The sequence below is a fragment of the Micromonospora sp. BQ32 genome, from assembly GCF_059358895.1.
Window position 1 is genome coordinate 1 of the sequence record NZ_JCADBI010000008.1, and the last position, 113929, is coordinate 113929.

The 113929-nt window shown below is 71.6% G+C and carries 107 protein-coding genes, 1 tRNA gene, 1 other RNA gene and 1 pseudogene (1 of these 110 cut by a window edge); 80 read left to right on the forward strand and 30 right to left on the reverse strand.

Annotated elements, in window-relative coordinates; all coding sequences use genetic code 11:
• Window positions 1-234, forward strand: a 234-nt coding sequence (locus tag AC5L30_RS16800; protein ID WP_494868295.1) for a DUF418 domain-containing protein, incomplete at its 5' end; no start/stop codon positions are given.
• Between the two features lie 18 nt (window positions 235-252).
• Here the strand turns inward: AC5L30_RS16800 and AC5L30_RS16805 are convergent.
• Genes AC5L30_RS16805 through AC5L30_RS16825 form a run of 5 tightly spaced genes read right to left on the reverse strand, consistent with a single transcriptional unit; the run spans window position 253 to window position 4435 of the window.
• Window positions 253-867, reverse strand: a complete 615-nt coding sequence (locus AC5L30_RS16805) for a hypothetical protein (protein ID WP_494868296.1) — start codon at window positions 865-867, stop codon at window positions 253-255.
• Window positions 864-2252 carry a hypothetical protein gene (locus tag AC5L30_RS16810; protein WP_494868297.1) on the reverse strand — a complete coding sequence of 463 codons (1389 nt, stop codon included), beginning with the start codon at window positions 2250-2252 and terminating at the stop codon, window positions 864-866. Before AC5L30_RS16810 ends, AC5L30_RS16805 begins: the two co-directional genes overlap by 4 nt.
• Complete coding sequence (locus AC5L30_RS16815; protein ID WP_355419149.1) at window positions 2249-3049, reverse strand: ABC transporter ATP-binding protein; 801 nt, start codon at window positions 3047-3049, stop codon at window positions 2249-2251. Before AC5L30_RS16815 ends, AC5L30_RS16810 begins: the two co-directional genes overlap by 4 nt.
• Window positions 3050-3083: 34 nt before the next feature.
• A complete protein-coding gene (locus AC5L30_RS16820; RefSeq protein ID WP_494868298.1) occupies window positions 3084-3887 on the reverse strand; it encodes a hypothetical protein in 804 nt (267 codons plus the stop codon).
• Window positions 3884-4435: an RNA polymerase sigma factor gene (locus AC5L30_RS16825; RefSeq protein WP_494868300.1), complete on the reverse strand. Its 552-nt coding sequence runs from the start codon at window positions 4433-4435 to the stop codon at window positions 3884-3886. Before AC5L30_RS16825 ends, AC5L30_RS16820 begins: the two co-directional genes overlap by 4 nt.
• Window positions 4436-4748: 313 nt before the next feature.
• Here AC5L30_RS16825 and AC5L30_RS16830 point away from each other — a divergent pair, with 313 nt between their 5' ends.
• Window positions 4749-6041, forward strand: coding sequence for a multidrug effflux MFS transporter (locus AC5L30_RS16830; RefSeq protein WP_494868301.1), 1293 nt, complete (start codon window positions 4749-4751; stop codon window positions 6039-6041).
• A 48-nt stretch (window positions 6042-6089) separates the two neighbouring features.
• Here the strand turns inward: AC5L30_RS16830 and AC5L30_RS16835 are convergent, their stop codons facing one another.
• Complete coding sequence (locus AC5L30_RS16835; RefSeq protein ID WP_494868302.1) at window positions 6090-6761, reverse strand: hypothetical protein; 672 nt, start codon at window positions 6759-6761, stop codon at window positions 6090-6092.
• A 23-nt stretch (window positions 6762-6784) separates the two neighbouring features.
• On the opposite strand from AC5L30_RS16835, the gene AC5L30_RS16840 reads away from it, so the two are divergent.
• Entirely contained in the window at window positions 6785-7303 is a 519-nt protein-coding gene (locus AC5L30_RS16840; protein WP_238657289.1) for an acyl-CoA thioesterase, read from the forward strand.
• Between the two features lie 143 nt (window positions 7304-7446).
• Entirely contained in the window at window positions 7447-9456 is a 2010-nt protein-coding gene (locus AC5L30_RS16845; RefSeq protein WP_494868303.1) for an acetoacetate--CoA ligase, read from the forward strand.
• A gap of 327 nt (window positions 9457-9783) precedes the next feature.
• Here AC5L30_RS16845 and AC5L30_RS16850 read toward each other — a convergent pair whose 3' ends face one another.
• Window positions 9784-10473 carry a TIGR03089 family protein gene (locus AC5L30_RS16850; RefSeq protein WP_494868305.1) on the reverse strand — a complete coding sequence of 230 codons (690 nt, stop codon included), beginning with the start codon at window positions 10471-10473 and terminating at the stop codon, window positions 9784-9786.
• A 153-nt stretch (window positions 10474-10626) separates the two neighbouring features.
• Here AC5L30_RS16850 and AC5L30_RS16855 point away from each other — a divergent pair, with 153 nt between their 5' ends.
• On the forward strand, window positions 10627-11772 hold the full coding sequence (locus AC5L30_RS16855; RefSeq protein WP_494868307.1) for a glycosyltransferase family 4 protein: 1146 nt from the start codon (window positions 10627-10629) through the stop codon (window positions 11770-11772).
• 63 nt (window positions 11773-11835) lie between these two features.
• Window positions 11836-12927 carry a mannose-1-phosphate guanylyltransferase gene (locus AC5L30_RS16860; RefSeq protein ID WP_494868308.1) on the forward strand — a complete coding sequence of 364 codons (1092 nt, stop codon included), beginning with the start codon at window positions 11836-11838 and terminating at the stop codon, window positions 12925-12927.
• On the opposite strand, the gene AC5L30_RS16865 is transcribed toward AC5L30_RS16860, so the two are convergent.
• The gene (locus AC5L30_RS16865; RefSeq protein WP_494868309.1) at window positions 12896-13513 is read right to left on the reverse strand and encodes an NUDIX hydrolase; all 618 of its coding nucleotides are present in this window, start codon (window positions 13511-13513) and stop codon (window positions 12896-12898) included. The two genes, AC5L30_RS16860 and AC5L30_RS16865, sit on opposite strands and share 32 nt — an antisense overlap.
• Window positions 13514-13552: 39 nt before the next feature.
• On the opposite strand from AC5L30_RS16865, the gene AC5L30_RS16870 reads away from it, so the two are divergent.
• Together AC5L30_RS16870 and AC5L30_RS16875 are read left to right on the forward strand one after the other, a co-directional pair.
• A complete protein-coding gene (locus tag AC5L30_RS16870; protein ID WP_494868311.1) occupies window positions 13553-14599 on the forward strand; it encodes a hypothetical protein in 1047 nt (348 codons plus the stop codon).
• Between the two features lie 279 nt (window positions 14600-14878).
• Window positions 14879-15877 carry an ArsR/SmtB family transcription factor gene (locus tag AC5L30_RS16875; RefSeq protein ID WP_494868313.1) on the forward strand — a complete coding sequence of 333 codons (999 nt, stop codon included), beginning with the start codon at window positions 14879-14881 and terminating at the stop codon, window positions 15875-15877.
• Window positions 15878-15935: 58 nt separating this feature from the next.
• Here the strand turns inward: AC5L30_RS16875 and AC5L30_RS16880 are convergent, their stop codons facing one another.
• The gene (locus tag AC5L30_RS16880) at window positions 15936-17021 is read right to left on the reverse strand and encodes a coenzyme F420-0:L-glutamate ligase (protein WP_494868314.1); all 1086 of its coding nucleotides are present in this window, start codon (window positions 17019-17021) and stop codon (window positions 15936-15938) included.
• A complete protein-coding gene (gene cofD, locus AC5L30_RS16885; protein WP_494868315.1) occupies window positions 17018-17965 on the reverse strand; it encodes a 2-phospho-L-lactate transferase in 948 nt (315 codons plus the stop codon). The genes AC5L30_RS16880 and cofD overlap by 4 nt, the downstream gene beginning before the upstream one ends.
• A gap of 98 nt (window positions 17966-18063) precedes the next feature.
• On the opposite strand from cofD, the gene AC5L30_RS16890 reads away from it, so the two are divergent.
• The 6 genes from AC5L30_RS16890 (at window position 18064) to AC5L30_RS16915 (ending at window position 24793) form a co-directional block, all read left to right on the forward strand.
• The gene (locus tag AC5L30_RS16890; protein WP_494868316.1) at window positions 18064-19056 is read left to right on the forward strand and encodes a hypothetical protein; all 993 of its coding nucleotides are present in this window, start codon (window positions 18064-18066) and stop codon (window positions 19054-19056) included.
• A gap of 241 nt (window positions 19057-19297) precedes the next feature.
• The gene (locus tag AC5L30_RS16895) at window positions 19298-21841 is read left to right on the forward strand and encodes a bifunctional FO biosynthesis protein CofGH (RefSeq protein ID WP_494868317.1); all 2544 of its coding nucleotides are present in this window, start codon (window positions 19298-19300) and stop codon (window positions 21839-21841) included.
• 162 nt (window positions 21842-22003) lie between these two features.
• Window positions 22004-22279 carry a hypothetical protein gene (locus AC5L30_RS16900; RefSeq protein WP_494868318.1) on the forward strand — a complete coding sequence of 92 codons (276 nt, stop codon included), beginning with the start codon at window positions 22004-22006 and terminating at the stop codon, window positions 22277-22279.
• Window positions 22280-22331: 52 nt separating this feature from the next.
• Window positions 22332-23726, forward strand: a complete 1395-nt coding sequence (locus tag AC5L30_RS16905; protein WP_494868319.1) for a DUF4331 domain-containing protein — start codon at window positions 22332-22334, stop codon at window positions 23724-23726.
• 20 nt (window positions 23727-23746) lie between these two features.
• Window positions 23747-24076, forward strand: a complete 330-nt coding sequence (locus AC5L30_RS16910) for a phospholipase (protein WP_334506954.1) — start codon at window positions 23747-23749, stop codon at window positions 24074-24076.
• 459 nt (window positions 24077-24535) lie between these two features.
• Entirely contained in the window at window positions 24536-24793 is a 258-nt protein-coding gene (locus tag AC5L30_RS16915) for a WhiB family transcriptional regulator (RefSeq protein WP_007455784.1), read from the forward strand.
• Between the two features lie 113 nt (window positions 24794-24906).
• Here the strand turns inward: AC5L30_RS16915 and AC5L30_RS16920 are convergent, their stop codons facing one another.
• On the reverse strand, window positions 24907-25356 hold the full coding sequence (locus tag AC5L30_RS16920) for a metallopeptidase family protein (protein ID WP_074316962.1): 450 nt from the start codon (window positions 25354-25356) through the stop codon (window positions 24907-24909).
• A gap of 153 nt (window positions 25357-25509) precedes the next feature.
• Between AC5L30_RS16920 and AC5L30_RS16925 the strand changes: the two genes are divergently transcribed.
• The gene (locus AC5L30_RS16925; RefSeq protein ID WP_091394110.1) at window positions 25510-25878 is read left to right on the forward strand and encodes a DUF3499 domain-containing protein; all 369 of its coding nucleotides are present in this window, start codon (window positions 25510-25512) and stop codon (window positions 25876-25878) included.
• Between the two features lie 135 nt (window positions 25879-26013).
• Here AC5L30_RS16925 and AC5L30_RS16930 read toward each other — a convergent pair whose 3' ends face one another.
• Entirely contained in the window at window positions 26014-27360 is a 1347-nt protein-coding gene (locus tag AC5L30_RS16930) for an aspartate aminotransferase family protein (protein ID WP_494868320.1), read from the reverse strand.
• An 837-nt stretch (window positions 27361-28197) separates the two neighbouring features.
• Here AC5L30_RS16930 and AC5L30_RS16935 point away from each other — a divergent pair.
• On the forward strand, window positions 28198-28941 hold the full coding sequence (locus tag AC5L30_RS16935; protein ID WP_494868596.1) for a DUF5753 domain-containing protein: 744 nt from the start codon (window positions 28198-28200) through the stop codon (window positions 28939-28941).
• Window positions 28932-29144 (forward strand): DUF397 domain-containing protein, encoded by a 213-nt coding sequence (locus AC5L30_RS16940; RefSeq protein ID WP_494868321.1) that lies wholly within the window; start codon window positions 28932-28934, stop codon window positions 29142-29144. Before AC5L30_RS16935 ends, AC5L30_RS16940 begins: the two co-directional genes overlap by 10 nt.
• A gap of 89 nt (window positions 29145-29233) precedes the next feature.
• Here AC5L30_RS16940 and AC5L30_RS16945 read toward each other — a convergent pair whose 3' ends face one another.
• A complete protein-coding gene (locus tag AC5L30_RS16945; protein ID WP_494868322.1) occupies window positions 29234-29746 on the reverse strand; it encodes an Lrp/AsnC family transcriptional regulator in 513 nt (170 codons plus the stop codon).
• Between the two features lie 214 nt (window positions 29747-29960).
• Here AC5L30_RS16945 and AC5L30_RS16950 point away from each other — a divergent pair, with 214 nt between their 5' ends.
• The 14 genes and pseudogenes from AC5L30_RS16950 (at window position 29961) to AC5L30_RS17015 (ending at window position 44676) form a co-directional block, all read left to right on the forward strand.
• On the forward strand, window positions 29961-31145 hold the full coding sequence (locus AC5L30_RS16950; protein WP_494868323.1) for a polyamine ABC transporter substrate-binding protein: 1185 nt from the start codon (window positions 29961-29963) through the stop codon (window positions 31143-31145).
• A 5-nt stretch (window positions 31146-31150) separates the two neighbouring features.
• Window positions 31151-32302, forward strand: coding sequence for an ABC transporter ATP-binding protein (locus AC5L30_RS16955; RefSeq protein ID WP_494868324.1), 1152 nt, complete (start codon window positions 31151-31153; stop codon window positions 32300-32302).
• Window positions 32299-33207: an ABC transporter permease gene (locus AC5L30_RS16960; protein ID WP_494868326.1), complete on the forward strand. Its 909-nt coding sequence runs from the start codon at window positions 32299-32301 to the stop codon at window positions 33205-33207. The genes AC5L30_RS16955 and AC5L30_RS16960 overlap by 4 nt, the downstream gene beginning before the upstream one ends.
• Window positions 33208-34044, forward strand: coding sequence for an ABC transporter permease (locus AC5L30_RS16965; protein ID WP_494868327.1), 837 nt, complete (start codon window positions 33208-33210; stop codon window positions 34042-34044). It begins immediately after the preceding gene.
• Window positions 34045-34081: 37 nt separating this feature from the next.
• Window positions 34082-35548: an NAD(P)/FAD-dependent oxidoreductase gene (locus AC5L30_RS16970; RefSeq protein ID WP_494868329.1), complete on the forward strand. Its 1467-nt coding sequence runs from the start codon at window positions 34082-34084 to the stop codon at window positions 35546-35548.
• Window positions 35548-36729 (forward strand): saccharopine dehydrogenase family protein, encoded by a 1182-nt coding sequence (locus AC5L30_RS16975; RefSeq protein WP_494868330.1) that lies wholly within the window; start codon window positions 35548-35550, stop codon window positions 36727-36729. Before AC5L30_RS16970 ends, AC5L30_RS16975 begins: the two co-directional genes overlap by 1 nt.
• A gap of 270 nt (window positions 36730-36999) precedes the next feature.
• Window positions 37000-37740 (forward strand): annotated as a pseudogene (locus AC5L30_RS16980) (G5 domain-containing protein).
• Window positions 37741-38046: 306 nt separating this feature from the next.
• Window positions 38047-38838 carry a type IV toxin-antitoxin system AbiEi family antitoxin gene (locus AC5L30_RS16985; RefSeq protein WP_494868332.1) on the forward strand — a complete coding sequence of 264 codons (792 nt, stop codon included), beginning with the start codon at window positions 38047-38049 and terminating at the stop codon, window positions 38836-38838.
• A 494-nt stretch (window positions 38839-39332) separates the two neighbouring features.
• Window positions 39333-39998 carry a response regulator transcription factor gene (locus AC5L30_RS16990; RefSeq protein ID WP_357710359.1) on the forward strand — a complete coding sequence of 222 codons (666 nt, stop codon included), beginning with the start codon at window positions 39333-39335 and terminating at the stop codon, window positions 39996-39998.
• Window positions 39995-41059 carry a sensor histidine kinase gene (locus AC5L30_RS16995; RefSeq protein ID WP_494868334.1) on the forward strand — a complete coding sequence of 355 codons (1065 nt, stop codon included), beginning with the start codon at window positions 39995-39997 and terminating at the stop codon, window positions 41057-41059. The genes AC5L30_RS16990 and AC5L30_RS16995 overlap by 4 nt, the downstream gene beginning before the upstream one ends.
• A 72-nt stretch (window positions 41060-41131) precedes the next feature.
• Window positions 41132-42142 carry a threonine ammonia-lyase gene (locus AC5L30_RS17000; RefSeq protein WP_494868335.1) on the forward strand — a complete coding sequence of 337 codons (1011 nt, stop codon included), beginning with the start codon at window positions 41132-41134 and terminating at the stop codon, window positions 42140-42142.
• Window positions 42139-43269: a D-alanine--D-alanine ligase family protein gene (locus tag AC5L30_RS17005; protein ID WP_494868336.1), complete on the forward strand. Its 1131-nt coding sequence runs from the start codon at window positions 42139-42141 to the stop codon at window positions 43267-43269. Before AC5L30_RS17000 ends, AC5L30_RS17005 begins: the two co-directional genes overlap by 4 nt.
• A complete protein-coding gene (locus AC5L30_RS17010) occupies window positions 43266-43943 on the forward strand; it encodes a M15 family metallopeptidase (RefSeq protein WP_494868337.1) in 678 nt (225 codons plus the stop codon). The genes AC5L30_RS17005 and AC5L30_RS17010 overlap by 4 nt, the downstream gene beginning before the upstream one ends.
• Before the next feature lie 58 nt (window positions 43944-44001).
• The gene (locus AC5L30_RS17015; RefSeq protein ID WP_494868338.1) at window positions 44002-44676 is read left to right on the forward strand and encodes an RlpA-like double-psi beta-barrel domain-containing protein; all 675 of its coding nucleotides are present in this window, start codon (window positions 44002-44004) and stop codon (window positions 44674-44676) included.
• A 39-nt stretch (window positions 44677-44715) separates the two neighbouring features.
• On the opposite strand, the gene gabT is transcribed toward AC5L30_RS17015, so the two are convergent.
• Both gabT and AC5L30_RS17025 read right to left on the reverse strand, forming a co-directional pair.
• Window positions 44716-45987: a 4-aminobutyrate--2-oxoglutarate transaminase gene (gene gabT / locus AC5L30_RS17020; RefSeq protein ID WP_494868339.1), complete on the reverse strand. Its 1272-nt coding sequence runs from the start codon at window positions 45985-45987 to the stop codon at window positions 44716-44718.
• A gap of 3 nt (window positions 45988-45990) precedes the next feature.
• A complete protein-coding gene (locus AC5L30_RS17025; RefSeq protein ID WP_494868340.1) occupies window positions 45991-47427 on the reverse strand; it encodes a gamma-aminobutyraldehyde dehydrogenase in 1437 nt (478 codons plus the stop codon).
• A gap of 149 nt (window positions 47428-47576) precedes the next feature.
• Between AC5L30_RS17025 and AC5L30_RS17030 the strand changes: the two genes are divergently transcribed.
• Window positions 47577-49016, forward strand: coding sequence for an aldehyde dehydrogenase family protein (locus tag AC5L30_RS17030; RefSeq protein WP_494868341.1), 1440 nt, complete (start codon window positions 47577-47579; stop codon window positions 49014-49016).
• Window positions 49017-49034: 18 nt separating this feature from the next.
• Here the strand turns inward: AC5L30_RS17030 and AC5L30_RS17035 are convergent, their stop codons facing one another.
• Window positions 49035-50276 (reverse strand): SUKH-3 domain-containing protein, encoded by a 1242-nt coding sequence (locus AC5L30_RS17035; protein ID WP_494868342.1) that lies wholly within the window; start codon window positions 50274-50276, stop codon window positions 49035-49037.
• Window positions 50277-50354: 78 nt separating this feature from the next.
• Here AC5L30_RS17035 and AC5L30_RS17040 point away from each other — a divergent pair, with 78 nt between their 5' ends.
• From AC5L30_RS17040 to ahcY, 13 genes are all read left to right on the forward strand, one after another.
• Complete coding sequence (locus tag AC5L30_RS17040) at window positions 50355-50777, forward strand: YbaB/EbfC family nucleoid-associated protein (protein ID WP_494868343.1); 423 nt, start codon at window positions 50355-50357, stop codon at window positions 50775-50777.
• Window positions 50774-51106, forward strand: a complete 333-nt coding sequence (locus AC5L30_RS17045; RefSeq protein ID WP_112582405.1) for a hypothetical protein — start codon at window positions 50774-50776, stop codon at window positions 51104-51106. The genes AC5L30_RS17040 and AC5L30_RS17045 overlap by 4 nt, the downstream gene beginning before the upstream one ends.
• Window positions 51107-51121: 15 nt before the next feature.
• Window positions 51122-55516 carry a toxin glutamine deamidase domain-containing protein gene (locus tag AC5L30_RS17050; RefSeq protein WP_494868344.1) on the forward strand — a complete coding sequence of 1465 codons (4395 nt, stop codon included), beginning with the start codon at window positions 51122-51124 and terminating at the stop codon, window positions 55514-55516.
• A gap of 56 nt (window positions 55517-55572) precedes the next feature.
• Window positions 55573-55956 carry a hypothetical protein gene (locus AC5L30_RS17055; RefSeq protein ID WP_494868346.1) on the forward strand — a complete coding sequence of 128 codons (384 nt, stop codon included), beginning with the start codon at window positions 55573-55575 and terminating at the stop codon, window positions 55954-55956.
• A 13-nt stretch (window positions 55957-55969) separates the two neighbouring features.
• Window positions 55970-56272, forward strand: a complete 303-nt coding sequence (locus tag AC5L30_RS17060) for a hypothetical protein (RefSeq protein WP_494868348.1) — start codon at window positions 55970-55972, stop codon at window positions 56270-56272.
• A gap of 352 nt (window positions 56273-56624) precedes the next feature.
• Window positions 56625-57278, forward strand: coding sequence for a deoxyribonuclease V (gene nfi / locus AC5L30_RS17065; RefSeq protein WP_494868350.1), 654 nt, complete (start codon window positions 56625-56627; stop codon window positions 57276-57278).
• Window positions 57279-57429: 151 nt separating this feature from the next.
• Window positions 57430-58494, forward strand: coding sequence for a hypothetical protein (locus AC5L30_RS17070; RefSeq protein ID WP_494868351.1), 1065 nt, complete (start codon window positions 57430-57432; stop codon window positions 58492-58494).
• Between the two features lie 69 nt (window positions 58495-58563).
• Window positions 58564-59949 (forward strand): phosphomannomutase/phosphoglucomutase, encoded by a 1386-nt coding sequence (locus AC5L30_RS17075; protein WP_494868353.1) that lies wholly within the window; start codon window positions 58564-58566, stop codon window positions 59947-59949.
• A gap of 61 nt (window positions 59950-60010) precedes the next feature.
• Complete coding sequence (locus AC5L30_RS17080) at window positions 60011-60196, forward strand: Trm112 family protein (RefSeq protein WP_091394023.1); 186 nt, start codon at window positions 60011-60013, stop codon at window positions 60194-60196.
• Window positions 60193-61389: an SIS domain-containing protein gene (locus tag AC5L30_RS17085; protein ID WP_091394020.1), complete on the forward strand. Its 1197-nt coding sequence runs from the start codon at window positions 60193-60195 to the stop codon at window positions 61387-61389. Before AC5L30_RS17080 ends, AC5L30_RS17085 begins: the two co-directional genes overlap by 4 nt.
• 67 nt (window positions 61390-61456) lie before the next feature.
• Window positions 61457-62464, forward strand: coding sequence for a cation diffusion facilitator family transporter (locus tag AC5L30_RS17090; protein ID WP_494868355.1), 1008 nt, complete (start codon window positions 61457-61459; stop codon window positions 62462-62464).
• A gap of 3 nt (window positions 62465-62467) precedes the next feature.
• Window positions 62468-63631 carry a mannose-6-phosphate isomerase, class I gene (manA, locus tag AC5L30_RS17095; RefSeq protein WP_494868357.1) on the forward strand — a complete coding sequence of 388 codons (1164 nt, stop codon included), beginning with the start codon at window positions 62468-62470 and terminating at the stop codon, window positions 63629-63631.
• 278 nt (window positions 63632-63909) lie between these two features.
• The gene (ahcY, locus tag AC5L30_RS17100; RefSeq protein ID WP_494868359.1) at window positions 63910-65409 is read left to right on the forward strand and encodes an adenosylhomocysteinase; all 1500 of its coding nucleotides are present in this window, start codon (window positions 63910-63912) and stop codon (window positions 65407-65409) included.
• A gap of 101 nt (window positions 65410-65510) precedes the next feature.
• Here ahcY and AC5L30_RS17105 read toward each other — a convergent pair whose 3' ends face one another.
• Complete coding sequence (locus AC5L30_RS17105; protein ID WP_494868360.1) at window positions 65511-65669, reverse strand: hypothetical protein; 159 nt, start codon at window positions 65667-65669, stop codon at window positions 65511-65513.
• Between the two features lie 383 nt (window positions 65670-66052).
• On the opposite strand from AC5L30_RS17105, the gene mtrA reads away from it, so the two are divergent.
• The 5 genes from mtrA to hpf all read left to right on the forward strand — a co-directional run bounded on the left by mtrA (window position 66053) and on the right by hpf (window position 71916).
• The gene (gene mtrA, locus AC5L30_RS17110) at window positions 66053-66742 is read left to right on the forward strand and encodes an MtrAB system response regulator MtrA (protein ID WP_030331519.1); all 690 of its coding nucleotides are present in this window, start codon (window positions 66053-66055) and stop codon (window positions 66740-66742) included.
• A gap of 12 nt (window positions 66743-66754) precedes the next feature.
• Window positions 66755-68512: an MtrAB system histidine kinase MtrB gene (mtrB, locus tag AC5L30_RS17115; RefSeq protein ID WP_494868362.1), complete on the forward strand. Its 1758-nt coding sequence runs from the start codon at window positions 66755-66757 to the stop codon at window positions 68510-68512.
• 32 nt (window positions 68513-68544) lie between these two features.
• Window positions 68545-70323: an LpqB family beta-propeller domain-containing protein gene (locus AC5L30_RS17120; RefSeq protein WP_494868597.1), complete on the forward strand. Its 1779-nt coding sequence runs from the start codon at window positions 68545-68547 to the stop codon at window positions 70321-70323.
• Window positions 70324-70327: 4 nt separating this feature from the next.
• The gene (locus AC5L30_RS17125) at window positions 70328-71035 is read left to right on the forward strand and encodes a ComF family protein (RefSeq protein ID WP_494868363.1); all 708 of its coding nucleotides are present in this window, start codon (window positions 70328-70330) and stop codon (window positions 71033-71035) included.
• 245 nt (window positions 71036-71280) lie between these two features.
• The gene (hpf, locus tag AC5L30_RS17130) at window positions 71281-71916 is read left to right on the forward strand and encodes a ribosome hibernation-promoting factor, HPF/YfiA family (RefSeq protein ID WP_494868364.1); all 636 of its coding nucleotides are present in this window, start codon (window positions 71281-71283) and stop codon (window positions 71914-71916) included.
• 66 nt (window positions 71917-71982) lie between these two features.
• Here the strand turns inward: hpf and AC5L30_RS17135 are convergent, their stop codons facing one another.
• Both AC5L30_RS17135 and AC5L30_RS17140 read right to left on the reverse strand, forming a co-directional pair.
• Complete coding sequence (locus AC5L30_RS17135) at window positions 71983-73092, reverse strand: GNAT family N-acetyltransferase (protein WP_494868366.1); 1110 nt, start codon at window positions 73090-73092, stop codon at window positions 71983-71985.
• Window positions 73089-74240 (reverse strand): GNAT family N-acetyltransferase, encoded by a 1152-nt coding sequence (locus tag AC5L30_RS17140; RefSeq protein WP_494868368.1) that lies wholly within the window; start codon window positions 74238-74240, stop codon window positions 73089-73091. Before AC5L30_RS17140 ends, AC5L30_RS17135 begins: the two co-directional genes overlap by 4 nt.
• Window positions 74241-74408: 168 nt before the next feature.
• Here AC5L30_RS17140 and secA point away from each other — a divergent pair, with 168 nt between their 5' ends.
• Window positions 74409-77336 carry a preprotein translocase subunit SecA gene (gene secA, locus AC5L30_RS17145; protein ID WP_494868370.1) on the forward strand — a complete coding sequence of 976 codons (2928 nt, stop codon included), beginning with the start codon at window positions 74409-74411 and terminating at the stop codon, window positions 77334-77336.
• A 509-nt stretch (window positions 77337-77845) separates the two neighbouring features.
• Here secA and AC5L30_RS17150 read toward each other — a convergent pair.
• Complete coding sequence (locus AC5L30_RS17150; RefSeq protein ID WP_494868372.1) at window positions 77846-78439, reverse strand: Rv3235 family protein; 594 nt, start codon at window positions 78437-78439, stop codon at window positions 77846-77848.
• Between the two features lie 460 nt (window positions 78440-78899).
• On the reverse strand, window positions 78900-79127 hold the full coding sequence (locus AC5L30_RS17155) for a helix-turn-helix domain-containing protein (RefSeq protein WP_130407536.1): 228 nt from the start codon (window positions 79125-79127) through the stop codon (window positions 78900-78902).
• A gap of 216 nt (window positions 79128-79343) precedes the next feature.
• Between AC5L30_RS17155 and AC5L30_RS17160 the strand changes: the two genes are divergently transcribed.
• Window positions 79344-79853: a DUF6912 family protein gene (locus tag AC5L30_RS17160; RefSeq protein WP_494868374.1), complete on the forward strand. Its 510-nt coding sequence runs from the start codon at window positions 79344-79346 to the stop codon at window positions 79851-79853.
• 25 nt (window positions 79854-79878) lie between these two features.
• Here the strand turns inward: AC5L30_RS17160 and AC5L30_RS17165 are convergent, their stop codons facing one another.
• A complete protein-coding gene (locus AC5L30_RS17165) occupies window positions 79879-81027 on the reverse strand; it encodes a hypothetical protein (protein ID WP_494868376.1) in 1149 nt (382 codons plus the stop codon).
• Window positions 81028-81318: 291 nt separating this feature from the next.
• Between AC5L30_RS17165 and pruA the strand changes: the two genes are divergently transcribed.
• The 10 genes from pruA to AC5L30_RS17215 all read left to right on the forward strand — a co-directional run bounded on the left by pruA (window position 81319) and on the right by AC5L30_RS17215 (window position 90216).
• A complete protein-coding gene (pruA, locus tag AC5L30_RS17170; RefSeq protein ID WP_494868377.1) occupies window positions 81319-82947 on the forward strand; it encodes an L-glutamate gamma-semialdehyde dehydrogenase in 1629 nt (542 codons plus the stop codon).
• 176 nt (window positions 82948-83123) lie between these two features.
• A complete protein-coding gene (locus AC5L30_RS17175; protein WP_030331495.1) occupies window positions 83124-83639 on the forward strand; it encodes a PadR family transcriptional regulator in 516 nt (171 codons plus the stop codon).
• Between the two features lie 121 nt (window positions 83640-83760).
• Entirely contained in the window at window positions 83761-84882 is a 1122-nt protein-coding gene (gene prfB / locus AC5L30_RS17180; protein ID WP_363614597.1) for a peptide chain release factor 2, read from the forward strand.
• A 118-nt stretch (window positions 84883-85000) separates the two neighbouring features.
• A complete protein-coding gene (gene ftsE / locus AC5L30_RS17185) occupies window positions 85001-85681 on the forward strand; it encodes a cell division ATP-binding protein FtsE (RefSeq protein ID WP_030331491.1) in 681 nt (226 codons plus the stop codon).
• Window positions 85682-85748: 67 nt separating this feature from the next.
• Window positions 85749-86624 (forward strand): permease-like cell division protein FtsX, encoded by an 876-nt coding sequence (gene ftsX / locus AC5L30_RS17190; protein ID WP_238662823.1) that lies wholly within the window; start codon window positions 85749-85751, stop codon window positions 86622-86624.
• 217 nt (window positions 86625-86841) lie between these two features.
• Window positions 86842-87321 (forward strand): SsrA-binding protein SmpB, encoded by a 480-nt coding sequence (gene smpB / locus AC5L30_RS17195; RefSeq protein ID WP_494868379.1) that lies wholly within the window; start codon window positions 86842-86844, stop codon window positions 87319-87321.
• Between the two features lie 104 nt (window positions 87322-87425).
• Window positions 87426-87801, forward strand: a transfer-messenger RNA (tmRNA) gene (gene ssrA, locus AC5L30_RS17200).
• A 71-nt stretch (window positions 87802-87872) separates the two neighbouring features.
• Window positions 87873-88550 carry a hypothetical protein gene (locus tag AC5L30_RS17205; protein WP_494868380.1) on the forward strand — a complete coding sequence of 226 codons (678 nt, stop codon included), beginning with the start codon at window positions 87873-87875 and terminating at the stop codon, window positions 88548-88550.
• A 157-nt stretch (window positions 88551-88707) separates the two neighbouring features.
• The gene (locus tag AC5L30_RS17210; RefSeq protein ID WP_494868381.1) at window positions 88708-89217 is read left to right on the forward strand and encodes a hypothetical protein; all 510 of its coding nucleotides are present in this window, start codon (window positions 88708-88710) and stop codon (window positions 89215-89217) included.
• A 45-nt stretch (window positions 89218-89262) separates the two neighbouring features.
• Entirely contained in the window at window positions 89263-90216 is a 954-nt protein-coding gene (locus AC5L30_RS17215) for a hypothetical protein (RefSeq protein ID WP_494868382.1), read from the forward strand.
• A gap of 14 nt (window positions 90217-90230) precedes the next feature.
• On the opposite strand, the gene mdlC is transcribed toward AC5L30_RS17215, so the two are convergent.
• Window positions 90231-91826, reverse strand: a complete 1596-nt coding sequence (mdlC, locus tag AC5L30_RS17220) for a benzoylformate decarboxylase (protein WP_494868383.1) — start codon at window positions 91824-91826, stop codon at window positions 90231-90233.
• A gap of 322 nt (window positions 91827-92148) precedes the next feature.
• On the opposite strand from mdlC, the gene AC5L30_RS17225 reads away from it, so the two are divergent.
• Both AC5L30_RS17225 and AC5L30_RS17230 read left to right on the forward strand, forming a co-directional pair.
• A complete protein-coding gene (locus AC5L30_RS17225; protein WP_112582369.1) occupies window positions 92149-92739 on the forward strand; it encodes a YqgE/AlgH family protein in 591 nt (196 codons plus the stop codon).
• Between the two features lie 88 nt (window positions 92740-92827).
• Window positions 92828-92900, forward strand: a tRNA-Ala gene (locus AC5L30_RS17230).
• 72 nt (window positions 92901-92972) lie between these two features.
• Here AC5L30_RS17230 and AC5L30_RS17235 read toward each other — a convergent pair.
• Window positions 92973-93233, reverse strand: a complete 261-nt coding sequence (locus AC5L30_RS17235) for a YciI family protein (protein ID WP_494868384.1) — start codon at window positions 93231-93233, stop codon at window positions 92973-92975.
• Between the two features lie 116 nt (window positions 93234-93349).
• The gene (locus AC5L30_RS17240; RefSeq protein WP_030490864.1) at window positions 93350-93472 is read right to left on the reverse strand and encodes a 50S ribosomal protein L36; all 123 of its coding nucleotides are present in this window, start codon (window positions 93470-93472) and stop codon (window positions 93350-93352) included.
• Window positions 93473-93596: 124 nt separating this feature from the next.
• Between AC5L30_RS17240 and AC5L30_RS17245 the strand changes: the two genes are divergently transcribed.
• Window positions 93597-94517, forward strand: coding sequence for a lytic polysaccharide monooxygenase auxiliary activity family 9 protein (locus AC5L30_RS17245; RefSeq protein WP_494868387.1), 921 nt, complete (start codon window positions 93597-93599; stop codon window positions 94515-94517).
• Window positions 94518-94545: 28 nt separating this feature from the next.
• Here AC5L30_RS17245 and mgrA read toward each other — a convergent pair whose 3' ends face one another.
• Entirely contained in the window at window positions 94546-95541 is a 996-nt protein-coding gene (gene mgrA, locus AC5L30_RS17250; protein WP_494868389.1) for an L-glyceraldehyde 3-phosphate reductase, read from the reverse strand.
• 70 nt (window positions 95542-95611) lie between these two features.
• Between mgrA and AC5L30_RS17255 the strand changes: the two genes are divergently transcribed.
• The 8 genes from AC5L30_RS17255 to AC5L30_RS17290 all read left to right on the forward strand — a co-directional run bounded on the left by AC5L30_RS17255 (window position 95612) and on the right by AC5L30_RS17290 (window position 104157).
• Window positions 95612-96592 (forward strand): aldo/keto reductase, encoded by a 981-nt coding sequence (locus AC5L30_RS17255; protein WP_494868390.1) that lies wholly within the window; start codon window positions 95612-95614, stop codon window positions 96590-96592.
• Window positions 96589-97095: a hemerythrin domain-containing protein gene (locus tag AC5L30_RS17260; protein WP_112582361.1), complete on the forward strand. Its 507-nt coding sequence runs from the start codon at window positions 96589-96591 to the stop codon at window positions 97093-97095. Before AC5L30_RS17255 ends, AC5L30_RS17260 begins: the two co-directional genes overlap by 4 nt.
• Before the next feature lie 55 nt (window positions 97096-97150).
• Window positions 97151-98395, forward strand: a complete 1245-nt coding sequence (locus AC5L30_RS17265) for a sensor histidine kinase (RefSeq protein WP_494868392.1) — start codon at window positions 97151-97153, stop codon at window positions 98393-98395.
• Entirely contained in the window at window positions 98392-99042 is a 651-nt protein-coding gene (locus AC5L30_RS17270) for a response regulator transcription factor (protein ID WP_238666568.1), read from the forward strand. The genes AC5L30_RS17265 and AC5L30_RS17270 overlap by 4 nt, the downstream gene beginning before the upstream one ends.
• 76 nt (window positions 99043-99118) lie before the next feature.
• Entirely contained in the window at window positions 99119-100195 is a 1077-nt protein-coding gene (locus tag AC5L30_RS17275; protein ID WP_494868394.1) for a hypothetical protein, read from the forward strand.
• Between the two features lie 53 nt (window positions 100196-100248).
• Window positions 100249-101709 carry a magnesium chelatase ATPase subunit I gene (locus AC5L30_RS17280; protein ID WP_494868396.1) on the forward strand — a complete coding sequence of 487 codons (1461 nt, stop codon included), beginning with the start codon at window positions 100249-100251 and terminating at the stop codon, window positions 101707-101709.
• A 2-nt stretch (window positions 101710-101711) separates the two neighbouring features.
• Window positions 101712-103664, forward strand: coding sequence for a VWA domain-containing protein (locus AC5L30_RS17285; protein ID WP_494868398.1), 1953 nt, complete (start codon window positions 101712-101714; stop codon window positions 103662-103664).
• A 28-nt stretch (window positions 103665-103692) separates the two neighbouring features.
• Window positions 103693-104157, forward strand: coding sequence for a hypothetical protein (locus AC5L30_RS17290; protein WP_494868400.1), 465 nt, complete (start codon window positions 103693-103695; stop codon window positions 104155-104157).
• 28 nt (window positions 104158-104185) lie between these two features.
• Here AC5L30_RS17290 and AC5L30_RS17295 read toward each other — a convergent pair whose 3' ends face one another.
• Window positions 104186-105193, reverse strand: coding sequence for a GlxA family transcriptional regulator (locus AC5L30_RS17295; RefSeq protein WP_494868402.1), 1008 nt, complete (start codon window positions 105191-105193; stop codon window positions 104186-104188).
• 53 nt (window positions 105194-105246) lie between these two features.
• On the opposite strand from AC5L30_RS17295, the gene AC5L30_RS17300 reads away from it, so the two are divergent.
• Entirely contained in the window at window positions 105247-106551 is a 1305-nt protein-coding gene (locus AC5L30_RS17300; protein WP_494868404.1) for an MFS transporter, read from the forward strand.
• Window positions 106552-106564: 13 nt separating this feature from the next.
• Here AC5L30_RS17300 and AC5L30_RS17305 read toward each other — a convergent pair whose 3' ends face one another.
• The 3 genes from AC5L30_RS17305 to AC5L30_RS17315 are packed head-to-tail and all read right to left on the reverse strand — an operon-like array spanning window position 106565 to window position 108109.
• Window positions 106565-107269, reverse strand: a complete 705-nt coding sequence (locus tag AC5L30_RS17305) for an RICIN domain-containing protein (protein ID WP_494868405.1) — start codon at window positions 107267-107269, stop codon at window positions 106565-106567.
• Window positions 107270-107316: 47 nt separating this feature from the next.
• Entirely contained in the window at window positions 107317-107601 is a 285-nt protein-coding gene (locus tag AC5L30_RS17310) for a DUF427 domain-containing protein (RefSeq protein WP_494868407.1), read from the reverse strand.
• Window positions 107602-107638: 37 nt separating this feature from the next.
• Entirely contained in the window at window positions 107639-108109 is a 471-nt protein-coding gene (locus AC5L30_RS17315) for an aminoacyl-tRNA deacylase (RefSeq protein WP_494868409.1), read from the reverse strand.
• Window positions 108110-108202: 93 nt separating this feature from the next.
• Here AC5L30_RS17315 and AC5L30_RS17320 point away from each other — a divergent pair, with 93 nt between their 5' ends.
• The 6 genes from AC5L30_RS17320 to AC5L30_RS17345 form a co-directional block, all read left to right on the forward strand.
• Entirely contained in the window at window positions 108203-109600 is a 1398-nt protein-coding gene (locus AC5L30_RS17320) for an FAD-binding oxidoreductase (RefSeq protein ID WP_494868411.1), read from the forward strand.
• Entirely contained in the window at window positions 109597-110940 is a 1344-nt protein-coding gene (locus AC5L30_RS17325) for a class I SAM-dependent methyltransferase (RefSeq protein ID WP_494868412.1), read from the forward strand. The genes AC5L30_RS17320 and AC5L30_RS17325 overlap by 4 nt, the downstream gene beginning before the upstream one ends.
• 101 nt (window positions 110941-111041) lie before the next feature.
• Window positions 111042-111599: an ArsR/SmtB family transcription factor gene (locus tag AC5L30_RS17330; RefSeq protein ID WP_494868413.1), complete on the forward strand. Its 558-nt coding sequence runs from the start codon at window positions 111042-111044 to the stop codon at window positions 111597-111599.
• Window positions 111592-112461 (forward strand): SRPBCC family protein, encoded by an 870-nt coding sequence (locus AC5L30_RS17335; RefSeq protein WP_494868414.1) that lies wholly within the window; start codon window positions 111592-111594, stop codon window positions 112459-112461. The genes AC5L30_RS17330 and AC5L30_RS17335 overlap by 8 nt, the downstream gene beginning before the upstream one ends.
• Before the next feature lie 141 nt (window positions 112462-112602).
• Window positions 112603-112857, forward strand: coding sequence for a zinc-ribbon domain-containing protein (locus AC5L30_RS17340; RefSeq protein WP_494868415.1), 255 nt, complete (start codon window positions 112603-112605; stop codon window positions 112855-112857).
• Window positions 112858-113176: 319 nt separating this feature from the next.
• Window positions 113177-113929, forward strand: the start of a protein-coding gene (locus AC5L30_RS17345; protein ID WP_494868416.1) for a putative bifunctional diguanylate cyclase/phosphodiesterase. 1503 nt of this gene lie beyond the right edge of the window; only the first 753 of its 2256 coding nucleotides appear in the window; it begins with the start codon at window positions 113177-113179; its stop codon lies beyond the right edge, outside the window.

Genomic DNA, 113929 nt, shown 5'->3' on the forward strand with positions numbered 1-113929 from the left:
AACTACCTGGGCCAGTCGCTGCTCTGCGTGCTGGTCTTCACCGGCGTCGGGTTGGGCCTCGCCGGTGCCGTCGCACCTCCGGTCGTCGTCCTCATCGCGGTCGCGATCTACTGTGTGCAGCTCGCCGTGAGCGCGGCGTGGATGGCCCGCTTCCGGTACGGGCCGTTGGAGTGGCTGTTGCGGGCCTGGACCGAGCAGCGGTGGCCACCGCTGCGGGCCGCGGACCCGGCATAGCTCGGTAGTGAACGTCCGTCACCGGTCGGGGGCCGTCTCGCTCACCGGCCGCACCGGGCAACCCCGCAGGGCGTACGCCAGCAGACCGGTCACCGCCAGGATGACGGCGCAGGCGGTGGCGGCGGTGGTCCCGGCGGGTTGGATCAGCCAGCCGGCGACCTGCACCTTCAGGTCCCGGCTGGGTCCCATCATCGGCAGCACGGCGATGAGGGTCCAGGTCAGCGGGGCGACCCAGGCCAGGGCGGCGCCCAGCAGGGTGGCGCCGAGCGCGGTGAGCCCGAGCAGCCCCGCGGTGTTGCGCAGCATGAGGGCGGACGGCTCGTAGCGCGTGTCGGTGATCATGCTGAGGGACAGCAGCGCGGTGATCGCGGCGGCGGCGAGCAGCAGGTGCCCGGCGCGGCGTACCGGCCAGTTGACCGCCATGGTGTGGTCGAGGGCGCCGTCGGCGCCGCTGAGGGTGGTGCCGACCGCGACCACCGCCAGCATGATGGCGAGGCTGGCCGTGCGGGCGTTGATGGTCGCCGAGTCGGTGTAGGCCAGCGACAGCGCCCACGCCAGCGCGATCGAGGCGGTCACGGTGGCCAGGGCGAGCGGAACCCGACGGGAGCGCAGGTGGAGCTGAAACCACCTCACGGCTGACCCTTCGGCAGGATCGCCACCAACTCGTCGTCCCGGCAGGCCAGTACGCCCTCGCGTGCCGCTGCCATCCGACGTCGTTGCTCGGCCTCCGGCAGGCTCACCAGCGCCTGGTACGCGCTCTTCAGCAGCGCCGTCTCCTCGGGTGCCCATCCGTGCTGCGGGGCCGGTGGTCGACCGGTCAGCCAGGCGGCGGCGACCGTCCGGGCCCGGTACACGTCGCCCTGCACCGACTGCTCGCCGCACTCCTGCTGCCAGACGGCCTCCAGCAGGGTCGGCAGGAAGTAGTCGCCGGACAGGTCGGCGCGGCCGAGGCGGTCGATCGTGGGGGTGTCGAAGACGACCGTGTCGGCGGCGTGCCGGGCCGGTGCCGTGTTCCGGTCCAGCCGCGCCCAGTAGGTGACCTGTTGGGTCTGCACCGCCCGGACGGGCGCGTTGGGCAGCTTCGCCGCCATCATGCCGAGCGCCTGGCGGGCGGGGCCGACGACGTCGGGCAGCAGCGCGGCGTGCGCCCGCGTCACGCAGACCTGCGGGCCGTCGTTGTCGCAGACCAGCTCGATGGCGACCGGGTCGACGACCGCCGCCCCGCGGGCTCCGCCGACGGGCAGGAGCGGTAGGGCGACCGCGACGCCGAGCAGCGCCGGGAGCACGGCGAACGCGATGGCGCGGCGACGGACCGCGCCGAGCAGCAGCAGGCCGGTCACGGCGAGGGACACCAGCCACAGCGCCTGGAGCAGGCTGACCCGGGTCGCGATCGTCTGGAAGTCGTCCAGGCCGGTGATCGTCGGTAGCAGCAGTACCGCCGCCGGTTCCGGCCGGAATTGTGCGATCTCCGAGCCCGTGTCGGGTGCCACGGCCAACTCCGGAGCCAACCCCACCAGGACGAACCCGACCACGGCGAGGACCGGCGCGGTGATCACGCGGGGTACGGCCCGGCCGGCGGCCATGCCCAGCCATCCCGCGGCGATCAGCGCCGGAACGCCGACCGCGAAGACGAGGACCGTCGCGCTCGGGAAGTAGTTCGACGTCGGCACCACCCATCCGGCCGCGATGAGGAAGACCAGGAGGTACGCGGTCACCACCGAGACCGCGAGAGCGCCGGCGGTCGGGACGACGCGCTGCCATCGCGGCCGGACGGTGCTGGCGAACAACTCGTTGACCCGGTGGCGCGCGTCGCGCCGGCCCATCCACGCCCCACCGGCCAGCGCGAGCGGCAGCAGCACCATCAACAGCGATCGGGCCATCACCGCCAGTTGCATCCACCGCCCCGCGAAGAACTGGGTGGACGACAGCAGCAGCGCCGCGCCGGTCACCAGCAACAACAGGGCGGTGCCCAGCGCCGCCGAGCGGCGCAGCTCGATGCGGAGGATGCGTCCCGTCATGCCGACACCCGCCCACGGTAGGCGCGCAGCACCGACGAGTAGCCACGTTCGGCGGCGCTGTCACCGGCGTCGCCGGCCCCACCCTGCTCGGTGAGCTGCCCGGTGGTGCCCTGCCACACCAGCCGGCCCTCACTGACCAGCACCACGTCGGAGCAGGCCACCGCGACGTCCTCGACCAGGTGGGTGGAGACGAGTACGCAGCTGTCCAGGCCGATCTCCCGCAGCAGCTCGCGGAAGTCGAGGCGCTGCTCCGGGTCCAGGCCGACCGTCGGCTCGTCGAGCAGCAGCACCGCCGGATCGTTGACGATCGCCTGGGCGATGCCGGCGCGGCGCAGCATCCCGCCGGACAGCGTCTTCATCCGGGAGTCGGCGCGGTCCGCCAGCCCCACCCGTTCGACGGCCCGTTGCACCGCGCCGGGGATGACCGCCTTGGGCATCTCCTTGAGCCAGGCGATGTACTCGACGAACTCCCGGACCGTGAAGCGCGGGTAGAAGCCGAAGTGCTGCGGCAGGTAGCCCAGGCCGCGGCGTACCTGGCGGAGGTCGGCGTTGCCGGTGACCTCGCCGCCGAGCAGGGTCAGCCGTCCACCGGCCGGCTTCACCACCGTGGCCAGGGCTCGCATCAACGTCGTCTTTCCGGCGCCGTTGGGGCCGAGCAGCCCGTGCACACCCGTGCCCAGCCTCAGGTCGAGCTCGTTGACCGCGAGGTGTCGGCCGGCCCGGACCTGCAACTTCTCGGCGTGCACCGCCCACGGATAGGTGGACGGAGCGGTCTCCGCCACGCTGACCGTACGCATCATGATCTCTCCATTCGGCCCTGGCTCGACATCGTCATCGGTGCAGAAGGTTCTGGTGCGGTTCGGACGGCCGTCGCCGGCCTTGAACCAGCGCGACGGCCGTCAACGCCACGGTGGCCAGCGCCCACCACGGCCGGCTGCCGCCGGTGAGGATCGCCGGCAGTTGCCCGTCGGCGAGGCTCGGTACGACCACACCGGCGGACCAGGCGACGGTCAGCGCGAGTGCGGCCCGGTCGACCCCCAGCACCGTGCCCAGCGCCAACGCGCCGGCGGTGAACCCCAGGACGGGCAGCAACCAGAGACCGGGGGAGTGCCCGGTGACCCAGCCCGCCACCGCCAGCACCGGTATGACCGCCGCCAGCACCCCCAACGTGCGGCGCATCAGCAGCGCCAAGCCGGTGCGGGGCATGGTGGTCGTCAGTTCCCAGGCCGGGTCGAGGCGCCGGCTCCAGACCGCGGCCACCGGCAGCAGTGGCGCCACCGGCGCGATCAGCAGCACCAGCGACGGCAGGCTGTCGAACGTCCACTCGAACAGGGCCGCGGCCAGCATCAGCCCGGCGGCGGTGACCAGCCAGGGCAGAAGCCGGGCGGCGACCCCGGTGCGCAGCAACCGGTGACGGCGTACCGGGCTCGGGCCGGTGGCGATTCCGCCGGCGATCTCGTCCGCCACCCGGTCCAGCAGATCCTGCGTACCCGGATCGACGGCGTCTGCCAGCACCGCTCGGCAGGCGGCACAGGTTTCCAGGTGCGCCTCGACCGCCCAGATGGTCGTGTCGTCGACGTCGGTGCCACCGGAGGCGTAGTGGGAGATGAGGATGGGCGTCGGGTGACTGGTCATGACAGCGCCTCCCGGAGGGCGATTCGGGCCCGTCGGGCCCGGGTCTTCACGGTCCCCTCCGGCATGCCGAGCAGCAGTGCGGTCTCCCGCGCGGTCAACCCGTCCAGGACCATCGAGCGCAACACCTGACGGAGTTCCGCCGGCAGTTCGTGCAGGGCCCGCTCCAGGTTGGCGTCCATCCCGCCGGCCAGCGCCTCGTCCTCGGCCGCCGGGGCCACGGTCTCGAAGGTCTGCACCGACGGGAGCCGCTCCCGTCGGGCCCGGTGGCGGAACGCGTCGATCAGCCGGTGCGCGGCGATCGTCCACAACCAGCCCACCGCGCTGCCGGAGGCGGAGGACTGTGCCTGGCTGCCGGCCGACCGCCAGACCGCCAGGTACGTCTCCTGCAACACCTCGGCCACCACGTCCTCGTCGGCGCAGCGTCGACGCAGTCGGGCGGTCAACCACGGGGCGGTACGCCGGTACAGCGCGTCGAACGCGCGCCGGTCGCCCCGAGCGACGCGGCGAAGGAGTTCACCCTCGTCGAGCCCGTCCAGACTTCGTTTCACATCAGGCAAGACGACGCGTACCCCTGCCCCGGTTCTGATTCTGTGGTGACCTCAGTCACATGCGACGCGACCGGGCGGGGTGGGGTGACTCCCCACACACCGGGAACGTCACGCGCTGTCGAGGTGTTGCCGCCCGAGAGGATCACCCTCGGATGATCGCCCCACCCGGCCACCCCCGCCACGACCCCTGCCTCGCCACGTCCACGCTGCCCAACGCCGGGCACCCCACGCCGTGCCGCCGCGTCCCCGCGGTCTCGGTGACGCCCCGCGCCGCCGCTCGTGACGACGCACCAGCTTCCGCAGAGAGATCGAGATGATGAAGCAGTTGGTGGAGAAGACCGGACCCGATCCCGCCGTCGCGCAAGAGGTGCTGCCCGGCGACCTGATGACCAACCGTCAGCGGGCTCAGCTCGTCCTCGTGCTGGGCGCGTTGATCGCGATCGGGCCGTTGACCATCGACATGTACCTGCCCGCGCTGCCCGCCATCACGGCGGGCCTGGAGACCACCGAGACCGCGGTGCAGTTGACGCTGACCGGCACGCTGGTCGGCCTCGCGCTGGGCCAGTTGCTGATCGGTCCGCTCTCCGACGTGGTCGGGCGGCGGGTGCCGCTGCTGGCCGGGCTGGCCGCGCACATCCTGGCCTCCGTGCTGTGCGTCTTCGCGCCCAACATCGCGGTGCTCGGCGGGCTGCGCGTACTCCAGGGGCTCGGCGTCGCGGCCGCCACCGTGGTCGCGACGGCGGTGGTCCGCGACCTGTTCAGCGGAGCCTCCTTCGCCCGGATCTTCTCCCGGCTGATGCTCGTCATGGGCCTGGCGCCCATCCTCGCGCCGACGCTGGGCAGTGGCCTGCTGAGCTGGACCGACTGGCGGGGTGTCTTCGCGGCGTTGGCGGTGCTGGGTGCGCTGCTGATCGTCGTGGCCGCGGTCCGGCTCCCGGAGACCCTTCCGCTGGCGCGTCGGCGGCACGGCGGGGTGCGCGCCACCCTGCGCGACTACCGGGGGCTGGTGAACGACCGGGCGTTCGTCGGTCTGGTGCTGGTCGCCGGGCTGGCGATGGCGGCCCTGTTCGCGTACGTCTCGGGTTCGTCGTTCGTGCTCCAGCAGGAGTACGGCCTCGACGAGCAGCAGTTCGGCATCGCCTTCGGGGCCGGCGCGGTGGGCCTGATCGGGGCCACCCAGTTCAACGTGCGGCTGCTGCGCCGCTACACCCCGCAGCAGATCCTGGTCAGCGCCCTGATCGCCGGCACGGCGGCCGGCCTGTTGCTGGTCATGTTCGCGGCGACCGGCATCGGTGGTCTGGGCACCCTGCTCGCGTCACTGTGGCTGGTCCTGGCCGCCGCCGGCCTGGCCCTGCCGAACGCGCCGGCGCTGGCCATGAGCCGGCACAGCGAGGCCGCTGGCACCGCCGCGGCGCTGCTCGGCGCCGTGCAGTTCGGTATCGGTGCGGTGTCGGCGCCACTGGCCGGGCTGTTCGGCACCGGGAGCGTACCGATGGCGATCGTCATCGCGGGCGGCATGGCCGCCGCGCTGATCGTCATGCTCCTGGTGGTTCCCCGCGCCAGCCTCGGCACGGTCGACCCGGATCTGGCGGTCGCCCTGCACTAGCGGGAAGAGACGAAAGGGGCGGGCCGGTCGACCGGCCCGCCCCGACGATCAGCGGATCTCGGTGGTGTCCTCGGGGCGCGGCTGACCGCGCGGTGGGGCGGACCAGGGTGATTCGCCACCCACCCGGCGGGGCAGCGGTTCGGTCGGTGTCGAGTCGTCCGGGTAACCCAGAGTGAGGGGCGCGGTGTCGCGCTCGGTGGGCGCGGGGGCCGGCCAGTCGGTCGACGTGAAGTCGTCGTCGCGGGGGCCTCCGTCCGACGCGGGGGTGGGTGCCGTGGCCGGATCGGTCGCCGGGCTCGGCCACTGCCGCCAACGCTGTTGGCTGAAGGTCGCCATCAGCAGCAGCAGGCCGATCAGGAAGATCGTGCCGTTCTCCACGGGCAGCCGCAGCGGCAACGGATCGCCGAACAGCTTCCACTCGTGCGGGATCGCGTCCCGCACCGAGAAGGGCGCCACGAACATCCCGATGTACGGGGTGACCAGCAGCGCTCCGGCCACCAGCGGGCCCAGTGGCGAGACGCGCAGCGTGCCGAGCAGGCCCAGCAGGACACCGCCGACACCGAGGTACACGGCCGGCTCGATCAGGTTGGCGGTGTTGAACGTGCCGATCTCCACCCAGCGGTCGACCGTCCGGCTCGACCCGTCCTGCCCCAGTGTGACCAGCACCCAGGTGATGGGCGCCACCACCAGCCCGGCGAGGAAGCTCCAGAGATGTCGCATCCGCGCACCGTACCGTTTTCGACATGACTGAGCACCTCTCCGCCGCTCCGATCGGCAAGCCGACGTCGTACTCACGCGTCACTCTCAGCAAGATCATGACCGCGGTGGACGTCAACCTCTACGGCACCGTGCACGGCGGGGTCCTGATGAAGTTCGTCGACGACGTGGCCGGGGCCGCTGCCGCCCGGCACAGCGGCGGAACCGCGGTGACCGCGGCGATCGACGAGATCGTCTTCTCCGAGGCGGTCCGGGTCGGCGACCTGGTGCACGCGCACGCCCAGGTGAACTGGACCGGCCAGACCTCGATGGAGGTGGGCGTGCGGGTGGTGGCCGAGCGATGGGACTCGGCCGAGGACGCGCCGGTCCGGGTGGCCACCGCGTACCTGGTGTTCGTCGGCGTGGACGTGGGTGGGGCGCCGCGGGCGGTCCGCCCGGTGCTGCCGGAGACGGCGGAGGACGAGCGTCGGTACAAGGAGGCGGAGATCCGCCGGGCGCACCGCCTGGCCCGCCGCCGCGCCATCCAGGCCCACCGCGCTGGCTGACCCACATGGAATAGCGGGGTGGAGTGTGGGGCGGGCACGCGTCGGTTGGCCTACCCGGTGCGCAGAATGGCGCTTCGAGGTAGGGCAAAATGGCGCCACGGCCCAGTCACAGTGTCGTGTCGGGCCAGGGGGAGGGTGGAGCAGTGGGTGACATGCTGTGGGCGCCGTCGGCGGACGTACGTGAACGGTCCCGGATCGGCGCCTACCTGCGCTGGCTGCGGGAGCACCGCGGGTTGGACTTCGCCGACTACGACGCGCTGTGGCGCTGGTCCACCACCGACCTGGACGGGTTCTGGCGCTCGATCTGGGACCACTTCGAGGTGATCGCGCACACCCCGCCGACCGCCACCCTGGCCGAGCGAAGGATGCCCGGCGCCCGCTGGTTCCCCGGCGCCACGCTCAACTACGCCGAGAACGTGCTGCGGATGCCGGGGCGGGCCGACGACGACCCGGTGGTGATCTCCCACGGGCAGACCCGAGCGCCGGTCACGCTGACCGCGGGGGAGCTGCGCGAGCAGGTCCGCCGGGTGTCGGCCGGGCTGCGCCGGCTCGGCGTCACCGCCGGTGACCGGGTGGCGGCGTACGCCCCGAACATCGCCGAGACGTACGTCCTGCTGCTGGCCACCGCCAGCCTGGGCGCGATCTTCTCGTCCTGCGCGCCCGAGTTCGGCACCCGCAGTGTCACCGACCGCTGGCAGCAGATCGAACCGACGGTGCTGGTCGCCGTGGACGGCTACCGGTACGGCGACAAGCCGGTGGACCGGCGCGCCGAGGTCGCCGCGATCCGGGCCGCCCTGCCGTCGCTGCGCCACACCGTCAGCATCGGCTACCTCGACCCGACCGGCGTCGCGCCCGAGGGCGCGTTGAGCTGGGCCGAGCTGGCGGCGCCCACCGACGAGCCGTTGACGTTCACGCCGGTGCCGTTCGACCACCCGCTCTACGTGCTCTACTCCTCGGGCACCACCGGGCTGCCGAAGCCGATCGTGCACGGCCACGGCGGGATCCTGCTGGAGCACCTGAAGATGCTCGCCCTGCACCATGATCTGGGCCCGGCCGACCGGTTCTTCTGGTTCACCACCACCGGTTGGATGATGTGGAACTTCCTGGTCTCCGGCCCGGCGGTGGGGGCGGCCATCGTGCTCTTCGACGGCAACCCAGGGGTCCGGGCGGAGCCCGGCCGGCCCGCCGAGCCCGACCTCGGCGGGCTGTGGCGGTTGGCGGCGGAGACCGGCACCACGTACTTCGGCACCTCCGCGCCGTACCTGCTGGCCTGCCGCAAGGCGGGGTTGGTCCCCCGGGACGTCGCCGACCTGTCGGCGCTGCGCGGCGTGGGGTCCACCGGTGCGCCGCTGCCCGCCGAGGGTTTCCGCTGGGTGTACGAGACCGTCGGCGACCATCTCCAGCTCCAGTCGCTCTCCGGCGGCACCGACGTGTGCACCGGTTTCGTCGGCGGGGTGCCGCTGCTGCCGGTGTACGCCGGTGAGATCGCCTGCCGGGCGTTGGGCGCCAAGGTGGAGGCCCGTTCCGCCGACGGCACCCCGGTCATCGGCGAGCTGGGCGAGCTGGTGATCACCGAACCGATGCCGAGCATGCCGGTGGGTTTCTGGAACGACCCGGACGGCACCCGCTACTCCGAGGCGTACTTCGACGTCTACCCGGGCGTCTGGCGGCACGGTGACTGGATCACCATCAACGAGCGCGGTGGCTGCGTGATCACCGGACGCTCCGACGCCACCCTCAACCGGGGCGGGGTCCGGCTCGGCACCGCCGAGTTCTACTCGGTGGTCGAAGGGCTGGAGGAGGTGCTCGACTCGGTCGTCGTCCACCTGGAGGACGATGAGGGCGGCGCCGGTGAGCTGCTGCTCTTCGTGGTGCTGGCGGAGGGTCTGGAGTTGGACGACCCGATGCGCGCGAAGATTTGCCGCGAACTGCGGACGGCGCTCTCACCCCGGCACGTGCCCGACGAGATCCACCAGGTGCGCTCGGTGCCCCGCACCCTCTCGGCGAAGAAGCTGGAGGTGCCGGTCAAGAAGATCCTCACCGGCACCCCGGTCGACCAGGCCGCGGCGAAGGGCGCTCTGGTCAACCCCGAGTCCCTGACCGCCTTCGCCGCCCTGGCCCAACGCCGAGCCACCGACAGCACCCCAGCCTGAGACCTCCGCGCTGGGCTTGGTCGGTCCCGTCCCCGCCCTGGTCGGCGTCCGCGTCCGTCGCCGCGACGGACGCGGACCTGGCCCTGGGATGGATTCCCCCTTTGCTCTGCTGCCGCCGATGCGCCAGTCGGAGTCCCGCACTGGCCCGCTGCCGTCGGTGCGTCGGTGCGTCGGTGCGGCCGGTGCATGGAGGGCAGCAGAGCAAAGGGAAGGTCGGTGCCTGGTGGCCGGCGCATCGGCGGCAGCAGAGCAAAGGGAGCACGAGCGCCTACTCGGCCCACTCGCGGGCCTCACACGTCGGACGTCCCGCAGGGATCGGCGACCGGACTACCGGAGGGAGTGCGTGACTCTCTCGGTGGTCAGCCTGTCGGCCAGCCGGGCGGGGTCCTGGTTGGCGCAGAGGACCACGGTGGCGGCCCGGGTCAGCGGGGCCAGCAGCCAGTCGACCGGGTCGGGGTGCCGGGTGGCGTCGATGAGGACCCGGGCGCCGGGAAGAATGCCCAACTCGGTGGCGCGGGCCTCGGCGCGGTCCAGCAGGTGCGCGTCCGTGGGGCCCGGGCCGGATTGTGGCGTGAAGTGGTCACCGTGCGCGCGTACCTCGACGACGTAGTCCGCGAAACCGGGCGGCACCTGCCGTAGCGGAGCGGCGAGCGGGGCCAGCCCGAGGGCGTACCGCTCGTCGGCGGACCAGGACTGCGCCTCGTCGAACTGGTCGACGGCGGCGAAGAGCACTCCCACGTCGCCCGGCGTGTCGACGACGCTCAGCTTGGCCGACCAGCAGCCCAGCAGCACCGCCGCGGTCTGCCAGTGTGGCGGCAGCAGCACACCGGCCGGGGTGCCCGGCGCGAGGCCGACCTCGTCGACGAGAAGGTTGGCGGTCTTCGCCACCCAGTTCGACAAGGTGGCGCCGGAGAGTTCGGTGCGATCGCCGGTGGCGTCGTCGTACCAGGTGAGCAGCGGTCGGGTCGGGTCGGTCGCGATCGCGTCGGCGAACACCCGGGCAATGTTGTCGGCCATCGGCGCGAACGATACGCCCCTGCGGGCCGTACTCGATGACGATGACAAGTCGGCGTACCGTCGGGTCGCAGTCAGCGTCGGCCCCACGCCCCGGCGTAGGCTTGACCCAGGAGTGTTGTTCCCCACATACCCGCCAGTACAAGGAGTCGCCCCGTGACCGCCGGTCGCCCGCCCCGCGTGCTCATCGACGCCACGAGTGTCCCCGCCGACCGTGGTGGTGTCGGTCGATACGTCGACGGTCTGCTCGGTGCCCTCGGCAAGGTGTGCGGGTCGGGGGTGGAGTTGGCGGTGGTCAGTCTCCGCACCGATCTGGAGCGTTACACCCGCATGCTGCCCGGCGCGGAGATCATCCCCGCCCCGGCCGCCGTGGCGCACCGCCCGGCCCGGCTCGCCTGGGAGCAGACCGGCCTGCCGCTGCTCGCCCAGCAGACGGGCGCCGAGGTGCTGCACTCGCCCTTCTACACCTGCCCGCTGCGGGCCGGGTGTCCGGTCACGGTCACCGTGCACGACGCGACGTTCTTCACCGAGCCGGAGCATTACGACAAGTCACGCCGCACGTTCTTCCGCAGCGCCATCAAGACCTCGCTGCGCCGCGCCGACCGGGTGATCGTGCCCAGCAAGGCCACCCGCGACGAGCTGATCCGGCTGCTCGACGCCGACCCGACGCGGATCGACGTGGCCTACCACGGTGTCGACCAGGCCGCCTTCCACGCTCCCACCGAGGAGGAGAAGGCCCGGGTTCGCGCGCGTCTGGGGCTGGGCAACAGCAGCTACGTCGCCTTCCTCGGTGCCAAGGAGCCCCGGAAGAACGTGCCCAACCTGATCCGTGGTTGGGCGCGGGCGGTGGCTGACCGGGTCGACCCGCCGGCCCTGGTGATCGCCGGTGGGCAGGGGCACGACGAAGACATCGACCGGGCGGTGGCCGAGGTGCCGTCGCACCTGCGTCTGCTGCGCCCCGGCTACCTGCGCTACGCCGACCTGCCGGGTTTCCTCGGTGGCGCCCTGGTCGCCGCGTACCCGTCCTACGGCGAGGGGTTCGGGCTGCCGATCCTGGAGGCGATGGCGTGCGCCGCCCCGGTGCTGACCACGCCCCGGCTCTCGCTGCCCGAGGTGGGCGGCGACGCCGTCGCGTACACCTCGGAGGACCCGGAGCAGATCGGCACCGACCTGGCCGCCCTGCTCGACGACGAGCAGCGGCGGTTGTCGCTGGCGAAGGCGGGGTTCGACCGGGCCAAGGAGTTCACCTGGGAGTCCAGCGCCGAGGTGCACATCGCCGCGTGGAGCCGGGCCCGCTCCTGATCCTCCGCGCCGCTGCTGGTGACCCGTGCCACTTTGGGCAGGTACGTCGGGCATGATGTGCGGATGCTCTATGCGGTCATTCCGGCAGGTGGCAGTGGCACGAGGTTGTGGCCGTTGTCCCGCGCTGGCCATCCCAAATTCCTCCACCCGCTGACCGGCACCAGCGCCTCGCTGCTCCAGGCGACCGTGGAACGGCTCGCGCCGCTGACCACACCGGATCGGACCCTTGTGGTCACCGGTGCCGCGCACGTCACGGCGGTGGCACGACAGCTGACCGTGCTGCCGGAGGAGAACATCCTGGTCGAGCCCTCCCCCCGGGATTCCTGCGCGGCGATCGCGTTGGCCGCCGCGGTGATCGCGGCGCGTGACCCGAACGCGGTGATGGGTAGCTTCGCGGCCGACCACCTGATCCGCGACCCGGACAGCTGGGTCTGCACCGTCCAGGAGGCGGTCCACGGGGCCGAGCAGGGCATGCTGATGACCGTCGGGATCACCCCGACCCGCGCCGAGACCGGCTACGGCTACCTGGAGACCGGCGATCCGACCGAGGGTGTGCCGTGGCGGCCGGTGGCCGAATTCAAGGAGAAGCCGGCCGCCGAGGTCGCCGAGGCGTACGTCCGTTCGGGCCGGCACCTGTGGAACGCGAGCATGTTCGTCTGGCGGGTGGACGTCTTCCTCTCCGAGCTGGCCCGCCAGCAGCCGGCGCTGCACGCCGGCGTCGCCGCGATCGCCGCCGCCTGGGGCACCCCGGAGCAGGACGACGTCCTGGGCGCGATCTGGCCGACCCTGCCGAAGATCTCCGTCGACTACGCGGTGATGGAGGGCGCGGCCACGGCGGGCCGGGTCGCGACGGTGCAGGGCGACTTCGGCTGGAACGACGTCGGTGACTTCCACACCCTGGGCGACGTGCTGCCGGCCGACAACGCGGGCAACGTGGTGCTCGGCACGGAGGCCAAGCCGGGCGTGCTGCTGCGGGACAGCAGCAACCTCGTGGTCGTGCCGCAGTCAGGTCGGTTGGTGGCCGTCCTCGGTCTGCGTGACCTGATCGTGGTGGACACCCCCGACGCGGTGCTGGTCTGCCCGCGCGACCGGGCGCAGGACGTCAAGACCCTGGTCGACGAGCTCAAGGAGCGAGGCGAAGAGGGCTACGTCTGAGGGCGGCGAGGGCCGGTGCGACCAGTTGCACGGTCCCGCCGGCCAGCGGCTCGGGCAGCTGGTCCGGTGGAAACCAGCCCAGCGCCTCGGCCTCGTCGCTGACCTGCTCCACCGCCGAGGGTGGGGCGAGCACGGCGAACCGTACGTCGTGGTGCGCCGAGCCACCCTGACACTGCACCTGGTGCACGTCCACGTCGATCGGCACCGGGTCGATGCGCAGGCCGGCGATCCCGGACTCCTCGGTGGCCTCGCGGAGCGCGGCGGCGACCAGGGTCTGATCGGTCGGCTCGCAGTGCCCGCCGAGCTGCACCCAGCGCCCGAACTTGCCATGCAGGCAGAGCAGCACCCGGGAGCCGGTGGCGTCCAGCACCAACGCGCTGGCGGTGACGTGCCCCGGGCGGTGTTGCCGGCTCATCGCGACCGGGCCGGCGGCGAGCAGCGCGAGGGTTCGGTCCCGCGCGTCGGCGGCATCCGGGCTGGTGGGCTGCCAGCCCTTGAGCAACGCGGTGGCGTCGGCGTGCAGCGCCGCGTACGTCTCGGGGTCGGTCGGCTGGGCGGTCGGGCCGGTGATCACGGTGTCGGGCACCCCGCCACTGTACGAGCGTGTGCTCCGTACGCTGGCTCGGTGACCCTGCGACTCGTCGAATTCGTGGTGGCCGGCAACGAGGCCAGCGATCTGTTGCCGGTGCGGTCGGCGGCGCTGCTGCGCGCGCACGGTGCCCGGCGGGGCTTCTGGACGGTGCTGGACGAGGGGCCGGTGGAGCGCTGCCTCGCGCTGCTGCTGGAGCGCGACGACGGGGAGTGGACGGCCCGGCACGTGCGGGCGGATGCCGGTGTGGAGAACGGGCGGACCGAGGACGGTGAGGCGCTCGCCCACCACGACGGCTGGGTGTACGTCTTCGGCTCCCACTTCGGCTCGAAGGCGGGCCCGCTGCGACCTCGGCGCGCCTTCGTGGCCCGGTTCCGGGAGGACGACGCGGCGGCCGGGCCGGTGCCGGTGCACGTGGTGCGCAACTCGTTTCGACTGCACCGGGCGGTGAACGATGCGCTCGCCGCGTCGCCGCTGACCCTCCTGCCGGCCGGGGAGCGGGTGCGGGAACGGTTCATCGTGGAGACGCTGGCACGGGGGACCGTCCGGGAGAAGAGCTGGGTGAGCCGGCTGGCCCCGGACGACCTGCCGTTGAACGTGGAGGCGGCGGCGTTCACCCCGGCCGGGACGGTGCTGCTCGGGCTGCGTTTCCCGGTCACCGACGCCGGTGAGCCGATCCTGGTCGAGGTGGCCGGTGTGCCGGACATGTTCACGGCCGAGCCGGCGTGGCCGCGGGCGCTGGGCGCGTACGTGTTGGCCGGGGTCACTCCGCCGGGGCAGCTGACCGGCTTCCGCGCGATCACCCCGACGGTGGACGGCGGGTACGCGGCCGTGATCGGCTCGATCGACGCGTTGGGCAAGGGATCGGTCCTGCTCGACGACCATCCGGGTGGGGGCGAGGTCACCTCCCGACACGTCCGCTTCCGGCTTCCCGCCGGCGCGGCGGTCGAGGAGCGCCGGCTCGTCGGGGAGGAGGTGACGGACCTGGCGCCGTTCCACCATGTCGAGGGGGTGGCGGAGCTGGACGGGCGACCGTTCTACGTCACGGACGAGGACCATCGGGTCGCGCTCTGGGTCGGCTGAGCCGGCGCGGGGGCGGGATGACCGGACGGCACCTCTGCGGAGCAAGGGCCGCAGACCCTCGTGGTGCCGTCCGATCACCGGGGCCTCCCCGGTCCCGGTGCCCCCGGCAGCGCGGGCGTCGAGGACGCACGGCGCCGTGTTCGGGCATGGGAAGCATGCCGAACCGGCCCCGGAGGCGTCGAGGTTTTTCAGTCCAGGCTTAAAGATGGAGATTAGTGCCGGCCAGGTAGAGTCGAACGGTCATCCGGCACCCCCCTGCCGGCGACACGGGAGCGCTCCATGCTGAAGATCCACTTTTCTGGGGAGGACATCCTCCGGACCCGGGTGGCGCCGGCGGCGGACCCGGTCTGGGAGCTGGTCCTCAGCCTGCACGTGCTGCGCGGCCGCACCCGCGATCCGTTGACGGCCAACTGGCGGCGCAGTGTGGCCCGGGATCTGCGCCAGGACTCCGCCTCCGAGCAGCTCCGCCTGCTCTTCGCGTTGAACCCGCCGCGTGGCTACTTCCCCGACTTCCTCACCCCGTACGCCAGCGTCGGCGGCTTCGAGGCCGGGCTGGACGCGCTCCGCAGCACCCCCGCCGAGCTGCTGCACCGCGACCTGAGCGTGCTGGCCGCCGAGAATCAGCTGCCCTCCTCGGCGGCCGCGCTGGCTCGGGGTGAGGTGTCGGCGCTGCACCACCTGGCCGACTCGATGGAGCAGTACCGGTCGCTGGCGATCACCCCGTACTGGAGTCGGATCCAGGCCGCGGTGGCGGCGGACCGCGCGCGTCGGGCGCGGGCGCTGCTGGACGACGGTGTCGAGGGCCTGCTCACCAGCCTCCGGCCGGCGATGCGCTGGGAGAGCGGGGTGCTGGAGGTCCGCAGCTACCCGCACAGCCGAGAGCTGCACCTGGACGGCCGTGGGCTGCTGCTGGTGCCGTCGTTCTTCTGCGCGGCCACCCCGGTCGCACTGCTCGACCCGGCGCTGCCACCGGTGCTGGTCTATCCGGTGGACCGGCTGGGCGGGCTGGTTCCGGCCGACGCCAGTGGCGCGTCCGGGTCCGGTGCTGCCCGCGACTCGCTCGCCGCGCTGCTGGGCCGCACCAGGGCGGCGGTGTTGCAGGCCAGCGACGAGGGCTGCACCACCGGCGAGGTCGCCCGCCAGCTCAACATCTCACCGGCGGCGGCGAGCCAGCACGCCACGGTGCTGCGCAACGCCGGCCTGCTGGTCAGCCACCGCGAACGCAACAGCGTCCTGCACACGCTGACCCCGCTGGGCCGGGCCATGCTGGACGCGTGACCCGGCCGTTCCGCACCGGACGAGAGCGGCGCACGCCGGGGGCTGACCCGGCCGTCTCTCAGAGCGCGAGCGCGGCGCTCGCCGGGCTGCCGGGCGGTGGCGGCAACAGGGTCGACCCGACGCCCTCGGCGGCCAGGGCGACGCGCAGCCGGTGCAGGTCGGCGCCGAAGCGGACCAGGGCGATCGGTTCGACCGGCGTCGGGGCCGAGCCGAGCAGCAGGGCGGCACCTTCCGGCCATCCGGGCATCTCGGCGACCAGACCGGCGCGTACCTCGGCCTCGTCGACCAGGGTGAAGACCGTGCCGGGGGCGACCACCCCGGCGACCGCGTCGATCGCCCGGCGCACCGCGCCCAGGTCGGCCGGCGTCGGGCCGGGACCGTCGGCCAGCGTGGCGGCGTCGGACAGCCCGGCGGCGCGTGCCTCGGCGGTACCGAGCGAGAAGAGATCCTGTGCCGCGTCGCGGATCAGCGCCCGCGCGCCGCCGGCGTCGTCCGGGTTGGTGGCGGGCAGGTAGCCGCGCACCACCGCGACGGGGACCTGATCGCACTTGCCCTTGATCAGCTCGCCGGCACCTGCCAGCTCGTCCACCACGGCCATCTGGGTCAACTGCAACTCGTTGCCGTACGGGTCGATCTCGCCCCGGTGGTCGCGGATGGCCGGCATCCCGGCCACGCCGAGCGCCACGTCGGTGAGCCCGTTGCGCCAGGGCCGGCCCATCGTGTCGCTGATGATCACGGCGAGGTCCAGGTCGTAGCGCTCCCGCAGCGCGTCCCGCAGAGCCCGCGCCGAGGCGTCCGGGTCGACCGGCAGCAGCACCAGTTGGGTCTTGTCCACGTTCGACGCGTCGATCCCCGCCGAGGCCATCACGAAGCCGTGGTGGGTCTGCACGATTTGGGTCGCCCCCCGGCTGGCGACCACCCGGGCGGTCTCACCGGCCAGGACCTCGTCCCGGGCGGCCAGCCGTTCCGGCCCGTCCGCCGGCACGTCGACGAGCCGCCCCTCCGCCTTGGAAACGATCTTGCTGGTCACCACCAGCACGTCCCCGTTGCGCAGCCACGGCGCGGCGGTCGCGATCACCGCGGCCAGGTCGTCGCCCTCGGTCACGTGGCCGATGCCGAGCACCGGCAGAATCTCCAGCCTCACGTCAACTCCACCGCGGCGCGGACCATGGCCGCCGTCGCCGCCTCGTCGGTCATCCGCAGCGGCACCGCGCGGACCGTCACCTCGGGCACCACCGTGCCCGCGTCCTCCTCGGCCACCAGCCAACCGTCGAGCAGACCGCCGCTGGCCCGGCCGCCGTAGAGCCGACCCACCCCCGCCGCGCTGCACTCGACACCGAGCACGGCCAGGCAACGGTCGGCCATCCCCCGCACCGGCGCGCCGCCGATGATCGGGGAGACACCCACCACCGGCGCCGGGCCGTCCGCCACGGCCTCGCGCAGCCCCGGTACGGCCAGCACCGGCGCGACGCTCACCACCGGGTTGCTGGGCGCGATCAACACCAGATCGGCCGAGGCGATCGCGTCGAGCACCCCCGGTGCCGGCTTCGCCGTCTCCGCACCGACGAACACGAACCGGTGAGTGGGGATGTCGGCCCGGTACCGTACCCACCACTCCTGGAAGTGGATCGCCCGCTGACCCTGGTCGTCCTCCACCACGGCATGGGTCTCCAGCCGGTCGTCCGTCGCCGGCAACAGGCGCACGCCCGGCTCCCAGCGGCTGGCCAGCGCCTCGGTGACCGCGCTCAACGGGTAACCGCCGTTGAGCATGGTGCTGCGAACCAGGTGGGTGGCGATGTCCTTGTCGCCGAGGCCGAACCAGGTCGGTTGTGCCCCGTACGCGGCCAGCTCCTGCTTGACCGTCCAACTCTCGTCGACCCGACCCCAGCCCCGTTCCGGGTCGGCGCCTCCGCCCAGCGTGTACATGACGCTGTCCAGGTCAGGGCAGATCTTCAACCCGTGTAACCACAGGTCGTCGCCGACGTTGACCACGGCGGTCACCTCCGCGCCGACGTCACGGGCGTACGCCCGGACCCCGAGCAGGAACCGGGCGCCGCCGATGCCGCCGGCCAGAACCACGATGCGCATGTCGACCATCCTCGCGCACGTGACGCCTCCGATCCGTGGGTGGCCCGGGAGACTAGGCTCACGTGCGCCCTGTCCGTTCATGCCCCGAGGGGGAGCTCGTGACCAGCCCCGCCGAGCCCGCGTCCGCTGACGCGAAGCAGGCCCGCCAGCTGACCAAGCCACTGCGTGAGCTCGCCGCGCTCGCGCTGCTCGGCGCCAACGCCGTGTTCCTCTTCGTGGGCCTGCTCCGGCTCATCGCCCCGAACGACTACAGCTCCTTCACCGACCGCGCGGGCAGCGCCTTCTACGCGTTCGTCGGGGTGGAGGCGGTGGTTCTGCCACTGCTGGCGGTGCTGCTGGCCACGCACATCTCGCCGGTGGTGGCGAAGGCGAAGCTGATCACGCAGGCAGCTCTCCTCGAGTACGCGGTCAGCGCCCTGTTCGGCACGCTGACCATGCTGATCTGGACGGTGGGCCGGCTGGCCGAGGCCGAGGTGCTCGACGCGTTGCTCGGTGTGCTCACCCGGTTCGCCTGGATGGTGATCTTCGCGATCGCCGCCTGGGTGGTCTACACCATCTGGCGCGCCCACTACTACGTGCCGCGGCCCAAGCCCCAGCCGGGCGTCTACGGCCAGCCGCAGCCGGGCTGGCCGCAGCAGCAGGGCGGTTGGCCGGCCCCGGGTCAGCCCGGTGGTCAGCCGCAGGGCGGATGGCCCGCTCCCGGCCAGCCGGGCGCCGGGTACCCGCAGCCTGGTCAGCCGGGCGGCTACCCGCAGGCTGGCCAGTACGGCCAGCCGTCGCCGCCGTTCCAGGCCCCGCAGTCGGCCCCGCCGTTCTCGCAGTCGGCCTCGCCGCACCCGCAGTCCGCGCCGCCGTTCCAGGCCCCGCAGTCCGCGCCGCCGGCGAACCCCGTTCCCCAGTCGGCGCCGCCGTCCCCGGCCGCGCCGCCGCCCGCCGCGCCCCCGTTCGGGCAGCCGCCGTCGGCCGACCCCACCCAGGCCATCCCGCGCCAGTTCGCGGACCCGACCGAGGTCATCTCCCACCCCGCCGACCCGGACACCGACCGCACCCAACACATCAAGCCCAACGACCACCCCGACCACCCCCGCTGAGTCCGCCACCCCCATCGCCCCTCACCAACCCGGTAGCCCCCCTCGTCACCCCCCATGGCTCCTCGTCGATCATGAAGTTGTTGCCCGTTCACACGGCGTGTCGGGGCAATAACTTCATGATCAACGGAGAGGGCAACGGGGAGGGCGGCCTGGGAGGGTGGGGGCGGGAGGCGGGGGTGGGGTTTCGCACGGTGAGGGCTGGGAGCGGTGGGGTGGGACGGGCAGCGCATAGGGTGAGTGGATGGTTGATCGCACCTACTCCGGCCCGAGCGATGCGAGCGTGCGGCGGGCCCTGGGCCGGGCCGCGAACGGGCGGGCGCTGGATGTCGACGAGGCGACCGCGCTGCTGTCCGCCCGCGGTGCCGCGCTCGACGAGTTGCTCCGGCTGGCCGGTGGGATCCGCGACGCCGGGCTGCGGGACGCCGGGCGGCCGGGTGTGGTCACGTACTCCAAGAAGGTCTTCATCCCGCTGACCCGGCTCTGCCGGGACCGCTGCCACTACTGCACCTTCGCCACTGTGCCGCACCGGCTGCCGGCGCCGTTCCTGGACCGCGACGAGGTGCTGGCCATCGCCCGGGCCGGCGCCGCGCAGGGCTGCAAGGAGGCGCTGTTCACCCTGGGGGACCGGCCGGAGGAACGTTGGCCGGCGGCCCGGACCTGGTTGGACGAACGCGGTTACGACTCGACCCTGGACTACCTGCGCGCCTGTGCGGTCGCGGTGCTGGAGGAGACGGGTCTGCTGCCGCATCTCAACCCCGGGGTGCTGTCCTGGTCGGAGCTGCAACGGCTCAAGCCGGTCGCGCCGAGCATGGGCATGATGCTGGAGACGACCGCTACCCGGCTGTGGTCCGAGCCGGGTGGCCCGCACTTCGGCTCACCGGACAAGGAGCCGGCGGTCCGGTTGCGGGTGCTCGAGGACGCGGGCCGGGTCGGGGTCCCGTTCACCACCGGCATCCTGATCGGCATCGGGGAGACCCCGGCGGAGCGGGTGGACGCGCTCTTCGCGATCCGCCGCGCCCACCGGGAGTACGGCCACCTCCAGGAGGTGATCGTGCAGAACTTCCGCGCCAAGCCGGACACGGCGATGCGTGGCATGCCCGACGCGCAGCTGCACGACCTGGCCGCCACGGTGGCGGTGGCCCGGCTGCTACTCGGCCCGAAGGCCCGGATCCAGGCCCCGCCGAATCTCATCGCCGGCGAGTACGACCTGCTGCTGCGCGCCGGCATCGACGACTGGGGTGGCGTCTCCCCGCTCACCCCCGACCACGTCAACCCGGAGCGCCCCTGGCCGCAGATCGACGAGTTGGCCCGGCACACCGAGCTGGCCGGGTTCACGCTGCGGGAACGGTTGACGATCTACCCGGAGTACGTGCGCGCGGGCGACCCGTGGCTCGACCCACGGCTGCTGCCGCATGTCGGTGCCCTGGCCGACCCGGCTACGGGTATGGCGGTCGAGTCGGCGATGCCGCAGGGACGACCGTGGCAGGAGCCGGAGGAGGTATTCGGCGGGCGGGTCGACCTGCACGCCACCATCGACACCACCGGCCGCACCGACGACCGGCGGGGTGACTTCGACAGCGTCTACGGCGACTGGTCCGAGGTCGCTGGCAAGGTCACGCCGGAGGCGACCGCCCGCCGGGCGGGCGTACCCGTGGCACCGGCCGGGAGTGGCGCGGACCGTGACCTGGCGGCCGGGCTCAAGCTGGCCGCCGACGACCCGGCGGCGCTGCTCGACCCCGGGCACACCGATGCTGCGCTGGCGCTGTTCGGCGCGGACGGGCCGGCGCTCGACGAGTTGTGCCGCCTCGCCGACGACGTGCGCCGCGCGGCGGTCGGCGACGACGTCACCTACGTGGTCAATCGCAACATCAACTTCAGTAACGTCTGCTACGTGGGCTGCCGCTTCTGTGCCTTCGCCCAGCGTGAGCGGGACGCCGACGCGTACCGGCTCTCCGTCGAGCAGGTCGCGGACCGGGCCGAGCAGGCGTGGGCGGCCGGTGCCAGCGAGGTGTGCCTCCAGGGCGGCATCGACCCGAAGATGCCGGTCACCGGGTACGCCGACATCGTGCGCGCCATCAAGGCCCGAGTGCCCGAGATGCACGTGCACGCGTTCTCACCCATGGAGATCGTCACCGCCGCCGCGAAGGCCGGGGTGCCGGTCCGTGAGTGGTTGCTCCAGCTGCGCGAGGCCGGGCTGGACACCATCCCGGGCACCGCCGCCGAGATCCTCGACGACGACGTGCGCTGGGTGTTGACCAAGGGCAAACTTCCGGCCGCCGCCTGGGTCGAGGTGGTCAGCACCGCCCACGAGCTGGGCATCCGGTCCAGCTCCACGATGATGTACGGCCACGTCGACCATCCCGGGCAGTGGCTGGCGCACTTCCGGGTGCTGGCCGGGGTGCAGGATCGTACCGGTGGGTTCACCGAGTTTGTGGCGTTGCCGTTCGTGCACACCAATGCGCCGATCTACCTGGCGGGCATCGCCCGACCCGGGCCGACCTGGCGGGAGAACCGGGTGGTGCACGCCATGTCCCGGTTGCTGCTGCACGGCCGGATCGACAACATCCAGTGCTCCTGGGTGAAGCTGGGTGACGAGGGCACTGTCGCGATGCTCCAGGGCGGCTGCAACGACCTCGGCGGCACGCTGATGGAGGAGACCATCTCCCGGATGGCCGGCTCCGACAACGGGTCGGCGCGGACCGAGGAGCAGTTGCGGGCCATTGCGAAGGCCGCCGGTCGTCCGGCGCGCAAGCGGTCGACTGCGTACGGTCACGCCCGGCCCTGACGTCGAACCTTTCCCCGCCGCTGGCCGTACCACGCGATGCCGGTGGCGGTCGTGGCGAGGACCGCCGCCGGTGTCCCCTCAGGGGCCCGGCGGCGTCGCGAGACGGCACCGGACCCGTCCGTCTCCGCGGGCGCGCTCGCGCCACCGCCGGAAAGGTTGCCCATGACCAGTGATCAGCGGAAGCGGCAGTGGCCGCGACTGACCCGCCGGCAGACGTTGACCGCCGCGGCCAGCGCCACCCTCGGCGCCGCCGCGCTCACCGTGCCGGGCCTGTCGGCCGCACAGAACGCCCCCGGCGCGGCCCGAGCCGACGAACCGATCGTCGTGCACCTGCGTGATGCCGACTCCGGAACGATGGACGTCTTCGTCGGTGAGACCCGGATCGAGGTACGCGACCGCGGCCTGGCGGATCGGCTGCGGCGCGCCGCCCGGCGCTGACCCCGACACCCCGCCCCGCCATCCTGTCCCCGCCCAGTGAGGTTGGTCCGTCATGTCTTCCCACCGCGAGGCCCCGGAGATAGCCAAGGATCCGGTCGCCGACAGCTCCGACCTGTACGCGTTCGTCAGCCCCGACAAACGCGACACGGTCACGTTGATCGCCAACTACGTGCCGTTGCAGCTCCCTTCCGGGGGCCCGAACTTCTTCGAGTTCGGCGACGACGTGCGGTACGAGATCCATATCGACAACGACGGCGACGGTCGTCCGGATGTCACCTACCGGTTCGAGTTCACCACAGAGATCACTAATCCGAATAGTTTTCTCTACAACACCGGCCCGATCGATTCGCTGGACAGCAAGAACTGGAACCGGCGGCAGTTCTACAGCCTGACCCGGGTGGCCGACGGCCGCGAGCAACGGCTGGCGCACAAGCTGCCCTGCCCGCCGTGCAACGTCGGCCCGCTGTCCACCCCGAGCTACGCCGACCTGGTGCGGCAGGCCACCTACTCGCTCTCCACGGGGGAGCGGGTCTTCGCCGGGCAGCGCGCCGACGGGTTCTTCGTCGACCTCGGGGCGATCTTCGACCTGGGCACGCTGCGGCCGTTCCAGCAGCTGCACGTCGCCGGGAAGAAGATCTTCAAGGCCGAGGGGGAGCCGGTCAACGCCACCGACCGGATGAACGTGCACAGCATCGCGGTGCAGGTGCCGTTGGAGCGGGTGCGTCGGCGCGCCAACCGGTACGGTGCCGCCGATCGGGCGTCGGTGATCGGGGTGTGGACGTCGGCGTCGCGCCGGCAGGTGCGGGTGCTCGGCGACCGAGGTGGCGCGGACACCAGCACCGGCCCGTTCACCCAGGTCTCGCGGTTGGGCAATCCGCTGTTCAACGAGGTCATCGTGCCGATGTCCAAGAAGGACCTGTGGAACTCGCTGCCGCCGTCAGAGGACAAGCGGTTCGCCCAGTTCGTCGAGCAGCCGGAGCTGGCCGCTCTGCTGCCGGCGCTCTACCCGGACGTCTTTCCCAACCTGGACAGGCTGACCAAGGCGAAGAAGGCCCGAGCCGACCTGGTGGCGATCCTGCTCACCGGCGTGCCGGCCGGGCTGATCGACGGCTTCACCAACGCCACCGGCGACGTGCAGGCCGACATGCTGCGACTGAACACCGCGATCCCGCCGACCAGGCGTCCGGACCGGTTCGGGGTGCTCGGTGGCGATCTGGCCGGGTTCCCGAACGGGCGGCGGGTCGGTGACGACGTGGTCAGCATCGCGTTGCGGGCGATCGCCGGGGTCACCGTCCCGCTGGTGGACAAGACGTTCCGACCGGACGCGGCGGCCGCCGCGGTCACTCCGGGGTTGAGCGCCGCCGACGTGACCGCGCCGTTCCTCGGAAACTTCCCCTACCTGGGTACGCCGTACGACGGGTTCAACAACCCGCCGGCGGCGTCTTGATCGGCTCGGGGGGCGAGCGGATGCACGAGCACGCGTACGGGCCGTCGGAGACCGGGAGTGTCGTCCTGGATCTGGGCGGCGACACCGGTGCCCTGATCGTCTACACGGGTCGGGATCTGCATGGCCGGGAGATCGAGATCAGCCGAGACGATGACCGGCGGGTCCACTCGGCGGTACGCGAGCGTCGGGTGCGGGACGGCTCGTTCCACAGTGCGGTCTATCCCGATCTGCCGAGCGGGATCTATACCGTCTGGTGGGACGATCGTACGCCGGCCGGCACGATTTCTGTCCATGGTGGAGAGATAGCCGAGTTCGCCTGGCCGAGCAGCGGTTTTGGGGCCGCCGGCTGACCTCGACGCATCGGTTTCACCACCGCGCCCCGTCCACAATGTGGACGGGGCGCGAGTGCTGTCCGCAGCTCGACGGGCAGTCTGCGCCGCGCCGCGTTAACCTGTCCCCCACCAAGATCAGCTTAGGGGGTGGAGGTCTCTGGTGCCGTCCGGTCGGCGACTCGGCGGGGAAGCGCCACGGCAGAAAAGTCGGGCAACTCGCCGGAGAGGGCGTTACTCGGCCGGGGTCTGAATCGATAGGGCAGGTTGCGAGGCTGGACGGCCCGAGTGGCCGACCGGGGGTGTCGGGAGGGCGACTCCATTATCAAGTTTGGCTTGACGGCGCACGCATTACACGCGTGTAATTTGAATGGGGTTGTTCGCACGGAACGCAACAAAACGGGACCGGACGGACAAGCACGCCTTTCGCGTGGGGGGTTGCAGCGGCGATGACGCCGGTGCGCGACAAGGAGGCATTTGATGGACGGCCAGCTTGAGGTGGCCGACCTGCTCGGAAACGCGCCGGAGTGGCAGGAGCGGGCATTGTGCTCGCAGACCGACCCCGAGGCGTTCTTTCCCGAGAAGGGCGGCTCGACCCGTGAGGCGAAGCGCATCTGCTCGCGCTGCGAGGTCAAGACCGAGTGCCTCGAATACGCTCTGGGTCACGACGAGCGGTTCGGCATCTGGGGTGGGCTCTCCGAGCGGGAGCGGCGCAAGTTGAAGCGGCGGGCCGCCTGAGCGGTGCAGGCCGAGGCGGGGGTCGCCTGGGCGTTGCGCGGTCGAGGCGGGTCGCCTGAGCGGTGTGAGGTCGAGGCGGTGGGGGCCGCCCGACTCTCCGCTCGGGGGGTGGCTCAGGCGAGCTCGTCCGGGTCTACCCCGAGAAGGTTCGCCACCTGTTCGATGATCACGTCATGGACGAGATCGGCGAGGTCCTCACGGTCCATCGCCCGGAACTCCAGGGGCCGCCGGTACAGCACGATCCGCGGCGGCACCTCCTGCCGGCCCGGACGGCCGGGCAGTAGCCGGGCCAGCGGGACCTCGCCGTCCTCCAGCACATCGGAGTCGTAGACGTTCAGGTCCGGCGGGACGTCCTCGACCGCGAACTCGACCCCGGCCAGCTCCTTGGCGAACCGACGCTCCAGCGTCTCCACGGTGTCCAGGACCAGGTCGTCGAAGACCTCGGCCTTGGTCCGCGCCAGCGGCACGGTGGCCGGCACCAACCGCCCGCGCAGGCCGCGCCCGTGCCGGTCACGATGCGCACGCCGGCCGGAGCCGGGGCGGCGGTGTTCCGGGCTCGTCATGAGGCAAAGGGTAGCGCCCGTGTCGGGCTGGCCAGCGGCAGCGCCGCTCCCGTGGCGCGGCGCGCCCAGGACGGTCGACTGTGATCACCACGACGGGCGTGTCGCAACGCGAAGCGATGCGCCGGACCCGGTAATGGAGATACCCTGCCGCACGTGAGGTCACCACGGCGCTGCTCCCGTAACGGCTGCCCCCGGCAAGCGGTCGCCACATTGACCTATGTCTACAACGAGTCGACAGCCGTGGTGGGGCCGCTGGCGGCGTTCGCCGAGCCGCACACGTACGACCTGTGCGAGCCGCACGCCCGCAGCCTGACCGCGCCGCGGGGCTGGGACGTCGTCCGGCACGAGGGCGAGTTCGAGCCGCCACCGCCCACCACGGACGACCTGGTCGCGCTGGCCGAAGCGGTCCGCGAAGCCGCCCGCCCGGCCCCCCGCCCCCCGGAGCCGGACCAGAACCGCCCCGAGAACCCCCACCAGACCGGCCGCCGAGGCCACCTCCGAGTAATCCCCCCCAACCACTAACCCCGCACCCCGCTCCCACCCCCCGGCCCTCCCGCCTTTCCGGCGTTGATCAAGGGGTTTCGGTCATCAGCCGGCGCGTTCTTGACGCAAACCTCTTGATCAACACCAGGGTTGGGGTTGGGGTTGGGGTTGGGGTTAGAGCTTGGTCCAGGCTTGGGTTAGGACTGTGCGGAGGATCTGCTCGATTTCGTCGAAGTGCTGCTGCTCGGCGATCAGCGGTGGGGCCAGCTGGATGACGGGGTCGCCCCGGTCGTCGGCCCGGCAGTAGAGGCCCGCCTGGAACAGGGCGGTGGAGAGGAAGCCGCGCAGCAGGCGCTCCGACTCGGCCTCGTTGAAGGTCTCCCGGGTGGTCTTGTCCTTGACCAGCTCGATGCCGTAGAAGTAGCCGTCGCCGCGGACGTCGCCGACGATCGGCAGGTCGTGCAGCTTCTCCAGGGTGGCCCGGAAGGCGTCCTCGTTGGCGCGTACGTGCCCGACCAGGTCCTCGCGGGCGAAGACCTCAAGGTTGGCCAGGGCCACCGCGCAGGAGACCGGGTGCCCACCGAAGGTCACCCCGTGGGCGAACATGCCGGTCTCGGTGAGGAACGGTTCCATCAGCCGGTCGCTGGCGATCATCGCGCCGAGCGGGGCGTACCCGGAGGTGATGCCCTTGGCGGTGGTGATGATGTCCGGCTGGAAGCCGTAGCGCACCGCGCCGAAGTACTCACCCAACCGGCCCCAGGAGCAGATCACCTCGTCCGAGACGAGCAGCACGTCGTACGCGTCGCAGATCTCCCGTACCCGCTCGAAGTAGCCGGGCGGCGGTGGGAAGCACCCGCCGGAGTTCTGCACGGGCTCAAGGAAGACCGCGGCGACCGTGTCCGGCCCCTCCCGCTCGATGGCCCGAGCGATCTCGTCGGCGGCCCAACGGCCGAACGCCTCGGGGTCGTCGCCGTGCTCGGGCGCCCGGTAGAAGTTCGTGTTCGGCACCTTGATCGCGCCTGGCACCAGTGGCTCGAAGTCGCTCTTGATGCCCGGCAGTCCGGTGATCGACAGGGCGCCCATGGAGGTGCCGTGGTAGGCGATGTACCGGCTGATCACCTTGTACTTGTTGGGCTTCCCGGTGCGCTTGAAGTACGCCCGGGCCAGCTTCCACGCCGCCTCGACGGCCTCGGAGCCGCCGGTGGTGAAGAAGATCCGGTTGAGGTCGCCGGGGGTGAGCGAGGCGATCCGCTCGGCCAGCTCGATGGCCTTCGGGTGCGCGTACGACCAGAGCGGGAAGTAGGCCAGCTCGCCGGCCTGCTTGGCGGCGGCCTCGGCCAGTTCGGTGCGGCCGTGGCCGGCGTTGACCACGAAGAGCCCGGCGAGCCCGTCCAGGTAGCGGCGACCCTGCGCGTCCCACACGTACGCTCCCTCGCCGCGCACGATGGTCGGCACCTCACCGGCGGAGTAGCTCGCCATCCGGGTGAAGTGCATCCAGAGGTGGTCGGTGGCGTTGGCCATGTCGAGCCCCATCGGTCGTCGGGCCGGGTCAAGGGGTGAGGCCGGCCGCTCTGCCAACGGTTATCGCACAGTCTCAACCCCGGAAGCAAGTGTTATCGGCGGTATCACGGTCAGCTGGCGACGGATTCAGCGCATACACGTCAGGGATGCAACGGAATCCGTACTACCGTTGGTTGCTTCGGCGGTCAACGGTCGGCAGGGGCCGGGAGGTGTGCTGGTGGCCGCCTTTGGAGCTGAATCGTTTGCGACATCAGCTCCAAAGGGCCTGCCCGGGGGTAGCGCCTCCCTCGGCCGCCGGCTCGATCCACTCCGGTTCGCTGAGATCGCGGTGTCCGGGCTTGGTTGATACCGCGGTAGTGGCGCCGTCGCGTGGATCAAGCGCGGGGACCGGGCACGCGGGGCAGGGAGCGGCAGGCCGGGCGTCGGGGGCCGGGGGCGGGGTGACGGGGGCCGGGCGACGCGGGCCGGGGTGATGCGGGGTCGTGGGGCGCGGCCAGGGGTCGGGGTGACGCGTGGTGGGGAAGGCGCGGGCCAGGGTCGGAGGCGCGGGTTGGAGATCGGGAGGGGCGGGTCTTGGGCCGGGGAGGCGCGGTGCCTTGGAACGTTGACGGGGCACCTCGGGGACGGTCGGGGGGCATCCCGAATGCGCGCCAACACGTCTCAGCGCAACACGCCGGTAGGTCGCAGACACGGATACGCAGCGTGGCTATCGTCCGCCGCAACGCGCATCGAGGGGCGTCGCAGCGACGCCTGCTGGGCGGGGCACTCCGGATCGTCCGGCACGGCACGGAGGAGGGGCGGGAGGGTCCGTTGGCGAACGAGGCATTGCGGGTGGCGATGGCCGAGGCGGGGGAGACGGTCGAGTCGTTGGCCGAGAAGGTCCGCGTCGACCCGAAGACGGCGGCGCGGTGGCTCGCTTCGGGGCGCATCCCGCATCCGCGTACCCGGGTGGCGGTGGCCGAGGTTCTGCGGCGGGACGCGGCCGACCTTTGGCCGGAGCCGTTCCGCCGTCGGGACCTGCCGTGGTTCCGGCCGTGGGCCGAGCTGGAGCAGGACGCCACCTCGCTCCGGTGGTACGAGCCGCTGCTCGTGCCGGGTCTGCTCCAGACCGAGGGGTACGCCCGGGCGATCCTCAGCACCGGCGGGCTGGTGGCACCGTCCGAGGTGGATGAGATCGTGGCGGGCCGCCTTGAACGGCAGGCGGTCCTGTGCCGCGACGCACCACCGCAGCTCGTGGCGGTGATCGACGAGGTGGTGCTGCGCCGGCCGGTCGGCGACCGTGCCGTGATGGCCGCTCAACTGGCCCACCTCGCGAGAGTGGCCGAGTGGGAGCATGTGCAGGTCCGAGTCATCCCGGCCGAGAGCCCGTGGCACACCGGGCTGGCCGGCCCTTTCGTGCTGGGACGGCTGCCCGACGGGGCGGAATTGGCGTATCTCGACAATCAGCTCCGCGGTCAGGTCGTGACCGATCCGCTCGACGTCGCTAGCCTGGGACGCAGGTGGGAGAGCGTCACCGGCGAGTCGTTCCCCCGACGACGGTCGATCGAGCTGATCAGGGAAGTGGCCACGACATGGACATGACCGATGCCCGCTGGCGCACGGCGACCCGCAGCAGCAACAACGGTGGTGCCTGCGTCGAGGTGGCCGACAACCTGCCGGGCCGGGTGCTGGTGCGCGACAGCAAGGACCGCGACGGCGCCACCCTGACCTTCGCCCCGACCGCCTGGGCGTCGTTCGTCAGCGCGGTAGACGGGGTCGACACGGTCCGCACAACGCGCCGCTGATCCACTCGGGATCACGGAAATCGGGGCATCGGGACAGCCCGGACACCCCGACTTCCGGGAACGCCGAGTCGATCAAGACGCGGAGACCGTCAGGCCGTACCCCAGGTGTAGGTCTGCTTGCGTAGCTTGAGATAGACGAACGCCTCGGTGGAGAGCACCCCGGGCACCGCGCGCAGTCGTTGCAGGATCTCCAGCAGGTGGTCGTCGTTGCGGCAGACCACCTCGGTGAGCAGGTCGAACGAGCCGGCGGTGATCACCACGTAGTCGACCTCGTCCAGCTCGGCCAGCCGGTCCGCGACCGCCTCCAGGTCCCCGTCGGTACGCAGGCCGATCATCGCCTGCCGGTGGAAGCCGAGCTGGAGCGGATCGGTCACCGCCACGATCTGCATCACGCCGGAGTCGAGGAGTCGCTGCACCCGCTGGCGGACCGCGGCCTCGGAGAGCCCCACCGCCTTGCCGATCGTCGCGTACGGGCGGCGGCCGTCCTCCTGGAGCTGCTCGATGATCTGCTTGGCCACGTCATCCAGCAGAGCGTGATTGGCACCGTCACGGACAGCGACGCGTCGACCGCCATTGCTGTTCTCGTGCTGCCGGTTTGTCATTGCCCGCTCCCCATGTCCCGAATCATGATGTCACGCGTGTATCCCCGCGTAGTCTGGCGTATTTCGTCGTGCATCGCTATTCCCGCAACGGAATCCCTTGTAAGGGAGGTCACCTCATGTCAGGATCAGTCGTCCATGGCACTTGACCCTCCCGACATTCCCGCCGGCGCGCCTCCCCGTCCCGCCCGCCGACGATGACCCCCTAGGAGTCGTCATGCGTACTCCCCTCCGGCCCCTCTCCCGGCGTGGACTGCTCACCGGCACTCTCGGTTCGGCCGCCCTGCTCACCATGGGCGGCAGCCTCGCGGGCTGCGGCACCAAGGGCGCGCAACAGACCGAAGCTGGTTGCGTCAGCGAGGACCTCTCCGGCACCGAGAAGAAACTGGCCTTCGCCAACTGGCCGCAGTACATGGACGTGGACGACAAGGACGAGTCCAAGCGGCCGAGCCTCGACGAGTTCATCACGAAGACCGGCATCCAGGTGACCTACACCGAGGACATCAACGACAACAACGAGTTCTTCGGCAAGGTGCAGAACCAGCTCGCCGCCTGCCAGAGCACCGACCGGGACATCATCGTGCTGACCGACTGGATGGCGGCCCGGATGATCCGGCTCGGCTGGATCCAGAAGCTGGACCCGGCGAAGATCCCGAACGTGCAGGCCAACCTGCTGCCGTCGCTGCTCAACCGTCCCTTCGACACCGAAAACCGGATCTCCATCCCGTGGCAGTCCGGCCTCGCCGGCCTGGCGTACAACGGCAACGTCACCAAGGAACTGCGGACGGTCGACGAGCTGCTCACCCGCCCCGACCTCAAGGGCAAGGTGACCGCGCTCAGCGAGATGCGCGACACCATGGGCCTGCTGCTCGGGTCGAACGGGCACGACCCGGCGAACTTCACCGCCGCACAGTTCGACGACGCCCTCAACAAGCTCAAGAAGGCGGTCGACTCCGGGCAGATCCGCAAGTTCACCGGCAACGACTACGCGCCCGACCTGGCCAAGGGCGACATCGCCGCGTGCATCGGCTGGTCCGGCGACGTCATCCAACTCTCCACCGAGGACGAGAAGGTGCGGTTCGTCGCACCGGACTCCGGCGTGATGCTCTACAGCGACAACATGATGGTCCCCAACAAGGCCACCCACAAGGGCAACGCCGAAGCGCTGATCAACTACTACTACGAGCCGGCGGTCGCGGCGAAGCTCGCCGCCTACGTCAACTACATCTGCCCGGTCAAGGGCGCGCAGGCCGAGATGGAGAAGATCGACCCCGAGTTGGCCGCCAACCCGCTGATCTTCCCGGACGAGGCGCTGCTGTCGAAGTCCAAGGTGTTCATGGCCCTGGACGAGAAGCAGGAGAAGGAGTACGAGGGCAAGTTCCAACAGGTCATCGGGGCGTGACGAGGATGGCGCGCGAGACACCCGCCGGCGACCTGCGCCTGGCCGATCTCACCAAACGGTTCGGTGTCTTCACCGCGGTCGACGACCTGAGCCTGACCATCGAGCAGGGCTCGTTCTTCGCGCTGCTCGGCGCGTCCGGCTGCGGCAAGACCACCACCCTGCGGATGATCGCCGGCCTGGAGGAGCCGACCAGCGGCCAGGTGCTGCTCGGCGACCGGGACATCGCCCGGCTGCGGCCGTACAAGCGACCGGTCAACACCGTCTTCCAGAGCTACGCGCTCTTCCCGCACCTCACCATCTTCGAGAACGTGGCCTTCGGGCTGCGCCGACGCGGCATCCGCTCGGTCGACGACGAGGTCACCCGGATGCTGTCGCTGGTGCAGCTCGACGGCTACGGCAACCGCCGTCCAGCCCAGCTCTCCGGAGGTCAGCAGCAGCGGGTCGCGCTGGCCCGCGCGCTGATCAACCGGCCGCAGGTCCTGCTGCTCGACGAGCCGTTGGGCGCCCTCGACCTCAAGCTGCGCCGGCAGATGCAGATCGAGCTGAAGCGCATCCAGACCGAGGTCGGCATCACCTTCGTCCACGTCACCCACGACCAGGAGGAGGCCATGACCATGGCCGACACCGTCGCGGTGATGAACGCCGGCCGGATCGAGCAACTCGGTCCTCCCGCCGACCTCTACGAGTTTCCCGCCACCGCCTTCGTGGCGAACTTCCTCGGCCAGTCCAACCTGCTCGCCGGCGAGGCCACCGGCGTCGGCGGCGGCGACGTCGCGGTGACGGCGCACGGCACCCGCTTCTCGGTGCCCGCCGGCCGGTCACGGGCCGACCACGGCCCGGTTCACCTGGGGGTACGCCCGGAGAAGCTGATTCTGGTCGGCTCCGCCGACCAGGTGCCCGCTGGGCATCAGCACGTCACCGGGGTGGTCACCGACGCCTCCTACGTGGGAGTCAGCACGCAGTACCTGCTGCGCACCGGCTGGGGCACCGAGGTGTCGGTCTTCGCCGCCAACAGCGGCACGTCGACGCGGGTGGCGGTCGGCAGCGAGGCCGTCGCGTACTGGGATCCGCGGCACGCGTTCCTGCTGCCCCGCGACGCCGCCGACAGCGACCGGACGTCGCCGGTGCTCGACGAGCCGGTGGGTGCGTCGTCGTGACCCTGCTGGCGCCCACCGGATCGGGGCACCCGCCACCCGCGCCACCGGCAGCCCGGTCCGGGCGACGCCGACTCCTGCCGTACCTGCTGTTGTTGCCCGGCGCGGCCTGGCTGCTCATTTTCTTCGGCGTGCCGCTGATGCAGTTGGCGGCGGCCAGCCTGTACGACCCCAGCGGCTCGCTCTCCACCGGGTACGCGATGACCTGGGCGGTCGGCAACTACCCGGACGTGCTGCAGGCGTACTGGCCGCAGTTCCTGCGTTCGTTCGGCTACGCCGGGCTGGCCCTGGTGCTGGCGTTGCTGCTGGGCTACCCGTTGGCGTACGCCATCGCGCAGAAGGCCGGCCGTTGGAAGAACCTGCTGCTGGTGTGCGTCGTCGCGCCGATGTTCACCAGTTTTCTGGTCCGGACGCTGGCCTGGAAGACGATCCTGTCGGACAACGGCGCGCTCGTCGGTCTGCTGCGTGACGTGCACCTGCTCGCCCCGGACGGTCGGCTGCTGGCCACGCCGTTCGCGGTGGTGCTCGGCCTGACGTACAACTTCCTGCCGTTTCTGGTGCTGCCGCTGTACGCGAGCCTGGAGCGGCTGGACCCCCGGTTGCTGGAGGCGGCCACCGACCTGTACGCGAGCCCGGTGCAGGCGTTCCGTCGGGTGACGCTGCCGCTGTCCATGCCCGGTCTGGTCGCCGGCACGCTGCTGTTCTTCATCCCGGCCAGCGGCGACTACATCAACGCCGAACTGCTCGGCACCCCGAACGAATACATGATCGGCAACGTCATCGACTCGGCGTTCCTGGTCCGACTGGACTACCCGCAGGGTGCCGCGCTGTCGTTCCTGCTGATGGCGGCGATCCTCGCGGTGGTCTTCGGCTACCTCCGTCGAGCCGGCACGGAGGAGGTCCTCTAGATGAGACTCTCGCGCTGGTTGACGGACCGGTGGGTGATGATCGTGGCGTTGCTGGTGCTCGGCTACCTGGCGCTACCGATCCTGGTGGTGGCCGCGCTGTCGTTCAACCGGCCGTCGAGCCGGCTGTCGTACGACTTCAACGAGTTCACAGTGGACAACTGGCGGCAGCCGTGCGCCACCTCGGACATGTGCGACGCGGTGGTCCGCAGCGTGCAGATCGGCTTCATCGCCACCGTCGTCGCCACCGTGCTCGGCACCCTGATGGCGTTCGCGCTGGTCCGGCACCGCTTCCGGGGCCGGTCCGGGGTCAACGTGCTGATCTTCCTGCCGATGGCCACCCCCGAGCTGGTGATGGGCACGTCGTTGCTGGCCCTGTTCGTGTCCGCCGGGGCTCCGCAGGGCTTCTGGACCATCGTGATCGCCCACGTGATGTTCTGCGTGTCGTTCGTGGTGGTCACCGTGAAGGCGCGGCTCGCCGGGATGGACCGGCGGCTGGAGGAGGCCGCCATGGACCTCTACGCCAACGAGTGGCAGACCTTCCGGCGGATCACCCTGCCGCTGGTGCTGCCCGGCATCGTGGCCGCCGCGTTGCTGGCCTTCTCGCTGAGCTTCGACGACTTCATCATCACGAACTTCAACGCCGGCACCACCGTCACGTTCCCGATGTACGTCTGGGGCGCCGCCCAGCGTGGCATCCCCCCGCAGGTCAACGTCATCGGCACCGCGATGTTCGCGGTCGCGCTGCTGCTCGTCGGGCTCAGCTCGCTGCGCGGTCGACGGGCCCGCCGCGCCAACCTGCTGGCCGGGCCGTCAGGTCACCTGCGTCGGTCGTCATGACCCTCCCGGATGCGGGTCTGCCGACCGGTGTTGCCTCATGACGCTCCCGCATACCGGCCGGGCGTTGGCCGACGCGGCACCCGTGCCGTACTGGCTCGATCGCCCGGACCGCCCCGACCCGCTACCGCCACTGGCCGGTCGGCACTCCGCCGACCTGCTGGTGATCGGCGGCGGTTACAGCGGACTGTGGGCCGCGTTGCTGGCGAAACAGGCCGACCCGGACCGGGACGTGCTGCTCGTCGACGCCGGGACCTGCGGTTGGGCCGCGTCCGGGCGCAACGGCGGGTTCTGCGCCGCCTCGCTGACCCACGGCCTCGCCAACGGCGTCGACCGGTTCCCCGACGAGGTCGGCGAGTTGGAACGCCTCGGCCGGGAGAACCTGGACGCCATCGCCGCCACCGTCGCGACGTTCGACATCGACTGCGACTTCGAGCGCACCGGCGAGCTGGCCGTCGCCGTCGAGCCGTACCAACTCGACGGGCTGGCCGCCGACGCAGACCTGGCCCGCCGGTACGGCCACCGGGTGCGGCTGCTCGACCAGGACGAGGTGCGCGCCGAGGTGCACTCGCCGACGTACCTGGGTGGGATGTTCGACCCCGACCGGGTGGCCATGGTGGACCCGGCGAAGCTGGCCTGGGGTCTGCGCCGCGCCTGCCTCGACCTCGGCGTACGCGTGCACGAGCACACCCGGGTCACCGGACTGCGCGCCGACGGCCCGGCCCTGCACGCCAGCACCCTGGGCACCGATCCCGCCGCCTTCCCGGCCGACCCTGGCCGGGCCGACACCCGGGCCGCCAGCCTGCCCGGCTCGGTGCGGGCGCGCCGGGTCGTGCTGGCCACCAACGCCTTCCCGCCGCTGCTGCGCCGGCTGCGGGCGTACCTGGTGCCGGTCTACGACCACGTGCTGATGACCGAGCCGCTCACCCCGGCCCAGCGCGACGCCATCGGTTGGCGCAACAGGCAGGGGCTCGCCGACACCGCCAACCAGTTCCACTACTACCGGATCACCGCCGACGGGCGGATCCTCTTCGGCGGCTACGACGCCGTCTACCACTACGGCAATCGGGTCGCGCCCGAATTGGAGCAACGACCGGCCACCTTCACCACCCTCGCCCGCCACTTCTTCACCACGTTCCCGCAGCTCGCCGACGTGCGGTTCAGTCACCGTTGGGGCGGCGTCATCGACACCTGCACCCGGTTCTGCCCGTTCTTCGGCACCGCCTACGGCGGCCGGCTGGCGTACGCGGCCGGCTACACCGGCCTCGGCGTCGGGGCGACCCGCTTCGGCGCCCGGGTGCTGCTCGACCTGCTCGACGGCGGGAACACCCCGCTGACCCGGCTCGACCTGGTTCGCCGCAAGCCACTGCCATTCCCGCCGGAACCCGTCCGCGCGGTCGGCATCAATCTCACCCGCTGGTCACTGGCCCGCGCCGACGCGCGCGAGGGTCGGCGCGACCTCTGGCTCCGTACTCTCGATCGTTTCGGTTTGGGGTTTGATTCCTGATGCGTGTCCTCCTCGTCGGCGCCGGTGGCGTCGGCTCCGCCGCCGTAGCCATCGCCGCCCGCCGGGCCTTCTTCGAGACCATGGTGGTCGCCGACCACGACCCCGTTCGGGCCCAGCGGGCGGTTGCCGGGCACGGTGACCGGTTCGTCGCCGCCCAGGTGGACGCCGCCTCGGCCGACGCGGTCACCGCCTTGTGCCGGGAGCACCGGATCACGCACGTGCTGAACGCCGTCGACCCGCGGTTCGTCATGCCGATCTTCAACGGCGCGTTCGCGGCCGACGCGGACTACCTGGACATGGCGATGTCCCTGTCGCACGCCGAGACCGGGGTGAAGCTCGGCGACGAACAGTTTGCCCTGGCCGACACCTGGTCGGCCGCCGGTCGGCTGGCGCTGTGCGGCATCGGCGTCGAGCCCGGCCTGTCGGACGTGTTCGCCCGCTACGCCGCCGACGAGCTGTTCAGCGAGATCGACGAGATCGGGGTCCGGGACGGGGCGAACCTCACCGTCGACGGGTACGACTTCGCGCCCTCGTTCTCCATCTGGACCACCATCGAGGAGTGCCTCAACCCACCGGTCGTCTGGGAGAGGGACCGGGGCTGGTTCACCACCGAACCGTTCTCCGAGCCGGAGGTCTTCCACTTTCCGGAGGGGATCGGGCCGGTCGAGTGCGTCAACGTCGAACACGAGGAGGTGCTGCTCATCCCGCGCTGGGTCAAGGCCCGGCGGGTCACCTTCAAGTACGGCCTCGGCGACGAGTTCATCGAGGTGCTCAAGACGCTGCACAAGCTCGGTCTGGACGCGGTCTCCCCGGTGCGGGTACGCGGCGTCGAGGTCTCCCCGCGCGACGTGGTGGCCGCGAGTCTGCCCGACCCGGCCACGCTCGGTGCCCGGATGCGCGGCAAGACCTGCGCCGGCACCTGGGTGCGCGGCCTCGGCCCGGACGGGCAACCCCGCGAGGTCTACCTGTACCACGTGGTCGACAACGAGTGGTCGATGCGGGAGTACGGGCACCAGGCGGTGGTCTGGCAGACCGCCGTCAACCCGGTCGTCGCGTTGGAGTTGCTCGCCACCGGCGCCTGGGCCGGTGCCGGCGTGCTCGGGCCGGAGGCGCTGCCCCCGACGCCCTTCCTCGACCTGCTGAACGGTTACGGGTCGCCGTGGGCGATGGAGGAGCGGTGAGCCCGCCTCGCTGACGGCATCGCGACAGTTCCGTCGTCGCCGCTGGACATCCGATCGCTTGTCGATGCGGTGCGTGGGGATCTGCGGCTTTTGATGGTGCTGACACCCGCACGATTGGCCGTGCCCTGCCGACCTGGAGGGTGACCGCGCCTGTCGACTCGTCGCCCGCAAGCGCGCCACCGACCCTCCCCGCGAAGCGAAAGGCGCAGGTGACCAGCGCGACGGGGGATATTGCAGGCTGTGTTTGCGACGACACTCATCGCCGTGACGATGCAACCACCACAGAACCCGGGGCCGCCGTACCCGCCGTCGTTCGGCCAGACACCCCGACCGAACTGGTTCCGCCGGGCCAGCCCCGCCAGCCGCGCAGCCGTGATCCTCGGGTCGGTGACCCTGTCGATCCTGCTGCTCTGCTGCACCGGCACCGCCATCGTCGGCGCGTTGACCGGCGAGCCGGAGCCGACCAAGACCGGCACCGCCGCCGAGGAGCCGCAGCAGCCGATCCTGGCCGCGCCCGGCGAGGAGGCGTCGCCGGTCGCCGAGCCTTCCACCGCGCCCGCGTCGGCCGCACCCAGCCCGACCGGTGCGGCAGCCGTGCCGGTGGTTCAGGTGACAACCGTGACGGAGCGGGCCACGGTCCGGTACGGCGAGCGGACCGTCAAGGACTCGTCACTGGCCGAGGGCAAGCGGGTCGTCCGGACCAAGGGCGTGAACGGCGTCCGGACCCTGACCTAGGAGTTGACCACCACCGACGGCGTGCGGACGGCCAACAAGCTGGTCAAGTCCGTCGTGACGAAGCAACCGGTGACCCAGGTCGTCGCCGTCGGCACCAAGAAGCCGCAGTCGTCGACGTGCGACCCGAACTACAGCGGCTGCGTCCCGATCGCCAGCGACGTCGACTGCGCGGGTGGCAGTGGCAACGGCCCCGCCTACGTCAGCGGACCGATCAGAGTGATCGGCAACGACATCTACGACCTTGACCGAGACGGCGACGGCATCGCCTGCGACTGACCCCCGGGCCGCGGACCCCGCCCCGAGTGCCCCCGACCGCGTGGATCATGGAGTTGCGGTGGGCGGAAGGTGCTATTCCAAGGCATTTGTCTGCCACCACAACTCCATGATCGACTCAGGTGGCGGGCTCGTTGCTATAGCACGGTTAGGGAGGGCTGCGGGGGTTGTGCACAGGGCCGATGGTTATCCACAGGGCGCTTCGTCGGGGTCAAGTGTTGGTGACCTGATGCTGCAGATTCCTGCGGCATGGCAGAGCCTCTGTATCGATACTCCGAGTTAGTCGCGGCCGGCCTTAGCCGGGAACAAGTGCGCAGGTTGACCAGGCAGTCCCGCCTGCAACGGCTGTCGCGGAGCGTCTACGCGCCGTCGGTCGACCAGGCCGGACGCCTGCCGGCAATCTTCCGGCGGCTGCCCCCCAGCGCCGTCGTCGGCTTTCACACCGGCGCGCAACTGCATGGCTTCGGCGACGCGCGAAGCCCCGACGTGCACGTGATCGTGCCGGCGGGAGAAAACGTCCCGCGCATACGAGGCGTGGTTACCCACGAGGCAGTGCTGCCGGTGCGCGATCCGGTGCCGCTGGCCGGAGTGCCCTGTGCGCCCGCCGCCAGGTGCGCGGTGGACCTGGCCCGGTCGTTGCGTCGAATGGAAGCGATGCCACTGCTGGACCTTTGTCTTCGCGTAGGCGCCTGTCGGCCCGAGGAACTTAGGGTCGAGGTCGCTCGGCACGACCGGTTGCGTGGAGTCTGTCAGGCGCGCGATCTCGTGCCACGCGCCGATCCTCGGGCCGAGTGTCGGCAGGAGAGCCAGCTGCGTCTGGTGTTGATGGACGGCGGCCTGCCAGCGCCCGAGCCGCAGATTTGGGTCCCGGATAGCAACGGGATACCGCTCTACCGTCTGGATCTTGGGTATCGGCGACATCGCGTCGGCGTCGAGTACGACGGACTGTCCCACTTGGACCGTGTCCGCCTCCGGCACGATCGTGCTCGAATGAACTGGCTCGCTGCCAACGGCTGGCAAATGCGCCACTTCACGGACCAGGACCTCTACCGTCGCCCCGCCCACATCATCCGAACCTTGATCCCACTCCTCCACCCCTAGCCGTCACCCGCCCGCCTCGCCCCCGCGTCGCCCCCCGCGTCGCCCCCGCCTCGCCCCCCACGTCGATCATGGAGTCGTGGTGCCTCGCGAAAGGCGCGAAACAGTATTAAGTGCCCACCATAATTCCTTGATCGACGCGGCTGGGCGGTGGGGCGGGGGCGGGGCGGGCGGGGGCGTCCGGGGCGGCTGGTGGGCGGTGGGCTTGCGGGTTTGCGCTGGCGGGCCGACGCCGAACTTGGAGCGCGCGGATTTTCAGTCGGGTGGCCCTGCTCCGCCTTTCGTGATGCAGCTCACCGGCGAGCGGCAACCGCCGTGGTCTTCGGGGACGAACGACGCAGCTGGCGTTCTCCGGGCACGAAGCCGACATCCGCTGGCTGGCGATGGTTTGCCCGCCCGACACTCGCGTGGAGGATGGCTGCGGCGGGTGCTTACAGAACCCTTAACCCGGGCCTGCGACGGTATGCCGGGCAAGCGGAACTCGGGGGAGCGGAAAAGTGCGGGTGCTGGTGGCGGACGACGAGCGGTTGTTGGCGGACACGGTGGCCGAAGGGCTGCGCCGCCTTTCGATGGCCGTCGACGTCTGCTACGACGGTGACGGCGCGCTGGAGCGGGTCGGGGTGAACCGGTACGACGTCGCGGTGCTGGACCGGGACATGCCCGGGCACACCGGCGACGAGGTGTGCCGCAGCATCGCCGACTCGCAGGTCGGCACCCGGGTGTTGCTGCTCACCGCGGCGGCCGGCATCCGGGACCGGGTGGAGGGCCTCGGCCTCGGCGCGGACGACTACCTGACCAAACCGTTCGCCTTCGCCGAGTTGGTGGCCCGGGTGCAGGCCCTCGGGCGACGGTCCACGCCGGCGCTGCCACCGGTGCTCGCCCAGGACGGCCTGGCGCTGGACGTGGGCCGGCACGTGGCTACCCGGGACGGCCGCCCGCTCGCGCTGAGCCCGAAGGAGTTCGCGGTGCTGCACGTGCTGCTGCGCGCGGACGGCCAGGTGGTCAGCGCCGAGGAACTGTTGGAGCAGGCCTGGGACGAGTTCGCCGACCCGTTCACCAACGCCGTACGGGTCACCGTGATGACGTTGCGCAAGAAGCTCGGCGATCCCGCGATCATCCACACCGTTCCGAAGGCCGGCTACCGCATCGGCGGTACGGCGTGAGCTGGACGCCCCGACGTCGGGTGCTGCTGGTGGGCCTGCTGGCGCTGCTGGCCGGGCCGGTGCTGCCGGCGATGGGCAAGTGGCTGTCGGGGGTGACCTGGACCTGGGGGCAGCAGTTCTGTGACCTGCCCATGCCCGGATTGTCGGCGGTGTGCCGCGACGTGCGGCCGGGGGCGTTCGTGCTGCCCCTGGCGGCCGTCCTGCTCGTGACCCTGGCCGCCCTGGTGGGGCTCTGGTTCGGCGCGGTCTGGTGCCTGCGCCCGGTCGCTGACCTGGCCGGGCCGATCGGGCACCTCGGCCCGCAGAACCTCGGTCACCGGATCCGGCCCCGGGGCCGCGACGAGCTGGCCCGGCTGTCCCGGGCGATCGACGAGATGATGGAGCGCGTCTCCGCCGGGTACGAGGGGCAGCGGCGGTTCGCCGCGAACGCCTCGCACGAGCTGCGTACGCCCCTCGCCGTGCAGCGGACGCTGATCGAGGTCGGCATGGCCAAGGCGCTCAGCGGCGAGCAGCTGGAGTTGTTGACCAGCCAGCTGCTGGAGACCAACGAGCGCAACGAGCGCCTGATCGAGGGCCTGCTCGCGCTCAGCGAGAGTGACCAGGGCCTCCGTTCGCGGATACCGCAGCGGTTGGACACGATCGTGGAGTCGGTGCTGGCCGGGTACCTGGACCGGGCCCGGGAGGCCGGGATCACCGTCGAGACCCACCTCGCGCCCCGGGTCGTCGTCGGCGAACGGGTGCTGCTGGAGCGCCTGGTCACCAACCTGGTGGAGAACGGGATCAAGTACAACCGGCCGGGCGGCTCGCTGACCGTGCTGGTGAGCGGCGTGCCCGCGCTGTCCGTCGTCAACACCGGCCAGCCCGTGCCGGCCGAGGCGGTGGCCGGTCTGTTCGAGCCGTTCCGCCGGCTCGCCCGGGACCGGACCTCGCAGGGCGGCGGGGCCGGCCTCGGCCTGGCCATCGCCCGCTCGATCACGCAGGCGCACGACGGCATCATCGCGGCCCGACCCGCCGAGTACGGCGGCCTGCGGGTCGACGTCCAGCTACCCACCCTGACCTGACACTTCCACCCACCTGCACCGGGGTCCACGTACCGCTGGATCCCGCCTGTGGTGTGCTCGAAAGGAGAGACGATGTCACGCACCGTTGGCCAGGTCCGGGCCGATGTCGAGGAGGCCGCCCGCTGGCTCGCCGGCCGGGTGGTCCGCACACCCGTGCTGCGGTCCCCGGTGATCGACGAACTCGCCGGGGCGCGGGTCCTGCTCAAGGCCGAGAACCTCCAGAACGGCGGCTCGTACAAGATGCGGGGCGCGCTGCGCGCGGTCGGCCGCCTCGCCGCCGCCGGCCACACCGGGGTGATCGCGCAGAGCACCGGCAACCACGCGGTGGCGGTGGCGCTGGCGGCCCGGCAGAACGGGCTCACGGCGACCGTGGTGCTGCCGGTCGACGCGGCGCCGACGAAGGTCGCCCGGGCGCGCACGGCGGGAGCGCGGGTGGTGTTCGCCGGCACCGGCGTCGAGGAGCGGGTGGCGGTGGCCGACGGGCTCAGCGACGACAGCGGTCATCCCGTCATCGACGCGTACGACCACCCGGACGTGATCGCCGGGCAGGGCACCGCGAGCCTGGAGCTGATCGAGGACGCCGCGCGCGCGGGGACGCCGTTGGACGCGCTGGTCGTACCGGTCGGTGGTGGTGGCGGGGTGGCCGGCGCGTGTTTGGCCGCCGCCGGCTCCGGCATCGAGGTGTACGGCGTGGAGCCGCTGGGCTGCGACTCCCTCGCCCGCAGCCTGGCGGCAGGTGTGCGCGTGGAGGTCGCGCCGGCGCCCACCATCGCGGACGGGCTGCGGCCGTCCTGCGTGGGCGAGCTGCCGTTCGCCATCGTGCGGGACACGCTGCGCGGGGTCGTCCGGGTCGACGACGACGAGATCGCGGCGGCGTTCCGGCTGATTCTGACGGAGCTCAAGGTGCTCGCCGAGCCGTCCGGGGCGGCGGGCCTGGCCGGTGCCCTCCGGCTCGCGCCGGGAGACCGGCAGCGGACGGTCGGTGTGGTGCTGACCGGCGGAAACGTGGAGGCGACGCTGGTGGCCCGGTTGATGGCCCCGGGATCCGCCGACCTGGCGACTGCGGAAGGGGCGGCGGCGTGAGCGCGCCAGTTCGGATCGGAATCCTGTTCGGTGGACCGTCGGCGGAGCACGAGGTGTCCTGTGCCTCCGCGCTCGGGGTGGCCCGGGCGCTCACCGGCGGCGGTTACCGCACGGTCGCCATCGGGGTCACCCGCAGCGGCGGGTTTCGGCTGGTGCCCGACGCGCTGCTGGCCGAGCTGCGCGACCGGCCGGCCGGCGAGCGGGCCATCGACGACCAGCTGGTGGTGACGGGGCCGGCCGTCGAGCTGCGGGCCGGCCGGCGTCCGGGCGTCGTGCAGGTGTCCGCCGGTAACGCCCCCGGCGCGGTGCACGCCGAACTGGACGTGGTCTTCCCGGTGCTGCACGGCCCGTACGGTGAGGACGGTGTGGTGCAGGGGCTGCTGGAGTCGCTCAACGTGCCGTATGTCGGGTGCGGCATCCTCGCCTCGGCGGTGGGCATGAACAAGGTGGCGATGAAGCGGGCGCTGCGCGCTGAGGGCATCCCCGTCACCCCGTACGTGTCGTTCGACGCGCACACCTACCGGGCCGTCGACGACCCGGAGAAGCTGGTGACCGGGCTGAGCCGGCCGCTCTTCGTCAAGCCGGCCAGCATGGGCTCGTCGATCGGCATCTCCCGGGTCGGTGAGGGTGACGACCTGGCCGCCGCCGTGGAGGAGGCGCTTCGGCACGACCAGCTCGTCATGGTCGAGCAGGGGGTCGCCGGCCGGGAGTTGGAGTGCGCGGTGCTCGGTGGCTGGCGTCCCGAGGCGTCGGCGGTGGGCGAGGTGCGGGTCGCCGGTGGCTGGTTCGACTACCAGCAGAAGTACTTCGGCGACGCCGACCCGATGATCGTCCCCGCGGTGTTGCCGGACGAGGTGACCGAGCGGGTCCGCGAACTGTCGCTGCGCGCGTTCGCCGCGATCGGCGGTTGGGGGCTGGCCCGGGTCGACTTCTTCTACGACGAGACGACCGGTGAGCTGTACGTCAACGAGCTGAACACGATGCCCGGCTTCACCGCGCACTCGATGTACCCGAAGGTGTGGGCCGCCGTTGGGGTCAGCTATCGGGAGGTGGTGGACCGACTTGTCGAGTTGGCCCGGGTCCGGCACGCGGAACGGTCCGCGAGCACGGCGGGGGGAGCCCGGTGATCCTGCTCTCCGACCCCCGGGTGGCGGCCGTGCCCAGCGCCGACGACGGGGAGGGGTTCGTCGACCTGCGTGAGCTGCCGGAGCTGCGGCTCGACGGCCGGGCGGCCGACCCGGCCGGGGCGTACGCCCGGCTGCGCGCCGGTGTCGTGGACCGCCTGCTGGCCGCGCAGCGTGCCCTGCCCGGTGGGCTGCGCCTGCTGGTGGTCGAGGGCTACCGGCCGTACCAGGCGCAGCTGGCCATCTTCACCGGCTACCGGGACGAGCTGCGCCGACGGCACCCGGACTGGTCGCCGCAGCGGCTGCACCGGGAGACCACGAAGTTCGTCTCACCGGTCGAGGTGGCCCCGCACAGCACGGGCGGCGCGGTGGACCTGACGCTCTGCACCGACGACGGTGTGGAGCTGGATCTGGGCACGGCCATCGACGCCACCCCGGAGGACAGCGCCGACGCCTGCTTCACCGACGCGCCGACGATCGGCGGCGCCGCCCGTCGGCACCGGCAGATCATGGTGGACGCCCTCGGCGGCGCGGGAATGGTGAACTACCCGACCGAGTGGTGGCACTGGTCGTACGGCGACCGTTACTGGGCGCTGATCACCGGGGCGCCGCGCACCCGGTACGGGCCGGTGGACCTGGCCGCCGCACGATCGATACCCGTGCCGGCTGAACGGTAGGACGCTCCGGCCCGTACCAGGTGAGTGAAGGACACCACCGAGGACGGGAGTGACGGCGATGAGGGTGCAGCGCAGGCACGTGCTGGCGGCGAGTGTGGCGGTGCTCGCCGCGGTGGGCGTGTCGGTGGGGACCAGCTTCGGGTTCGCCGACACGTCCCCCGCACGGTCGTCGGTCTGCTCCGGCTCGGTCACCTTCTCGGCGGAGGGCGGGGCGCCGGCGGCGACCAGCGACCGGTTCCCGGTGGGTACCCGGCTGCGGGTGACCAACCTGGACAACAACCGGGCGGCCACGGTGACGGTGACCGGCCCGTCGGGCAGTTGCGTGCTGCTCAACGCGGCGGCCATGGAGTTGGTCCGGGAGCCGGGGAAGAACGTGATCCGCCGTAACGTGGTGGAACGCGTCGACGGCGCGGCACCCCCCGTCGGCGCCCCGGCCCCCGGCACGGTCCGTCCGGGTGCGGCGTCGCCCGGCGCGCCCGGCCCGGCGCCCCGGTCGGAGTGCTCGGGGGCGATCACCTTCTTCGAGGAGGCGGCCGGACCGGCGGCGACCAGCGGGCAGTTCCCGGTGGGTACCCGGCTGCGGGTGACCAACCTGGACAACAACCGGGCGACCACGGTGACGGTGACCGGCCCGTCGGGCAGTTGCGTGCTGCTCAACTCCGCCGCCATGGAGCAGATCCGCGAGCCGGGCAAGAACCTGGTGCGCCGCAACACGGTCGAGGTGCTGCGCTGACGTCGGCGGAGGGGCCGGTGCACCGGGCCCCTCCGCCGCTCAGCCGAAGGCGGCGTCGAATAGGTCGGCGCCCCGGCTGAGCTGCTCGTCGGAGATCACCAGCGGAGGCAGGAAGCGCAGCACGTTGCCGTACGTGCCGCAGGTCAGGGTGAGCAGGCCGGCGGCGTGACAGGCCGCCGAGATCGCCGCGGTGGCGACCGGGTCGGGGGTGAGCGTGCCCGGCAGCACCAGCTCCACGGCGAGCATCGCGCCCCGGCCGCGTACCTCGGCGACCCGGGGATCCCGCTCGGCGATGGCCCGTAGCCGGGGGGTCAGCACCGACTCGATCCGTCGGGCCGCACCGACCAGGTCCAGCTCGTGCATGGTCTCGATGGTGGCCAGCGCGGCGGCGCAGGCGATCGGGTTGCCGCCGTACGTGCCACCGAGCCCACCCACGTGCACCGCGTCCATCAGCTCGGCCCGACCGGTCACCGCGGCCAGCGGCAGACCACCGGCGATGCCCTTGGCCAGGGTCACCAGGTCGGGTTCGACGCCCTCGTGCTGACAGGCGAACCAGTCACCGGTACGGCAGAAACCGGTCTGGATCTCGTCGGCGACGAAGACCGCCCCGGCCGCCGTCGCCCAGGCACGCAGCGCGGGCAGGAAACCCGGCGCGGGTACGACGAAACCACCCTCGCCCTGGATCGGCTCGATGAGCAGCGCGGCGACGTTCTCCGCGCCGACCTGCTTCTCGATCATCTCGACGGCCCGTGCCGCCGCGTCCGCGCCGGAGAGCCCGCCATCGCGCAGCGGGTACGACATCGGCACCCGGTAGATTTCCCCGGCGAACGGCCCGAAGCGGTGCTTGTACGGCATGTTCTTCGCGGTCAACGCCATGGTCAGGTTGGTCCGGCCGTGGTACGCGTGGTCGAACACCACGACCGCCGGCCGCCCGGTGGCGTGCCGGGCGACCTTCACCGCGTTCTCCACCGCCTCCGCGCCGGAGTTGAACAACGCCGAGCGTTTCTCGAACCCGCCGGGCGTCACCGCGTTGAGCTGCTCGCACACCGCCACGTACGACTCGTACGGCGCGACCATGAAGCAGGTGTGGGTGAACCGCTCGACCTGCGCCCGGACCGCCTCGACCACCCTCGGGGCCGAGTTGCCCACGCTGGTCACGGCGATGCCGGCGGCGAAGTCGATCCACTCCCGGCCGTCGACGTCGGTGATCGTCGCACCCGACGCCCGGTCCACGTAGGACGGGATCACGCTGCCGACGCCCCGGGCGACGGCACTCCCACGCCGCTTGTGCAGTTCCTCCGACGACGTCATGGGTCAGCCCTCGATGTTGTGCATGACGTGCTTGATCCGGGTGTAGTCCTCCAGGCTGTAGACCGAGAGGTCCTTGCCGTGTCCGGAGTGCTTGAAGCCACCGTGCGGCATCTCGGAGACGAACGGGATGTGCGTGTTGACCCAGACGCAGCCGAAGTCCAGCCGACGGGTCATCCGCATGGCCCGGCCGTGGTCCCGGGTCCAGACCGACGCGGACAGGCCGTAGTCGACGCCGTTGGCCCAGCGCACCGCCTCGTCCTCGTCGGAGAAGCGTTGCACGGTAATGACCGGCCCGAACACCTCGTCCTGGATGATCTCGTCGGCCTGACGCAGCCCGGAGACCACCGTCGGCGCGTAGAAGTAGCCGCGTTCGCCCTGCCGGGACCCGCCGGTCTGGATCGCCGCGTGGTCCGGCAGGCGGTCCACGAAGCCGCTGACCCGGGTGAGCTGGTTGGCGTTGTTCAGCGGGCCGTAGAGCACGTCGGCGTCGTCCGGGGCGCCGGTCTTCGTGTTGCGGGCCTGCTCGGCGAGCGCCGCCACGAAGTCGTCGTGGACGCCCGGGCCGGCCAGCACCCGGGTGGCCGCCGTGCAGTCCTGCCCGGCGTTGAAGTAGCCACCCAGCGCGATGGCCTCGGCCGCCGCCGCCACGTCCGCGTCGTCGAAGATCACCACCGGGGCCTTGCCGCCCAACTCCAGGTGGGTCCGCTTCAGGTCGGGGGCCGCCGCGGCGGCGACCTCCATGCCCGCGCGGGTCGAGCCGGTGATCGACACCAGTTGCGGGGTCGGGTGCGACACCAGGGTACGACCGGTGTCCCGGTCGCCGCAGACCACGTTGAAGACGCCCGGCGGGAAGAACTCGGCGGCGATTTCGGCCAGCAGCAGCGTCGACACCGGGGTGGTGTCCGACGGCTTGAGCACCACCGTGTTGCCGGCGGCGAGCGCGGGGGCGATCTTCCAGACCGCCATCATCAGCGGGTAGTTCCAGGGGGTGACCTGCGCGCAGACGCCGATCGGCTCACGCCGCACGTAGGAGGTGTGTCCGGCCAGGTACTCCCCGGCGGAGCGCCCCTCCAACATCCGGGCGGCGCCGGCGAAGAACCGGAACTGGTCCACCGCCGGGGGAAGCTCCTCCTCGGCGGTGAGCTGGCGGGGCTTGCCGGTGTTGCGGACCTCGGCGTCGACCAGTTCGGCGGCGCGCGCCTCCACGGCGTCGGCGAGCTTGAGCAGCGCCCGCTGCCGCTCGGCGGGAGTGACCTCCCGCCAGCTCTCGAAGGCGGTGGCGGCGGCGCTCATCGCCGCGTCCACGTCGGCGGCGCCGGAGACCGGGGCCTGGGCGAACACCTCACCGGTGCAGGGGTCGACCAGGTCGGCGTAGCCGCCATCGGCCGGGTCGACGTAGGAGCCGTTGACGAAGTTGCGCAGCTGCTGCTGGTCACTCATGGCGGGATCACTCCGAGGGGGCCGGGGGTGCGGACGCGGTTCTGCGGCGGTTATCGCAATCTCTCCGCCATCTTCGCTACCGAATTCGCGGCAGACAAGGGTTATCGCGACTGTTTCCGTCGGCTGATCACTCGGCTACGCTGCTCGGCGTGGAGCCCGCACCCTTCTTCGTCGCCTCCCGCCCCGCCACCGGCGAGGGTGAGCTGGCCGTCCACCACCCGTACGACGGCCGTCCGGTGGGGCGTACCACAATCGCCACGCCCGACCAGGTCGACGCCGCCGTCGCCGCGGCGGCCGGGGTGGCCGCGCAGGCCGCCGCCCTGCCGGCGCACGCCCGCGCGGCGGCCCTCGACCACGTGTCCCGGCGGCTCGCCGAGCGGGCGGGCGAGATCGCCGCCCTGATCACCGCGGAGAACGGCAAGCCGCTCAAGTGGGCCCGCGCCGAGGTCGGGCGCGCGGTGTCGACCTTCCGATGGGCCGCCGAGGAGGCCCGCCGCTTCTCCGGCGAGTTGCAACGACTCGACACCGACCCGGCCGCGGGCGGGCGGATCGCGCTGGTCCGGAGGGTGCCGCGAGGGCCGGTGCTGGGCATCACGCCGTTCAACTTCCCGCTCAATCTCGTCGCCCACAAGGTGGCGCCGGCCATCGCCGTCGGCGCGCCGATCATCGTCAAACCGGCGCCCGCGACACCCCTGTCCGCGCTGCTGCTCGGCGAGTTGCTGGCCGAGACCGACCTCCCGGCCGGGATGTTCTCGGTGCTGCCGCTGCCCAACGACCGCGCCGCCGAACTGGTCACCGAACCCCGGCTACCCGTGGTGTCGTTCACCGGCTCCGGGCCGGTCGGCGCGGCCATCCGTCGCGCCGCGCCGGAGAAGCACGTGACGCTGGAGTTGGGCGGCAACGCGGCCGCGGTGCTCTGTGCGGACTGGGTCGCCGACGAGGACCTGGACTTCGCCGCGCAGCGCATCGCGACGTTCGCCAACTACCAGGCCGGCCAGTCGTGCATCGCCGTCCAGCGGGTGTACGTGCACCACGCCCGCTACGCCGACTTCCTGCCCCGGCTGGTGGCGGCGGTGCGGGGGCTGCGTACCGGAGACCCGGCGTCCGAGCTGACCGACGTCGGGCCGATGGTGTCCGAGGACGCGGCCCGCCGGGTCGAGACGTGGGTGGCCGAGGCCGTCGCCGCCGGCGGCACCGTCGAGGTGGGTGGCCTCCGCGACGGCGCGACCTACCCCCCGACCGTGCTCACCGGCGTGCCGGCGGACGCCAAGGTCGTGGCCGAGGAGGTGTTCGGGCCGGTGCTGGTGGTCGCCCCGGTCGCCGACGACCAGGCCGCGTTCACCGCGGTCAACGACTCGGCGTACGGCCTACAGGCCGGCGTCTTCACCCGGCGCCTGGACGTGGCCTTCGCCGCCGCCCGCGCGCTGGAGGTGGGCGGGGTGATCGTCGGCGACGTGCCGTCGTATCGCGCCGACCAGATGCCGTACGGCGGGGTGAAGGGAAGCGGCGTCGGCCGGGAAGGGCTGCGCAGCGCGATGGACGACTACACCGAGCCCCGGGTCATGGTGCTGACCGGCCTCACGCTCTAGGCCGGCGGCGCTGCCGCGCTAGTCGGCCTGCCAGGTGCCGTCGTCGCGAACCCGGGCGGGGGCGCGACCGAGCAGCAGGGTGGTCAGCGCGGCGTCGATGGTGTCGCCGAGGAACCACTCGCCGGCCTGGTCGAGCGCGAACACCCGGCCGCGCTCGTCCACCGCCAGGATGCTGTCCTGCTGCTCGGTGCCGATCGGAAAGAGGCGTACGCCGAGCACCGCGCCGAAGTCCGCGAGGGTGTCGGCGGTGTGCGCGACGGTGTGCGGGCGGATGTCGAAACGGGAGATCCACACCTGCTCGCCCCGGCCACGCCGCGCGCCGACCAGGCTGGGGAACGCGGTGAGCGCCTCCACTGCGGCGGGAAAGACCTCGTGCTGATGGTTGCGCCCCCGCACCGACGTGACGTCCCGGACGGCGGCGGCGGCCATGATCTGATCCCCGATGTGTGGCCGCCAGCCGGCCGCGACCAGCGCGTTCGCGACCTCCGCCGGGAAGCGCCCAGGATCGGGGTCGGGTGCGTCCGGCGCGAGCCAGGTCTCGGTGTAGGCGCGAGCCGACTCCGGCAGGACGTTCGCCCGCACCAGGAAGCTGAGGCACGAGTCGCAGGGCCGCTCGGCGGGCCCACCAGCGGGATCACCCGGCTCACGGATCCGGAAGATCTCGAAGCGGGCGCCCTCCAACAGCGCCGCCGCCTCGGCCCGCCCCATCGGCGCGATGCCCTCGGCGGCGCGCCGGTGGTCGTATTCGTGCAGGACGTCGGAGACCACGATCAGCTCGGCGTGAGCCGCCCCGCCGCGAACCAGCTCGCCGGGAGGCAACTGGTGGAGATAGTCGCGGACCAGCGGGTGATGGTTGAGTGGCACGTCGGCCTTGGTGCCCTGGGCCGTCCAGATCCGCCCGTCGATGGTCAGGTGCGCGGCGGTGTTCGGGGTGGCGCCCCGGTGGATCTCCCGGACCAGCAGACTCGACGGATCGACGGTGCGGGGAGCGGTCGGCCCCGAGGGCTGGCTACGCCGGTACAGCTCCGCCACCACGGTGCTCGGCACCCGGGGCCAGGTGGTGACCTTGCCGGTCTGCTTGTCGATGACGGTCGTCGGCAGGTCACCCGGCACGGTGCGCACCTCGGTGGGCACCACGGACGTGATGACGTAACCCAGGTCGAACTCGTCGACCATCGCGGTGCACTCGTGGCCGAGGCGCTGCGAGTCACGGCGGGCCCAGGTGGCCGCGAGCTGCTCGGCCTGTTGACGGTCGATCACGCATTGAAACTACCGGACTACACGGATCGATGGCGGCCGGTATTGTTTCGCTCTACCGACGGTGACGGGAGGGCGGCGGTGGACGAGCAGGCGGACCGAGGCGTCAATCGCGAGCTACGGGCCCGATTCGACGACGTGTATGGGCAATACCAGCAGCTCAGGTCCGGTCTGGACACCCTCCAGACGCGGCTCGCCGCGCTGCGGGTGACCCGCCGGTCGGCCGACGGGCAGGTGACGGCGACGGTGGGCGCGCAGGGCCAGGTGATCGAGGTCGAGCTGACGCCGGCCATCTACCGGGACCGCGACGCTGAGGCGCTCGGCCGAAAGGTCACCGAAACGATCCGGGCCGCCTCGACCGCCGCCGCCGACGCCACCCGCGACCTCGTCGCCGAGAGCATGCCGGCCGGCTCCGGAACGATGGACTTCCTCAAGACCGGCGACTACGGCGCGCTGCTCGGTCGGGCCGACACCGTACTCGGCAAAGGCGAGGCGAAGGCATGACCGACGGGCAGCTCTGGCTTGATCCGTCCCGGGCCCGCCGGGGTGGTGCCGACCTGGCGCTCGCCGGCGAGGCGGTGACGGCCCGCCGTGCGGCGGAGGGCGGCGCGATCGAGGCCGCCAGCGGTGCCCGGCCCTGGGGCCGCGATGACATCGGCGCCGCCTTCGAGCGCAACTACCGCGGGTTCGAGCAGACCGTGCTGCGAGCCTGGGCCGGTGTCGGGCACCGGCTCACCGAGCTGGGCAGCGACGTGGTCGAGGCGGTCGACGCGAGCGTGCAAACCGACGGGGCCAGCGCCGCCCGGGTCGGCCGGGCCGCCGACCGGCGCTGACGGCCGGCGATCCCGATGACCGTGCTGCCGAGTCCCATCCCACACCCCCTGGACTACGCGCCCTGGGACGTGCCCGGCTGGATCTACGAGGCCCTCGACTGGGTGGTCGGCGTGCAGTGGCCCGAGGGCAACGAGCGGGCCGTCTGGGACGTCGCCGACCAGTGGTACGCGGTCGCCTCCGTGCTCGCCGGGCCGCACGCCGACGCCGCCGCGGCCGCGGCCGAGGTGCACAACGGCTACGGCAGTGTCGGGGCGGTCGACGCGGCGTTCGAGGCGGCCTGGCGGGGGATCGCCGAGGGCACCGATGCCCCGCTGCCCGTGCTGCTCGCGGTCACGGCCGACCTGGGCCGACTGGTCGAGGAGTGCGGTTGCGACATCGAGGGCGCCAAACTCGAAGTCTGGATCGAGCTAGGCATCCTGGTCATCGAGCTGCTCTCCGTGGCGGTGGCGGCGGTGTTGACCGCAGGCGCCGCCACCCCGGCCGCCGGCGTGGCGATCACCGCCACCCGGCTGTTGGTTCAACAGATCTTCAAGCGGCTGATGGGACAACTGGCCAGCAAATCCCTCAAACACGGGCTGAAGGAGGCCGGCGAGCGGGCTGCCAAGGAGGTCACCCGAGGGGGTGCCAGCGGGCTCGCCAAACGGGCTGCCCGTGGAGGGTTGGAGGAGGCCACCGAGGAAGCCGGGGTCACCCTGGCCACCCAGGCGTACCAGAACTCCACCGGGCGGGCACACGGCCTGGACCTGACCGATCTCGGCGCCTCGGCGGTCGGCGGGCTGGCCGGCGGGGCGGTGGCGCCGCTGGCCGGTCTGGGTCGGCACGCGACCGGGCGGGCGGCGAAAGTCGGCGAGCACCTGGGGCGGGAGATGACCGGCGAGGTGCTCGCCAACAGCGCGGCGAGCCTGGCCACCGGTCAGGGCCTGACCTCGATGGAGGACGTGGCGCGTGCCGCCGCGTCCGGGGCCACCGGTTCGGTGACCGGCCAGACCGACCACGCGCTGCGCACCCGGCTGGACGCGCAGGCCAACGCCCTCGCCGGAGCGTCGTACGCGGGTCCCTCCCTTCCGTCCGTGGTGCCCGTCGCGGGGGACGCGGCCTCCACGGGGGCGTCCTCCCCCCTCGGGGTTTCGTCTGCGGCCGTCTCCTCCGCAGCTGGGGCTGCGTCTGCGGGGGCTGCCGGTGGGGTGGCTGCCGGTGGCGTGGCTTCGGGTGGTCTCGCTTCGTCTGCGGGCATCCCCGTGCAGGCGACGGAGGCCGTCGCCACCTCGCCGGCGAACCAGCTGGCCGCGCCGACGCCACCGGGCATCGAACAGGCACGGGGAGCCGGGCTGGCGTCTCCGGTCACGCCCGACGTCCACACGTCGTCACCGATACCGGTTGGCGCAATGTCCGGTGTGGACGTGGAGGGCCGTTCGGCCGGCGCGTCCTCGTCGACGGACGTGCCGTTCGGGGAGAGAGCGGGCGTACCGCACCAGGTCACGGCCGACCCCACGCTCTCGGCGGCGACCACCAATCCGGCCACGTCGGCGGTGGCTGCCGATCCGGCCACGTCGGCGGTGAGTGCCGATCCGAGGCTTTCGTCGGCGGCCGCGCCGGTGGCCGGTCCCCTCGAATCGGGCGGCGGGCCGGCTGCCACCGGTGTGCCACCGGCCCAGCCCGGCAGCTCTCCGCACGTCACCAACCCCGGACCGACCGCCTGGTCTCCGGCGACTGGCCCCTCCGCGCCGACGATCACCCCCGGCCCGGCGGCGCCGGTCACCTTCGGCGTCTCGACCACCACCAACGGGTCGATGCCGGTCACCTCCACCCCACCGGTGGTGGGGCGGTTCGCCGTGCCGTCGCGTGTTCCGACCCGGGATACGCCCGCACCGGTGCGAGCGCCCGACCATCCGGCCCGGGGAAGAGCGTCGATCCCCGTCGACGTGGCCGCGTTCGGTGCCCCGTCGGTGCGCGAGCCCGAGACCAACGACTCGTACGCGGCGCAGTGGGCCGCCGCGGCGGAAGCCGCCGAGCGGCGGCGCTACCAGGACCACTACGAATCGCTGCGGGTCGGGTTTGAGACCAACCGCCGGCAGGCCGAGGCCGCCCGACTGCGCACCCGTGCGGTGGAACACGACCGCCGGGCCGTCGAGTACGCCACCTACGCCCGACAGCTGCACCAAGCCGGCAACCGGCAGTGGGCCGACGGCTGGCAGCGCGCCGCGAACGAGGAGACTCGCGCGTACTCCGAATGGCGTGACCTGGCAGACGCGGTGCTGGCCGGCAGCACGGCCCCGCCGGTCGTGGACATCAGCGCCACCTTCGAGCACGCCAACCGGGACGTGGGCGCGCTCGCGCTCGGCGCGGTGGAGACTGCCGGCCCGTCCAGGCTCACCGGCGACGACGATCCGCCGCCGATCGACGACTCCCGGCCGTACGGGCAGCCCGGAGGACTCCGTCCACCGCTCGCCCTGCATCAGGTCGACGTCGAACGACAGATGCCCCGCCAGCCGGACGGCACCATCACCCGCACCGCCGACCCCCGACAGGGCGGCTGGTTCCGGCTGCTCAACGACGGCGGTCCCGCCGCCGACGCCACCCGGGGCATCAACTGCCTGGACTGCACGCTGTCGCTGTTCGAGACGTGGGTGCACGGGCGACCCCGGGTGTCGGCGCCACGAACCTTCGACGGCTACCTGGACGGTGACATCCGGCGCCCCATCCGTGGCGAGGCAGGCGGCCCAGGCCGGGTGGAGGACGTGACCGGCGGACGCTTCCAGCAACTCCTCGCCCCCGCGTCCGGCGAACGTCCGGATGCCGCACAGGCGCGGCAGGCCGCCGACCGGGGCTACCGCAACCTGCACGACCAACTGCTGCTGGGCGGCCACGGCAGCTACGCGTTCGTGGTCACTGAGTGGGCGCACGGTGGTTCGCACGCCTGGGTCGCGCTCAACCAGAACGGCACGGTGCTCTACGTGGACCCGCAGAACGGCGTGGTCCGGGACCGACCGCTCTACCCCGACGTGGTCGGCATCGACGCGCTGGTGCTGAGCGGGGACGCCCGGCCGATGCCGCTCGGCGGACTGCCCCGGGGCCGGTTCAGCGAGCGGCCCGACCTGCCGGATCACCCGCCGACGCACGACAACGGCAGCCACGGCGACCCGTACATCAACCGGATGTACCTGCTTCTCGACGGCCCGGGCTCGGCCCCCGATGCCGAAGATGTCGACAGTCCAGCGGACGCTGGTCTTGGACGGGCCACACCGGGTGGCGGTCCTGCCCGCGCCGTTTCGTCGGCCAACAGCGTGGAAGATGTCTTCGCCGCCGGGGTGACTCCCGTTCAGTTCGCGACGACGGTTGACCCGCCCACCCTTCGCCGGCTGGTACCAGACCTGGACGAAGCGTCGGCACGGGATCTCGTGCGACTGTTCGCCGATGACCGGGTCCGGGACATGCTCGACAACGCCCGGCGGGAGCCGCCCCCCAACGAGCCGGATCTGGCCGAGCGCCTGGTACGGCAGCTGGTGCAGCATCCGGAGCTGGCACGCGTGATCCAGTCAACCCCTGAACTCGCCAACTCGCTGACGGCACGTCCGCTGACCCTGTATCACCTGGCCAGCCATCAACAGGCCATCGACGTCCTCGCCGAAGTGCTCGACGACGTCGCCCAACAGGAGGTAGCCAGGCCCGGGACGTTGGGACAGACGACCGAGACCGGTGGAGATGTGGACCAACCACAGCCAACGCCGCTCACGGACGACCAGCGGCGGATCAGCGCGAGTATTCGGATCCCGGATGACCCGCCGACTCAACCAGGATTCGAGAAGCCTCGTCAGTCCGACCCTTCCTATCGGCACCATTACCTCGACGACCTCTATGCGGCAGCGGCTGTTGCCCAGGCCGAGCTGAATCAGTTGGCGATGTCTCTAGCCCATGTCGGTGATCGCCGGGTTGGCGAGCCTGGCTGGCGCCCCCAGCCGAAAGATCGTCGTCGAGCCGAGGACAAGGTGGCCAAACACCAGGGCGATGTTTCCAAGCTGCTCGACCTGGCCGCCGCGAAGGTCGAGTTCCGCAACCTCGACGACCTCTACGCCGCACTCGGGCGAATACGCGACCACCATGATGTCGCGGTGGTGAGTTGCCAGGACCGGTTCGTGTCTCCCGAGGACAGCGGCTACCGGGACGTGCAACTAGTGCTACGGACACGGAACGGGCACCTTGCGGAGTTTCGTCTGCACCTGGCTGCGCTCGACGAAATCGCGGTCTGGGAACATGCGCTGTATGAGGTGCGCCGGGATGTGGACGCCTTGGCCAGAATCGAGGGTCGAGCGTTGACTAGACGCGAGGGGGCGATCGCAGATGGGATCCTCCGTCGCGAGCAACAGCTGTTTTGGCAGGCGCTGCAATCGACTTACGAGGGGAACGCTTGATGGCCCAAATGCCAGGTCTAGTGCTCCCGTCCTACTACCTGTACTACCAGTCGCCCGTGAAGATCGTGGAGACACCCGACGGTGGCGTCAGGGTATGGCGTGTTGCGATCGATACCGGCGCTTGGCAGGAAAAGAATGACCTGTTCACCGAGATCGTCTTCGACGTCGGGGGAGAGGTGTTCCGGCGTACTCCTGAGGACTTCGTGCAGGAGGTAGAGCGTTTCCGGGCTCACTATCTCGAGGGCGAAGGTCCGATCTTTGCTCTCTACGAGACGGTGCAGGCGGTCAGGGATGGGGCGAAGGCCGAAGATCGTCACCTGACGCCGAAGGAGCAGGCGCTTATTCGGGGGATTCGGCAGCGGACGTTTGTCATGTTCGAGGAGCAGCTCCGCGCGGCCGGTGATCCCGGCGCGGACCCCGACATAGCGAGAGCTAAGTAGGCAGGCTTCGCGTATGGACAGACGGAGGGGCGGGTGGCTGACGGAAGGGCTGGACGCTCGGCTGGTACGGGTGCAGGTGGGGTACGAGCAGGCGGTCTTCGGTGGCGACGCGAAGTCGTTGGACGAGGCGGAGCGGGGCGGCACCGCGCTGGACGCGGGTGTGGCGCTGGCCCGGGGCCGGCTCCTGCACGCCCGTTTCCTGCACACCGGGTTGAATCGGAATGCCCTGGCCGAGCCGAATAAGATCGATGCATGGCGAGATCTGGTACGCAGAGCATCAGGTCCACTGTCTGGGCCTGGCCGGTTGGCATCCTGATCGGCCTGGCGATCGGCATTCCCGTGTTCGGCGCGAAGGGTGGCGTCGCCTTCGCTGTCGCCCTTGGCATCGCCTTCGCGCTCGGCCTGGGTGCGCTCCGGAGCCGGGCCGAAGGTCACCCTGCCCGGGGCGGCCCGGACGGCACGGCCGTCGGCGATGGCGTCGATGCCTCAGGCCGAGGGTGATCGACTCCGGTTCATTGATGTCGGGGCATCCGGGTCCGAGGGATAGCCCGACTTCCGTGAAACCGAGTCGATCATGGCGAGCGCCGGGAGCGCCGGGAGCGCCGGGAGCGCCGGGTACGCCAAACCCGCCGGGCACGCCAAACCCGCCGGGCACGCCTGCCGAGGCGGTGGCCGTACAGGAGGAGTTGCGGCCGCTGGTGGACCTGGTCGGGCCGGGGCCGAGCGCGCCCGCGACGGTGGCCGGGCTGGACGTCTCGTACGCCGAAGGTGGTGACCTGCTGGCGGCGGCCGTGACGGTCCTGGATGCCCGGACTCTCGCGGTGGTGGACTCAGCGGTCAGTGTGGGTCGACCCGCCTTCGACTATGTGCCGGGGTTGTTCGCCTTCCGTGAGTTGCCCGCGTTGCTCGGTGCGCTCGAGCGTCTGAGCACGATTCCGGACCTGCTGGTCTGCGATGGGCACGGGCTGGCCCATCCGCGCCGGTTCGGGCTCGCGTGCCATCTCGGGGTGGTCACCGGGTTGCCCTCGATCGGGGTGGGGAAGACGCCACTGGTCGGGACGTGGGATCCGCCGTCCGCCGAGCGGGGTTCCTGGTCGTCGTTGCGCGACGGTGGTGACGTCGTCGGTCGGGTGCTGCGGACCCGGGACGGGGTGAAGCCGGTCTTCGTCAGCGTCGGGCATCGGATGAGCCTGGAGAACGCGACCGCGCAGGTGCTCGCGTTGACCCCGCGCTACCGCCTGCCGGAGACCACCCGCACCGCCGACCGGCTGTGCCGCGACGCCCTCGCGGAGGCGGAGCGAGCCGACGGATCGGCCGGCTGAGCGGCTGGTCAGTCCGGCCACTGGCAGGCCGGCGGGACGGGTCGTAAACCGTAACGCCGCACACATCCGGGGCGCTCTATAGCCGATGGGGGAGGTGGTCCGGTAGTAGCCTGACCCGCGGACCCCACCTGGGGAGAACGGCGAGGTAATCATGACAGTGCGTCGACGCGTGGCACGGCTCGCGGCGGTCTGCGGTCTGGCGGGCGGCCTGGTAATGCTCGGTGCGTCGCCGGCGCTGGCCGACGAGGACTCGGTCCGGGTCGGCGCGGCCAGCAGCTTCGCCGCCGGTGGTTCCGCGCAGGGGGTGAACGTCGCGGTGCGTAAGCGCACCGACGGGTGCGTCCTGCTGCGCACCGCGCTGGGCTTCACCCTGGGGGGTCTCCAGCCGAACCAGGTGGCGGTCGAGGTCAACGCGGGTGGCCGCTGGTTCCCGGTGGCTGTCAGCGGCGGCGCCGGCAACGTGTCGACCGCGCAGACGTCACCCTTGAAGCCTACGCTGTGTAAGGGCAAGGGCATCACGGTGCGCTACCGGGTGGCGTTCGCGGCGGGTGCGCCGGGCGGCCGTCTCCTGGTCACGGGCGCGGGCATCAGCGCCGCCGGCCAGACGCTGGGTCACGGCACCGACGCGGCGCGGCTGACCGGAGCGCGGGTCACTCCGTCGCCGACTCCGTCGCGGTCGAAGACGCCGACGCCCACCCCGAGTCCGACCGAGGTCGCGACGGTCGACGAGGCGGTGAACCCGGCGGCGCCGGGTGGCGTGTCCGGCGCGCCGAACACAACGGCGACGGCCGCCGAATCGTCCGGAGGAGGATCACCGGTGATGTATTTCGGCATTGTGCTGGTGGCGGTCGGACTGCTGCTCATCGTGCTGCTGTTCCGTCGCTCGCGGCAGGACCGGAAGCCGTCCGATGACGGGCCCGGCACCTTTCCGGGCAACCCCGGCGGCACCACCTACCGGGCCGGGGGTGGGTTGCCGGCCGCGCCCGGTCGCCCCGGTCAGGTGTATGGCCAGCAGCCGCCGGCCACCGGCTGGGGTGCGGTGCCGGCCCCACGTCCCGCCGCCGGCGGGGTCTACGGTGCCCGGCCGGACACTCCTGCTCCGGCGCCGGAGGCGACGCAGCCGATGCCGGGCCGGCCCGACGGTCGGCCGTTGCCCGGTGACCCGCCCACCGACGGGGGCGGCCACACCGTGTTCATTCCTCGGCTCCCCGGCTGAGCGGAGTACGGGCCGGCCCTCCGTTAGGCTCAGGATCGGTGTCTAACCTGCGGCCAAGGAGTGGAACACGTGTCTGATCTGTCCCAGATTGTGAAGGCGTACGACGTCCGCGGGACGGTGCCGGACCAGTGGGACGAACGGGCAGCCGAGGCGCTGGGCGCCGCCTTCACCCAGCTGCTCAACTCCACCGACGAGCCGGGCGACGCCGTCGTCGTCGGGTACGACATGCGGGCCACCTCGCCCGGCCTGGCCGCCGCCTTCGCCACCGGCGTACGCGCCGAGGGGCGCTCGGTGATCGAGATCGGCCTCGCCTCCACCGACCTGCTCTACTACGCGTCCGGCTCGCTCGACCTGCCCGGCGCGATGTTCACCGCCAGCCACAACCCCGCGCAGTACAACGGCATCAAGATGTGCCGCTCCGGCGCCCGCCCGATCGGTCAGGAGAGCGGTCTGGCCGAGATCCGGGAGCGGGCCCAGGCCCTCCTGGACTCGGGCGACGCCCGTCCCGCCGGTGCGCCGACCCGACCCGCCGAGCGGCGCGACCTGCTTCCCGACTACGCCGGCTACCTGCGCAAGCTGGTCGACCTCTCGGGCATCCGGCCGTTGAAGGTGGTCGTCGACGCCGGCAACGGCATGGGTGGCTTCACCGTTCCGACAGTGCTGGGCGACGCGGCCCTGTCGCCGCTGCCGCTGGAGATCGTGCCGCTCTACTTCGAGTTGGACGGCACCTTCCCCAACCACGAGGCCAACCCACTGGACCCGGCGAACCTGGTCGACCTCCAGCGCGCGGTGGTCGAGCACGGGGCCGACATCGGGTTGGCCTTCGACGGTGACGCCGACCGGTGCTTCGTGGTGGACGAGCGCGGCGAGCCGGTCTCACCATCGGCGATCACGGCCCTCGTCGCCGCCCGTGAGCTGGCCAAGCACCCGGGTTCCACGGTGATCCACGGCCTGATCACCTCCAGCGCGGTCGCGGAGATCATCCGGGAGCACGGGGGGCAGCCGGTCGTCGCCCGGGTCGGGCACTCCTTCATCAAGGCGGAGATGGCCCGCACCAACGCCGTCTTCGGCGGCGAGCACTCCGCGCACTACTACTTCCGGGACTTCTGGTTCGCCGACACCGGGATGCTCGCGGCGATGCACACGCTGGCCGCGCTGGGCGAGCAGTCGCTGCCGCTGTCCGTGTTGGCCGGTGAGTACGAGCGCTACATCGCCTCCGGCGAGATCAACTCGACGGTGGTCGACCAAGCGGCCGCGGTGGCGGAGGTGCGCGCCGCGTACCCCGACGCGGTGGCCGACGAGATGGATGGGCTAACCCTGCGTTTCCCCGACGGCGCCTGGTTCAACCTGCGCGCCTCCAACACGGAGCCGCTGCTGCGGCTCAACGTCGAGGCGCCCACCCGGGATCGGATGGTCTCGCTCCGGGACGACGTGCTCGACCGGGTTCGCCGATAAGATCGCCTGCGCCGGTCGGCACCGCCGTCGGTCAAGCCGCACACGTGGAAGGAGCCGTGCCATGGCCCTGGATCCGCAGTTGCTCGAGATCCTTGCCTGTCCGGACACGCACCACGCCCCGCTCACCTATGACGCCGAGGCGCAGACGTTGACCTGCACGGAGTGCGGCCGGATCTTCGAGGTCCGCGACGACGTGCCGGTGCTGCTTCTCGACGAGGCGCGCGGCGGCCCCGGGCAGTCCTCATGATCGACGGTACGGCCGGGGTCAGCGGGCGTCGTGACGCCGACGAGGCCCTGCTCGACAACCCGCAGGCGTTGGCCGAGGCCGACCCGGGCGGCATGCTCCGGCACACCGCCTCCGCCGGTGCGCAGGTTCGGGAGAGCGCCGCACTGGCGGCCGAGGCGAACCTGGCGGTGCTCGCCGACGACGGGCGGCCCCGAGCCGTCGTGATCGCCGGCATCGGCACCGCCGGGCGTACCGGGGACGTGCTGGCCACGGTCGCCGGGCCGCGCTGCCCGGTCCCGATCATCGGGCACCGCTCCGCTGGCGTACCCGGTTGGGTGGGCGCGGCCGACGTGGTGATCGCGGTGAGCGCGTCCGGACGTAGCCCGGAGGCGCTCGGCGCCGCCGAGGCGGCCCACCGGCGTGGTGCCCGACTCGTCGCCGTGGGCGCCCCGGACTCGCAGTTGCAGTCGATCGCCGAGCAGGCCCGGGCGCCGTTCATCCCGGTGCCCCGGCGTGCCCCGGCCCGGGCCAGCCTCTGGGCGCTCACCGTGCCGGTCCTGCTCGCCGCCCGTTCCCTCGGGCTCGTGAAGGTCAACGAGGCGGACCTGGCGGAGACCGCGGCCCGGCTGGACGCGGACGCCGATCGCTGCCGGTCCGCCGCCGAGTCCTTCGTCAACCCGGCGAAGTCACTGGCGCTGGGTCTGGCCGGCTCGATCCCGATCGTCTGGGGCTCGTCCCCGCTGGCCACGGTGGCGGCCCGCCGGTTCGGCGACACGCTGTCGGCCAACGCCCGCTACCCGGTGGTCACCGGGGCGCTGGGTGAGGCCGGGCGGGGTCGCGTCGGGTTGCTCGACGGCGTCTTCGGCGGTCTGGCCGAGGGGGAGCGGGACATCTTCGCCGACCCGGCCGAGGACGACGGCGAGGGCACCCGGCTGCGGCTGGTGCTGCTGCGCGACGGCGGGCTCAACGCCGAGGACGACACCGACGAGCCGCTCGCCGTCGAGGAGCGCCGTGCGGACGCGGTGCAGACCCTCGCGGAGCGTCGTGGCGTGCGATGTGATGTGGTGACCGCCGAGGGCGGTTCCGCACTGGAGCGACTGGCGTCGCTGATCGCCGTTCCGGATTTCGCCTCGATCTACCTTGCTCTGGCCCATGGTTTGGACCCGATGGCCGTTCCGGCCATCACCGAGATGAAGGAGCTGTCGAACCAGTGAACGGACGTAGGGGGCGGCGCGTCATGCGCGGACCGGGCGGCTTCGTGCGGCGAAGCGGAGCGGTGGCATGAGCGCCAACGGTGGGACGAAGGCGATTGTCGCCGCCCTGCTGGCCAACATCGGCATCGCCGTCACCAAGTTCATCGCGTTCCTGCTCTCCGGGTCGTCGTCGATGCTGGCCGAGTCGGTCCACTCGGTCGCCGACTCCGGCAACCAGGGCCTCCTGCTGCTCGGCGGCAAGCGGGCCAAGCGCGCGGCCACCCCGGAACACCCGTTCGGGTACGGCCGGGAGCGCTACATCTACGCGTTCATCGTGTCCATCGTGCTGTTCAGCATCGGTGGCTTGTTCGCGCTCTACGAGGCGTACCACAAGTGGCATCACAAGGGCGGCATCGAGTCCTGGCACTGGCTGCCGGTGGTCGTGCTGGTGTCGGCGATCATCATGGAGTCGTTCTCCTTCCGGACGGCCATCAAGGAGTCCAACCACGTCCGGGGCAACCAGTCCTGGGTGCACTTCATCCGGCGGGCCAAGGCACCGGAGCTGCCGGTGGTGCTCCTGGAGGACCTCGGCGCGCTGGTCGGTCTGGTGTTCGCGCTGTTCGGTGTCACCATGACGCTGATCACCGGCAACGGCGAGTGGGACGCCGCCGGCACCGCGATGATCGGCATCCTGCTGGTCGTCATCGCCGTGGTGCTGGCCATCGAGACGAAGAGCCTGCTGCTCGGTGAGGGTGCTGAGGCGTCCGACGTGGCCGCCATCGAGCGGGCCGTCACCGAAGGCCCCGAGGTGGAGCGGATCATCCACATGAAGACGCTCTACCTGGGCCCGGAAGAGCTGATGGTGGCCGCGAAGATCGCCGTTCCGGAGTGGGAGAGCGCCCGCGACCTGGCGCGCGGCATCAACGCCGTGGAGGCGCGGATTCGCGCCGCGGTGCCGATCGCCCGGGTGATCTATCTGGAGCCGGACGTGTACAGCGCGGCTGCCGCCGAGGCCGGCACGGGTGCCGCCGCCCCCACCGCCGTACCCCAGCCGCAGGACGCGTCGGATGAGGCGGCCGGGCGGCCCGGGGGCTGACGGGTGGAGCCACTGTACGGGCCGATCCGGGACTACGCCTGGGGCTCCCGCTCGGCCATCGCCCTCCTCCAGGGGCGGCCGGTGCCCAGCGCGGGCCCGGAGGCGGAGCTGTGGTTGGGGGCCCACCCGGGCGCCCCGGCTCACGTGGATCGCGCCGGTCTGCGGGTGAGCCTCTGTGACCTGGTGCGGGACGAACCAGGGCAGTGGCTCGGCCAGCGGGTGTCCGAGCGGTTCGGTAGCCGGCTGCCGTTCCTGCTCAAGGTGCTCGCCGCCGATGCTCCGCTGAGTTTGCAGGCCCACCCGGACGCCGAGCAGGCGCAGGCCGGCTACGCGGCGGAGGCGGGGCGTCCGGAGGGGCCGCGCAACTACTCCGACCCGCACCACAAGCCGGAGTTGCTGGTCGCGCTCACCCCGTTCGAGGCGCTGTGCGGGTTCCGGGATCCGGCGGAGTCGGCCGATGCGCTCGCCGCGTTCGGCGTACCGGCGTTGGCGCCGGTGGTCGCCGCATTGCGGACCGGGCCGGCGGGGCTGCGGACGGCGGTGCGGACGCTGCTCGGCTGGCCGGTCGCCAAGCGTCACGACCTGCTGGCTGCCGTGCTGACAGCGCCGGTCGACGGTCCGGACGCGGAGCTGACCCGCCGGCTGGCCAAGGCGTATCCGGGGGATCCGGGTGCGCTGGTCGCGCTGCTGCTGCACCACGTGCGGCTGGTGCCGGGGGAGGGGATCTGGATGCCCGCCGGCAACCTGCACGCCTACCTGAGCGGCTGCGGAGTGGAGATCATGGCGGCCAGCGACAACGTGCTACGCGGCGGCCTGACCCCGAAGCGGGTGGACGTCGACGAGTTGTTGCGGGTCTTGCGCTTCGAGGTGCTCGACGATCCGGTGCGGGCCGCGCAGCCGGTCGGCCCGGGTGTGGACTGGTGGCCCGTGCCGGTGGACGATTTCGCGCTGCACCGGGTGCGGGTCGACGCGGCGGTGCCCTCGGTGACGCTGTCGCTGCCCGGCCCCCGGGTGGTGCTCTGCGCTGGCGGCTCGATCACGGTGGACGACGGTGCCGGTGCGTTGACGCTGGCGTCCGGCGAGGCGGCGATCGGTACGTCGTCCGACGCGCCGCTGCGGGTCGACGGCGCTGGTGTGGCGTTCGTGGCGACGTCCGGGCTGCGCTGACTCGCGCGGGGAGAACGACACAAGTCCGACTTTCCCGGAATAGCTTGACGTCACCTTGCCTGAGTGTGACTCTATGAGTACGCAGCGTTATCGCGACGACGGTCCGAGAACGTGCGGGGGAACCAAACCGGGGGGATGCACGGGGCGGGCGGGACGTGGGCGGGAAGGTCCGTCCATCACCGACCGCCCCGTGCGCTGTCCGCGGACCGTGCCTGATGCCCGTCGCCGACGCGCGTAAGGTGGAGGGTCGGCGCAGACATCGTTCGACAGGAGCTTTCATGACCAGCACCCTCCCGGCGTCCGCCAGCGGCACGCCGTCCGAGGCCCGGCCGAGCACGCTCGCCGACGGCGACTTCAAGGTGGCGGATCTGTCGCTCGCCGAGTTCGGGCGTAAAGAGATCCAGCTCGCCGAGCACGAGATGCCCGGCCTGATGGCGATCCGTCGGGAGTTCGCCGAGGCGCAGCCGCTCGCCGGCGCGCGGATCACCGGCTCCCTGCACATGACCATCCAGACCGCCGTCCTGATCGAGACGCTGGTCGCGCTCGGCGCGCAGGTGCGCTGGGCGTCCTGCAACATCTTCTCCACCCAGGACCACGCCGCCGCGGCGATCGTCGTCGGCCCGAACGGCACCCCCGAGGCTCCCGCCGGGGTTCCGGTGTACGCCTGGAAGGGCGAGACCCTGCCGGAATACTGGTGGTGCACCGAGCAGGTGCTCGCCTGGCCGGACGGGCAGGGCCCCAACATGATCCTCGACGACGGCGGCGACGCCACCCTGCTCGTACACAAGGGTGCCGAGTTCGAGCGGGCCGGGGCGGTTCCGCCGGTCGAGTCCGCCGACTCCGAGGAGTACGCGGTCATCCTCGAGCTGCTGCACCGCTCGCTCGGCGAGGACGGCCAGCGCTGGACCCGGATCTCCGCCGGCATCAAGGGCGTGACCGAGGAGACCACCACCGGTGTCCACCGGCTCTACGAGATGCACCGGGCGGGCACCCTGCTCTTCCCGGCCATCAACGTCAACGACTCGGTGACCAAGAGCAAGTTCGACAACAAGTACGGCTGCCGGCACTCGCTCATCGACGGCATCAACCGCGCCACCGACGTGCTGATCGGCGGCAAGATGGCGGTCGTGATGGGCTACGGCGACGTGGGCAAGGGCTGCGCCGAGTCGCTGCGCGGCCAGGGCGCCCGGGTCGTGGTGACCGAGGTGGACCCGATCTGCGCGTTGCAGGCCGCGATGGACGGCTACCAGGTCGCCACCCTGGACGACGTGGTCGAGCAGGCCGACATCTTCATCACCGCCACCGGCTGCTTCGACGTCATCACCAACGAGCACATGGCCCGGATGAAGCACCAGGCCATCGTCGGCAACATCGGCCACTTCGACAACGAGATCGACATGGCCGGGCTGGCCAAGCGTTCCGACGTCGAGCGGGTCAACATCAAGCCGCAGGTCGACCTGTGGCGCTTCGCCGACGGGCACGCCATCATCGTGCTCTCCGAGGGCCGCCTGCTGAACCTGGGCAACGCGACCGGGCACCCGAGCTTCGTGATGTCGAACTCGTTCGCCAACCAGACGATCGCCCAGATCGAACTCTTCACCAAGACCGAGGAGTACCCGATCGGCGTCTACGTGCTGCCCAAGCACCTGGACGAGAAGGTGGCCCGGCTGCACCTCGGCGCGCTCGGCGCCAAGCTGAGCACGCTGACCAAGGAGCAGGCCGCCTACCTCGGCGTCTCCACGGAGGGTCCGTTCAAGCCGGATCACTACCGCTACTGATCGACATCTCCGGACCGGGTCGGCTGTTCGCAGCCGGCCCGGTTCGTCGTCTCCGCCGCCGGCTCGGCGGGCTCAGCGGCTTTGCCGCCGGCCCGGTGGGGTCAGTCCGAACGGGGGCCGCGCCGGGCGGGCCGGAACCACGTCCAGACGCACCAGACCAACCAGCCGACCGACACCACGGTGGCCAGTGGCCGCAGGCGTAGCGCGCTGAGCAGCAGCACCACGGCCAGCACCGTCAACCACGGCAGGAATCCCCTCACGGCGGGGATCCTGCCACAGCCGGGGGGCTGCCGGGGCGGGTCGTCGGTCCTCGGCAGTGGCGCAGGTGGCTTGTCGTGAACCTTCCCGGTGGGGTGTTCGCCTGCCCGCCCGGGGTACGCGACGGCGGGGCCACTGGGGGCTCGGCTGTTCGGCTGACCGTCGTCCGGATAGCGACAGCCGGATCGGTCCAGCCTGTGGTGGCGCCGGGCGGCGCCAAAGGGGGATCATGGTGACAGCCAGGCCCACGGTTCACCCCTGTGCCAGGCACCGCAGCACGTGGCGCCGCCGCCGCGGACCGCGGTCACCGGTTTTGACGGCGGCGCGACGCGTGACCGGCGGACGCCGGTCCCACCGAACTGAATGAGGATGCAATATTAATCCCATGAGAGCCCGCGTACTGGTGGTCGACGATGACCCCGCGCTCGCCGAGATGCTCGGCATCGTGCTGCGCAGTGAGGGTTTCCTGCCCTCGTTTGTGGCGGACGGCGAGCGGGCGTTGGCCGCTTTTCGCGACAGTCGTCCCGATATCGTGCTGCTTGACCTGATGCTTCCCGGTATGAGCGGTATTGACGTCGCCCGGTCGATCCGGGCGGAGTCCGGCGTGCCCATCGTCATGCTGACCGCCAAGAGCGACACCGTCGACGTGGTGCTCGGCCTGGAGTCCGGCGCCGACGACTACGTGGTCAAGCCGTTCAAGCCCAAGGAGCTGGTGGCCCGGATGCGGGCCCGACTGCGCCGAGGCGAGGACGTGGCCCCCGAGATGCTCACCATCGGGCCGCCCGACAACCAGATCACCATCGACGTGCCCGCGCACACGGTGAGCCGCAACGACGAGGAGGTGAAGCTGACGCCGCTGGAGTTCGACCTGCTGGTCGCGCTCGCCCGCAAGCCACGTCAGGTCTTCACCCGTGAGGTGCTGCTCGAGCAGGTCTGGGGCTACCGGCACGCGGCCGACACCCGTCTGGTCAACGTGCACGTCCAGCGGTTGCGGGCCAAGATCGAGCCGGACCCGGAGCGACCGGAAATCATCCTCACCGTGCGGGGCGTGGGCTACAAGGCGGGGACCGGATAGCCTGGTCGCACTGTGTCGACCTCGCCGCCACCACCCTCCCCGAGTACGGCTACCCGCCGGCCCAGCGCCGGCGGGGAGCTCTGGCGTGCGGTGAGCGGTCGGGTCGCCCGGGTGGTGGGTCGGGTGCACCAGACCTGGCGCCGCTCGCTCCAGGTCCGGGTCGTGACCATCACGCTGGTCGCGTCCAGCCTGCTGGTCGGCGGGTTCGCCTTCCTGATCGCTGACAAGATCACCACCATCCTGCTCGACAGCGCTCGCAGCGACGTCCGGCAGCGGGTGACCAGCGGTGCCAGCTACGCGGCCAAGCAGGTCTCCTTCTACGGGCAGCCGCAGGAGGCGCAGCTCCAGGAGACCATCGACGGCACGGTCAACTACCTGGCCGGCGGTGACCCCCAGCAGACCAGCGGCGTGGTGGTGGCGATCACCGCCGACGACTACCCCAACGACATCCAGACCCGCACCTCTCCGTCCGCGAACGTCCAGTCGCTGATCAGCCCCGAGCTGCGGGCCGCGATCGCCGACGGCAAGGTGGCTAGCCAGATCCGCACCGGGCGACTCACCGGCGAGACCACCAAGTACCTGGTCTACGGCTCGCCGGTGCCCACCCGCTTCGGCCAGATCGAGCTCTACTACCTGGTGCCGCTGGGTCGGCAGGACGTCACCGCCGCCGACGCCCGAGCGACCGTGGTGGCCACCGGGGTCGCCCTGGTGATCCTGCTCGGGTTGCTCGCGGCGCTGGTCACCCGGCTGGTGGTCAACCCGGTCCGGGTCGCCGCCCGGACCGCCCAACGGCTCTCCGCGGGCCTGCTCGACCAGCGGATGGTGGTCAACGGCGAGGACGACCTGGCCCTGCTCGCCGCGTCGTTCAACCAGATGGCCACCAACCTGCAACGACAGATCCTGCGCCTGGAAGAGATGTCCCGGCTACAGCGCCGCTTCACCTCCGACGTCTCCCACGAGCTGCGTACCCCGCTGACCACGGTCCGGATGGCCGCTGACCTGATCTTCGCCGAGCGCGACGAGTTCGATCCGGCGGTCGCCCGCAGCGCCGAGCTGCTCCAGGCCGAGCTGGATCGATTTGAGGAGCTGCTCACCGACCTGCTGGAGATCAGTCGCTTCGACGCGGGCTTCGCCATGCTGGATGCCGAGCCGACCGACCTGGTGCCGGTGGTGCACCGGGTGGTCGACCGGCTGGCTGGCCTGGCCGAGCGGGTGGGCGTACCGATCGAACTTGATCTGCCGGGCACGCCGGTGATCGCCGAGGTCGACCCGCGCCGGGTCGAGCGGGTGTTGCGCAACCTGGTCGGCAACGCGGTCGAGCACGGTGAGGCCCGCCCGGTGCTGATCACCCTCGGCATCGACGACACCGCCGTGGCGATCACCGTCCGCGACCGCGGGGTGGGGCTGAAGGTGGGCGAGGAGAAGTTGGTGTTCAACCGGTTCTGGCGGGCGGACCCGTCCCGGGCCCGGCAGACCGGGGGCACCGGGCTGGGCCTGTCGATCAGCCTGGAGGACGCTCGGCTGCACGGCGGCTGGCTGGAGGCGTGGGGCGCTCCCGGGCAGGGTGCGCAGTTCCGGCTCACGTTGCCGGCCCGCGCGGGCGACCGGCTGACCACCTCGCCGCTGCGGCTGGTGCCGGCCGACGCCGCGCTGCCGTTCGGCGGCCCCCGCGACGGTGGCCCACTGGCCATCGGCCCCGGCACCGGCGGGGCACTGGCGATCGGCCCGGCTCCGGCCGGCGACGGGCAGCGGACGGAGGTGCGCTCGTGAGACGGCCGACTCTGCTTGGGACCCTCGGCGTGATGGTGCTGCTGGGCGCCGGCTGCGGCATCCCGGCGGCATCCGACGTGCGGGTGGACGGCAAGGGCGGTGCCGCGACCGAGGCTGGTGTGATCAGTCGGGGCAGTGAGCCACCGACACGGACGGCCAGCGGCAGCGTCAACGAGGCGTTCGTCCGCAACTTCCTGTCCGCCGCCGCCGGCGAGCCGGATCGGGCGTACGAGCGGGTCAAGGCGTTCATCGCCCCGGAGGACAAGATCCGCCTACAGGACAAGAAGGGCAGCGAGGTCGCGCTGAACGTGGTCCGGCTGCGGGAGGCGGTCTACACCCTCAACAGCGACTCGACCACGACCGTGAAGATCACCGTGCAGCAGATCGGTCTGCTGCGGGCCAACGGCACCCTGGCCCCGCCGGTGGCGACCGAGACGGAGTACGAGTTCGGCCTGCGCAGCGCGTCGTTCAATGGCGGCGTCAACGATGACCGGGCTGGGCTCTACATCATCAACCCGCCCAACGTGCTGCTGCTCAGCGACACCGCCCTTCGCCAGTATTACCAGGACGAGACGATCTACTTCTGGAGTTCGGACCGCACCCGCCTGGTGCCCGACCAGCGCTACCGGCCCCAGGCGGTGCCGGTCGAGCGGCAGGTCAACGAGGTGGTGAAATGGCTCGTCGGCGGTCCCTCCGACTGGCTGCGCCCGGGAGTGGTCGGCTTGCCGGACCGCACCGAGCTGATCAACAACGCCACCGGCGGGAACGGTCGGTGGGAGGTCAACCTGGACATGTCCGGTGACGACCAGAGCGGGATCGACCAGTTGATCACGCAGATCGCCTGGTCGTTGGGCGACCTGACCGGCCAGCTGGAGTTGAAGATCCGCAACAACGCGCAACCCGTGGTGGACCTGAGCGGGCGACGAGAGGCCCAGGCGCTCTACCCACAGGCCGCCAGCCCACAGCGGTTCGGCGTGTACGACGGCGCGATCCGCCCGCTCGACTTCGAAGGCGAGCTCAGCGGCACGGTGCCGTTGGCACCCGAGGCCAACCGCAACGTCGTCTCCGCCAGCCTCGGGCTGGCCAAGGACCGGCGCGTCCTCGCCGCGATGGTGGTCACCGGCAGCAGCAAGAACCGGTACCGACTCGCCGTGGGCACGGGCGCCGACCCGGTACCCGTACTGAGCCGCAGCGGCACCGAGTACTCCTCGATCAGCCGGCCGGTCTGGCTGCGTACGGTCGACTCGCGCCCCGGCCGCGGCCTGGTGGTGGCCGACGGGCAGCTCTACCGGTTCGACGAGATGGCCCGGATGTATCCGGTGCCGCTCAACCTGCCCTCCGCCGAGGTCACCGCGGTGGCCGCCGCGTTGGACGGCCGGCGGGTCGCGCTGATCGCCGGCGGCCGGCTCTACGTCGCCGCGGTCAACCTCGACGGCGGTGGGGTCTCCATCGGCCCGCCCCGAGAGTTGGTCACCTCGCTGACCAACCCCACGGCGGTCGACTGGGGCCGGGAAGATCAGCTGGTGGTGGCCGGGTCGGTCGGCCAGCCGGCGATCTACGAGATCAGCGTCGACGGCGCCCTGGAGACGCCGCTGCGGACTGACCTCGGCGCCAAGGTCAACCACTTGACCGCGTACCCGACCAACCCCAGCGTGCGGGTGCCCAGCGGGGCCTACATGTACGAGGCGAACGGGGTGGCCTACCGCAGCAGCCCGTTCGAACGGATCGAGCCCGCCCGGGTACGCGACATCGCCCCGGTGCCGGCCGGTGTCCGGCCGAGCAACCCGTCGGCGCCGTTCTTCCTCTACTGATCCGGTGAGTGGGCTCTGGGCGGACCTCGCCGACCTGGTGCTGCCCGCCGACTGCGCGGGTTGTCGGGAGCGCCGGCCCGGTCTGCGGCACGGGGTCTGCCCGGCCTGCGTCGCGGCGCTGGGCGAATTGCGGCCACGGGCGGTCCGCCCCACCCCGGCCCCGCCGGGCCTGCCGTCCTGCGTCGCACTCGGCCCGTACGCGGGTCCGCTGCGGGAGGCGCTGCTGGCGTACAAGGAACACGGCCGACACGGGCTGGCCCGCCCGCTCGGCGCGCTGCTCGCCGAGGTCGTCGCGGCGGCCGTCGGCGAGGCTCGTCCGCTGGCGTTGGTGCCGGTCCCGGACACCGCGGCGGCGGCCCGGTCCCGTTACGGGGACCACCTCGACCGGCTGGCCCGGCACTGCGCGGCCCGACTCGAGCGGGGCGGTTGGGCGGTGCGGGTACGCCGTCCGCTGCGGGCGCTGCCCCGGCCGGACTCGGTCACCCTGGACAGCGCCGGGCGGGCGGCGGCGGCCGAGGCGGCCTTCCAGCCCCGCTCGACGGGGCCGGTGCGGGGCGGTGCCGCGGGCGCGACGCCGGTCGTGGTGCTGCTCGACGACATCATCACCACCGGTGTGACCCTCGCCGCCGCGAGCAGGGTGCTGACCGCGACGGGATGGGCACCAAGCGTCGCCGCGGTGCTCGCGGCGACCGAGAAAAGACACCAGTCGTAACCGATCGTGTTTCCGTTTCACCCGTTGGTGTATGAGCTGCGGAAAATTCTGGGCCGTCTCGGCAACATGGGGTGACTGCCGGGCAAACAAGAGTTAGCGTTTCGCTGTCGGGGGTAGGAGGTCGTTCCAGCCGCCCCTGGCGGTGAGAGGAGGCGTAGCCGTACCAACCGGTCGACGCCAGCGGGTCTCCCCACGGCGCGCGGCCGGGTAACCGGATCGAAGACCGTCCGAACAAGGGAGGTCACGTGGACATCGTGGTCAAGGGCCGAAACGTCGAAGTGCCGGACCATTACCGGGTACACGTAGCCGAGAAACTCGCAAAGATCGAACGCTACGACCACAAACTTATTCGCGTCGATGTCGAGCTGTTTCACGAGCGCAATCCGCGCCAGGCCGACCACTGCCAGCGGGTGGAGATCACCTGCGTTTCCCGAGGCCCGGTGATTCGGGCCGAGGCCTGCACGAACGACTTCTACAGCGCGCTCGACGCGGCCATCGCGAAGCTCGACACCCGGCTGCGCCGCGCGGCCGACCGCCGCCGCGTACACCGGGGTCGGCACGCGCCGATCTCCGTCGCCGAGGCCACCGCGAACCTGCCCGTCGCGGACCTGGTGTCCCCCGCGCTGAGCGCGCCGAGCGACGGCGCCCGCGCCGGCACCGCGGTCGCGGAGCGGGTCGAAGAGGAGCACGACGACCAGCCGTGGCACATCGCTCGGGAGAAGGTGCACCCGGCGGAGCCGATGACCATCGACGACGCGCTGTTCGAGATGGAACTCGTCGGCCACGACTTCTACCTTTTCCAGGACAAGGAGTCCGGCCGCCCCAGCGTCGTCTACCGGCGCCACGCGTACGACTACGGCATCATCTCCCTCGCCACCTGACCGGTAGCCGACCCGCGTCGGTCATGGAGTTGTGGTGGGGAACGCCCACCACAACTCCATGACCGGTCAATGGAGGTCGGCCGGGAGCAGCGCGAACGTCAGGTCGTCCAGGCGGGTGCCGGCCAGCCCGGGCAGCCGGCTACGTTGCAGGGCCTCGCGCTCGAACCCGACCCGCTCCAGCACCCGGTGCGACGCGGTGTTGTCCGGCACCGTGCCGGCCGACAGCCGGGCGATACCGGCCGAGCCGAACGCCCAGCCGGCGAGCAGCCGGACCGCCCGCGTCGCGTACCCCCGCCCCCGCCAGTCGGGCAGCAACGCGTAGCCGACCGACGCCTCGCCAGCGGCCACATCGGTGTACGACAAGCCGCAACTGCCCACGGGCTCCCCGCTGGCCACGTCCGTGATCAGCAGCCGGGCGATCTCGCCGGTCAGCCATCCGCTCTGGGCGAGACGACACCGCCGCTCCATCGCCTCGCGCGTCGGCGGCACCGGCGGCGCCTGGTTCGCCACCACCTCGGGTCGGCTGTGCAGCCGGTACATCAGCGCGGCGTCGTCCGGCGCCAGCGGGCGCAGCGCCACCACCCGGTCGGTGAGCACCCCGCCGGGCAGGTCGGGCAGCAGCCGGGCGGTCGGGCCGGGGGGATCACCGGCGACGCGTACCCAGGCCAGCAGATCGTGGCGACCCGCGCGGGACGCACCGGCCGACCGGCGCAAACCCTCGTAGCGGAAGCCGGCGGCCAGCGCGACCCGCTGGCTCGGGCCGTTCTCCGGTTCGGTGAGCAACTCCAGTCGGGCCGCCCCGGTGGCGAACGCGTGCTCGCTCAGCGCGCGAGTCGCCGCGGTGGTCAGTCCGCGCCCGCGCGCCGCCGGCCGCATCCAGTAGCCGATCTCCAGCTGACCCCGGGCGGGCACCGGGTTGTTCAGCCCCACCGCGCCGAGCAGCCGATCGGTGGTGGGGTCCGCGACGGCGTACGCCGCGCCGCCGCCGGTCCAGGCCGCCGGGGCGCCGACGTCGATCCACCACCGGGCATCGGTCCAGGTGTACGGCGTCGGCAGGTTCGACAGGAATCGTTGAGTCAGCGGGTCGGCGCAGCCGTCGACCACGTCGGCGCTGTCCTCGGGGCGAAACGGGCGCAGTCGCACCCCGTGCGCCTCGACGACCGGCCGCAGAGTCATCCCAACTCCTTGGCGAGAAGCGCCCCGACCCACACGTCCACCCGTTCGCCCCGGTGCTGCACACCGCCCCGGGCGGTCCCCTCGACCAGGAATCCCGCCTTCTCCGCCGCCCGGCGGGAGGCGGTGTTGCCCACATTCGCCTTCCACTCGATCCGAGCCAGGCCCAACGTGCCGAACCCCCAGGCGCTGAGCGCGACCAGCGCGGCGGGCAGGAAGCCCCGGCCCCGGGCCGCCGGTGCGGTCATGAAGCCGACGTCGGCCACGAGCGGGTCGGCGGGGGAGAGCCGCAGGTCGAGCGAGCCCACGTACCGGTCGTCGGAATCGGCGATCACGAAGCAGGCGGCATCCCCCCGCGCCCACACGTCCCGGCTGTGGGCCTGGTAGCCCTGCGCGTCGGCGCGCTCGTACGGGTCCGGCACCGTCGTCCAGCGGATGGTCTCCGGGTCCTGACAGGTGTGCACCACGGCGTCCAGGTCCTGCTCCTCCATCGGCCGCAGACGCAGCTCACCCGCCCCGGTCGTGGCGAACAGGACGGGCTGCGGGCGGCCGAAGACGGCGGCCCGCCGGGCGGCGAGGGTGCCCGGCCCGGCCGGCCCGGTCGACCCGGCGGCGGGCACCTCGCCTGGCAGCAGCGAGCCGATCCAGCCGTCGGCGCCGCCGTGCAGCGCCGGATCGGCCAGCCGCAACCGGCCGTCGATCCGGAAACCGGCCCGGAGCGCCACCAGCCGGGAGGCGTGGTTGCCCACCTCGGCCTGCCAGATGAGCCGGCGAAGCCCACGGATGTCGAAGGACCAGCGGGCAACCGCCCGGGTGGCCCGGACCATCACGCCCCGGCCGCGCGCCCATGGGGCGGTCCAGTAGCCCACCTCACCGGTGCCGGCCTGGTCGATGGAGATCAACCCGCACGAGCCGAGCAGTTCACCGGTGGCCGGGTCGCAGACCGCGAACGGGGCACCGGTGCCCTCCGCCCAGGCCCGCCCGCTCACCTCGGTGACGAAACCGTGAGCGTGTTCCGGCCGATATGGGCGCGGCACGGTCGTCCAGCGCTGAATGTCCGGGTCCTGGCAGGCGCGGTGTACGGCCTCGGCGTCCGCCTCCCGCCAGGGCCGCAGCAGCACGCCGTCCTCGATGATCTCCACGGGCTCCACTCGTGCATCCTGCCGTAGCGTTCGCCGACGGCGTAACCGGATAACGTTTGGAGCGTGCGCAGGGCGCGAGTTATGTCGGGTTCGGCGGGGTCGAGCACCGCCACCAGTGACCATCGGGCCGATGGAGCGCCTACGATGGTTCGAGACTGTCTAGGGGAGCGTTGATCCGTGTCGATTCTGGAAAAGGTCCTTAACGCGGGCGAGGGCCGCATGGTGCGACGGCTCAAGGCCATCGCCGCCGCCGTCAGCTCGATCGAGGACGACTACGTCAACCTCACCGACGAGGAACTGGCCGGCATGACCGAACAGTTCCGGGAGCGGCTCGACGAGGGCGAAACCCTCGATGACCTGCTGCCGGAGGCGTTCGCGGTGGCCCGCGAGGCGGCTGCCAGGGTGCTCGGCCAGCGCCCGTACGACGTCCAGGTGATGGGCGGCGCGGCGCTGCACTTCGGCAACATCGCCGAGATGAAGACCGGTGAGGGCAAGACGCTGACCTCGGTCATGGCCGTCTACCTCAACGCGCTCTCCGGCAAGGGCGTCCACGTGATCACGGTCAACGACTACCTCGCCCAGCGTGACGCGGCGTGGATGGGTCGGGTGCACGAGTTCCTCGGGCTGACCGTCGGCGTGGTGCTGCCCAACCGGCCGGCCAGTGAGCACAAGGCCGCCTACGAGTGCGACATCACCTATGGCACCAACAACGAGTTCGGCTTCGACTACCTGCGCGACAACATGGCCTGGTCGAAGGAGGAGCTGGTCCAGCGCGGCCACAACTTCGCCGTGGTCGACGAGGTCGACTCCATCCTGATCGACGAGGCACGCACCCCGCTGATCATCTCCGGCCCGGCCGAGCACTCGGCCCGCTGGTACGGCGAGTTCGCCGGCGTGGTGGCCCGGCTCCAGCCCGGCACCGACGGCGAGGGCGACTACGAGGTCGACCACTCCAAGCGCACCATCGCGGTGACCGAGCGGGGTGTCGCCAAGGTCGAGGACCGGCTCGGCATCGACAACCTGTACGAGTCGGTCAACACCCCCCTGGTCGGCTACCTCAACAACGCCATCAAGGCCAAGGAGCTCTACAAGCGCGACAAGGACTACATCGTCAGCGACGGTGAGGTCCTGATCGTCGACGAGTTCACCGGTCGCATCCTGCACGGCCGTCGCTACAACGAGGGCATGCACCAGGCGATCGAGGCCAAGGAGGGGGTGGAGATCAAGCAGGAGAACCAGACCCTGGCCACGATCACCCTCCAGAACTACTTCCGCCTCTACGAGAAGCTGTCCGGGATGACCGGTACGGCCCAGACCGAGGCGAGCGAGTTTAACAAGGTCTACAAGGTCGGCGTCGTGACGATCCCGACCCACCGCCCGATGGTTCGCGAGGACCGGCCCGACGTCATCTACAAGACGGAGAAGGCCAAGTTCAACGCGGTCATCGAGGACATCGCCGAGCGGCACCAGATGGGCCAGCCGGTGCTGGTCGGCACCGTCTCGGTGGAAAACTCCGAGATCCTCTCCCAGCTGCTGCGCCGCCGTGGCATCCCGCACAACGTGTTGAACGCCAAGTTCCACGCGCGGGAGGCCGAGATCGTCGCCCAGGCAGGGCGTAAGGGTGCGGTCACCGTGGCCACCAACATGGCCGGCCGCGGCACCGACATCCTGCTCGGCGGCAACCCCGAGTTCCTCGCCGCGAACGAGCTGCGCCAGCGCGGCCTCGACCCGCTGGAGAACGAGGAAGAGTACGCCAAGGCGATGGAAGAGGTCCTTCCCACCTGGAAGCAGGCCTGCGACGCCGAGGCGGAAGAGGTCTCGGCCGCCGGCGGCCTCTACGTGCTGGGCACCGAGCGGCACGAGTCCCGGCGGATCGACAACCAGCTGCGCGGTCGCGCCGGCCGGCAGGGCGACCCGGGCGAGTCCCGTTTCTACCTGTCCCTCCAGGACGAGCTGATGCGGCGGTTCCGGGCCGGAGCGGTCGAGGCGGTGATGGAGCGCTTCAACATCCCGGAGGACGTGCCCATCGAGTCGAAGATGGTCACCCGGCAGATCAAGAGCGCCCAGGCCCAGATCGAGGGCCAGAACGCCGAGATCCGCAAGAACGTGCTCAAGTACGACGAGGTGCTCAACAAGCAGCGCCAGGTCGTCTACGCGGAGCGGCTCCGGGTGCTCAACGGTGAAGACCTCTCCGACCAGGTCCGCAACATGATCGACGACACCGTCGAGGCGTACGTGCGGGGCGCCACCTCCGAGGGCTACGGCGAAGACTGGGACCTCGAGCAGCTCTGGTCCAGCCTCAAGCAGCTCTACCCGGTCGGTTTGACGATCGAGGAGCTGGAGGAGGAGGCCGGCGGCTCCCGAGCCGGCATGGACGCCGACTTCCTGGTCGCCCGCCTCAAGGAGGACGCCAACGCCGCGTACGACCGGCGCGAGGAGCAGCTCGGCACCGAGGGGGTCCGGCAACTGGAGCGGATGGTCCTGCTTCAGGTTATCGACCGTAAGTGGCGCGAGCACCTCTACGAGATGGACTACCTCCAGGAGGGCATCAACCTCCGGGCGTACGCCCAGCGCGACCCGGTGGTGGAATACCAGCGCGAGGGCTTCGACATGTTCGCCACCATGATGGACGGCATCAAGGAGGAGACCGTCGGTTTCCTCTACAACGTCGACGTCCAGGTGACCGAACCGGAGCCGGAGGCGGGGGCCGACGAGGTCACGCTGCTCGACAAGCCGGTGGAGATCCGGGCCAAGGGCCTCAACCAGGCCCCGCGGCGGCAGGGCCTGCAATACTCCGCGCCCACCATCGACGGTGACGCCAGCCCTGGCGCAGTCGCCGTCGAGCAGGCCGAGCAGCAGGCTCCGGCGCTCGGTGTGGGCCGACCGGCTCCGGGTGCCCCGGCGGCACCGGGGCAGAGCGCGCCGTCCGCTCCGCAGCGGCCGGCCTCCGGGCTGCGCGGCCCGGCCGTTCCATCGGCCGCCGCCCGTCGGCCGGCACCGAACCAGGCTGAGGCGAGCAACGGCCCGTCCCGCAACGCGCCGTGCCCGTGTGGCTCGGGCCGCAAGTACAAGCGCTGCCACGGCGCCCCCAACGGCGGCAACTGACCAACAGCGGCTGCACCGAGAGCAACTGACGACAGCGTCTGTACCGACAGCGTCTGACCGACGGGTCCCGGCCGACCAGGCCGGGGCCCGTCGGTGTCTTCCAGCCCTGCCGCCCGGTAGTAGGCCCATCTCGGCGAGTTTCCGCAGGTGATGCGACGCCGCATCCATGGTCATCTCGCCTTCAAGGAAAGCGGGGCATCACCGCAAGTCGGATGGCCCGCTTTCCTGAAACCAGAGTGGATCATCCGGTCTGGCTCGGCCTGCCCCTGGCTCGGCCTGCCCCTGGCTCGGCCTGCCCCTGGCTCGGCCTGCCCCTGGCTCGGCCTGGTCGGGCTCGGCTCCGTCTGGCCCGGTCTGGTCTGGCCTGGCTCGGCTCGCCTGGTCTGGCCTGGCTCGGCTCGCCCTGGCTCGGCCTGGTCTGGCTCGGCCTGGTCTGCCCCCGGGGTGGGGTGGTTGGCCGGGCTCGGGCTGGCTTTGGCGTGGCTGCGTCGCTGACTGGCGATGCGCGGTCAGAGCACGTGGAGGGCGGTGCAGAGCCAGCGGCCCCGACGATGCTCGAGACGCAGTGCCATCGCCCAACTTCGGCCGCCCACGCCGGTGAGGACGGCGGCGGCCTCCACCGCGGCCTCCCGGGGCTCGCAGACACGGAGGCGGAGCAGCCGGACCAGTGGTCGGCCGGTGCGGCGGCGGGATGTCCCGGCGCGACCGGATGCTCGCGCGAGTTCAGTCAGCAGGTCGCCCGCTCGGGCCGGGTCGAGCAGCGCCCGCACCTGGGTTGGTGACCGGTAGCCGTTGACCACCTCCAGGCAGGTGCCGACGAAGCGGTGCGCGGCTCGGGTGGTTTCCGGAGTGGTCGCCGGCGGCAACGACGCGATGGGGTGGGTGGTGGCGGATCGGTTCGGCACCGGGCGCAGGGCGGCTCGCCGCTCCGGCGGCCGGACCGGGTTGGGTCGGGTGGAGGCGAACAGGTCGAGGGCCAGTTGACCGTCGGTGGGCGCCGGCCAGTACGACCCGTCGGTCTCGTCAACGTACGGCGGGTCGAAGGGTGGGACGGGACGCAGCCGCACGGGCGGTCGGGAAGGACCGGGTTGCGTTCCGCTCATCGTGGCCCCCTTGATCTTGCGTTTACCTTCGTTTGCCTCCGACAAGCTCGATTCTGGGCGACGGAACGGCCTCGGTCAATGGCTCCGTGGCAGCCTCAGCCCAAAAAGCGCATGATCCACTCGCGTTCCTTGAAATCGCGGTATCCCGGCGGCCTCAATGCCCCGACTTCCGCAAAACCGAGTGGATCATGCCTGGGCAGGCGGGCCAGGCAGGCAGGCAGGCCAGGCAGCCGGGGCCGAGTGGGCCGGGCGGCCAGGCCGGGCGGCCAGGCCGGGCGGTCAGGCCGAGCGGCCAGGCCGAGCGGGCAGGTCGGATGGGCCAGATCGGGCGGGCAGGCCGAGCGGGCCAGGCGGGTTGGGGGGCCGGGCTGCGCCGAGCGGGGCAGCTCGGGCAGGCCGGGGTAGGTGAGCCGGTAGGGCCGCAGGTTAGGGCTGGCTTCCGGGCAGGCGGGCGGGGCTGCTACTCGGGATCGCGGTCGATCAGCGGGTTGCTCTGCACCCAGTCTGCAGTTTCGTCGTATTTGCGCGCTATGTACTCTTCCAGCCGAGCGCGCTCGACGCGCCACTGGCCGCGCCCGCCGATCTTGATCGCCGGCAGTTCGCCGCTGCGCACCATGTGGTAGACCTGCGAGTCCGACACGTTCAGCTCGGTGGCCACGTCGGAGAGCAGCAGGAACCTTGGCTCCACAGGAAACTCCCGGGGTTGACGTCGTTTGGCTCAGTTTGCCACCGGCAGCCCCGGTCGCCCAGCACCGGACCGGGTCGGTGGCAGGCCGACCGTGCGGGACACACCGGCTGGGAACTTCCTCCGGCCGGAGGCGGGGTGTATGACGGTCACGGCGTGCGGCATGATCTGCGCCCGTGCCGGCGGCCGCCGGTGGAGGACGACGCGGGGAGACGACCGGTGACCGACGAGCTTGTCCGGGTGTACGTGCCGGCGACCGTACCGATGCTGGCCCGGTTGCGCGAGGAAGGGCTGGCCGCCGACCAGGCGCACGCCGTGACCCCGGCGCTGCGCGAGTGGTACGCCGAGGGCGACGAGGAGGAGTTGGAGTACGTCGCATTCACCCGGGCTGCCCAGGACGCCCTGCACCTGCTGCGGGCCGACCCGAGCGCTCCCCGCCGTCGCGTCGTCGTCTCGGTCGACCTGCCGTCGGGTGCTCTTGGGCGCGGTGACGGTGAGCTGGGCTCCAGCACGGTGACGTTGACCGACGCGGTGCCGGTGGGCGCCGTCGCGGCCATCCACGTGGACGGCTTGGACGCGGTCGAGGAGGTCGGTGCGGCGGCCGACGTGGTGGCCGAGGCCGCCGCTGGTGACCCCGACGCCCAGTTCACCGTGGACGGGGCCGAGGACCACGAGCTGGAGTGGTACGACGTGACGGAGCTGGACCAGCTGCTACACCCGGGCGCCTGAGCCGGACGCCGGCCCAGGTCCGGCGTCAGCGGGCCGGGTCCGCCTTGGCGGGATTCGTCTCTGCCCGGTCCGCGTCGAACGCCTCAGCTGCGTCGCCGTCGGATGCCTCGGTCGGGTCCGCGTCGAACGCCTTGGCGTAGCCCGGCTTGTCGTCCTCCGGGTCGACCTGGTCCGCGACCGGGCTCGGGCCGTCGGTCGGTTCGTCGTCGTCGCTGTGGGCCGGGCTGAGCGTGCGACCGAACGCGATGAGCGCGGTCAGCGCCCCCACGAAGAGCACCCAGATGCCGTTGTCCACCCGCGAGGTGCCCAGTGAGGTCTGCGCCACCGCGTCCGCCTCGCTGAGCGCGCTGGCGAGGTCGAGCAGCGACCGGCCGCCGATCCGGATGATCACTTCGGCGAGCAGCAGGAGGAGCCCCGGCCCGGCGCCGGCGAGCAGGTACGCCGGCCAGCGCAGCGCCGGGGCCTCGGAATCGCGACGGAGGGCTCGACGTCGTGCCCAGGTCAGGTAGCCGAAGGCCAGTAGCCCGGCCAGCAGCCCGGCGACGAGCGATTCGGTGCGGGACACCCACTTGGCCGCGTTGATCAACGATTCCTGGCTGTCGCCGGCACCGAAAAGGTCGAACAGCGGGTCCCGGGCGCGGCTGAACGCGACCACGAAGATCAGCGTGCCGAGCGCGGCGGTGACCACCGCACCGATCGCCGGGGCGGTCCGCGCGCCGGCCAGCGCGCCCCCGATGATCGCCGCGGCGGCCGTGGTGCCGGCGACCACGTTGGTGGTGGACGTGTCGAAGTAGGTGAGGTTGATCGCCACGGCGGCGGCGAGCCCGACCAGCATTCCGCCGCCGATCGCCCCGGCGAAGCGCAGGGTGGCCCAGTCGCCGTACCGGCGGGCCAGCAGGTTGCCACCGGCCAGCGCGACGGCCGCCCCGGCCACCAGCGCGGCCGAGATCACGCCGGGCAGGGCGAACGCGGAGAGGCTGATCGCGGTGACCCCGGCCGCCGCCGAGGTGATGGCCTCCCGGGTGGACCAGAGCATGGCGGCCAGCCACCCGAGCGCCAGCAGCGCGAGCACTGCGGCGCCGGGGGCGGGCAGCGGCCGACTGCCGGCGCTGGCCGCGTCGACCGCCGGTTCGTCCGACTCAGCGGCCGGGACGCGGCCGGGCTGCTTGGTCATCGTCTCCCCTTCGAGGCGGCAGGTCACCGACCATTCAGGGTACGCGGGCCCGCTGGGCTGCCTCTCGCCCCGGGACGGCGGGACGGATCGAGACCGGTCGGTAAGGGGAGGAGGGGTGGGGCGGTCCTTGGCGCAGGGCGGTGGCGGAGGTGGGTCGCGCGGCCCGTCATGGGAGAATCACGGGAGGTCCCGCCGCTGCTCGGCCTCCCGTGCGGCGTCCGGTGTCCGGCCGTCCGGTCGGTGCCCGCGGGTCCGGTTTCGCCACTGCTGTCGAGATCGCCAGGAGCCTTGATGGATGCCGTGTTCTCCGTTCCCGAGCCGCGCAACGAGCCGGTTCGCAACTACGAGCCGGGCAGCCCCGACCGGGACCGGCTCCAGCGGCGGCTGACCGAACTCGCCGCCGAGCGCATCGACCTGCCGATGACCATCGGCGGTGAGCAGCGGATGGCCGGCGGCGACCCGATCAACGTGGTGCAGCCGCACAAGCACGCCCACGTGCTGGGGGTGACCGGGCACGCCACCCACGACGACGCGCGCGCCGCCACCAAGGCGGCCAAGGACGCCGCGCCGATGTGGCGGGCGCTGCCCTTCGAGGAGCGCGCCGCGATCTTCCTGCGCGCCGCCGAGTTGCTCGCCGGCCCCTGGCGCGACACCCTCAACGCCGCCACCATGCTCGGCCAGTCGAAGACCGCGATTCAGGCGGAGATCGACGCGGCGTGCGAGTTCATCGACTTCCTGCGGTTCAACGTGCACTTCGCGCGTCGCCTGCTGGAGGAGCAGCCGGCGTCCTCGCCCGGCGTCTGGAACCGCTTCGACCACCGCCCGCTGGAGGGCTTCGTCTACGCGGTCACCCCGTTCAACTTCACCGCCATCGCCGGCAACCTGCCGTCGGCGCCGGCCCTGCTGGGCAACACGGTGGTCTGGAAGCCGGGCCCGACCCAGCAGTTCGCCGCGCACTTCACCATGCGGCTGTTCGAGGCCGCCGGCCTGCCGCCCGGCGTGATCAACATGGTCACCGGCCGGGGCGAGGAGGTCTCCGATGTCGTGCTCGCCGACCCGGAGCTGGCCGGCATCCACTTCACCGGCTCGACGAAGGTCTTCCAGCAGTTGTGGCGGACCGTCGGCGACAACATCGCCCGTTACCGGGGCTACCCGCGCCTGGTCGGCGAGACCGGCGGCAAGGACTTCGTCGTCGCCCACACCAGCGCTGACGTGGACGCGCTGCACACCGCGCTGATCCGGGGCGCGTACGAGTACCAGGGCCAGAAGTGCTCGGCGGCGTCGCGGGCGTACGTGCCGCGCTCGATCTGGGAGGGTGGGCTACGGGACCGGCTGGCCGCCACCACCGACTCGCTGACCTACGGTGACGTGGCCGACTTCAGCAACTTCGGCGGTGCCGTGATCGACGACAAGGCGTTCGCCCGGCACACCGCCGCGCTGGAGCTGATCGGCGGCGACGACAGCTGCCGGGTGCTGGCCGGTGGCACCGCCGACGACTCGGTCGGCTACTTCGTGCGACCGACGCTCTTCGAGTGCGGCGACGCCGCCCACGAGACCTTCACCACCGAGTACTTCGGGCCGATCCTGGGCGTGCACGTGTTCGACGACGCCCGTTTCGACGAGGTGGTCGCGCAGGCGGAGTCGATCGCCCCGTACGCGCTGACCGGCTCGGTGTTCGCCACCGACCGCCGGGTCGTCGAGTCGGTCGGCGAACGTATGCGGTACGCGGCCGGCAACTTCTACATCAACGACAAGCCCACCGGGGCGGTGGTCGGGCAGCAGCCCTTCGGCGGCGCCCGCGCCAGCGGCACCAACGACAAGGCCGGCTCCTGGCTCAACCTGGTCCGCTGGATCTCCCCGCGGACGATCAAGGAGACCTTCGTGCCGCCGACCGACCACACGTACCCCCACATGGGCTGACCGGCGACGACCCGCCGGCGGCGCGCGTGGCGCCGCCGGCGGACGCCCGGAATGTCACTATCCATCGATAGTCCTCAACGGACAGTCTGCCGCCGACAGTGCACTTAGGAAGTCCTGTTGGGTGGCAAACCGGCAAATCCTGGACGTCGGGTGCGCAAAGTGGCAGCGTAGTGGGCATGGCGGATTCCGGAGTCAACCCTACGGCGGCGGCCCTGCTCGGCCTCCTCCATGAGGGCCCGATGACAGGCGGTCAGTTGATGGCCGCCGCTGAGCGCCGTCTGGCGCCGTACTGGTCGATGACCCGCAGTCAGGTGTACCGCGAGTTGCCGGTGCTGGCTGAGCGGGGTTTTGTGCGACTCGGCAAGCCGGGTCCGCGGATGAGCCAGCCATACGCGCTCACCGCCAGCGGAAAACGGACGTTTTCCCGCTGGCTCGCGGAGAACCCTGGGCGGGACACCATCCGTAACCCGATAGCGCTCCGGATGGCGTTCGGCAACCTGCACTCCGCCAGCCAGCTGAAGAGCCTGTACGCCTCGGCCAACGAATACCACACCGAGGCCCTCGCCCAGGTCCGGGAGCAGGTGAAGAACGCCAAACGGGACGGCGAGACGTACGACGCCAGCGCGCTGGAGTTCGCCGTCGCCTACCACCGGGCTGCCCTGTCGTGGCTGAAGTCCGCCCCCGTCGGGTGACGATCAGCGGGTTCGCGCATAGGGAACGAGCTGCTCCGCGTCCGAAGGCCCAGGGCCGATTTGGCGCCGACCTGCGGGGCTCGCAAGCTCACTCCTCGTCCGCGCAGTACGCTTGTCTGTCGTGACCGCTGCCGATTACGCCGAACAGCTCAAGGAACTCGACGCGACCCTGCGAAACATCGAGGCCGTCCTCAACATCGACCGTCTGCACGAGGACAAGGCCCGCCTTGAGCAGGAGGCCTCCGCCCCCGATCTGTGGGACGACCAGGCCAAGGCCCAGCAGGTGACCTCGCAGCTGTCGTACGTCAACGGCGAGATCAGCAAGCTGGGCAGCCTGCGGTCCGGCCTCGACGACGCCCAGGTGCTGCTGGAGCTGGCCGAGGCCGAGGCCGACCCGGGCGTGCTGACCGAGGTCGAGTCGGAGATCACCGGGCTGACCAAGGCCATCCAGGAGATGGAGGTCCGCACCCTGCTCTCCGGCGAGTACGACTCGCGGGAGGCGCTGGTCGCCATCCGGGCCGGCGCGGGTGGCGTGGACGCCGCGGACTTCGCCGAGATGCTGCTGCGGATGTACCTGCGCTGGGCGGAGCGGCACGGCTACCCGACCGAGGTCTACGAGACCTCGTACGCCGAGGAGGCGGGCCTGAAGTCGGCCACCTTCGCGGTCAAGGTGCCGTACGCGTACGGCACGCTCAGCGTCGAGTCGGGCACCCACCGGCTGGTCCGGATCAGCCCGTTCGACAACCAGGGCCGTCGGCAGACCAGCTTCGCGGGCGTCGAGGTCCTGCCGGTCACCGAGCAGACCGACCACATCGACATCCCGGAGAACGAGGTACGGGTCGACGTCTACCGCTCCTCCGGCCCGGGTGGGCAGAGCGTCAACACCACCGACTCGGCGGTGCGGCTGACCCACATCCCGACCGGCATCGTGGTGACCTGCCAGAACGAGAAGTCCCAGCTACAGAACAAAGCCTCCGCGCTGCGGGTGCTTCAGGCCCGGCTGTTGGAGCGCAAGCGCCAGGAGGAGCAGGCCAAGCTCGAAGGGCTCAAGGAGAACGCGGCCGGCTCGTGGGGCGACCAGATGCGCTCCTACGTCCTGCACCCGTATCAGATGGTGAAGGATCTCCGAACTGAGCAGGAGACCGGCAATCCGAGCGCGGTCTTCGACGGCGAGTTGGACGGTTTCATCGAGGCCGGCATCCGTTGGCGCAAGCAGCGGCAGCTCGCCGGCGACGGTGCGTGACGGGGCGCGGGCGGAGCGCGTCGTCGATCTCCAGGTAGAAGCCTGATTCGACGACTCGCGCCGGATCGGCGGGGCGTGGGGCTTGGCTCAGTTGTTACACCGCGTAGACTCACCACCCGTGATTCAGCTTGAGCAAGTGACGAAGACGTACCCGAAGGCGTCCCGGCCTTCGCTCGACAACGTGTCCGTCTCGATCGAGAAGGGCGAGTTCGTCTTCTTCATCGGTCCATCCGGCTCCGGCAAGTCCACGATCATCAAAATGCTGCTGCACGAGGTGGCCCCCAACAAGGGTCGCGTCGTCGTCAACGGCAAGGACGTCACGTCGATGCGCTCCTGGAAGCGACCCCACTTCCGGCGTTCGATCGGCTGTGTCTTCCAGGACTTCCGGCTGCTGCCCAACCGCACCGCCTACGAGAACGTGGCGTTCGCCCTCGAGGTGATCGGCAAGACCAAGGCGGTTGCCCGCCGGGTCGTGCCGGAGGTGCTGGAGCTGGTCGGGCTCGGTGGCAAGGAGCACCGCTACCCGCACGAGCTCTCCGGTGGTGAGCAGCAGCGGGTCGCCGTCGCCCGGGCGTTCGTGAATCGTCCGCTGATCCTGCTGGCGGACGAGCCCACCGGAAACCTGGACCCGGACACCTCGATCGAGATCATGCGTCTGCTGGACCGGATCAATCGCACCGGCACGACCGTCGTGATGGTCACGCACGACTCCAACATCGTGAACCAGATGCGCCGCCGCGTCGTTGAGATTGAGAGCGGTCGCATCGTGCGTGACCAGGCCCGCGGCGTCTACGGGTGAGCCGGCGCTCCACCCCTGCGCAGCCTGACGACGAACACCTCATGCCGGAGACCCGGAGGAAATCCCGATGCGCGTGAAATACGTCCTGTCCGAGGTACTGGTCGGACTGTGGCGCAACGTGACCATGTCCATCGCGATGATCATCACGATGGCGGTCTCGCTGACCATGCTCGGCGCCAGCGGTCTCATGTACCGCCAGGTCGACGACATGAAGGACCTCTACTACAAGAACATCGAAGTCTCGATCTTCTTGACCCAGGAGGTGACCGAGCAGGAGCGCACCGACCTGCAGACCAAGCTCGACAGCGACCCCCTGGTCAAGGACGTCCTCTACGTCAACAAGGACGAGGCGTACAAGCGCTTCAAGGAGATGTACCAGGACGCGCCGGACCTGGTGAACGCCGTGAAGCCCGACCAGCTGCCCGAGGCGTTCCGGCTCAAGCTGAACAACCCGGAGCAGTACAAGGACGTCTACGACCAGTACAAGGACACGGCGGGCGTCGAGGAGATCATCGACCAGAGTCGACTGCTCGACAAGATCTTCAACATTCTCACCTCGATCCAGAACATCGCCCTGGCCGCTGCCGTCGTGATGGCGATCGCCGCCCTGCTGCTGGTCGCGAACACCATTCAGGTGGCCGCGTACAGCAAGCGGCGTGAGGTGGCGGTCATGAAGCTGGTCGGCGCGTCCAACTGGTTCATCCAGGCGCCGTTCGTGCTGGAGGCCGTGGTGGCCGGCCTGATCGGTTCACTGCTCGGTCTGGTCGCCCTGGTCGCGGCGAAGTATCTGCTCTTCGACGGGTCGTTGAGCGCGTTGCAGGGTCTGCTCTCGCCGATCACCTGGGGCGACATCCTGTTCATCTTCCCGTTGATGGCCGGCGTCGGTGGTCTGGTCAGCGCGGGCACCGCCTGGATCACCCTGCGCTTCTACCTGCGGGTCTAGGCACCGTACGGGTCGTCCCGTCGTCTCCCGAGGACCCTCCCGCGGCCGGAAATAAACGGCGCGGGAGGGTCCTTGTCAATGAGGCTTATTCGGGCGGCCCTGACGATGGCACGGCCTGCTCGGCGGCGAGAGCCTGAATAAGCCTCATTCGGGTAGCATGATCGGTTGTCCGGCCGGGGTGAACCCGGCCACGGACCAAGGGGAGGGGGTGGCACCGATGCCACGGGAAAAGGGGCGCAAGGTGGTCGCCTCCAACAAGAAGGCGCGTCACGACTACGCCATCTTCGACACGTACGAGGCGGGCATGGCGCTGACCGGCACCGAGGTCAAGTCGCTGCGGGCCGGGCGCGCGTCACTTGTCGACGCGTTCGGGCAGGAACGTGACGGCGAGTTGTTCCTGCACGCGATGCACATCCCGGAGTACACCCAGGGCACCTGGACCAACCATGAGCCCCGGCGTACCCGCAAGCTGCTGCTCAACCGGGCCGAGATCGACAAGCTCCTCGGCAAGACCCGCGAGGGCGGTTTCACCATCGTCCCGTTGCAGGTCTACTTCTCGGACGGCTGGGCCAAGGTCGAGATCGCCCTGGCCAAGGGTAAGAAGTCGTACGACAAGCGGCAGGACCTCGCCAAGCGGGACGCGGACCGGGAGATCGCCCGGGTGTCGGGTCGACGCGGCAAGGGCATGGACGACTAGTTCATCCTGTTTGTCCGGGTCGGCGTGCCGGCCCGGGGCTCGGGATGAAAGCTGTTGCGCCAGGCGTTAGTCTTGTCAGTGCCGCCACATCGGCGGCCTGTCGAGGGGGTGACTGGTTTCGACTTCGTACGCAGCGACAGGGGAAGCGAGCCGAGGAAGCCGACGTCGTCTCGAGAATCGGTCGTCGGAAACTTATAAGCGCCAAGAACAATCGCGCTGACTTCGCTCTCGCCGCCTGAGGCGAGTAGCTAAGTCTGTCGGCCTGGGAACGCCTTCGTCCCAGTAGCCGGCATCAGCTAGGAGGCTGGCCAATCGGACCCGGTCGCGGGGTCCGTGCGGCGAGATTAATCAGCGACTGGGCCCGTCACACCAACTTGCTCGCGTGAGCGGTGGGGCCGAGTAGAGGCACAGCGAGCTGCGCTCGGAGAAGCCCTGACAAACCGGCGAAGGACCCGGGTTCGATTCCCGGCACCTCCACCACCTCGAACGAAGCGCCCCGGCCCACCAGCCGGGGCGCTTCGTTGTGTCGAGAGGGTCTTACGCTGCCCCCTGTGACCAACCAGGAGCTGCGCCTGTCGGTCGGCGCGTCGCCCGGCCAGCGCGTCGTGGCGGTGGTGGCCGGCGTCCTGCTCACGGCCGTCGGCGCGGCGTTCGTGGCGCTGCCCCTCGTCGCCGACGGGCTGTTGCGCCGGCTGACCGGCCCGGGTGACGCGTTCGCCTCCTATGAGGAGGCTCGCGACCTGCCCCCGGGGCTGCTGCCGCCCGCGCTGCGCGACTCCGCCGACCCGAACCAGTCCGGCCCCAGCCCGTTCATCGGCCTGTGTGGCCTGCCCTTCGTCCTGCTCGGCCTCTACCTGGTGCTGCGGGTGCTGCGTACGGCCGCCTGGCTGGACGGCAGCCGGGTGCGGGTACGCGGTGCGCTGCGCACCCGCACCGTCGACCTCGCCACCGCCCGGATCGAGTCCCGCGTGGCGTCGTATCGCGAGGCGGACGACGACGGCCCGGCCAGCGGACCGCAGACGCGGGCCTTCTTCGCGACCGACCCGGGGAGTACGCGGGGGGTCACCATCCCACTGCGCGGCATGGGGCTGCCCAGCCTGCCGCCGTCCGAGCTGCGGGCGCTGGCCGAGGCCATCACGAGCGGTCGACCGGGTGACGGGCCGGACACCGACGCGCAGGCCGTCGCCGACCACCTGCACCGCCAGGCAGCGCGTCCGGTAACCGACTGACAGGGGCGCCCGTCCCATCGGATCTGGGCGGCACCAGTGCGGCTGGTGGGGTCGGTGGGCCGAACGGGGCAGATGAGACGACCCAGGGCCCTGGACAGGGCGGGCCGGGCGGCCTCACCATCGCGGTATGGGGTAGCAGCGCCGTGCGGGAGGTGCCATGGTCACCGGTCCGGTCCAGCAGCCGTCACTCGTCGCCCGACCGCGCGTCGCGCATCCGGCCGGGCTCCCCGCCGATCCACATTCCATCGGTTTACCCGGCGAGCCGCGTCCGGCCGGCCTCGCCGGTGACGTGCACGCCCTCGGCCGGGCCGTCGCCGTCGCCAGCACCGAGCCGCGCTGGCGCGAGGATGTCCTCCTTCGGCTGCGTCCGGTGCGCCAGGGCTTCGCCGAGCACGTCCGGGCCACCGAGGGTCCCACCGGCCTCTACCGGGAGTTGCTCACCCAGTCGCCGCGACTGGACCACGGCGTGCGCCTGCTGACCCGGGAGCACGTCGCGATCGTCGCCGCGATCCTGGCCGTGCAGCAGATCGCCGAGCAGCCCGAGGCGCACCCCGACGAGCTGCGGCATCGGGCCGGGCACCTGCTGCGGAGGTTGGCCCGGCACCGGCGGCGCGGCGCCGATCTGCTCTGGGAGGCGTACCAGACGGATCTGGGTGGCGAGACCTGAGCCCGGGTCGGGAACCGGCCGGGCGGCGGACACGTCGAACCGGACATGCGTCGAATGGCCCTGCTGCTCGTACTCCCGTTGCTGCTCACGGCGGGCTGTGCCGCGACGGACGCCGGTCCGGCCGGCGGCCCGCGTAGCCCCACGCACGCCCCGGAGGCGTTCGACCAGCGGGCCGGTCAGGTCGCGGCGGCGTGGCGACCCGGCCCCGACTGGCGCACCGGCTACGTGCCGTTGGAGGGGCCGACCCTGCTCACCGGTGACCCGGGCTTCACCCCCGACACCGAGGCGGCCTTCCGAGCCGGGTGGTACCGCGCGCAGGTCGGGATACCGCCCACCCGGGTCGGCGGCGAGATCGAATTCCCGGACGGACGGCTGACGCTGCCGTTGGTCAGCGCCGCCGAGGCGTACCGGCAGCTCGATCAGGGTGACCCGTTGCCCTGCCCGGGGCGGCTGAAGCGGCCCGGCCGGCCCACCCCCGGCGGGCCCACCGTCGAACCAGGGCCCGACGGGTGGGCCACGAGCAGCACGCAGACCGCCTGTCTCCCGCTCACCGTCACCGGGGTCACGTTCGGCGCCGTGCCGGTCCGCACGAGCCGAGGTGTGGCTCAGGTCCCCGCCTGGCTGTTCACCATCAAGGAGCTGGCCACCCCGGTGGTCCGGCTCGCCGTCGCGCCCACGGCGGTCACCCCCGTCCCCGAGCCCACCGCGCCGGCCCAGCCGCTGCCGGACGGGTTGGTGGCGGCCCAGGACCTGGCGGCCGTCGACGGCGCCCGGCTGACCGTGCGGCTCGGTGTCGGCGCGTGCGACACCGGGATCACCCCGTTGGTGTGGGAACGGCCGGACGTCGTGGTGGTCGGTGGTGGCGTCACCCGGGCCACCGGCGAATGTATCGCCCTGCTGAAGCTGGAGCCGGTCACCATCACCCTCGCGGCGCCGCTGGGCGCCCGGCCGGTGCTGGACGTGTTCACCGGCGCCCCACTGTCGATCGCGTCGCGCTGAACGGGGCGACCGGTTCAGAGGAGGCTGGGCACGTCGGTGCTGATCGGCACCGGCAACACCGTGGGACGGTCGGCGCGCAGCCCGGTGGCGAGCGCCGCGCCGAGCTGTTCGGGGGTCTCCACCACCTCCGTGGCACAGCCGTAGCCGGCCGCGATCGCGATGATGTCCAACCCCGGCAGATCCAGACCGGGCACCCCGGGGGTGTGCTTCAGCTCGGCGAACGCCTTGAGGATCGCGTACTGCTGGTTGACCGGGACGACGACCACCACCGGCAGTGCCAGGCGGGCGGCCGTCCAGAGTGCCTGCACCGAGTAGTGGAAGGAGCCGTCGCCGACCACCGCCACCACGGGGCGGCCGCGCCCGGTGTCCCGCTCGGCCAGCGCGACGCCGATCGCCGCCGGCAGGCCGTAGCCGAGGCCGCCGCTGGCCATCGTGAAGTACGACGCCGGGCGGGTGATCCGCAGCTGACGACGCAGCGCGGACAGATTGGATGGTGACTCCTGGACCAGTACGCCGTCGGACGGCCAGTGCGCGGCCAGCGCGGCGAACAGGGCGTCGGCGCTCAGTGGGGTGCTGACCTCCGGCGAGGGCGGTGCGTCCCGCCGTGCGGGTGCCGGCCGGTCGCTCGACGGCACCCGTTCGACCAGCGCGGCCAGGGCCAGCCCAGGGTCACTGAGCAGGCTGTCACCGACCGGGGCTCGCGCGGCCTCGTCCGGGTCGTCCGTGACGTGCAGCAGACGGGCGCCGTCGGGCAGGTGCCCGCCCGGCACGTACGGGTAGTAGCGGAACACCGGGGCGCCGATGACCAGCACCGTGTCGTGTCCGCGCAGCGCCTCGGCGAGCGGACCGATCGCGTACGGCAGCACGCCGCGGAAGTGCGGATGGTCCTCGGGGAACACCGCCCGCTCGGGGGCGGGTGCCGACCAGACCGGCGCGGCGAGCCGCTCGGCCAGCGCTACCGCCGTCGACCAGCTCGCGGAGCGGTCCACCCCCGGCCCGTATACGAGCGCCGGGTTGCGGCTGCCGGCCAGCACCCGGACGAACTCGTCCAACCGCTCGGGGTCCGGCGCGAACCGGGTGGCCACCGTTCGCGGCGCGGGCGGCGGGTCGGCCGGCTGGGCCCAGTCGTCCATCGGCAGGGAGAGGAAGACCGGCCCCGCCGGTGGCTGCACCGCCGTCGCGTACGCCCGCAGCATCGCCCCGGGGATGTCCTGCGCCCGGGCCGGCTCGTAGGCCCACTTCACGTAGGGCTGCGGAAGCTCGGTGGGTCGGCGGCTGGCCAGCCGGGGTTCCAGCAGCAGCATCTCCCGGGTCTGCTGGCCGGCGGTGACGATCAGCGGGGTCTTGTTGTGCCAGGCGGTGACCAGGTTGCCCATGCCGTTGCCGGTGCCCGGGGCGGTGTGCAGGTTGACGTGGGCGGGCGCTCCGCCGGCCTGGGCGTAGCCGTCGGCCATCGCGACCGCCGTCGCCTCGTGCAGCGCGTGAACGTAGTGGAAGTCGGTGGGGAAGTCCTGGAGGAACGTCTCCTCGGTAGAGCCGGGGTTGCCGAAGACAGTGGTCATACCGAGGGTGCGGAGCACGTCGTACGTCGCGTCTCGGACAGTTGCCATCGCCACCCGCCTCCGTGTCGCGGGCAGGGGCAACCACGGCCGCCCTCCCGATCAGCCGAATCTATCGGGATGTGACGGACCTTTCGGGCGTTTCTCGGCCGTCGGTGGTCTGGATCCGTCGATCACCGGGAGGTCTGTCGTCGGGCGCAACGGCCCTTCGTCTTAACTGTCCGATCACCCGCCGGTCAGACCTTAGCCAGCACCCAGGACGCAGGCTATGGTGCCAGGCATGGCGTTGACAGCGCGGCTGAACCCGATGCGCCGGGCGGATCCGGTCGATGACCGGCCCCCGGCGCGGGCTCACGGTTGACGGGTGTGTGGCATGCAGGGAGAGGGCCAGGCGATCGGCGGACGAGCGATGGAGTCGATGACCGGGCGGCTGCTGGTCGCGACTCCGGCGCTCAAGGACCCGAACTTCGACCGTACGGTGGTACTGCTGGTCGCCCACGAGCCGGGCGGCGCGCTCGGCGTGGTGCTGAACCGGGCCACCGAGGTGCCGGTGGCCGAGGTGCTCGGTGACTGGAGCGACCTGGCCCGCCACCCGGCGGTGCTCTTCGAGGGCGGCCCGGTGCAGCCCGACTCGGCCATCTGCCTCGCCCGGATGCGACACCCGATGCGCCGGGTGAAGGGCTTCCACCAGGTTTCCGGGGCGGTCGGCACGATCGACCTCTCGGTCGACCCGGAGCGGCTGCGGGAGAGCATCGGCGGCATCCGGGTCTTCGCCGGCTACTCCGGCTGGGGCAGCGGCCAGTTGGAGCAGGAGATCGCCGACGGCTCCTGGTTCGTGCTGGACGGGCTGCCCGGGGACGCCTTCGTCGACCGGCCCGACGACCTGTGGCCGATGGTGCTGCGCCGGCAGGGCGGAATGATGGCCGCCGTCGCGCACTTCCCGCCGGACGTGGCGCTGAACTGACCCGGCTCGGCGGGGGACCCCGCGAGATGACCATGCGAGCCGGTCTGTGTATAGTTTCCCAGTGCCCGGGCGACCGGGACAACAGCAAGGGGCCGTGGCGCAGCTGGTAGCGCACCACACTGGCAGTGTGGGGGTCAGGGGTTCGAGTCCCCTCGGCTCCACCCTTGAGAAACGCCCTGGCCGGGATGATTCGGCCGGGGCGTTTCGCTGTTGGGGCATCGTCGATGCTCTGGCTACCGAACGATCGGTGACCACTCCCGCTGGCTGGCGATCGTCACCCCGGGGGTGCGGTAGTAGGGATCCGCGGCGACGATCGCGGCGAACGCCTCGGCGTCCGGGACGTCGAAGATCAGTAGTGCTCCGGAGTCGTCGGCGAACGGCCCGGCCATGACCAGCCGGCCCTCCTGGTGCAGGGCCTGGAGACGCTCCCGGTGCGCCGGTCGGGCGGCGAGCCGGTCGGGTTCGTCGCCGAAGGACAACTCCAAGATGAACACCCGTTCCTCCTCCTCAACGCGGCTTCCCAAACACCCTAGTTGAGACTTACGCAAAACGCCCCGACCGGATGACCCGGTCAGGGCGCTGGCGACTAGATGTCCGTTAATGGGCTGGATCAGCCCTGACGGCTCTTCCACTGCGGGTTGGCGCGGTTCACCACGACCACCCGGCCGCGACGGCGGACCACCACCGAACCCGGCTTCTGCTTCAGCGCACGCAACGAGCTACGTACCTTCATCTCTGCCTCCTCGGTGCAAGCGGTTCCGAGTATCGAAACGCCACACCCACCCGCCGGATTCCCGGCCGGCCAGCGTCGAACCTTTGCCGCCTCCCAGCCGTACCAGTGGGCGGAGGTCATCCTCATGCCCGTACGCCGGCTCCTCGCCACGGTGCTGGTCGCTGCCGCGACCGTGCCCCTGGCCGCCACGCCCGCCGCCGCCCACGGTGCCCCAACCGACCCGGTCAGTCGCGCGGCGGCCTGCGGCCCCGAGGGCCGGTACGCGGCCACCAGCGCCTGCCGGGCGGCGATCCAGGCCGGCGCGGCGGTCCGCGAATGGGACAACGTACGGGTCGCCGCGATCAACGGGCGAGACCGGGAACGGATCCCGGACGGTGAACTGTGCAGCGGCGGGCTGTCCGCGTACCGGGGGCTGGACCTGCCCCGCACCGACTGGCCGAGCACCGAGCTGACCGCCGGCGCGAAGTTCACCTTCCGGTACCGGACCACCATCGAGCACCGGGGCACCTTCCGGCTCTACGTCACCACGCCCGACTACGACCCCCGCAAGAAGCTGACCTGGGCGGATCTGGAGTCGCGCCCGTTCCTGACGCTGACCGACCCGCCGGTGCGCGCCGGGGCGTACCAGTTGGCGGGCCGGCTGCCGGCGGGCCGCAGCGGCCGACACCTGATCTACACGATCTGGCAGAACTCCAACACCCCGGACACCTACTACTCCTGCTCGGACGTGGTGTTCCGCAGCGCCAAGGCCACCGCAACCCCGGCGAAGGCCGCCGCGACGAAGAGCGCGGCGGCTGCTCCGCGTACCGCGGCGAGTGGGCCGCCCGCCAGCGAGCCGGTGGTGGCGGCGGCGGCCGACCCGGGCGTGCCGGTGGCGTCGGTGACCAACCTCGGCGGCCGGTGGCCGGTGCTGGCCGGGGCCGCCGCCGTGCTGGTCCTGGTGCTGTTGATCGGCGCCGGACGGCGACGCCGCCGCGCCGCCGCACCGGTGGGCCGGCAGTGCGAGGTGCGCAACCACCGGGCCGGGCGACGCCGGATCTGGTGATCTGGCACCGCCCGGGGCCCGGCGGTGCTCAGCCCAGGTGGCGCTCGATCTCGGCCAGCTCGTCGGCCGTGAAGTCGAGGTTGTCCAGTGCGGCGATGTTCGTCTCCAACTGCTCGACGCTGCTCGCCCCGATGATCAGGCTGGTCATCCGCGGGTCGCGCAGCGCCCAGGCCAACGCGAGCTGAGCGAGGGACTGGCCGCGCTGCTCGGCGACCGCGCCGAGGCCACGGATGGTGGCCATCTTCTCCTCGCTGAGGTCGCTCTCGTTGAGGAAGACGCTGGTGCGAACCCGCGAGTCGGCCGGGATGCCGCCCAGGTAACGGTCGGTCAGCAGGCCCTGGGCCAACGGGCTGTACGCGATGCAGCCGGCACCGACCTGCTCCAGCGTGTCGAGCAGGCCGTCGGACTCGGTCCAGCGGTTGAGCATCGAGTACGACGGCTGGTTGATCAGCAGCGGCGTACCCAGCTCGCGCAGGATCTCGGCGGCCCGTGCGGTCTGCTCCGAGTTGTAGTTCGAGATGCCGACGTAGAGCGCCTTGCCGGAGCGGACGATGGCGTCGAGCGCCCCCATCGTCTCCTCCAGCGGGGTGTCCGGGTCGAACCGGTGCGAGTAGAAGATGTCGACGTAGTCCAGCCCCATCCGGCCCAGCGACTGGTCCAGCGACGAGATCAGGTTCTTGCGCGAGCCCCACTCGCCGTACGGGCCGGGCCACATCAGATATCCGGCCTTGCTGGAGATGATCAGCTCGTCCCGGTACGGCTTCAGGTCGGTGGCGAGCATCCGGCCGAAGTTCTCCTCCGCCGAACCGGGCGGTGGGCCGTAGTTGTTGGCCAGGTCGAAGTGGGTGACGCCCAGGTCGAAGGCGCGGCGCACGATGTCGCGCTGCCGTTCGAACGGGCGGTCCGGACCGAAGTTGTGCCACAGCCCGAGCGAGACGGCGGGCAGCCGCAGGCCACTGCGTCCGCTGCGCCGGTAGGTCATGGTGTCGTAGCGGTCATCCGCGGCGAGATAGGTCACGATCATGAGCCTAGCTCCGGCCGGCCGTGGCGCGGATCGGGCGTGCGAACCGGGACATCGGGGTAGTTTCGACGCCATGCGTTTCATTGCGCTCGACACCCCCAAACCGCTGTCCAAGATCGGCTTGGGCACCTGGCAGTTCGGCTCCCGCGAATGGGGGTACGGCCCGGACTTCGAGCGGCAGGCGGCGCAGATCGTCCGGCGGGCCGTCGAGCTGGGCGTGACGGTCTTCGACAGCGCGGAGATCTACGGCTTCGGGCGCAGCGAACGCATCCTCGGCGCGGCCCTCGGCGACGACCGACCCAAGGTGGTGGTCGCCAGCAAGATCCTGCCGGTGCTGCCGGTGGCCGCGGTGGTGCAGCAGCGGGCGGTCGCCTCGGCGGCCCGGCTCGGCGTCACCAGCATCGACCTCTACCAAGTGCACCAGCCCAACCCGCTGGTCGCCGACCACACCACCATGCGCGGCATGCGGACCCTTCAGGACGTCGGGCTGGTCGGCGAGGTCGGCGTCAGCAACTACGGGCTGCGCCGCTGGCAGGTCGCCGAAGCGGCGCTCGGCCGTCGGGTGCTCAGCAACCAGGTCCGCTACAGCATGGTGGACCGCGCCCCCGAGCAGGACCTGCTGCCGTACGCGCGGCAGGCCGGTCGGGTGGTCATCGCGTACAGCCCGCTCGCGCAGGGTTTCCTCTCCGGCCGCTACGACGCCAAGAACCCGCCGACCGGCGCGGTCCGGCGCGCCAACCCGTACTTCCTGCCGGAGAACCTGGAGCGCGGCACCGCGCTGATCGACACCCTGCGTCAGGTCGCCGACGCCCACGACGCCACCCCCAGCCAGATCGCGCTGGCCTACCTGCTGCGCCACCCGAACGTGCTCGCCATCCCCGGGGCCTCCGGGGTCGAGCAGATGGAACGCAACGCCGCCGCCGCCGACATCGACCTCGCCGACGACGAGCACACGGCGCTGGCCGAAGCCGCGAAACGCTTCCGCCCGATCACGGGGCTCGCCGCGATGCCCGCGATGCTGCGTGCCCGGTTCGGCACACCAACCGGAAAGTGAGCACAGTGGACGACATCACCGCGCTGATCCTGGACGACCACGCCGCCTTCCGGCGTGGCTTCGCCCGCCTCGACGACGCCCGCGACGAGCAGGAGATGCTCGCCATCTGGGACGCTCTCGCCCTGCACCTGGACATCCACGCCGAGGCGGAGGAGGCGATCCTCTACCCGCACCTGGTCAAGCACGGTGACGACGGCGAGGACGAGACCGCCGACGCGATCGGCGACCACAACAAAATTCGTGACGCCATCGCCGAGGCGAAACTGCACCCGGTCGGCTCGGATCAGTGGTGGGAGGCGGTCGGCACGGCCCGCCGGGAGAACAGCGAGCACCTGGCCGAGGAGGAGGACGAGGCGCTGCCCGACTTCCGCCGGCACGCCAGCACCGAACTCCGCGCCGAGCTGGGCCAACGCTGGCTGACCTTCTACGGCGAGCACAAGAACGGTCGCAACCTCCCGTTCCGCGACAAGGACCCGCAGCAGTACGTCGCCGACCACCGCTGAGATCTCCCCGGCACGGGGGAGTCGCCGGCACCGGTCCCGGCAGCAGAATGACGAGGTGAACCTCCGAGCGGCGCTGGCCCCGCTGGTCGCCGGCACCACCTGGCGACGCGGCGTGTTCCTGCTGCTCGGCGGCGTGCTGGCGCTGCCGTACGGGCTCCTCGCGGTGACGTTCGCCCAACTGCTCGCCGACTCGGCGATCCCGCGCCCACTGGTCTACGTCCTGCTGGTCATCGCGGTGCTGATCGCCGTGGTCCCGTTGCTGCTGGACGGCAGCCGGGCCCTGGAGATCGCCGCCGTACGGGCCCTGCTCGGCGTCGACCTGCCCGAACCCGCGCCCGGGCACACCGCCGACCGGGAGACCCGGTTGCGCAGCGCGCTCTGGATCGCCACCCACCTCATCGTCGGCGCGCTGGTGATGATCGCGCTGTTCAGCGCCCTGCCGATGGCGCTGGCGTTCATCGCCCAACAGTTCGGCATCGGCACCGAGCTGACCAGCCGGGAACAGTTCGGGCCGTTGGACGGGCAGGACAGCGGATGGCTGACCCTGACCGGCGTGCTCCTGCTGGTCGGCCTCGGCTACGTCGTCGCCGGGCTCGGCGCGCTCGCCGGGTCCATGGCACCGGTGCTGCTCGGCCCGGCTCAGGCGGAGCGGATCGCCGCCCTCGAAGCACAGGCCACCCGGCTCGCCGAACGCAACCGGCTGGCCCGGGAGCTGCACGACTCGGTCGGTCACGCGCTGACCGTGGCCACCCTCCAGGCCGGGGCCGCCCGCGAGGTCCTCGACACCGACCCGGAGTTCGTCCGGCGGGCGCTCACCGCCATCGAGGACGTCGGGCGCAACGCGATGGACGACCTCGACCACGTGCTCGGGCTGCTCCGGGAGAACGGACGCGACCGGCCCGTGGTGGCGCCGCAGCGTACCCTCGCCGACCTGGACCGGTTGGTCACCGACGCCCGCGCGGCCGGCCTGGCCGTGCACGCGCATCGCGCCGGTGACCCGACGCGGGTGCCCGCGGCGGTCTCCCGGGAGGGCTACCGGATCGTCCAGGAAGGACTGACCAACGCGGCCCGGCACGGCCGCGGGCCGGTCACGGTACGCCTGGACCTGCACCCGGACGCGCTGGAATTGGAGTTGGTCAACGCGGTGAGCCACCCCGAACGGACCCAGCTCGGGCGAGGCGGTCGGGGTCTGGACGGGATGCGGGAGCGGGTGCTGCTGCTCGGCGGCCGGCTCACCGTGGGCCCGGACGGCGACCGGTGGCTGATCCGGGCCCGCCTGCCGTACGAGGAGACGCGATGACCACTGGGGTGCTCATTGTCGACGACGACGAGCTGATCCGGATCGGGCTCCGGGCGATCATCGACGCCCAACCCGACCTGCGGGTGCTCGCCGAAGCCGCCGACGGGGCCGAGGTGCCACCGCTGGTCGCCCGGCACCGGCCCGACGTGGTGCTGATGGACGTGCGGATGCCCGGCATCGACGGCATCCAGGCCACCCGGCACCTGCTGGCCACCTCCGCCGACCCGCCCCGGGTGCTGGTGGTCACCACGTTCGCCAACGACGAGTACGTCTACGAGGCGCTGCGCGCCGGCGCCTCGGGGTTCCTGCTCAAACGGGCCCGGCCCGCCGAGGTGGTGGAGGCGGTCCGGGTGGTGGCGGCGGGTGAGTCGCTGCTCTTCCCGGCCGCGATCCGCCAGCTGGTCGGGGCGTACGGGCCGGCGGGCGGCGACCGGTTGAGCGCCGCCCGGCTCACCGAACGGGAGGCCGAGGTGCTGCGGTTGATGACCACCGGCCGGTCCAACCCGGAGATCGCCGCGCACCTGGTGGTCGGGGTGGAGACGGTGAAGACGCACGTCGGCAACGTGCTGGCCAAGCTGGGCGTCCGCGACCGCACGCAGGCGGTCATCGCGGCCTACGAGTCCGGCTTCGTCACCCCGTCGGGCTGATCGGTCCCTCGACCGGGGGACTGGGTTCACTGCTTGCCGGGAGGGAACCGGTCGGCCGTCGGACCAGGCTGAGAGCATGACAACGATCACTGCCTCCCGACCCCGTACCGACTCCCGCTGGCCGGACCGGCTCGCCCCACTGGCCGCCGGTTGGCTCGGCCTGTGGGGCGTGCTCGCCCTGATCGGCACCCTCACCGGCGCCGGCTACCCATTCGGCCCGAACGACCCGCACGGCGGCGACATCAGCCTGCTGCGCCTGGTGCCGGCGGAGGTGGCCACTCCGCTCTTCGCCGGCGTACTGCTCACCGCCGCGGTGGCCGCCCTGGCCATGAGCCGCCCGGCGGCGCGTCCACCCGGCCCGCTGCGGGCGCTGCTCGCCGGCTACGGCTGGGCGGTCGCGTTCCTGCTCGTCCTGGTCGTGCCGGATGTCCGCGTGCTGATCATGCTCGGCTACCTGCCGATACTGATCGTCGGTGCGCCGTTCGGCTGGCCGCCGGTCGACTACTCCGACCTCTTCAACTGGGCGCTGTTTGGCCGGTTCGCGGCGCTGGCCGGCGGGCTGCTGCTGGTCGGAGCGGTGCTCGCCTGGCAGCGCCGCACCGCCGGGGCCTGCGTCGGCTGCGGCCGCGCCGACACCGGCCAGGGGTGGACCACCCCGGCCGCCGCCACCCGCTGGGGCCGGTGGGCCGCCGGCATCGCCGCGGCCATTCCCTTCACGTACGCGCTGACCCGGTTCGCCTGGGCGGCCGGCATCCCGCTCGGTATCTCCCGCGAGTTCCTGACCGAGATGCAGGACACCGGGCTGGTCTGGGCCGGGTTCGGGCTGGCCGCCTTCGCCACCGTCGGCGCGATCCTCACCCTCGGCCTGGTGCAGCGCTGGGGCGAGCGGTTCCCCGGCTGGATGCTCGGCCTCGCCGGCCGGCGGGTGCCGGTGAAGCTGGCCGTGGTGCCGGCCACCCTGGTCGCCATCTCCGTGACCGCAGCCTCACTGGGGCTGCTCAGCAATCCCGAGTTCTGGCGGCTGACCGGCGGGTTCAGCATTACCGGGGCGCCGATGCTGCTCTGGCCGCTGTGGGGCGTGGCGCTCGGGGCGGCCACCTACGCGTACCACCTGCGCCGCCGCGGCACCTGCGGCCGTTGTCACCAGGGCTGAGGGGTAGCGGGAGCGCCCCTGATGCCCGGGGCGCCCCGCGAAGGTGAGCTAGCGTGGGTCGGGTGACTGCGCCTACCCCGGTAATCCCGGTTCCACCGGCCGACCTGCCCGGCACGCTCGGCGCGCTTCGGGCGGCCGGTCACCAGTACCGCACCGTCAAGCAGGAACTCCGCGACAACCTCCTCGCCCGGATGCGCTCCGGCGAGACCCGTTTCCCCGGCATCGTCGGCTACGACGACACCGTGCTGCCCGAGGTCGAGCGGGCCCTGCTCGCCGGGCACGACATGGTGCTGCTCGGCGAGCGCGGCCAGGGCAAGACCCGGCTGATCCGCTCGCTGGGCGGGTTGCTCGACGAGTGGACCCCCGTACTTCCCGGCTCGGTGCTCAACGAGCACCCGATGCACCCGCTGACCCCGGCGTCCCGCGCCCAGGTCGCCGAGGGCGGCGACGAGCTGCCGATCGGCTGGCTGCACCGCTCGATGCGGTACGGCGAGAAGCTCGCCACCCCGGACACCAGCGTCGGCGACCTGATCGGTGACGTCGACCCGATCCGCATCGCCCAGGGTCGTACCCTCGGCGACCCGGAGACCATCCACTTCGGGTTGGTGCCGCGCACCAACCGGGGCATCTTCGCCGTCAACGAGCTGCCCGACCTGGCCGAGCGCATCCAGGTGGCGCTGCTCAACGTGCTGGAGGAGCGGGACATCCAGGTTCGCGGCTACCAGTTGCGCCTGCCACTGGACCTGCTCCTGGTGGCCAGCGCCAACCCGGAGGACTACACCAACCGGGGCCGGATCATCACGCCCCTCAAGGACCGGTTCGGCGCGGAGATCCGCACCCACTACCCGGTGGACCTGGAGTTGGAGCTGGCGCTGATCCGCCAGGAGGCCGACCTGGTCGCCGAGGTGCCGGAGCACGTGCTGGAGGTGCTGGCCCGCTTCGCCCGCGCCGTCCGGGAGTCGCCGTCGGTGGACCCACGCTCCGGTGTCTCCGCCCGGTTCGCCATCGCCGCCGCCGAGACGGTCGCCGGTGCCGCGCTGCGTCGCGCCGGTCTGCTCGCCGCCTCCGACACCCCGGAGGGACGCCCCGAAGCGGCCGTTGCCCGCGTCGGTGACGCCGTGTCGGTGACCAGCACGCTGCGCGGCAAGGTCGAGTTCGAAAGCGGCGAGGAGGGTCGGGAGACCGAGATCCTCGCGCACCTGCTGCGTACCGCGACCGCCGAGACGTTCCGGGCCCACCTCGCCGGGCTGGACCTGTCCGGGTTCACCGCCCTGGTGGACGACGGCGCCGCGATCGAGACCGGCGAGCTGGTCAGTGCCGCCGAGCTGCTGCGCCAGGTCGGCACCGTACCCGGGTTGGCGAAGGTTCTGGACCGGCTCGACCTGGGCGACGCGCCCACCTCCGAGGAGGCCGCCGCCGCCGTCGAGTTCGTGCTGGAAGGGCTGCACCTGACCCGCCGGCTCGGCAAGGACGTCTCCGACTCGGGGCGCACCGTCTACGGCGGCCGGGGCTGACCGTGGCCGGCAACCGGTTCCGTTACGGGCAGTGGAACGGTGGGCCCGACCCGCTCGCAACCCCGTACGACGTGCGCGAGGCGGTGGACGCGGTCGGCGCCGAGGTGCTGGCCGGCGGCAGCCTGCGGGAGGCGCTGCGCGACCTGTTGCGCCGTGGCCCGCAGGGGCGGGGTGGCCTGGACGACCTGGCCGCCCGGGCTCGGCGGCTGCGCCGGGAGGCTCTGCGCCGGGGCGACCTGGACGGTGCGGTGACCCGGGCCCGAGCCCTGCTCGACCAGGCCCTCGCCGCCGAGCGGGACGAGCTGCGGGGGCGTGACGACGACGCCGCGCGGTTCGCCGAGGCGGTGCTGGACAATCTGCCCCGCTCGACCGCGCGGGCGGTGGAGGAGCTGTCCGGCTACCAGTGGGCCAGCGACGACGCCCGCCGCTCGTACCAGCAGATCCTCGACCAACTCCGCGACGACGTGCTCGGTCAGCGCTTCGCCGGGCTGCGCGACGCGGTGCGCGCCTCCGCCGACCCGGCCGCCCAGCAGCGCCTCGCCGAGATGATGGGCGACCTGAACGACCTGCTCGCCCGGCACGGTCGCGCGGAGGACACCACCGACGCGTTCGCCGAGTTCATGCGCCGACACGGCGACTTCTTCCCGGAGAAGCCGGAGACCGTCGACGAGTTGATCGACGTGCTGGCCCGCCGGGCGGCGGCCGGTGAGCGGCTGATGAACTCGCTCTCCGAGCGGCAGCGCGCCGAGCTGGCCGGTCTCATGCAGCAGTCGCTCGGCGACCGCCTCGCGGGGGAGTTGTCCGCGCTCGACGCGAACCTGCGGGCGTTGCGACCCGAGCTGCGCTGGGGGCGGGGCGAGCGGGTTCGCGGCGATCAGCCGTTGGACTACGCCGACGCGGCCGGCGCGCTGGGTGAGATCGGCGAACTGGACGACCTGCTGGACCAGCTCGACCAGGAGCATCCGGGGGCGACCCTCGACGACGTGGACGTCGAGGCGGTGGCCCGCACGCTGGGCCGGGACGCGGCCGACGACGTTCGCCGACTGCGTGATCTGGAGCGGGAGCTGCGCCGCCAGGGTTGGGTGAGCCGGGACGCGGAGGGGCTCACGCTGAGCCCGAAGGCGCTGCGCCGGCTCGGTGGGACCGCGCTGCGGCGGGTCTTCGCCGAGCTGACCGCCGGGCCGCGCGGCCAGCACGACCTGCGCTCGGCCGGTGCGGCGGGCGAGGTCAGCGGCGCGTCCAGGCCCTGGCAGTACGGCGACGAGCAGCCGTTGGACGTGGTCCGGACGCTGACCCGGGCGGTCAGTCGGGCCGGGCCGACGGTCCCGGTGCAGCTCGCGGTGGACGACTTCGAGGTGGTGGAGACCGAGAGACGGGCCTCGGCCGCGGTGGTGCTCTGCGTCGACCTGTCGTACTCGATGATCTCTCAGGGTCGTTGGGGGCCGATGAAGCAGACGGCGCTGGCGCTGGCACACCTGATGGAGACCCGCTTCCCGCAGGACGCCCTGCAGATCGTGGGCTTCGGCCGGGAGGCGATGACGCTCACCCAGCAGGAGTTGGCGGCCGTGGAGCCGGACATGGAGCAGGGCACCAACCTGCAGCACGCGCTGCGGTTGGCGGGCCGGCATCTGCGCCGGCACCCGGACGCCGAGCCGATCGTGCTGGTGGTCACCGACGGCGAGCCGACCGCCCACCTGGACCCGGACGACGGGGAGGCGCTGTTCCACTGGCCGCCGCTGCCGGAAACGATCGAGGCGACGGTCCGCGAGGTCGACCGGCTGAGCCGCTACGGTGCCACGCTCAACCTGTTCATGCTCGGCGACGACCCGGGCCTGCGGCGCTTCGTCGACGCGGTGGCCCGCCGTAGCCGGGGCCGGATGTTCACCCCGGACACCGACGACCTGGGCGAGTACGTGGTCAGCGACTACCTCCGCTCCCGCCAATCCCGCCGCTAACTCCCGCTGCGGCGGGTTGACTGGGGGAATGGAGAGCGGGGGATTGCGGCGGGCTTACGGTGCCCTGTTCGCGGAGGTCGACGCTGGCGGGTTCGGTCCGGCTCCGGAGGGGCAGCTCAGTGCCGAGCAGATCGTCGCGCATCTGGTCGCCAACGACGAGCTGATGATCCAGGCCACCGAGGCGTTGCTGGCGGGGTCGCCGTTCGCCTACTACGAGTTGGAAGAGGACATCCACCGCCCGCAGCTCGACGCGCTCGCCGCCGAACAGGGTGGTCTGCGTGGTCTGACCGCGCTGCTGCACGGCACCAGCGACCGGCTGTGCGGGCTGGTCGATCAGCTCGGCCTGGCCGCGGAAACCCCGGTCGCGACGCACCTACGCGAGGGTTTCGACCTCATCGTGGACGAGCCGCTGCCCTGGTCCCGGACCCTGGACCTGCACACCCGGGTGCACCTGCCGAAGCATCAGTCCCAACTGCACCTGCTCCGCTCGTGAGCGTGCCGGGCCTCCGGCGGGCGGCGGATCAGAGTTCGACCAGCTCCGGGCGGGGGTGGAAGGTGCGGCGGTAGGTGGACGGGGCCACTCCGATGCGTTGGTGGAGTTGCTGGCGTAGGGCGGCCGTGGTGCCGAAACCGCAGCGATGCGCGATCTGGTCGACGGTGAGGTCGGTCGTCTCCAGCAGCAGTCTCGCGTGGTCGGTGCGCTGTTGCAGCAGCCACTGGGCCGGGCTCAGGCCGGTCTCCGACCGGAAGCGCCGGGTGAAGGTGCGCACGCTCATCCGCGCCTGCTCGGCCAGGTCGCGCAGCGCGATCGGCTCGTGCAGCCGCTGCCGCGCCCACTCCCGGGCGCCTGCCGTGCTGGTGTCGGTTGCCTTCGGCACCGGCTGCTCGATGTACTGCGCCTGACCACCGTCGCGCCATGGCGGCATCACGCAGCGGCGGGCCGCCCGGTTGGCCACCTCGCTGCCGTGGTCGAGGCGGATGACGTGCAGGCAGAGGTCGATGCCGGCGGCCACTCCGGCCGAGGTGAGCACCCGGTCGTCGGCGATGAAGAGCACGTCGGGGTCCAGGTCCACCTGGGCGTGCAGGTGGCGGAACCGCTCGGCGTACGCCCAGTGGGTGGTCGCCCGCCGCCCGTCCAGGAGACCGGCGGCGGCGAGCACGAACGCCCCGGTGCAGATCGACATGATCCGGGCACCCCGCTCGTGCGCCGCGAGCAGCGCAGCGGTCACCTCCGGCTGCACGGTGCCCGAGGTCAACGCGGTGCCGCCGTGGATGCCGGGAACGATCACCGTGTCGGCGGTGTCCAGCAACTCCAGGCCGTGGTCGGGGACCACCTGAAAGCCGGCGGTGCTGCGCACCGGCTGCCCGCCCGGAGTGCACACCCGGACGTCGTAGAAGGGTGTCCCGTCGGCGGCCCGGGCGGTGCTGAACACCTGGGACGGGGTGCCGAGGTCCAGGCCAACCACCTGGTGCAGGGCGAGTACGGCGATCCGGTGCGGGCCAGCGGTCATGGCCCGATTATTGCGCATGATGGCTTTCCGGCCACTCGTCGAGGGGCGGCGGCCCGGCCGAGACTGGTCCCGTGACCAAGAACCGCCGTCTGCATCCCGCCTGGCTGGTCGCCGCCGTCGCCTTCGTGGCGCTGGTCGGCGCGGCCGGCTTCCGCGCCACCCCGTCGGTGCTGCTGCACCCGCTGCACGAGGAGTTCGGCTGGCCGCTGGCCACGATCTCCGCGGCTGTCTCGGTCAACCTGCTGCTCTACGGGCTCACCGCGCCGTTCGCGGCCGCCCTGATGGACCGGTTCGGCATCCGCCGGGTGGTCTCGGTGGCGCTGCTGCTGGTCGCCGCGGGCAGCGGGCTGACGGTCTTCATGTCCGCCAGCTGGCAGCTCCTGCTCTGCTGGGGTGTGCTGGTGGGGTTGGGCACCGGCTCGATGGCACTGGCGTTCGTGGCCACCGTCACCGGCCGCTGGTTCGTTCACCGGCGGGGTCTGGTCACCGGAGTGCTCACCGCCGGCGGTGCCGCCGGGCAGCTGGTGTTCCTACCACTGATCGCCATCCTGGTACGCGACCACGGCTGGCGTACCGCCGCACTCGTGGTGGCCGCGGCGGCGCTGGCGGTCGTACCCCTGGTGGTGTGGCTGCTGCGCGAGCACCCGGCGGATCTGGGCCTGCCCGCCTACGGAGCGACCGAGGTCGTCGCGGCGCCGCCGGCGACCGGCGGCGCGGCGACCCGGGCGCTCGGCGCGTTGGCTACCGCGGCCCGGACCCGACCGTTCTGGCTGCTGGCCGGAGGTTTCGCGATCTGCGGGGCGACCACGAACGGCCTGGTCGGTACGCACTTCGTGCCGGCCGCGCACGACCATGGCATGGCCCAGACCACCGCGGCCGGGTTGCTCGCCCTGGTGGGGCTCTTCGACATCGTCGGCACGATCGCCTCCGGCTGGCTCACCGACCGGGTGGACAGCCGGCTGCTGCTCGGCATGTACTACGCGCTGCGCGGGTTGTCCCTGCTGGTGCTGCCGAGCCTGTTCTCCGGCACCGCCGAGCCGAGCATGTTGGTGTTCATCGTCTTCTACGGCCTGGACTGGGTGGCCACCGTGCCGCCGACCGTGGCGCTGTGCCGGGAGTACTTCGGTGGCGCCGGAGCGGTGGTGTTCGGCTGGGTGTTCGCCGCGCACCAACTCGGCGCGGCGGTCGCCGCCACCGGCGCGGGGCTGGTCCGGGACCGGCTGGGCGACTACGCGATGGCCTGGTACGTGGCCGGCGCGCTGTCGATCGGCGCGGCCGGGCTGTCGTTGCTGCTGCGCCGGCGACCGGGCCGAGGAGTCCCGGAGGCCGTGCTGGTCGCCGCGACCGCGCCGCGGACCTGGAGCTATCGGGGCTGAGCGGGTCGGACTGTCAGCCGAGGGTCCACTGCTGGGTGGGGCGGCCGTCGCAGGCGCGCTGCCGGATCTCGTCGTCGGGCTCGTCGCCGTCGTCGTCGGCCTGCCCGCACCTGCCGCTGTGCGCGGCCACCAGCAGCACCGGGCCGGTGCCGGTGGGGGACAGCCGCCACTGCTGGTTGGCCCCACCGTGGCAGGGGAACTGGAGCAACCGCGCGCCGTCGTCGGTACTGCCGCCCTCGACGTCGAGGCACTGCCCATGGGCGGCGTTGGTCAGCGTCACCACGTCCGCGCCGGCCGGGTTGACGACCCACTTCTGCTCCGGCCCGCCGGTGCAGACGGCCAACTCGGCCTCCGCCTCCTTGTCGTCGCCGTCGAGCCCCAGGCAGAGCCCGGACGCGACCCGCAGCACCCAGGGCCCGGTGGTCGGTGCCGTCGAGGGCGTCGGCGACGGCTCGACCGACGGGGTCCGGCTCGGCTCGGCCGCCGGGGTGGTGGCCTCCGCCGCGCTGGACGTCGCGCCGACCGTGGCCGGCACCACCGGCTCGCCGTCGCCGCCGAGCAGCCCGGTCGCGAAGACCACCCCGAGGAGTACCCCCACCAGCCCGACCCCGAGCGCCACCCGCAGCAGCGGGTCGGTGAGTGGGCCGGAACGGGCGGCCCGTCGGCGGCCGCCGTAGACGGTGCCGGCGGGGTCGGGGCGTTCCTCGGGCGCGGACATACGCGCCATCCTCACCCACCGCCGTCGGCGGCGGCCAGTCGGCGCCGTCAGTCGACGACCCGGACGTCCTTCCAGAACGCCACCCGGTCACGCACCATCTCGGCGTCCGGTTTGGGCTCCGGGTAATACCAGACCGCGTCCTTGCTGGTGCTGCCCTCGTGTTCGAGGGAATAGTAGGAGGCGGTGCCCTTCCACGGGCAGACGGTGTGCGTCGCGGACTCGCGAATCAGGTCGTCGCGCAGGGCGGAGCGAGGGAAGTAGTGGTTGCCCTCCACCAGCACGGTGTCGTCGCTCTCGGCGACGACCAGGTCTTTCCACACGGCTTTCGGCATGTCCCAACAGTAGGCCGCGCCGCCGCCCCGGCAGCGCTCAGCGGGTGGGCTGCGGGTCGGTGACGTCGGCCACCGTCGCGTCGAGGGCGGCGATCGCGGCGTCGGCGTCGATCGCGATGGCGAGACCACGCTCGCCGGCACCCAGGGTGATCTCCCGGCCGCGCAGTCGCTCGTCGGCGACCACCGGCCAGGCCGTGCTCGCGCCGAACGGGGTGATGGTGCCGCGTTCGTAGCCGGTGGCGGCCAGGGCGCCCGCGGCGTCCGGCATGGATAGCCGGTGCACCCCGAGCAGGGCGCGCAGCTTGGGCCAGGAGATCACCCGGTCGCCGGGGGTGAGCACGAACAGGTGATCGGCTTCACCGCGGCGGACCACGATCGTCTTGACCACGTCGGGGACGGCCACGCCCCGGGCGGCGGCGGCCTCCGCGAGACTGCCGACCGCACCGTGGCTGACCAGCCGGTACGGCAGTTGTGCGGCGTCCAGGGCGGCGATCGCTGGCGATGGCATGCCCGCCACGGTAGCCGTCGGGCCTGCCACCGGACGGGAAACTGCCACCGCTGACATCCCACGGTTTCCGAACGGCGAGCGTAAGGTGATCACATGCGCGCTGAGCGTGTGGATCAACCGATTGACCATGATCAAGCGGTGGACACGCTGCGGCGGTCGTACGCCGCGGTGCCCACAGGCGAGCCTGTCCGGCTGGCCAAACGCACCTCCAACCTGTTCCGCCCCCGGTCCGCTCCCCGGACTCCGGGGCTCGACGTGAGTGGCCTGAACGGCGTGCTGTCGGTCGACCCGGCCGGCCGTACCGCCGACGTGCAGGGCATGTGCACCTATGAGGACCTGGTCGACGCGACGCTGCCGCACGGGCTGATGCCGCTGGTGGTGCCGCAGTTGCGCACCATCACGCTGGGCGGCGCGGTGACCGGCCTGGGGATCGAGTCGACCTCGTTCCGCAACGGCCTGCCGCACGAGTCGGTCCGGGAGTTGGACGTGCTCACCGGCTCCGGCGAGATCGTCACCGCCCGACCCGACGGTGAGCACGCCGACCTGTTCACCGCGTTCCCCAACTCGCTGGGCAGCCTCGGGTACGCCACCCGGCTGCGCATCGAGCTGCAACCGGTCGGCCGGTACGTGGCGTTGCGCAACGTCCGGTTCACCCAACTGGAGGCGCTGACCGACGCGATCGCGGAGGTGACCGCCACCCGGACCTGGGCCGGCGAGCCGGTCGACGCGATGGACGGGGTGATGTTCAGCCCGGGCGAGGCGTACCTGGTCTTCGCCACGTTCACCGACGCGGCCGACCCGCCCAGCGACTACACCGGTCAGGCGATCTACTACCGGTCGCTGCGCCAGCGCACCCGCGACGTGCTCACCGCGCACGACTATCTGTGGCGCTGGGACACCGACTGGTTCTGGTGCTCGGCGGCGTTCGGCGCGCAGCACCCGGTCGTGCGCAGGTTCTGGCCGGCGCGTTACCGGCGCAGCGACTTCTATCACCGGCTGGTCCGTCTTGAGCACCGCCACCAGGTGGCGGCCCGGATCGACCGGCTGCGCGGGCAACCGGCCCGGGAGCGGGTGGTGCAGGACGTGGAGATCCCGCTGGACCGTATGGCTGACTTCCTGCGCTGGTTCGCCGGCGCGGTGGGGATGAACCCGGTGTGGCTGTGCCCGTTGCGACTGCGTGAGCCGGCGGGGCCCGGTTCGGCGCGGTCGTGGCCGTTGTATCCGCTGCGGCCTGGGCAGGACTACGTCAACATCGGGTTCTGGGGGAGCGTGCCGATCGCGCCGGGCGCCGCCGACGGCGACGTCAACCGCACGATCGAACGCAGGGTGTCGGAGTCGGGCGGGCACAAGTCGCTCTACTCCGACGCGTACTACGACCGGGACGCCTTCGATCGCCTCTACGGCGGCGACACGTGGCGCGCGGTGAAAGACCGCTACGACCCGGACCACCGGCTGACGGGACTGTACGAAAAGGCGGTAGCACGAGCATGAGCCTGACCGACAGAGATCAGGGGGCGGCGAGCGTCCCCGCCACCCCGCCGGCGGGGGGCCGGCACCCGGGTCCGACCGTCGCGGATGTCATCCGCGCGGTCACCACTGGGCCGTTGCCGGTGCGGATCACCGGGTACGACGGCAGCGCCGTCGGCCCGTCCGACGCTGGCATCACCCTGGCGATCCGTTCCGAGCGTGGGCTGTCGTACCTGCTCACCGCGCCCGGCGACCTGGGCATGGCCCGGGCGTACGTCAGTGGTGACCTGGCGTTGCAGGGCGTGCACCCGGGTGACCCGTACGAGGCGTTGCGGGTGCTCAAGGACGAGCTGCGGTTACGCCCACCGTCGCTGGCCGAGGGGCTGGCGCTGGTCCGTGGGCTGGGCTGGGAGCGGCTGCTGCCGCCGCCGGCACCGCCGCAGGAGGCGCAGCCCCGCTGGAAGCGCGTGGTGAACGGGCTGCGGCACTCGCGGGTGCGTGACAGCACTGCCATCTCGCACCACTACGACGTCTCCAACGCCTTCTACGAGAAGGTCCTCGGCCCGTCGATGACGTACACCTGCGCGGTCTTCCGGTCTCCGGACGACACGCTGGAGCAGGCCCAAGCGGCGAAGTACGACCTGGTCGCCGGCAAGCTGGCGCTGAAGAAGGGGATGCGGCTGCTGGATGTCGGGTGCGGTTGGGGTGGCATGGTGCGCCACGCCGCGCGCGAGTACGGCGTCAAGGCGCTCGGGGTGACCCTGTCGAAGGCGCAGGCGCAGTGGGCGCAGGCCGCGATCGAACGGGAGGGGTTGACCGAGCTGGCGGAGGTGCGGCACCTGGACTACCGGGACGCGCCGGCCGAGCAGTTCGACGCCATCTCCTCGATCGGGTTGACCGAGCACATCGGGGTGCGCAACTACCCGGTTTACTTCGGGGCGTTGCGTAGTCGGCTGCGGCAGGGCGGGCGGCTGCTCAACCACTGCATCACCCGCGCGGACAACCGGGCGCCGCACCGCTCGGGCGCGTTCATCGACCGGTACGTCTTCCCGGACGGTGAGCTGGCCGGGCCGGGCCGCTTGATCAGCGAGGTGCACGACGCCGGGTTCGAGGTGCACCACGAGGAGAACCTGCGCCAGCACTACGCGCTGACGCTGGCCGCCTGGTGCCGCAACCTGGTGGAGCACTGGGACTTCTGCGTCTCGGAGGTGGGCGCGGGCACCGCCCGGGTGTGGGGGCTCTACATGGCCGGGTCGCGGATGGCGTTCGAGCGCAACGGCATCCAGCTGCACCAGGTGTTGGCCACCCACAACGGCCCGAACGGCGTGAGCGGCTATCCGTTGCGACCGGACTGGTTGCCCTGATCACTCGCTGACCGCCGCCTGAGGCCGCGTCGAAAAAAGTCGGCGCGGCTTCTCGCGAAGCGATTGACAAAGAAGTTTTGTACGTACAAACTGATTTTGCCATGAGAGACGTCCTGTACCTGGAGCAGATGGAGCAGGCCGAAGCCCTGCTCAAACCGCAGCGCGTCGAGGTGCTGCGGCAACTGGCCGAGCCGCGCACCTGCACCGAGGTCGCGGCCCGACTCGACCAGACGCCACAGCGCGTCTACTACCACGTCAAACAGCTCGTCGCGGCCGGCCTCGTCGAGCTGGTCAACGAACGCAAGGTCCGCGGCATCACCGAAGGCATCTACCAGGCCGCCGCCCGGTCCTACTGGCTCTCGCCACGGCTCGTCGGCCGGATCGGCCTGCGCCGGGCCCGCGACGAGCTGAGCCTGGGCTACCTGCTCGACCTGATGGAGGAGGTGCAGGCCGACATCGCCGGCCTGGACCGGGCCGCACCCGAGCTGCCCTCGATCGGGGTCTCCGGCGAGATCCGGGTGCCGGCCGAGCAGCGCCAGCAGTTCCTGCACGACCTGCAAACCGCACTGCAAGACCTGTTCACCCGCTACGGCGGCAGCGAAGGCGACGCCTTCAAGCTGGCCGTCGCCTGCTATCCGAAAGGGAAGAACAATGAGTGAGCCGATGAAGGTCCAGGCCCGTCTCTCCGCGCCCGTCGGGCGCGTCCGCCAGGCCCTCACCGACCCGGCCGAGCTGCGTGTCTGGCTGGCCGAGCACGCCGAGGTCGAGCTGCCCCAGCGGTACGAGTTCTGGGGCCGCTACACGCCCGAGGGCGACGCCCCGCACCAGCGGCTGCTGCACGCCGACGACGACACGCTGCGCTTCAGCTGGCTGCTCGACGGGGTGGAGACCACCACCGAGTTTCAGTTGACCGCCGAGGGCACCGACAGCACCGTGCTGACGCTGATCCAGAGCCACTTCGACTTCGCCGAGGCGATGAGCGGCTCCACCATCCGGGGTGTGCTCCAGACGTACTGGGCGCTGGCGATCGCCAACCTCGCCGCCCACGTGGAGGGCAAGCCCCTGCTGCCGCGCACCGACTTCACCTCCGCCGACCTGCGCGGCGAGCTGGTCATCGCCGCCCCCGCCGACAAGGTGTGGGAGTCGCTGACCGACTCCGAGCAGGCCAGCGCCTGGTTCGGCTACCCGATCGGCATCGAGCCCTGGGTCGGCGGCCGGTACGCCATGGGCGGCTTCGAGACCGGCTACGCGGCCAAGGTCGTCGACCTGGAGCCCGGTCGGCGGATGTCCGTCGACTGGGGGCCGACCGGCGTGACGAGCTGGGAGCTGGCCGAGTCCGGTGGCCGGACCACGCTGACCTTCGTGCAGAGCGGCTTCGACGAGGCCAACCCGCCGTACGGGGCCTGGAGCGGGTCGGTTGCCGGGCTGTACGAGCTGCGCCGCTTCCACGAGGTGCCGAACTGGCAGCCGATCTGGATCTCCGAGGAGATCCCCGGCCTGGAGCCCGCGCCGGCCAGCTGACCGTCTCGCCTTGATCGTGCTCGATCCGGGATGTAGTGGCCTCGTTCCACCAGGAGGCCACTACATCCCGGATCGAGCACGATCGTGTGCCCGCGTGGCCCGATTCTTGATCCGCTGGCGGGATCTGGTGACTTTTCGCGGTTGAGTGGGTACTCGCTGGCGATGTTCTTCATCTTTGGTCTGCGTACCAAGGTCGACCGGTCCGGTGTCGTGCAGCAGGTCTGCCGCCACTGCGGCAACCAGGCCGCGCAGGTGATCACCCGCCGCTCGACGAAATTCACCCTCTTTTTCATCCCGCTCATTCCGATCCGCACCCGGTACGCGCAGCAGTGCACGTTCTGCGGGGCGGAGTACGAGATCTCCCAGTCCGACGCCGAGCGCCTCCCGGTCGGCTGATCCGACGATGGAACGTTTCCTCTGCTGGCTGATCGGCCGACCAACGTCCTCGGCCGACGTGGCCGTACACACCGTTGCCCGCCCGCCCTGCACCCCCGGTCGGCGCAGACGCCGCCGGGCACGCCGTCCGTTGGCCGGCACCGCACTGCCCCGCTCACCCTGGAACCGATCCGCGGGCCGCTGAGCAGAGGCCGGCGCCGGAGCGGGCGGGGTGCACGTTCGGCTCTGGCGGCGTTTCTGGGCGCTGGTTAGGCTTTCGGGGTTTGCCGTGGACCGGCGCCGCCGAGAGTGCACGCACGACGAAAGAGCCGGAGCGACCGTGTCCCGACAGGACGGACAGCAGGCTGCGGGGACGCTCAACCCCGCCGGTGCTTTCGTCGCGGCTGCGGTCATCCTGGTGGAGGCGGGCTGGCTGGTCGCCGCGTTGCCCGGCGCCGCACTGGTCAGCGACGTCGGCGCGATGCTGGTCGCCGGCTGGGCGACGCTCGCGTGCGTCGGGGTGGCCCGCCGGCATCCCGCGCCGCTACGCCGGTTCTGGACGCTGCTCGCCGTCACCATGGCGCTCGCCGCGATCGGCCGGGCGATCTGGACGGTGCAGCGGCTCGTCGGCGGTGACCTGCCGCACACGCCGATGGTCGGGGTGGTCTTCACCGCGGGCATCCTCACCGGCACGGCCGCGCTGCTCAGCTCGCCCTCCGCGCCACGGACCGCGGTCGGGCGGGCCCGTACGTTGCTGGACGGGGTGATCGTCGCCCTGGCCCTGGTGCCGATCGGCTGGGTGCTGGTCTTCCGCGGGATCGCCGCCGCCGAGCTGGCCGACCCGGCGCGCACCCTGGGGCTGCTCTTCCCGATGTTCGACCTGATGCAGCTCACCATCCTGGTGGCGGTCTCCGGGCCGGCCCGGCCGATGTGGCGGCCGATGACCATCCTCGCGGCGAGCCTCACCCTGCGGGTCGTCGCCGACGTCGTCTACGTGTCGCTGGTCGCCCGCGCCGACTACACCGCCGGTCACCCGATCGACCTGTGCTGGCCGTTGAGCTACCTGCTGATCGGCCTGGCCACCCGGAACCCG

Excerpts from the sequence above, each read along its gene's own strand:
- AC5L30_RS16810 (WP_494868297.1), bottom strand. The coding sequence starts at position 2,252 with ATGACGGGACGCATCCTCCGCATCGAGCTGCGCCGCTCGGCGGCGCTG.
- AC5L30_RS16815 (WP_355419149.1), bottom strand. The coding sequence starts at position 3,049 with ATGCGTACGGTCAGCGTGGCGGAGACCGCTCCGTCCACCTATCCGTGG.
- AC5L30_RS16820 (WP_494868298.1), bottom strand. The coding sequence starts at position 3,887 with ATGACCAGTCACCCGACGCCCATCCTCATCTCCCACTACGCCTCCGGT.
- AC5L30_RS16830 (WP_494868301.1), top strand. The coding sequence starts at position 4,749 with ATGATGAAGCAGTTGGTGGAGAAGACCGGACCCGATCCCGCCGTCGCG.
- AC5L30_RS16835 (WP_494868302.1), bottom strand. The coding sequence starts at position 6,761 with ATGCGACATCTCTGGAGCTTCCTCGCCGGGCTGGTGGTGGCGCCCATC.
- AC5L30_RS16840 (WP_238657289.1), top strand. The coding sequence starts at position 6,785 with ATGACTGAGCACCTCTCCGCCGCTCCGATCGGCAAGCCGACGTCGTAC.
- AC5L30_RS16850 (WP_494868305.1), bottom strand. The coding sequence starts at position 10,473 with ATGGCCGACAACATTGCCCGGGTGTTCGCCGACGCGATCGCGACCGAC.
- AC5L30_RS16860 (WP_494868308.1), top strand. The coding sequence starts at position 11,836 with ATGCTCTATGCGGTCATTCCGGCAGGTGGCAGTGGCACGAGGTTGTGG.
- AC5L30_RS16875 (WP_494868313.1), top strand. The coding sequence starts at position 14,879 with ATGCTGAAGATCCACTTTTCTGGGGAGGACATCCTCCGGACCCGGGTG.
- cofD (WP_494868315.1), bottom strand. The coding sequence starts at position 17,965 with ATGCGCATCGTGGTTCTGGCCGGCGGCATCGGCGGCGCCCGGTTCCTG.
- AC5L30_RS16895 (WP_494868317.1), top strand. The coding sequence starts at position 19,298 with ATGGTTGATCGCACCTACTCCGGCCCGAGCGATGCGAGCGTGCGGCGG.
- AC5L30_RS16900 (WP_494868318.1), top strand. The coding sequence starts at position 22,004 with ATGACCAGTGATCAGCGGAAGCGGCAGTGGCCGCGACTGACCCGCCGG.
- AC5L30_RS16905 (WP_494868319.1), top strand. The coding sequence starts at position 22,332 with ATGTCTTCCCACCGCGAGGCCCCGGAGATAGCCAAGGATCCGGTCGCC.
- AC5L30_RS16910 (WP_334506954.1), top strand. The coding sequence starts at position 23,747 with ATGCACGAGCACGCGTACGGGCCGTCGGAGACCGGGAGTGTCGTCCTG.
- AC5L30_RS16915 (WP_007455784.1), top strand. The coding sequence starts at position 24,536 with ATGGACGGCCAGCTTGAGGTGGCCGACCTGCTCGGAAACGCGCCGGAG.
- AC5L30_RS16920 (WP_074316962.1), bottom strand. The coding sequence starts at position 25,356 with ATGACGAGCCCGGAACACCGCCGCCCCGGCTCCGGCCGGCGTGCGCAT.
- AC5L30_RS16930 (WP_494868320.1), bottom strand. The coding sequence starts at position 27,360 with ATGGCCAACGCCACCGACCACCTCTGGATGCACTTCACCCGGATGGCG.
- AC5L30_RS16935 (WP_494868596.1), top strand. The coding sequence starts at position 28,198 with ATGGCCGAGGCGGGGGAGACGGTCGAGTCGTTGGCCGAGAAGGTCCGC.
- AC5L30_RS16940 (WP_494868321.1), top strand. The coding sequence starts at position 28,932 with ATGGACATGACCGATGCCCGCTGGCGCACGGCGACCCGCAGCAGCAAC.
- AC5L30_RS16945 (WP_494868322.1), bottom strand. The coding sequence starts at position 29,746 with ATGACAAACCGGCAGCACGAGAACAGCAATGGCGGTCGACGCGTCGCT.
- AC5L30_RS16950 (WP_494868323.1), top strand. The coding sequence starts at position 29,961 with ATGCGTACTCCCCTCCGGCCCCTCTCCCGGCGTGGACTGCTCACCGGC.
- AC5L30_RS16955 (WP_494868324.1), top strand. The coding sequence starts at position 31,151 with ATGGCGCGCGAGACACCCGCCGGCGACCTGCGCCTGGCCGATCTCACC.
- AC5L30_RS16965 (WP_494868327.1), top strand. The coding sequence starts at position 33,208 with ATGAGACTCTCGCGCTGGTTGACGGACCGGTGGGTGATGATCGTGGCG.
- AC5L30_RS16970 (WP_494868329.1), top strand. The coding sequence starts at position 34,082 with ATGACGCTCCCGCATACCGGCCGGGCGTTGGCCGACGCGGCACCCGTG.
- AC5L30_RS16975 (WP_494868330.1), top strand. The coding sequence starts at position 35,548 with ATGCGTGTCCTCCTCGTCGGCGCCGGTGGCGTCGGCTCCGCCGCCGTA.
- AC5L30_RS17000 (WP_494868335.1), top strand. The coding sequence starts at position 41,132 with ATGTCACGCACCGTTGGCCAGGTCCGGGCCGATGTCGAGGAGGCCGCC.
- AC5L30_RS17015 (WP_494868338.1), top strand. The coding sequence starts at position 44,002 with ATGAGGGTGCAGCGCAGGCACGTGCTGGCGGCGAGTGTGGCGGTGCTC.
- gabT (WP_494868339.1), bottom strand. The coding sequence starts at position 45,987 with ATGACGTCGTCGGAGGAACTGCACAAGCGGCGTGGGAGTGCCGTCGCC.
- AC5L30_RS17025 (WP_494868340.1), bottom strand. The coding sequence starts at position 47,427 with ATGAGTGACCAGCAGCAGCTGCGCAACTTCGTCAACGGCTCCTACGTC.
- AC5L30_RS17045 (WP_112582405.1), top strand. The coding sequence starts at position 50,774 with ATGACCGACGGGCAGCTCTGGCTTGATCCGTCCCGGGCCCGCCGGGGT.
- AC5L30_RS17050 (WP_494868344.1), top strand. The coding sequence starts at position 51,122 with ATGACCGTGCTGCCGAGTCCCATCCCACACCCCCTGGACTACGCGCCC.
- AC5L30_RS17060 (WP_494868348.1), top strand. The coding sequence starts at position 55,970 with ATGGACAGACGGAGGGGCGGGTGGCTGACGGAAGGGCTGGACGCTCGG.
- AC5L30_RS17070 (WP_494868351.1), top strand. The coding sequence starts at position 57,430 with ATGACAGTGCGTCGACGCGTGGCACGGCTCGCGGCGGTCTGCGGTCTG.
- AC5L30_RS17080 (WP_091394023.1), top strand. The coding sequence starts at position 60,011 with ATGGCCCTGGATCCGCAGTTGCTCGAGATCCTTGCCTGTCCGGACACG.
- AC5L30_RS17085 (WP_091394020.1), top strand. The coding sequence starts at position 60,193 with ATGATCGACGGTACGGCCGGGGTCAGCGGGCGTCGTGACGCCGACGAG.
- AC5L30_RS17090 (WP_494868355.1), top strand. The coding sequence starts at position 61,457 with ATGAGCGCCAACGGTGGGACGAAGGCGATTGTCGCCGCCCTGCTGGCC.
- ahcY (WP_494868359.1), top strand. The coding sequence starts at position 63,910 with ATGACCAGCACCCTCCCGGCGTCCGCCAGCGGCACGCCGTCCGAGGCC.
- mtrA (WP_030331519.1), top strand. The coding sequence starts at position 66,053 with ATGAGAGCCCGCGTACTGGTGGTCGACGATGACCCCGCGCTCGCCGAG.
- AC5L30_RS17120 (WP_494868597.1), top strand. The coding sequence starts at position 68,545 with ATGGTGCTGCTGGGCGCCGGCTGCGGCATCCCGGCGGCATCCGACGTG.
- AC5L30_RS17135 (WP_494868366.1), bottom strand. The coding sequence starts at position 73,092 with ATGACTCTGCGGCCGGTCGTCGAGGCGCACGGGGTGCGACTGCGCCCG.
- AC5L30_RS17150 (WP_494868372.1), bottom strand. The coding sequence starts at position 78,439 with ATGAGCGGAACGCAACCCGGTCCTTCCCGACCGCCCGTGCGGCTGCGT.
- AC5L30_RS17165 (WP_494868376.1), bottom strand. The coding sequence starts at position 81,027 with ATGACCAAGCAGCCCGGCCGCGTCCCGGCCGCTGAGTCGGACGAACCG.
- pruA (WP_494868377.1), top strand. The coding sequence starts at position 81,319 with ATGGATGCCGTGTTCTCCGTTCCCGAGCCGCGCAACGAGCCGGTTCGC.
- AC5L30_RS17175 (WP_030331495.1), top strand. The coding sequence starts at position 83,124 with ATGGCGGATTCCGGAGTCAACCCTACGGCGGCGGCCCTGCTCGGCCTC.
- ftsX (WP_238662823.1), top strand. The coding sequence starts at position 85,749 with ATGCGCGTGAAATACGTCCTGTCCGAGGTACTGGTCGGACTGTGGCGC.
- smpB (WP_494868379.1), top strand. The coding sequence starts at position 86,842 with ATGCCACGGGAAAAGGGGCGCAAGGTGGTCGCCTCCAACAAGAAGGCG.
- AC5L30_RS17210 (WP_494868381.1), top strand. The coding sequence starts at position 88,708 with ATGGTCACCGGTCCGGTCCAGCAGCCGTCACTCGTCGCCCGACCGCGC.
- AC5L30_RS17215 (WP_494868382.1), top strand. The coding sequence starts at position 89,263 with ATGCGTCGAATGGCCCTGCTGCTCGTACTCCCGTTGCTGCTCACGGCG.
- mdlC (WP_494868383.1), bottom strand. The coding sequence starts at position 91,826 with ATGGCAACTGTCCGAGACGCGACGTACGACGTGCTCCGCACCCTCGGT.
- AC5L30_RS17225 (WP_112582369.1), top strand. The coding sequence starts at position 92,149 with ATGCAGGGAGAGGGCCAGGCGATCGGCGGACGAGCGATGGAGTCGATG.
- AC5L30_RS17240 (WP_030490864.1), bottom strand. The coding sequence starts at position 93,472 with ATGAAGGTACGTAGCTCGTTGCGTGCGCTGAAGCAGAAGCCGGGTTCG.
- AC5L30_RS17245 (WP_494868387.1), top strand. The coding sequence starts at position 93,597 with ATGCCCGTACGCCGGCTCCTCGCCACGGTGCTGGTCGCTGCCGCGACC.
- mgrA (WP_494868389.1), bottom strand. The coding sequence starts at position 95,541 with ATGATCGTGACCTATCTCGCCGCGGATGACCGCTACGACACCATGACC.
- AC5L30_RS17255 (WP_494868390.1), top strand. The coding sequence starts at position 95,612 with ATGCGTTTCATTGCGCTCGACACCCCCAAACCGCTGTCCAAGATCGGC.
- AC5L30_RS17270 (WP_238666568.1), top strand. The coding sequence starts at position 98,392 with ATGACCACTGGGGTGCTCATTGTCGACGACGACGAGCTGATCCGGATC.
- AC5L30_RS17275 (WP_494868394.1), top strand. The coding sequence starts at position 99,119 with ATGACAACGATCACTGCCTCCCGACCCCGTACCGACTCCCGCTGGCCG.
- AC5L30_RS17290 (WP_494868400.1), top strand. The coding sequence starts at position 103,693 with ATGGAGAGCGGGGGATTGCGGCGGGCTTACGGTGCCCTGTTCGCGGAG.
- AC5L30_RS17295 (WP_494868402.1), bottom strand. The coding sequence starts at position 105,193 with ATGCGCAATAATCGGGCCATGACCGCTGGCCCGCACCGGATCGCCGTA.
- AC5L30_RS17305 (WP_494868405.1), bottom strand. The coding sequence starts at position 107,269 with ATGTCCGCGCCCGAGGAACGCCCCGACCCCGCCGGCACCGTCTACGGC.
- AC5L30_RS17310 (WP_494868407.1), bottom strand. The coding sequence starts at position 107,601 with ATGCCGAAAGCCGTGTGGAAAGACCTGGTCGTCGCCGAGAGCGACGAC.
- AC5L30_RS17315 (WP_494868409.1), bottom strand. The coding sequence starts at position 108,109 with ATGCCATCGCCAGCGATCGCCGCCCTGGACGCCGCACAACTGCCGTAC.
- AC5L30_RS17320 (WP_494868411.1), top strand. The coding sequence starts at position 108,203 with ATGCGCGCTGAGCGTGTGGATCAACCGATTGACCATGATCAAGCGGTG.
- AC5L30_RS17325 (WP_494868412.1), top strand. The coding sequence starts at position 109,597 with ATGAGCCTGACCGACAGAGATCAGGGGGCGGCGAGCGTCCCCGCCACC.
- AC5L30_RS17330 (WP_494868413.1), top strand. The coding sequence starts at position 111,042 with ATGAGAGACGTCCTGTACCTGGAGCAGATGGAGCAGGCCGAAGCCCTG.
- AC5L30_RS17335 (WP_494868414.1), top strand. The coding sequence starts at position 111,592 with ATGAGTGAGCCGATGAAGGTCCAGGCCCGTCTCTCCGCGCCCGTCGGG.